The sequence below is a fragment of the Lacrimispora brassicae genome, from assembly GCF_054772055.1.
On sequence record NZ_BRYH01000057.1, the window covers coordinates 57672 to 149197 of the forward strand.

General features: G+C 43.3%; 92 protein-coding genes. 82 read left to right on the top strand and 10 right to left on the bottom strand.

Annotated elements, in window-relative coordinates; genetic code table 11:
- The first annotated feature begins 1 nt into the window (after position 1).
- Complete coding sequence (locus ACYVD3_RS25340; RefSeq protein ID WP_460645279.1) at positions 2-244, top strand: hypothetical protein; 243 nt, start codon at positions 2-4, stop codon at positions 242-244.
- Between the two features lie 684 nt (positions 245-928).
- Here the strand turns inward: ACYVD3_RS25340 and ACYVD3_RS25345 are convergent.
- Both ACYVD3_RS25345 and ACYVD3_RS25350 read right to left on the bottom strand, forming a co-directional pair.
- Complete coding sequence (locus ACYVD3_RS25345) at positions 929-1675, bottom strand: LytTR family transcriptional regulator DNA-binding domain-containing protein (protein WP_460645280.1); 747 nt, start codon at positions 1673-1675, stop codon at positions 929-931.
- Positions 1653-2999, bottom strand: a complete 1347-nt coding sequence (locus ACYVD3_RS25350; protein WP_460645281.1) for a sensor histidine kinase — start codon at positions 2997-2999, stop codon at positions 1653-1655. Before ACYVD3_RS25350 ends, ACYVD3_RS25345 begins: the two co-directional genes overlap by 23 nt.
- A gap of 176 nt (positions 3000-3175) precedes the next feature.
- Between ACYVD3_RS25350 and ACYVD3_RS25355 the strand changes: the two genes are divergently transcribed.
- Positions 3176-3799 (top strand): accessory gene regulator B family protein, encoded by a 624-nt coding sequence (locus tag ACYVD3_RS25355; RefSeq protein WP_460645282.1) that lies wholly within the window; start codon positions 3176-3178, stop codon positions 3797-3799.
- Positions 3800-4300: 501 nt separating this feature from the next.
- Complete coding sequence (locus ACYVD3_RS25360; RefSeq protein WP_460645283.1) at positions 4301-4492, top strand: hypothetical protein; 192 nt, start codon at positions 4301-4303, stop codon at positions 4490-4492.
- A gap of 1276 nt (positions 4493-5768) precedes the next feature.
- Here the strand turns inward: ACYVD3_RS25360 and ACYVD3_RS25365 are convergent.
- Positions 5769-7511, bottom strand: coding sequence for an Rqc2 family fibronectin-binding protein (locus tag ACYVD3_RS25365; protein WP_460645284.1), 1743 nt, complete (start codon positions 7509-7511; stop codon positions 5769-5771).
- A gap of 141 nt (positions 7512-7652) precedes the next feature.
- Between ACYVD3_RS25365 and ACYVD3_RS25370 the strand changes: the two genes are divergently transcribed.
- The 11 genes from ACYVD3_RS25370 to ACYVD3_RS25420 all read left to right on the top strand — a co-directional run bounded on the left by ACYVD3_RS25370 (position 7653) and on the right by ACYVD3_RS25420 (position 16142).
- A complete protein-coding gene (locus ACYVD3_RS25370; RefSeq protein WP_460645285.1) occupies positions 7653-8531 on the top strand; it encodes a YicC/YloC family endoribonuclease in 879 nt (292 codons plus the stop codon).
- A 16-nt stretch (positions 8532-8547) separates the two neighbouring features.
- Entirely contained in the window at positions 8548-9168 is a 621-nt protein-coding gene (gene gmk / locus ACYVD3_RS25375; RefSeq protein ID WP_460645286.1) for a guanylate kinase, read from the top strand.
- 26 nt (positions 9169-9194) lie between these two features.
- Positions 9195-9449, top strand: a complete 255-nt coding sequence (rpoZ, locus tag ACYVD3_RS25380) for a DNA-directed RNA polymerase subunit omega (protein ID WP_460645368.1) — start codon at positions 9195-9197, stop codon at positions 9447-9449.
- A gap of 126 nt (positions 9450-9575) precedes the next feature.
- Complete coding sequence (gene rimO, locus ACYVD3_RS25385; protein WP_460645287.1) at positions 9576-10916, top strand: 30S ribosomal protein S12 methylthiotransferase RimO; 1341 nt, start codon at positions 9576-9578, stop codon at positions 10914-10916.
- Positions 10900-11442 carry a CDP-diacylglycerol--glycerol-3-phosphate 3-phosphatidyltransferase gene (gene pgsA, locus ACYVD3_RS25390; protein ID WP_460645288.1) on the top strand — a complete coding sequence of 181 codons (543 nt, stop codon included), beginning with the start codon at positions 10900-10902 and terminating at the stop codon, positions 11440-11442. Before rimO ends, pgsA begins: the two co-directional genes overlap by 17 nt.
- A gap of 2 nt (positions 11443-11444) precedes the next feature.
- Positions 11445-12692 carry a competence/damage-inducible protein A gene (locus ACYVD3_RS25395; RefSeq protein WP_460645289.1) on the top strand — a complete coding sequence of 416 codons (1248 nt, stop codon included), beginning with the start codon at positions 11445-11447 and terminating at the stop codon, positions 12690-12692.
- A gap of 21 nt (positions 12693-12713) precedes the next feature.
- A complete protein-coding gene (locus ACYVD3_RS25400) occupies positions 12714-14036 on the top strand; it encodes a hypothetical protein (RefSeq protein ID WP_460645290.1) in 1323 nt (440 codons plus the stop codon).
- Complete coding sequence (locus ACYVD3_RS25405) at positions 14014-14391, top strand: hypothetical protein (protein ID WP_460645291.1); 378 nt, start codon at positions 14014-14016, stop codon at positions 14389-14391. Before ACYVD3_RS25400 ends, ACYVD3_RS25405 begins: the two co-directional genes overlap by 23 nt.
- A gap of 14 nt (positions 14392-14405) precedes the next feature.
- Positions 14406-15458 (top strand): DUF2953 domain-containing protein, encoded by a 1053-nt coding sequence (locus tag ACYVD3_RS25410; protein ID WP_460645292.1) that lies wholly within the window; start codon positions 14406-14408, stop codon positions 15456-15458.
- An 81-nt stretch (positions 15459-15539) separates the two neighbouring features.
- Entirely contained in the window at positions 15540-15944 is a 405-nt protein-coding gene (locus ACYVD3_RS25415) for a GerW family sporulation protein (RefSeq protein WP_460645293.1), read from the top strand.
- A 60-nt stretch (positions 15945-16004) separates the two neighbouring features.
- Positions 16005-16142 (top strand): hypothetical protein, encoded by a 138-nt coding sequence (locus ACYVD3_RS25420; protein WP_013272624.1) that lies wholly within the window; start codon positions 16005-16007, stop codon positions 16140-16142.
- A 178-nt stretch (positions 16143-16320) separates the two neighbouring features.
- Here the strand turns inward: ACYVD3_RS25420 and rpmB are convergent, their stop codons facing one another.
- Entirely contained in the window at positions 16321-16506 is a 186-nt protein-coding gene (gene rpmB, locus ACYVD3_RS25425; RefSeq protein ID WP_460645294.1) for a 50S ribosomal protein L28, read from the bottom strand.
- A 169-nt stretch (positions 16507-16675) separates the two neighbouring features.
- On the opposite strand from rpmB, the gene ACYVD3_RS25430 reads away from it, so the two are divergent.
- The 9 genes from ACYVD3_RS25430 to ACYVD3_RS25470 all read left to right on the top strand — a co-directional run bounded on the left by ACYVD3_RS25430 (position 16676) and on the right by ACYVD3_RS25470 (position 24949).
- Positions 16676-17032 (top strand): Asp23/Gls24 family envelope stress response protein, encoded by a 357-nt coding sequence (locus tag ACYVD3_RS25430; protein WP_158379236.1) that lies wholly within the window; start codon positions 16676-16678, stop codon positions 17030-17032.
- 14 nt (positions 17033-17046) lie between these two features.
- The gene (locus ACYVD3_RS25435; protein WP_460645295.1) at positions 17047-18720 is read left to right on the top strand and encodes a DAK2 domain-containing protein; all 1674 of its coding nucleotides are present in this window, start codon (positions 17047-17049) and stop codon (positions 18718-18720) included.
- A gap of 87 nt (positions 18721-18807) precedes the next feature.
- On the top strand, positions 18808-20859 hold the full coding sequence (recG, locus tag ACYVD3_RS25440; RefSeq protein ID WP_460645296.1) for an ATP-dependent DNA helicase RecG: 2052 nt from the start codon (positions 18808-18810) through the stop codon (positions 20857-20859).
- Positions 20860-20969: 110 nt separating this feature from the next.
- On the top strand, positions 20970-21662 hold the full coding sequence (locus ACYVD3_RS25445; RefSeq protein ID WP_460645297.1) for a DUF975 family protein: 693 nt from the start codon (positions 20970-20972) through the stop codon (positions 21660-21662).
- 100 nt (positions 21663-21762) lie between these two features.
- The gene (udk, locus tag ACYVD3_RS25450; protein ID WP_460645298.1) at positions 21763-22386 is read left to right on the top strand and encodes a uridine kinase; all 624 of its coding nucleotides are present in this window, start codon (positions 21763-21765) and stop codon (positions 22384-22386) included.
- A 180-nt stretch (positions 22387-22566) separates the two neighbouring features.
- Complete coding sequence (locus ACYVD3_RS25455) at positions 22567-22770, top strand: small, acid-soluble spore protein, alpha/beta type (protein ID WP_460645299.1); 204 nt, start codon at positions 22567-22569, stop codon at positions 22768-22770.
- Positions 22771-23176: 406 nt separating this feature from the next.
- A complete protein-coding gene (rsmD, locus tag ACYVD3_RS25460; protein ID WP_460645300.1) occupies positions 23177-23737 on the top strand; it encodes a 16S rRNA (guanine(966)-N(2))-methyltransferase RsmD in 561 nt (186 codons plus the stop codon).
- A 121-nt stretch (positions 23738-23858) separates the two neighbouring features.
- A complete protein-coding gene (gene coaD / locus ACYVD3_RS25465) occupies positions 23859-24347 on the top strand; it encodes a pantetheine-phosphate adenylyltransferase (protein ID WP_460645301.1) in 489 nt (162 codons plus the stop codon).
- Positions 24348-24367: 20 nt separating this feature from the next.
- Positions 24368-24949: a vacuolar family H+-ATPase subunit H gene (locus tag ACYVD3_RS25470; protein ID WP_460645302.1), complete on the top strand. Its 582-nt coding sequence runs from the start codon at positions 24368-24370 to the stop codon at positions 24947-24949.
- On the opposite strand, the gene ACYVD3_RS25475 is transcribed toward ACYVD3_RS25470, so the two are convergent.
- On the bottom strand, positions 24906-25832 hold the full coding sequence (locus ACYVD3_RS25475; RefSeq protein WP_460645303.1) for a nucleoside recognition protein: 927 nt from the start codon (positions 25830-25832) through the stop codon (positions 24906-24908). The genes ACYVD3_RS25470 and ACYVD3_RS25475 overlap by 44 nt on opposite strands.
- 51 nt (positions 25833-25883) lie before the next feature.
- Here ACYVD3_RS25475 and ACYVD3_RS25480 point away from each other — a divergent pair, with 51 nt between their 5' ends.
- The 33 genes from ACYVD3_RS25480 (at position 25884) to ACYVD3_RS25640 (ending at position 61924) form a co-directional block, all read left to right on the top strand.
- Positions 25884-26693 (top strand): M23 family metallopeptidase, encoded by an 810-nt coding sequence (locus ACYVD3_RS25480; RefSeq protein WP_460645369.1) that lies wholly within the window; start codon positions 25884-25886, stop codon positions 26691-26693.
- Between the two features lie 133 nt (positions 26694-26826).
- A complete protein-coding gene (locus tag ACYVD3_RS25485) occupies positions 26827-28191 on the top strand; it encodes an RsmB/NOP family class I SAM-dependent RNA methyltransferase (protein ID WP_460645304.1) in 1365 nt (454 codons plus the stop codon).
- On the top strand, positions 28191-28940 hold the full coding sequence (locus ACYVD3_RS25490) for a pseudouridine synthase (RefSeq protein WP_460645305.1): 750 nt from the start codon (positions 28191-28193) through the stop codon (positions 28938-28940). The genes ACYVD3_RS25485 and ACYVD3_RS25490 overlap by 1 nt, the downstream gene beginning before the upstream one ends.
- Positions 28934-29599 (top strand): HAD family hydrolase, encoded by a 666-nt coding sequence (locus tag ACYVD3_RS25495; RefSeq protein ID WP_460645306.1) that lies wholly within the window; start codon positions 28934-28936, stop codon positions 29597-29599. Before ACYVD3_RS25490 ends, ACYVD3_RS25495 begins: the two co-directional genes overlap by 7 nt.
- Positions 29596-31536 carry a YgiQ family radical SAM protein gene (locus ACYVD3_RS25500; RefSeq protein WP_460645307.1) on the top strand — a complete coding sequence of 647 codons (1941 nt, stop codon included), beginning with the start codon at positions 29596-29598 and terminating at the stop codon, positions 31534-31536. Before ACYVD3_RS25495 ends, ACYVD3_RS25500 begins: the two co-directional genes overlap by 4 nt.
- 33 nt (positions 31537-31569) lie before the next feature.
- On the top strand, positions 31570-32340 hold the full coding sequence (locus ACYVD3_RS25505; RefSeq protein ID WP_460645308.1) for an SDR family NAD(P)-dependent oxidoreductase: 771 nt from the start codon (positions 31570-31572) through the stop codon (positions 32338-32340).
- A 29-nt stretch (positions 32341-32369) separates the two neighbouring features.
- Positions 32370-32939 (top strand): O-linked GlcNAc transferase-like protein, encoded by a 570-nt coding sequence (locus tag ACYVD3_RS25510; RefSeq protein ID WP_460645309.1) that lies wholly within the window; start codon positions 32370-32372, stop codon positions 32937-32939.
- A gap of 111 nt (positions 32940-33050) precedes the next feature.
- On the top strand, positions 33051-34013 hold the full coding sequence (locus ACYVD3_RS25515) for an RluA family pseudouridine synthase (protein ID WP_460645310.1): 963 nt from the start codon (positions 33051-33053) through the stop codon (positions 34011-34013).
- Between the two features lie 9 nt (positions 34014-34022).
- On the top strand, positions 34023-34556 hold the full coding sequence (locus ACYVD3_RS25520; RefSeq protein ID WP_460645311.1) for a Holliday junction resolvase RecU: 534 nt from the start codon (positions 34023-34025) through the stop codon (positions 34554-34556).
- A 209-nt stretch (positions 34557-34765) separates the two neighbouring features.
- Positions 34766-36028: an ATP phosphoribosyltransferase regulatory subunit gene (hisZ, locus tag ACYVD3_RS25525; RefSeq protein ID WP_460645312.1), complete on the top strand. Its 1263-nt coding sequence runs from the start codon at positions 34766-34768 to the stop codon at positions 36026-36028.
- Positions 36029-36040: 12 nt separating this feature from the next.
- A complete protein-coding gene (hisG, locus tag ACYVD3_RS25530; protein WP_460645313.1) occupies positions 36041-36691 on the top strand; it encodes an ATP phosphoribosyltransferase in 651 nt (216 codons plus the stop codon).
- A complete protein-coding gene (hisD, locus tag ACYVD3_RS25535) occupies positions 36688-38001 on the top strand; it encodes a histidinol dehydrogenase (RefSeq protein ID WP_460645314.1) in 1314 nt (437 codons plus the stop codon). Before hisG ends, hisD begins: the two co-directional genes overlap by 4 nt.
- Positions 38002-38214: 213 nt before the next feature.
- The gene (hisB, locus tag ACYVD3_RS25540; protein WP_460645315.1) at positions 38215-38802 is read left to right on the top strand and encodes an imidazoleglycerol-phosphate dehydratase HisB; all 588 of its coding nucleotides are present in this window, start codon (positions 38215-38217) and stop codon (positions 38800-38802) included.
- A 12-nt stretch (positions 38803-38814) separates the two neighbouring features.
- A complete protein-coding gene (hisA, locus tag ACYVD3_RS25545; RefSeq protein ID WP_460645316.1) occupies positions 38815-39555 on the top strand; it encodes a 1-(5-phosphoribosyl)-5-[(5-phosphoribosylamino)methylideneamino]imidazole-4-carboxamide isomerase in 741 nt (246 codons plus the stop codon).
- Positions 39555-40844 (top strand): bifunctional phosphoribosyl-AMP cyclohydrolase/phosphoribosyl-ATP diphosphatase HisIE, encoded by a 1290-nt coding sequence (hisIE, locus tag ACYVD3_RS25550; RefSeq protein ID WP_460645370.1) that lies wholly within the window; start codon positions 39555-39557, stop codon positions 40842-40844. Before hisA ends, hisIE begins: the two co-directional genes overlap by 1 nt.
- Before the next feature lie 122 nt (positions 40845-40966).
- Positions 40967-42469, top strand: a complete 1503-nt coding sequence (locus tag ACYVD3_RS25555) for a hypothetical protein (protein ID WP_460645317.1) — start codon at positions 40967-40969, stop codon at positions 42467-42469.
- Between the two features lie 28 nt (positions 42470-42497).
- Positions 42498-43727, top strand: coding sequence for a peptidase T (pepT, locus tag ACYVD3_RS25560; protein WP_460645318.1), 1230 nt, complete (start codon positions 42498-42500; stop codon positions 43725-43727).
- A 251-nt stretch (positions 43728-43978) separates the two neighbouring features.
- Positions 43979-45433 (top strand): sulfatase-like hydrolase/transferase, encoded by a 1455-nt coding sequence (locus tag ACYVD3_RS25565; RefSeq protein WP_460645319.1) that lies wholly within the window; start codon positions 43979-43981, stop codon positions 45431-45433.
- A 1-nt stretch (position 45434) separates the two neighbouring features.
- Positions 45435-47231 carry a sensor histidine kinase gene (locus ACYVD3_RS25570; RefSeq protein WP_460645320.1) on the top strand — a complete coding sequence of 599 codons (1797 nt, stop codon included), beginning with the start codon at positions 45435-45437 and terminating at the stop codon, positions 47229-47231.
- Positions 47228-48742, top strand: coding sequence for a response regulator (locus tag ACYVD3_RS25575; RefSeq protein WP_460645321.1), 1515 nt, complete (start codon positions 47228-47230; stop codon positions 48740-48742). The genes ACYVD3_RS25570 and ACYVD3_RS25575 overlap by 4 nt, the downstream gene beginning before the upstream one ends.
- An 8-nt stretch (positions 48743-48750) precedes the next feature.
- Positions 48751-50244: a sulfatase gene (locus ACYVD3_RS25580; protein WP_460645322.1), complete on the top strand. Its 1494-nt coding sequence runs from the start codon at positions 48751-48753 to the stop codon at positions 50242-50244.
- Between the two features lie 353 nt (positions 50245-50597).
- The gene (locus ACYVD3_RS25585; RefSeq protein WP_460645323.1) at positions 50598-51680 is read left to right on the top strand and encodes an ABC transporter substrate-binding protein; all 1083 of its coding nucleotides are present in this window, start codon (positions 50598-50600) and stop codon (positions 51678-51680) included.
- 11 nt (positions 51681-51691) lie between these two features.
- Positions 51692-52477 carry an ABC transporter permease gene (locus ACYVD3_RS25590; RefSeq protein WP_460645324.1) on the top strand — a complete coding sequence of 262 codons (786 nt, stop codon included), beginning with the start codon at positions 51692-51694 and terminating at the stop codon, positions 52475-52477.
- A gap of 2 nt (positions 52478-52479) precedes the next feature.
- The gene (locus tag ACYVD3_RS25595) at positions 52480-53268 is read left to right on the top strand and encodes an ABC transporter permease (protein ID WP_460645325.1); all 789 of its coding nucleotides are present in this window, start codon (positions 52480-52482) and stop codon (positions 53266-53268) included.
- Positions 53244-54023, top strand: a complete 780-nt coding sequence (locus ACYVD3_RS25600) for an ABC transporter ATP-binding protein (RefSeq protein WP_460645326.1) — start codon at positions 53244-53246, stop codon at positions 54021-54023. Before ACYVD3_RS25595 ends, ACYVD3_RS25600 begins: the two co-directional genes overlap by 25 nt.
- Positions 54024-54034: 11 nt before the next feature.
- Positions 54035-54784 carry an ABC transporter ATP-binding protein gene (locus ACYVD3_RS25605; protein ID WP_460645327.1) on the top strand — a complete coding sequence of 250 codons (750 nt, stop codon included), beginning with the start codon at positions 54035-54037 and terminating at the stop codon, positions 54782-54784.
- A 394-nt stretch (positions 54785-55178) separates the two neighbouring features.
- The gene (locus tag ACYVD3_RS25610; protein WP_460645328.1) at positions 55179-55649 is read left to right on the top strand and encodes a PTS sugar transporter subunit IIA; all 471 of its coding nucleotides are present in this window, start codon (positions 55179-55181) and stop codon (positions 55647-55649) included.
- Between the two features lie 32 nt (positions 55650-55681).
- Positions 55682-55981, top strand: a complete 300-nt coding sequence (locus tag ACYVD3_RS25615; RefSeq protein WP_460645329.1) for a PTS sugar transporter subunit IIB — start codon at positions 55682-55684, stop codon at positions 55979-55981.
- Positions 55982-56016: 35 nt separating this feature from the next.
- Positions 56017-57378: a PTS galactitol transporter subunit IIC gene (locus ACYVD3_RS25620; protein ID WP_460645330.1), complete on the top strand. Its 1362-nt coding sequence runs from the start codon at positions 56017-56019 to the stop codon at positions 57376-57378.
- Positions 57379-57419: 41 nt separating this feature from the next.
- Entirely contained in the window at positions 57420-59462 is a 2043-nt protein-coding gene (locus ACYVD3_RS25625) for a BglG family transcription antiterminator (RefSeq protein ID WP_460645331.1), read from the top strand.
- A 39-nt stretch (positions 59463-59501) separates the two neighbouring features.
- A complete protein-coding gene (locus ACYVD3_RS25630) occupies positions 59502-60173 on the top strand; it encodes a class II aldolase/adducin family protein (RefSeq protein WP_460645332.1) in 672 nt (223 codons plus the stop codon).
- 99 nt (positions 60174-60272) lie between these two features.
- The gene (locus ACYVD3_RS25635; protein ID WP_460645333.1) at positions 60273-61280 is read left to right on the top strand and encodes a dihydroxyacetone kinase subunit DhaK; all 1008 of its coding nucleotides are present in this window, start codon (positions 60273-60275) and stop codon (positions 61278-61280) included.
- A 14-nt stretch (positions 61281-61294) separates the two neighbouring features.
- The gene (locus ACYVD3_RS25640) at positions 61295-61924 is read left to right on the top strand and encodes a dihydroxyacetone kinase subunit L (RefSeq protein ID WP_460645334.1); all 630 of its coding nucleotides are present in this window, start codon (positions 61295-61297) and stop codon (positions 61922-61924) included.
- Positions 61925-61970: 46 nt separating this feature from the next.
- Here ACYVD3_RS25640 and ACYVD3_RS25645 read toward each other — a convergent pair whose 3' ends face one another.
- A complete protein-coding gene (locus ACYVD3_RS25645; protein ID WP_460645335.1) occupies positions 61971-62348 on the bottom strand; it encodes a winged helix-turn-helix transcriptional regulator in 378 nt (125 codons plus the stop codon).
- Between the two features lie 322 nt (positions 62349-62670).
- On the opposite strand from ACYVD3_RS25645, the gene ACYVD3_RS25650 reads away from it, so the two are divergent.
- From ACYVD3_RS25650 to ACYVD3_RS25675, 6 genes are all read left to right on the top strand, one after another.
- Positions 62671-63240, top strand: a complete 570-nt coding sequence (locus tag ACYVD3_RS25650; RefSeq protein WP_460645336.1) for a GNAT family N-acetyltransferase — start codon at positions 62671-62673, stop codon at positions 63238-63240.
- Between the two features lie 127 nt (positions 63241-63367).
- Positions 63368-63865: a MarR family winged helix-turn-helix transcriptional regulator gene (locus ACYVD3_RS25655; RefSeq protein ID WP_460645337.1), complete on the top strand. Its 498-nt coding sequence runs from the start codon at positions 63368-63370 to the stop codon at positions 63863-63865.
- 734 nt (positions 63866-64599) lie between these two features.
- On the top strand, positions 64600-65763 hold the full coding sequence (locus tag ACYVD3_RS25660) for a M20 metallopeptidase family protein (protein WP_460645338.1): 1164 nt from the start codon (positions 64600-64602) through the stop codon (positions 65761-65763).
- Positions 65764-65775: 12 nt separating this feature from the next.
- Positions 65776-67197 (top strand): YfcC family protein, encoded by a 1422-nt coding sequence (locus tag ACYVD3_RS25665; protein WP_460645339.1) that lies wholly within the window; start codon positions 65776-65778, stop codon positions 67195-67197.
- A gap of 70 nt (positions 67198-67267) precedes the next feature.
- Positions 67268-68452 (top strand): MalY/PatB family protein, encoded by a 1185-nt coding sequence (locus ACYVD3_RS25670; protein WP_460645340.1) that lies wholly within the window; start codon positions 67268-67270, stop codon positions 68450-68452.
- Between the two features lie 256 nt (positions 68453-68708).
- The gene (locus tag ACYVD3_RS25675) at positions 68709-69410 is read left to right on the top strand and encodes a YoaK family protein (protein ID WP_460645341.1); all 702 of its coding nucleotides are present in this window, start codon (positions 68709-68711) and stop codon (positions 69408-69410) included.
- A gap of 119 nt (positions 69411-69529) precedes the next feature.
- Here the strand turns inward: ACYVD3_RS25675 and ACYVD3_RS25680 are convergent, their stop codons facing one another.
- Positions 69530-69655, bottom strand: coding sequence for a hypothetical protein (locus ACYVD3_RS25680; RefSeq protein WP_460645342.1), 126 nt, complete (start codon positions 69653-69655; stop codon positions 69530-69532).
- Positions 69656-70043: 388 nt separating this feature from the next.
- Here ACYVD3_RS25680 and ACYVD3_RS25685 point away from each other — a divergent pair, with 388 nt between their 5' ends.
- The 10 genes from ACYVD3_RS25685 to ACYVD3_RS25730 all read left to right on the top strand — a co-directional run bounded on the left by ACYVD3_RS25685 (position 70044) and on the right by ACYVD3_RS25730 (position 81193).
- Positions 70044-70385, top strand: a complete 342-nt coding sequence (locus tag ACYVD3_RS25685; RefSeq protein WP_460645343.1) for a PadR family transcriptional regulator — start codon at positions 70044-70046, stop codon at positions 70383-70385.
- On the top strand, positions 70372-71886 hold the full coding sequence (locus ACYVD3_RS25690; RefSeq protein ID WP_460645344.1) for a permease prefix domain 1-containing protein: 1515 nt from the start codon (positions 70372-70374) through the stop codon (positions 71884-71886). Before ACYVD3_RS25685 ends, ACYVD3_RS25690 begins: the two co-directional genes overlap by 14 nt.
- A gap of 381 nt (positions 71887-72267) precedes the next feature.
- Positions 72268-72477: a helix-turn-helix domain-containing protein gene (locus ACYVD3_RS25695; RefSeq protein ID WP_460645371.1), complete on the top strand. Its 210-nt coding sequence runs from the start codon at positions 72268-72270 to the stop codon at positions 72475-72477.
- 22 nt (positions 72478-72499) lie between these two features.
- Positions 72500-72922 (top strand): VOC family protein, encoded by a 423-nt coding sequence (locus ACYVD3_RS25700; RefSeq protein WP_460645345.1) that lies wholly within the window; start codon positions 72500-72502, stop codon positions 72920-72922.
- A 227-nt stretch (positions 72923-73149) separates the two neighbouring features.
- A complete protein-coding gene (locus ACYVD3_RS25705) occupies positions 73150-74193 on the top strand; it encodes a hypothetical protein (RefSeq protein ID WP_460645346.1) in 1044 nt (347 codons plus the stop codon).
- Positions 74194-74626: 433 nt separating this feature from the next.
- A complete protein-coding gene (locus ACYVD3_RS25710; protein ID WP_460645347.1) occupies positions 74627-76486 on the top strand; it encodes a TIGR03960 family B12-binding radical SAM protein in 1860 nt (619 codons plus the stop codon).
- Positions 76476-77186: a TIGR03936 family radical SAM-associated protein gene (locus ACYVD3_RS25715; protein ID WP_460645348.1), complete on the top strand. Its 711-nt coding sequence runs from the start codon at positions 76476-76478 to the stop codon at positions 77184-77186. The genes ACYVD3_RS25710 and ACYVD3_RS25715 overlap by 11 nt, the downstream gene beginning before the upstream one ends.
- Entirely contained in the window at positions 77179-78381 is a 1203-nt protein-coding gene (locus tag ACYVD3_RS25720) for a ribonuclease E/G (RefSeq protein ID WP_460645349.1), read from the top strand. Before ACYVD3_RS25715 ends, ACYVD3_RS25720 begins: the two co-directional genes overlap by 8 nt.
- Complete coding sequence (gene trkA, locus ACYVD3_RS25725) at positions 78378-79733, top strand: Trk system potassium transporter TrkA (RefSeq protein WP_460645350.1); 1356 nt, start codon at positions 78378-78380, stop codon at positions 79731-79733. The genes ACYVD3_RS25720 and trkA overlap by 4 nt, the downstream gene beginning before the upstream one ends.
- A gap of 17 nt (positions 79734-79750) precedes the next feature.
- Positions 79751-81193 carry a TrkH family potassium uptake protein gene (locus ACYVD3_RS25730; RefSeq protein ID WP_460645351.1) on the top strand — a complete coding sequence of 481 codons (1443 nt, stop codon included), beginning with the start codon at positions 79751-79753 and terminating at the stop codon, positions 81191-81193.
- Positions 81194-81256: 63 nt separating this feature from the next.
- Here ACYVD3_RS25730 and ACYVD3_RS25735 read toward each other — a convergent pair whose 3' ends face one another.
- Positions 81257-81436 carry a hypothetical protein gene (locus ACYVD3_RS25735; RefSeq protein ID WP_460645352.1) on the bottom strand — a complete coding sequence of 60 codons (180 nt, stop codon included), beginning with the start codon at positions 81434-81436 and terminating at the stop codon, positions 81257-81259.
- Between the two features lie 440 nt (positions 81437-81876).
- Between ACYVD3_RS25735 and rplU the strand changes: the two genes are divergently transcribed.
- The 8 genes from rplU to rsfS all read left to right on the top strand — a co-directional run bounded on the left by rplU (position 81877) and on the right by rsfS (position 86286).
- Positions 81877-82185, top strand: coding sequence for a 50S ribosomal protein L21 (rplU, locus tag ACYVD3_RS25740; protein WP_460645353.1), 309 nt, complete (start codon positions 81877-81879; stop codon positions 82183-82185).
- Positions 82186-82187: 2 nt separating this feature from the next.
- On the top strand, positions 82188-82526 hold the full coding sequence (locus ACYVD3_RS25745; protein WP_460645354.1) for a ribosomal-processing cysteine protease Prp: 339 nt from the start codon (positions 82188-82190) through the stop codon (positions 82524-82526).
- A 3-nt stretch (positions 82527-82529) separates the two neighbouring features.
- Positions 82530-82820 (top strand): 50S ribosomal protein L27, encoded by a 291-nt coding sequence (gene rpmA / locus ACYVD3_RS25750; RefSeq protein ID WP_460645355.1) that lies wholly within the window; start codon positions 82530-82532, stop codon positions 82818-82820.
- A 265-nt stretch (positions 82821-83085) separates the two neighbouring features.
- Positions 83086-84369 (top strand): GTPase ObgE, encoded by a 1284-nt coding sequence (obgE, locus tag ACYVD3_RS25755; RefSeq protein WP_460645356.1) that lies wholly within the window; start codon positions 83086-83088, stop codon positions 84367-84369.
- A 15-nt stretch (positions 84370-84384) separates the two neighbouring features.
- Positions 84385-84681: a ribosome assembly RNA-binding protein YhbY gene (yhbY, locus tag ACYVD3_RS25760; protein ID WP_460645357.1), complete on the top strand. Its 297-nt coding sequence runs from the start codon at positions 84385-84387 to the stop codon at positions 84679-84681.
- Positions 84682-84716: 35 nt separating this feature from the next.
- Complete coding sequence (gene nadD / locus ACYVD3_RS25765) at positions 84717-85334, top strand: nicotinate-nucleotide adenylyltransferase (RefSeq protein ID WP_460645358.1); 618 nt, start codon at positions 84717-84719, stop codon at positions 85332-85334.
- On the top strand, positions 85331-85927 hold the full coding sequence (gene yqeK, locus ACYVD3_RS25770; protein ID WP_460645359.1) for a bis(5'-nucleosyl)-tetraphosphatase (symmetrical) YqeK: 597 nt from the start codon (positions 85331-85333) through the stop codon (positions 85925-85927). The genes nadD and yqeK overlap by 4 nt, the downstream gene beginning before the upstream one ends.
- A complete protein-coding gene (gene rsfS / locus ACYVD3_RS25775) occupies positions 85924-86286 on the top strand; it encodes a ribosome silencing factor (protein ID WP_460645360.1) in 363 nt (120 codons plus the stop codon). Before yqeK ends, rsfS begins: the two co-directional genes overlap by 4 nt.
- 276 nt (positions 86287-86562) lie before the next feature.
- Here rsfS and lexA read toward each other — a convergent pair whose 3' ends face one another.
- Positions 86563-87183 carry a transcriptional repressor LexA gene (lexA, locus tag ACYVD3_RS25780; RefSeq protein WP_460645361.1) on the bottom strand — a complete coding sequence of 207 codons (621 nt, stop codon included), beginning with the start codon at positions 87181-87183 and terminating at the stop codon, positions 86563-86565.
- A gap of 178 nt (positions 87184-87361) precedes the next feature.
- Here lexA and ACYVD3_RS25785 point away from each other — a divergent pair, with 178 nt between their 5' ends.
- Both ACYVD3_RS25785 and ACYVD3_RS25790 read left to right on the top strand, forming a co-directional pair.
- On the top strand, positions 87362-87676 hold the full coding sequence (locus tag ACYVD3_RS25785; protein ID WP_460645362.1) for a LysM peptidoglycan-binding domain-containing protein: 315 nt from the start codon (positions 87362-87364) through the stop codon (positions 87674-87676).
- 139 nt (positions 87677-87815) lie between these two features.
- Entirely contained in the window at positions 87816-89765 is a 1950-nt protein-coding gene (locus ACYVD3_RS25790; protein ID WP_460645363.1) for a GTP-binding protein, read from the top strand.
- 411 nt (positions 89766-90176) lie between these two features.
- Here the strand turns inward: ACYVD3_RS25790 and ACYVD3_RS25795 are convergent, their stop codons facing one another.
- Complete coding sequence (locus ACYVD3_RS25795) at positions 90177-91232, bottom strand: tyrosine-type recombinase/integrase (RefSeq protein ID WP_460645364.1); 1056 nt, start codon at positions 91230-91232, stop codon at positions 90177-90179.
- Between the last annotated feature and the right edge of the window lie 294 nt (positions 91233-91526).

Sequence of the window (91526 nt, forward strand, 5' to 3'; positions counted from 1 at the left end):
ATTGGACAAAGAGATTAGGCGGATTCAAGTATTACTGGTTAAGATGGTCGATATTAATAAGCCTATTATACCTTGGGAAAGTATGGGAGGAATATATTTATATTCTGATATAAAAGAAACCAGAGAACTACTAGGAAATACACAATTGGTTTCAGGAACAGTATTGAATAATTTATGGGTAAGGTATGAGATTAAGGATACAATGTATCTGTTTTTTACACTTGGTCAATGGAAAGCTTTTTAAAATGACCACATTGGATAATTACAAAGGCAAATTATTTTGTAATATTGGAGTTGGAACATTAGAATCTGATTTATTAAAGTGCGAGCCTACGTTTATCTATGATGATTTTGAAGAGATTTATGAACCCCCCAAAGGCGCTTTTTTGAAGACGGATCCTATATCAAAAAAGTCACTCAAATATCTGTTTACATCAAGGAATTAGATAATGATGACTTTGAAAATGCCAATTGGTAGCAAACTTTCAATTAAGTTTTGACCTTGAAAATTTATGCTACACTTCAAATTTATGAGAAGCTATAACAGTGCTATAATTTAAGGACAACACGGTGTTTGGCTGCTGGTATCTCGCAGGCCTTTCGGCGAAGCCTTGTTATCTTTGTATAAAATGTGACTCTCCTGGTTGTCTTTATTATTTCATAACTGGAGGGATTTGGGGAACGGCAGGTTATTCATCGCTTACTATTTTTTGCTGTTACTTTTCTGGTTCATCATAAAAAAGATATTTTTAAAACTTCTCTCATATTTTAATTTATACACTTAGCAATAATAGGAGGCAGCCGTATATTTCGGCTGCTTTCTATTATGTATACGATCAACATAGTGGAGAATGGACAAGAGGTAGAATGATAATATTCAAAGAACAAAGAGAAACCCAATGCTCATTCGTAAAGCTTTTCCCGGTAATTATGGACGAATGCTGTTTAGGGCTTTCTGCACTTTTCCCATCATACGTATAGAGACGGAGTAGGTTTCCTTGTTATTCATGAAAAGCAAAGCGCTTTCCCTGGAATATTTTTCCACATGCTTCAGATTTATAAGGGTGGAACGGTTACATTGGCAGAAGTTAGAATTCAGGGAGGTGTGGTATGCTTTCAGTGAGCCTGAAATTTGCCGAACTCCATTTCTGGTATGAACAGTAAGCTTATGGGAATCATCACCGGTCGTAATCGCTACAATGTCATTTTGATCCAGAACCAGGGAATCTTTATCAACTTTAATGGATAAGAGCCGGTTGGAAGAGTCAAGCTGTGCTTTGTAATTTCTTTCTGCATTTTGTATGCAGGAGCAGATTTGTTCCGGCAAGGTCTCTGAATCATCTTTTATAATAAAATCCATTGCTTCCACCTTATAGCGGAAGGTTAGCACAGCCATTTCACTGTGTGTTGTTACAAAAACAACATAGCCACGTGGATCATATTTGCGTATTTCCTGGGCTAATTCAATTCCATTTTTATTTGACTGCAGATCAATATCCAAGAAGTAAAGTCCGATAGTATTGGAGCGCCTTCGCATGGAAAGCAGTGTCTCCGGTTTTGAAGTTACACAGTAAAGCATGGACTCGGTTGAGTTCATTAATAGATATTTCGCTATGATGTCTTCCCAGCGTGTTAATTGTCTTTTATCATCTTCACAAAGGTATATGTAGATCATTTTTGTGCTCCTTATTAATCTTATGTATGAGGATTAGTTCTTGTGTGAAATAAGGTTCTTCATAAGTAGTATTCCAGATTGTATTTTTATAATTATTTAAGATTGTATCTACATTAAATAGACCGACTCCTCTGTTTTCTCCTTTTGTTGATATTTCATGGCTTCGAAGATCTGATACGGCATAAATTGGAGGAACTGCAGTGTTTTGAATGATGAGATAAAGATCTTTCTCTTTATAAAACATACAGAAACGCACTTCTTTTTCTTCTGTTTCCATGGCAGCCTCTATAGAATTATCTAAAAATATGCCAATGATACGGGAAAGGTCCAGACAATCCATGTTTAAAGCATTTATTGGTTCAGTAAGCTCTATTTCCGCTTTGATCCCTATCTCCATCATGTAGACGAATTTGGAGGAAAGTAGACTTTTTAACGCGGTATTCTTTATATTGGAGAGATTTCCCAACTTGGTATCTGATTCTGTAAAAGCACGGCTGATGGGGAGGATTCTTTCGCAATAATACTCCTTTAAACTCTCAATATTATCTTCCTTAAGATATCCTGACAATGTGCTTAGAATATTCATGTAATCATGTTTAAACTTTCGCATAACTACATATGATTCTTCCAGCCTGTCTGTATAAATTCTCAAGTTTTCAAATTGAGCCATTCGATGCTTATAAGCTTGTTCTGCTAATGTTATCTTATAAATATAAGACATAAGAAAAGCTGTGATTGCAAATAATATTAGAAATATAATTCCGTTTAAGGCAATAACACCGTAATTGTAACCTAAATGTTCACCATAAGAGAAGTTAAAAATATAGAGAAAAACAAGGAATATCAAATCTATAAAAACGGCCGTCAGTAAATGTTTGTTAATAAAAAAATGGGAGATTTCTAACTTTTCATGAAAGTACCAACCTATTAGTTTAGTTGTTATTCCGCAATATATACAATAGATAACAGAAAAAATAACTGACAATTTTTCATGGGTCATTATTGTCTCCATCTCCATTTTTAATAAGGCCACCGCCATCCACATAAACAAGTAATTAAATGCTACAATATAGAGATAACCAAACAAGTAGCAGCATATATTGAAAATGTGATTTTTTGTAAATAAAAGAGTGAAAATGATTATTCCTATACTAGTCAAAAATGTACTAGTTTGTCCAAGTGATCCTTCAAAGCTAAAAAAGACGCTAAAAATATATAAAAAGATAATTGCTCTTTTTATATATGAATATTTATGTGGTAGCAAATTTATATAAGAAAAATAAACACATAAACTTCCAGCCATAGTACAAATCAAATTATTCATGATTCACCCCACTTTAACGAATATAAATATTTTACCTTGTTATGCAGGGAAAGTAAAGAATATTGTATTAAAAAAAGCAATAATTTACACTTGGGAAGGAATATACAACGAAAATAGCAAAAATTTTATTTTGTTCAAATTTATGATAGGATTAAAGTCGAATGGTGGTGAAAAATATGAGCATTTCAAAAATATCTACAGAAGTTTGTAAGTGGATGAATAAAATTAATAATAAGAATCCAGAAGAAAATGAGATAATACAGCATGGATTAGAATTGTTATTAGACAATGTCTTGAAATTCCTCCTCATTCAAATAATTGGAATTGTTATAGGAATGGGTAAAGAGACAGCTTTGATTTTGTTTTCCTTTTGCGGTTTAAGATTACATGCAGGGGGGATACATGCTAAAACAGGTATAGGTTGTACCTTGAGCATGATTGCTATTTGGGCCGCCTCCATTTTATTTAACATGTTTTTTGAAATTAAAATAGCAATATTGCCTTATGTTTATATATTTTGCGCTTTATTAATTGTGATATATGCTCCGAGAACTATTAATATACAATATTTTTCTTCAAAAGATATATGGAGAAAGAAAGTATTGTCCCTTGTTTTTTTAACATTGTTATTGGTAGTTGCGGCGTTAAATTCAGAATTACGTGGATTTATAGTATATCCGGTTTTTATTGAAGTATTAACATTACTTCTTAGAAATAAAACAAACGAAAAGGAGAAAGATGAAGATGAAAAAAGAAACCATTATGAAGCTTCAGAAAACATTAACAAAAATTTCGCTTAATTCAATAGGAAGGAGTTTTCCTATTGGTTGTTATGAAAGAAAAATTCCGGAAGCAGTATTAAAAATGCATAACGAAAATTCCAAATAGAAATATGAGGAAAAGAATGATAACTTATAGTTTATGTTCAAACAGTCCGGTATGAGTTATATAATGATCATATGGTCATTATAAATGGAAAAAGCGCTGATATGTTTAAGAAAAAAGTACATATAAGTTTATTGTATGATTTTCAAATCCAATAAGTTGGAATTTGTATTATGACTGTAGTAACTAGGGGGAAACTTTTGTATAGGAAGGTTAGATTTCTGTAATCTAGTTAAATAAGTATATGCAGAATCTGTCTTCAACCAGAAGTTTTATGATACTCAGTAGAATAAGGTGTAAATGATTACTGCCCTTTGAGCTAATTTCAAAGGGCAGTCAGTCAATATTGGAGCTATTTGCATGAAATATGTTTGGGTTTCCTGCGCAAGGGATGACAAAGATAGGAGAAAAGTCAGATGATAAAGAAACTATATCGAAGAATTTTAATACTGGATTATAATTTAGCAGATGCTTTTGTGCAAAAGAATATCATGTCAAAGCGCAGAAAAAGAAAGATTATTCCAGATGAATATTTTATTGATGTGACAACCACCATACCGGAAAGAAAAGTTGTAGTGGAAAATATTATATTTAACCAATGTGAGTAATTGATTAAATAAGTGAAAACAATGTCATATTAGGCTAAATATTATATTAAATATTAGAATCACTGTAACTGTTCAGCCCCCTAATTTAAAAATATGTTTCGGAGTATTTATAATTACGTACCGAAATGCGTTGTATGGAGGAGTGGAATCTAATTTGTGTTTTTGGAAAAAATGGCTTCTTTTTGGTAAGAATAAAGATATGAAAATTCTTATCGAAAAGGAGCCTGTTTATGGTTCCAAGGACATTCTTCGCTTGCTCAGGAGTTTGATTCAGCCGAAAATTTTTGAGTGCCAAAATGATGATTAATAGAAAGGTTAAACGGATAATTGCGAAAAAACCCACCCCACAAGAATATTCATCTTTCCAGACTTTGTTGAAATGACAACTATTGGAAAAAACCTATTTTGCGCTTGAGATTTTATAGATTGTATACATAAGAAACACTGTAATAACAAATAGCACCAGGAAAATAATCCCATTTAATGCAATGATATCATGAGTATAGCCAATGCGTTCTCCATATGAAAAGTTAAATATATAAAAAAGTACTAACAAAAGAAGATAAACAAAAATAGCTTTTAATAAATCGTGATTAGTTAAATACTTAGCAATAGTTAGCTTTTCATGTATGTAATAAGCAATTAATTTAATAGTGGTTCCGCAAAACATGCAATAAATACAAGAAAAAATTATAAGAAGCAAATTACGTGTAATTAGTACCTCTATATCTATTTTAAAGATGAAATCAACCATCAATAAAAACAGATAGTTAAATGTAATTGCATAAAGATAGCCAAATAAATAACAGGACAGACTTAAGTAACGATTATTTGTAAAAAAATATATCAAGAGTATGTTTCCCCCAAAGGTGATAAACGTACTGGCCTGTCCATAGATTCGGTTAAAAAGAAAAACAGTACTAAAAGTGTATAAAAATACAACAAGTCGTTTAATAAATGTCAACTTATCGGGAAGTAAATATATACAAAAAAAGTAATGACATAAGGCTCCTGTAAAAGTATAAATAAAATAAGTCATGATGTATCTCCTCGCCAGTATATATATGCATACATTTTACATTATTGTAAATGGAAAGTAAAGGAAATTGTATAAAAAGAACGTGCACTTTGCCCTTAGATATAAAAATATCACGAATATTGTATGAATATTTTGTTTTCGTTAATAGATGGTGATATGTGGTTAAATGGCGGTGATAAAATGAGAGAGACAGATTCCGAAAAACCTGCCTCTCATAAGATATTTCATATTTAAAATTTACTTACATTCTTCCAAAAGTATCCTTGGTTCGGCGACCATGGAATAATTGGTGTGGTAGATAACAAATCCAGGGGCTGCGCCTGTCACCTTTTTGATCTGCTTTTTCTGCACATAATCCACTTCCACCTTATCGTTTTCACGGCCTTTGGAGTAGTAGGCGGCCAGGGCTCCGGCCTCCTCAAACACCCGGTCGGGAAGCTCTTTTCCTTCGGACTTTACGATCACATGGGATCCGGGAATTCCTTTTGCATGGAACCACCAGTCGCTGTTTCCTGCCACTTTAAAGGTCAGCTCTTCATTCTGATAATTATTTTTCCCCACATAAATATGGAATCCGCCAGAAGAAAGGTAGTGGAAGGGCTTGCTTGTGATCTTTGGCTTCTTGTCGCCGGTACGGCGGTGCTTAATATAACCGTATTCCATCAGCTCTTCTTTGATCTGTACAAGATCCTCCTCCATTAAGGCAATGTCCAAAGCAGCGCTGACGGATTCCAAATGGTCGATTTCCCGTCTGGTTTCTGCGATTTGTTCTGTTACGGCTTCAAAGGTGCGCTTTAGTTTGTTGTATTTGTCAAAATATTTCTGCGCATTTTCCTTTGCAGATAACTGATCATCCAGAGGAATGGTAATGTCCTCATTGGTGTAATAATTAAGGCAGATAAGCTGTTTGTCTCCTCCTGCCAATTCATATCCATAGGTATTGATAAGTTCACCATAGACCTTATACTTGTCCTTTTTCTCCGTATCCTTTAGCTGTTTGGACTGCAGATCGTATTTCTTATAATTCCGCTCCAAAGCGGTCTGCACGATTTTCCGTAAGTCTACGGATTTCTGACGGATTCTGGTGATGGTATTTTTTGAAGCATAATAGGTTTCCAAAAGGGGACTGATGGAATCAAAGCATTTGGATACATAGCCTTCTCCCTGATAGCAGGTTAAGGGGAGGGCGGAGAATTCCACAGGTTCTTCCATTTTATATATAATATTTGGGGTGAAATGTCCATGCTTTACATCCTCCATAACAAAGGAAAACATGCGGTATAAATGAACCAGCTCCAGTTGTGACAGCCCATTGGCAGATAAGTCCCCGTCAATGGAAGCCAGGTGGCAGAGTTCATGGCCCATAATCGGGCTTAAACCGGTCAGCTTCAGGTACAGCGCTTTTTGTATGGGGGCAGCGGTATGACCGATCACATCTATGAATTCTTCCTGGGTGATGGTCAGGGGGTCTTTTTTCTCCATGGTCTGAGGAATGAAATAGGTTCTTCCCGGCAAAACCTCTCGTACAGAACTGACCTGGGCGGAAATGTGCTTGATGCTGTCTAAAATCAAGTCCTCTTCATTGCAAAAGATGATGTTGCTGTGTTTTCCCATGATTTCAATGATGAGTTTTTTGATCCTTTTGTCGCCTAATTCATCGAAATGCTCCACTTCCATGCACAGGATCCGTTCCAGTCCCGGCTGGCTTACCCGGATGATGCGCCCATTTCCAATGTGCTTTCTTAAAAGCATACAAAAATTGGGGGCGGTCATTGGGCTTTGTTTATTTGTCTCCGTAAAATAGATGAGAGGAAGACTGGCGCTTGCCGAGATCAGGAGCCTCCATGTATTCTTCTGGTTTTTAACAGTAAACAGCAGTTCATCCTTCTCTGGCTGGGCAATTTTTGCAATTTTCCCGCCCTCCAGCCGGTCTTTCATCTCTGCTGTGAGATTTGCCATAACAATTCCGTCTAATGCCATTGTTCGTTTCCTCCGGTTAATGGTCTATATAATAGGATAGTATAGCACAGAATTAGCCTTCTGTAAAATTAAAACCAATTGACTTGTTTTTTATTATGACTTATAATGGATTATATCTATGGCGAAAGAGAGGCATATAGAATGATTAAGAGCATGACAGGTTTCGGCAGATGCGAAACCGTCACGGATGAGTATAAGATTTCCGTCGAGATGAAGGCTGTAAATCACAGGTATTTGGATTTAAGCATAAAGATGCCGAAAAAGTTTAATTTTTTTGAAGCAGGGATCAGGAATCTGTTAAAGAATTATATCCAGCGCGGAAAGGTTGATGTATTTATCAGCTATGAGGATTTCACAGAGAATAAGCTGTGTTTAAAGTATAACAGTGCGCTGGCTGCCGAATATATGGAGTATTTCACAAAGATGGAGACACAGTTCGGGATTCAGAACGACATCAAGGTATCGGCCCTGGCCAAATGCCCGGAGGTCCTTACCATGGAAGAGGTGCCGGAGGATGAGAATCAGATGTGGAAGCTTCTTTCAGAAACCATTGAAGAAGCTACCAAACGTTTTGTGGAATCCAGAATGACAGAAGGGGAGAATCTAAAGAACGATCTCCTTGGAAAGCTTAAGTTTATGACTGAGCTTGTGGGATTTATAGAGGAACGGTCCCCCAGGATCCTTTTAGAATACAGGGCAAAGCTGGAGGATAAGGTAAAGGAACTGCTGGCGAGCGCTTCCATTGATGAGGCAAGGGTTGCCACAGAGGTTACGATTTTTGCTGATAAAATCTGTGTGGATGAAGAAACCGTACGGCTCAGAAACCACATTGAAAATACTGATGCAGAGCTTAACGCAGGCGGAAGTGTGGGAAGAAAACTGGATTTCATCGCTCAGGAAATGAACCGGGAGGCAAACACCATTCTTTCCAAAGCCAATGACCTGGAAATTTCCGATAAGGCCATCGCACTGAAGACCGAGATTGAAAAGGTAAGGGAACAGATCCAGAATATTGAGTAGGAGAGTAAGGAAAAACATGAATGAACATGGCATATTGGTAGTTGTATCCGGATTTTCAGGGGCCGGCAAGGGAACCTTAATGAAGGAGCTTCTGAAACGGTATGATAATTATGCGCTGTCCATTTCCGCCACCACCAGAAATCCCAGGGAGGGAGAAGAAGACGGCAGGGAATATTTCTTTGTGACAGAAGAACGCTTTAAGGATATGATGGAAAAGGACGAATTGATCGAATATGCCCAGTACGTCAACCATTATTATGGCACGCCCAAGGAATATGTTTTGAACCAGATGAGAATGGGGAAGGATGTTATTCTGGAAATTGAAATCCAGGGAGCACTTAAGGTAAAAGAATGTTTTCCTGCTGCGATTTTGGTTTTTGTCATGCCACCCAATGGGGGAGAATTAAAGCGCCGTCTCATCGGCCGGGGTACGGAAAACATGGATGTGATCAATGCCAGGCTTCGCCGGGCGGCAGAGGAAGCAGAAGGCATGGAGGCCTATGATTATATCCTTATTAATGATAAAATAGACACTTGTGTGGAAGAAATGCACCGCATGATACAGGTCCAGCATAACCGGGCTTCTAATAATATGGCATTTTTAGCCCATATTCGGGAAGAATTAAAGAACATATAGAGCCGATTGAGAAAGGGGAATAAATGATGTTACATCCATCTTATTCAGATTTGATTAATGTAGTAAACAGTGAGGTAGAACCAGGAGAAGCTCCTGTTGTGCAGAGCCGTTATTCCATCGTGATCGCCGCAGCCAAGAGAGCCAGGCAGATCATCGGCGGGGCAGAGCCGGAGGTTTCGGGAGCCGGCAAGAAACCGCTTTCTATTGCCGTAGAGGAACTGTATGAGGGCAAAGTGAAGATTTTAAGCGAAGCGGATGCAACGGAAGAAGACGATAATTAGGAAGAAGGCCGTCTCCTCTTTGGATGAGATGGCCTTTCCCTTTTGCGCGGGCCATGAGCCGAACAAATATGGTTGCATATTCATTTGGCAAATGACGCGTCAACTAAGAATGACAGGAGTTTTAACATGAATTTATTATGTGTTTCACTGGGCTGCGACAAGAATCTTGTGGATACGGAGATGATGCTGGGCCTTCTGAATAAAGACGGATATACCTTTACGGATGATGAGTATGAGGCTGATGTAATTGTGATCAATACCTGCTGCTTTATCGGTGATGCAAAAGAGGAAAGCGTAAATACCATACTGGAAATGGCTCAAAGGAAGATAGACGGCAAATGCAAGGCGTTGATTGTGACCGGATGTCTGGCCCAACGGTATAAACAGGAGATCATAGACGAAATTCCTGAAGTGGATGGGATCTTAGGGACCTCCACCTACGACGAGATTTCCCACGTCCTGGCGGAAGCCTTAGGCGGAAAAGAGCACGTTCAGCGCTTTCACGATCTGGACGGGCTTCCGGAACTGGAAACGGAGAGGATCCTTACAACCGGAGGCCATTATGCATTTTTAAAAATTGCGGAAGGGTGCGACAAGCGCTGTACTTACTGCATCATTCCTTCCTTACGGGGGAATTACCGCAGTGTTCCTATGGAACGCCTGGTAAAGGAAGCAGAAATGCTGGCGGATAAGGGGGTAAAGGAGCTTATTTTAGTGGCTCAGGAGACAACCCTTTACGGTGTGGACTTATATGGGGAGAAATCACTTCCAAAGCTTCTTAAAAAGTTATGCCGCATATCCGGTATCCAGTGGATCAGGATCCAGTACTGTTATCCGGAAGAGATCACAGATGAGCTGATCCAGACCATAAAGGAAGAAGAGAAAATCTGTAATTACCTGGATTTGCCCATTCAGCATGCCAGTGACCGGATTTTAAAACGCATGGGACGCAAGACTACAAAGGCCCAGCTTCAGGAAATCGTGGAAAAGCTTCGGAGTGAGATTCCGGATATGGCTCTAAGGACCACCTTGATTTCCGGATTCCCGGGGGAGACCCAGGAGGATCACGAAGAGCTGATGGAATTCGTGGATGAGATGGAATTCCAGCGCTTGGGAGTGTTTGTATATTCCGCAGAAGAGGATACGCCTGCAGCAGAATTCCCGGATCAGGTTTTGCAGGAGATAAAGGAAGAACGCCGTGATGCCATCATGGAGCTTCAGCAGGAGATCTCTTATGAGTTTTCCAGATCCATGGTCGGAAAGACCCTGGAGGTCATGATAGAGGGCAAGGTAGCGGATGAAAACGCTTATGTAGGCCGCACCTATATGGACGGGCCAGGTGTGGATGGAATGATTTTTGTTCAGACCGGTGAAGAACTGATGTCAGGTGATTTTGCCAGGGTCCGTGTTACAGGAGCCATGGAATATGATTTGATAGGAGAGTTGGAGGATGAATTTACCGAATAAGCTTACGATTTTAAGGGTTATTATGATTCCGTTTTTTGTTCTGTTTCTGCTGCTTGACGGAGGCACCAATGCAACATACCGTTACATCGCGGCCGTCATATTTATTGTGGCCAGCTTTACGGACTTACTGGATGGAAAGATCGCAAGAAAGTACGGCCTGGTGACAAACTTCGGCAAGTTTATGGACCCTCTTGCAGATAAGCTGCTGGTCTGCGCAGGACTGATCTGCTTTACGGCCCTGGGCCAGCTTTCTGCCTGGATCGTTATTGTGATCATAAGCCGGGAATTTATTATCAGCGGTTTCCGTCTGGTTGCTTCTGATAATGGCGTGGTGATCGCGGCAAGCTATTGGGGAAAATTTAAGACGGTATCCCAGATGATCATGTCGGTTCTCCTTATCCTGAACATTCCGGCACTGTCCGTTGTTACAACGGCATTTATCTGGATCGCAACCGTCCTTACTGTGGTATCACTGATTGATTATATAGCAAAAAATTATCGTGTTCTTTTGGAAGGGAGTATGTGATCATGGTTGTTGAACTGATTTCGGTTGGAACGGAGCTTCTTCTTGGAAATATTGTAAATACCAACACTCAGTACCTGGCGGAGAAATGCGCTCTTTTGGGACTTTCCATGTATCACCAGGTTACGGTAGGTGACAACAGGGAGCGTCTTTCTGAGGTATTTGAGACTGCATTAAAGCGTTCGGATGTTGTCATTTTGACCGGCGGCCTGGGGCCAACGGAGGATGATTTAACAAAAGAGGTCTGTGCACAGGTCCTGGGCTTTTCTCTGGTGGAGGATGCCCATACTAGGGACCGGATCAAGGCGTATTTTAAAAACAGCATTTATAAAGAGATCCCGGACAATAACTGGAAGCAGGCCCTTGTACCCCAGGGCGCTGCTGTGCTTGACAATGACAATGGCACTGCTCCCGGACTTATTATGGAAAAGGATGGAAAAGCGGCAATTTTACTGCCAGGACCTCCCAATGAGTTAAAGCCCCTGTTCCGTGACCAGGTATTCCCCTATCTTCAGAAGCGTCAGCCTGAAGTGATCCGTTCTCAGATGATCAAAATCTGCGGACATGGGGAGAGCCAGGTAGAGAATAAGCTTCTCGACCTTATTGACGGCCAGTCCAATCCGACCATTGCCACCTATGCAAAGACGGCTGAGGTACACTTAAGGGTCACTGCAAAGGCATCAAACGAAGAAGAGGCAAAAGGCCTTTTAAAGCCGGTGGTAAAGGAAATCAAAAGCCGTTTCGGGGATGACGTGTATACCACGAAAGAGGAAGAGACCATTGAAATGGCAGTTGTCCGCCTCCTTAAAAAATATGAGCTGACAGTGACTACGGCAGAATCCTGTACCGGAGGTTTGATCGCAGGCCGTCTGGTAAACGTGCCGGGAGCCTCTCAGGTGTTTCGGGAAGGCTTTATCACCTATTCCAACAAGGCGAAGAGAAAACTTCTTGATGTAAGCAAGAGCACCTTGAAAAAATACGGTGCGGTCAGCGAGCAGACTGCCAGGGAAATGGCTATCGGAGGTGTTTTTGCAGCCGATGCGGATGTCTGTATTGCAGTGACAGGGATCGCCGGACCGGATGCCGAAGGGGAAAAGCCGGTAGGACTTGTTTATATGGCCTGCTATACGAAGGATAAGGTTTCAGTGGAAGAATATCACTTTAAAGGGAACCGGGAAAAGATCAGGGAACAGTCTGTGGTAAAGGCTCTGGACCTGCTGCGCCGCTCCATTCTTAAGAATTACCATTCATAAACCTTCCGGGAGGAGAGAAAAGTGGAGACCCGTTTGCTGAAAAAACAGATGACTGCAGCCTGCCAATACTCTTATGTAAGGCTGGTGCTGAATTATTACACTTTATTTGAAACCATAGGGGAAGAGCCGGTGATCCCGGAGCGGATCATTTCCTGCTGCCGGCGGCTTAATGAACTGCTTGAAGAGCATTTTTCCGGAAATAATGCGGAAGAGGGACTGCTTAAGCTTCGGGAGGATATCACTCATGAAGTGGAAGTCCTGACTTCCTACACCGACTGCTTTCAGATTTATGAATATGTCCTTAACCGCATGGAACGGAAGTTTAAGACGCTGCCGGAAACCGGACTTGATGATGAAAGCTTTGCAAAGCGTCTCACAGAATTTGTAACGGATACCAAAGAAACGGCAGTTATGAACGGAAGGATCAGACAGATCATCGGACAGCTTCCGGTCCGCCTGACCAAACAGAAGTTTTTCAGCCTCGTCATGGAAGGGCTGTCTGTTTATATAGGTTCTCCCAGGGAAAATCTTCAGGATATGATGTATACCCTTTGCACGGAATCCATGGCAAAGCTTCCATTGGGAATGAAAGAAGGGCATAAGGACTTTTTTGAGCTCTTGGAACAATTCCGTCATGCAGATTATAAGACCATGACTGGGGAAGGCTATGAGGAAGCCACTGCAAAGCTTTCCCTTGCCTGTGAGGAGCTAATGGAAGAATCGGGACTTTATATCATGCTTCAGGACATCATCAATGATTTCTGCGTTCTGATATTTGCAAGGCCGGAAGCTGTCATTGATGTGAAGGAGGAGGAACTTTACTCCTCCATGGCAGAGGAGATTTTGGAAAAATTCAGCAAAGAAGATTACTCTCTGGTAAAAGAAGATTTTTTTGACAGGCTCACCCAGTTGGAGGGCAGACAGGAAGCCTGCTATGAGCGCTATTTAAGGGCAGAGCTGCCGGGAGAGAGCGACCAATGGAATCAGGACCCGGATTACATGAAGGCTGTGAATGTGGACAGGCTTTTGTCCGGAAGCAGCTTCGTGGAATTAAAAAAGGCGGGCAAGAGGGAAGAAACAGCCGTTGTTGACCGTTCCTATTTAGAGGAAAGGGCGGGAGAGTATTTTAAGGATCTTGAAGAGGTGTTCTCCGGTGCCTCCAGGCCAGTGGTAAGGGCTATTATGGCTAAGGTGCTATCAGACCTTCCTGTCTGTTTTAATTCGATTGATGAAATACAGGCATATGTTGAAGGAAGCCTTAAAAGCTGCCTGGATGAAGCGGAAAAGGAAACTTGCAAGGAATTATTGGAAGAGCTGATGAATGATGAAAATAATCTGGTATGACCGTTTATACGTAGGCGAAAAAGCGAAAAAGAAACGTTACCGGATCATTCAGGGGATCCGTAAGTCAAAGTCCGGCCCTGAGATTTATGTGATTACGCCTGCTGTAAATGGGAATAATATACTTGATATCTATCCGGCAATGACGCTTTTATGGCCCCTTTACCAGGATGAGGAGTTTCTCATTTTGGGCATTGCGTCCAGTTACTGGGAGGCGTTAGAGGTGGCCGGGAATATCGTCAATGATATGTACCGGAAAACAGGAGGCTTCGATCTGTCTGGTTTTATAGGGAAACCCATTCCAGGGAAACCTTTATGCCCAAAATACATGGGCGAAGATAATGAAAGAGGCCGGTAAGGTGTGAGGTGTTCATGCTTCATATAATATTGATAATACTTAAAATCTTAGGGCTGCTTCTGCTCATTGTTTTAGGAATTCTCCTTACTGTGGTTCTGCTGGTCCTCCTGGTGCCGGTCCGGTATCAGGCAGAGGGATCTTATAACGGGAAGGTGAAGGGAAAGGCCAGAATTACCTGGCTGCTACATATCCTTTCCGTTACGGTTCAATACGAGGAAGACGTATTGGCCACGGTCCGGGTTTTTGGCTTCCGTATTGGAAAGCCCAAAAAGATGGACTCGGAGCTTAAAGAAGCGGAAGAGATCATGGTTCAGGCCATGGAAGTAATGGAGCCGGAGCCCTTAAGAGAAATTCGGGAAATAAAAGATGAGATTCATGATAGGGGACAGGAGGAACCGCCCCCTTCAAGAGAAGAATCCAAGGAGACACCAAAGGAAGAACTCGGGGAAGAACCTAAGGATGCTCCGAAAGAAGCGTTGAGGGAAGAACCCGGGGAGGCACCAAAAGAAGCGTCGGGGAAAGAGTCCGGGGAAGCACCAAAAGAAGCGTCAAGGGAAGAACTCAGGAACGCACCAAAGGATGGACACAAGAAGAAAAAGAAATTCGGGGTGCCGGAGTTATTTGCAAGGCTTAAGAAGAGGGTTCTCACGGCTTTTACAAAACTTAAGTTTTTTTTCCGGCGGATCTGTGATACACTGAGGACAGTTAAAGATAAAAAAGATGAGATCCATGCCTGGATTTCCAATAAGGAAAACCAGAACACAGTAAAGCTGCTTTTTAGACAGGGGAAAAAGCTGCTCCGCCATATTCTTCCCCGCAAAGGAAAGGGAAACATCACCTTTGGCTTTGATGATCCATACCTGACCGGCCAGGTGCTCACCTATGCAAGCGTTGTTTATCCGCTTTGTTATAAGCATCTGAACCTGTATCCGGTATTTGACCGGACCGTTTTTACTGCGGAAGGAAGGTTTCGGGGCAGGATCCGCATGGGGACTGTTCTTCTCATTGGATCGCGGATGCTGCTGGATAGAAATTTCAGGCATTTATTAAAGAAATGGCTTCGATAAAGGTGGTCGCAGCTCTGACATTTTGTTGCGCGGATTGAAATTGTTGCGTGGATTGAAATGATAAAGGAGGAATTGCTTAACGTGGCAGAGAATAATTTTACATCTACGGTAGCGTCGCTGTTTAAGGGAATGGATTCTTTTGTGGCGACAAAGACTGTGGTAGGAGATGCGGTAAAGGTGGATGATACCATCATTCTGCCTTTGGTGGATGTGACCTGCGGCATGGCTGCCGGGTCCTTTTCAGGAGATACAAAGCAGAACGGGGCCGGGGGAATGCATGCAAAGATGAGTCCCAGTGCGGTTTTGATCATTCAGAACGGAGTAACAAAACTGATAAATATTAAACAGCAGGATGCGGTGACGAAAATTCTGGATATGGTTCCGGATTTTGTCAACAAATTTGCCGGCGGTACAAAAGAGGTTTCCCCGGAGGCCTTAAAGGTAGCGGAGGAGATGGCCGCTGCAGAAGAGAATAAAAAAGCGTAAGAATAAGAAGGGGATAAGCCGCATAGGATGTCATATAGCCTGAATGGATTGAGGGATGATATGAGAAGAGTATGCGGACTTATGCTGTTCTGCTTTGGAGCGGGCATGGCGATCCTGCTTTTTATCCCGGCGACTATCGTTACGATCCTGTTTATTATCGGATGTCTGGTACTGGGATATAACCTGTTCTGCTGCTGATCAAGCAATGCTGTTAAAAATAACTGGGGTCTTCTTAAATGAAGGCCCCATGAAACGCCCTTGGGGCATACCTTGACATCCGGTAAAGCGGGGTGGGCTCTGCCCGGAAAGCATGGGCAATAATAGGAAAAAGACAAAAAAATACTCCTGACTGATACCAGCCAGGAGTTTCCTTCAATTAAGCTCTTTCAACTAATCCGGATCTTAAGCAGGAAGTACATACGTACATCTTCTTAGCGCCGCCATTAACTTTTACTTTAACGGACTTGACATTTGCTTTCCACATCTTGTTAGATCTTCTATGGGAATGGCTCACTGCGTTACCAAAGTGAGCAGCTTTTTCACAAATTGAACATTTTGCCATGATTGCACCTCCTTAAAAGCTACTTGGATTTCTTTATGGTTGAAAAATCCACAACAAGTGTATGATAACAGAAAATCTATGGATTTGCAAGTGAAAAATAAAAATTTGTTTCTTTTTTTGGAAAAATCATGTATAATCAAATAAGACAGAAAGAACGGAGGTAGAGACTATGAAGGGTTATATCAATAATAAACTGGGCGAAATCCAGGTAAGCCCTGATGTTATCGCTATGTATGCCGGAACGACTGCAGTGGAATGCTTCGGTATCGTCGGTATGGCGGCTGTCAGTATGAAAGACGGACTTGTAAAGCTTTTAAAGCGGGAAGGCCTGACTCACGGAATTAATGTGAACATTCAGGACAACCATATTACCATTGATTTCCATGTGATTGTGGCTTATGGAATCAGCATTTCTGCGGTAGCGGATAACTTGATTGAAAATGTAAAATACAAAGTAGAAGAATTCACCGGTATGACGGTAGATAAGATTAACATCTTTGTCGAAGGCGTAAGAGTGATTGATTAAGGAGGAAACTACCTGTGGGTATGAAGTATATAGACGCCGAAATGCTGCAAAAGGCATTTCTGGCAGGAGCAAAAGGACTGGAAGCGAAGAAAGAATGGATTAATGAACTGAATGTGTTTCCAGTGCCGGATGGTGATACCGGAACAAACATGACCATGACCATCATGGCGGCGGCAAAGGAAGTGGCTGCCATTGAGAATCCTACCATGGAAGCCTTAGCTAAGGCAATTTCCTCAGGTTCTTTAAGAGGCGCAAGAGGAAACTCCGGTGTAATCCTGTCCCAGTTGTTCCGGGGCTTCACAAAAGAGATAGCCACTGTAGACCATGTGACTGCCACTGTTTTAGCCAATTCCTTTGTAAGGGCAACGGAAACTGCATATAAAGCGGTTATGAAGCCTAAAGAAGGAACTATTCTTACCGTAGCCAGGGGAATGGCTGAAAAGGCAGCGGAGCTGGTTACAGAGACAGAGGATATCCTTGAGTTCTGCCAGAGGGTGATTGATCACGGTGATTACGTATTGAGCCAGACTCCTGAAATGCTCCCTGTTTTAAAGCAGGCCGGAGTGGTGGATTCCGGCGGCCAGGGGCTTATGCAGGTCATGAAGGGAGCTCTTGACTGCCTTATGGGCAAAGAAGTGGACTTATCCGTAGAGGGCGTTAAGCGGCCGGATACCTCTGCCGCAGCTCATGGTGCAATATCCTATGACATTGATATTAAATTCGGTTACTGTACCGAATTTATCATCAATCTGGAAAACCACTATAATGATAAGGCAGAGCATGAATTCAAGGGATATTTGGAATCCATCGGAGATTCCATTGTGGTTGTTTCGGACGATGATATGGTAAAGGTCCACGTTCATACCAATGATCCGGGGCTTGCAATCCAGAAAGCCCTTACTTACGGCTCCTTATCCCGGATGAAGATTGATAATATGAGGGAAGAGCACCAGGAAAAGCTGATTAAGGAATCAGAAAAGCTGGCGGCACAGCAGAAGGCGGAAGAAGAAAAAAAGGTGGAGAAGAGAAAGTCCTACGGTTTTATTTCCGTATCTGCCGGGGAAGGCCTTGACGGGATTTTCCAGGGGATCGGAGCCGACTATCTGATCCAGGGGGGCCAGACCATGAACCCCAGCACAGAGGATATGTTAAATGCCATTGAGCGGGTGAATGCGGACACCATCTACATTCTTCCCAACAATAAAAATATCATCCTGGCAGCCCAGCAGGCAAAAAGCCTGGTGGAAGACAAGAAGGTCATTGTAATCCCTTCAAAAACCATACCCCAGGGTATTACTGCCATCATCAATTTTGCACCGGACTTATCTCCTGAGGACAATGAAAAGATCATGACAGAGGAGATGGCCCGGGTGAAAACCGGCCAGGTGACCTATGCGGTCCGCAATACTATGATCGATGACATTGAGATCCGGGAAGGGGACATTATGGCCCTGGGAGACAATGGAATCCTGGCAGTTGGAAAGGACATTGAGCCCACGGTGCTGGAGGCCCTGGAAGCCATGGTGGAAGAGGAATCTGAACTGGTGACCGTTTATTACGGCAAGGATGTTAAGGAAGAGGATGCAAACGCGCTTAAGGAAAAAGCGGAAGAACTGTTTTCCCACTGCGAGGTAGAGCTTCATGCAGGGGGCCAGCCGATTTATTATTATCTTATATCCGTAGAATAAAAAAAGAGCCTGAGGCGTTTTCATACCGGGCAGACAAAGTCCTGTCTGCCCGGTTTTTCTGTGCAGAAAGAAAGGAGGAGCCCGTCTTTGAACCATGAGTCAATTGATTCCTTAAAGGGAATCGGAGAAAAAACAGGAAAATTGTTTCAAAAAGTGGGAGTGATGACCGTTGGGGATCTTTTGGAATATTATCCGAGAGCCTATGACACCTATGAGGAGCCTTCTCCCATTGGGGAGCTTAAGCCGGACCAGGTAATGACCGTGGCCGGAATGCTTTATAAGACCCCTGATGTAAAACGGTACAGCCACATTCAGGTCATTACAACGAATTTAAAGGATATGACGGGTACTCTTTTGCTTACCTGGTACAATATGCCTTACCTTCATTCTACCTTAAAGGCAGGGATGCGGGCTGTTTTCCGCGGCCGGGTGGTAAAAAAAAGCGGCCGCCTTACCATGGAACAGCCTGAAGTATTTACGGCAGAAGCCTATGAGCAGGTGATTCATTCCATGCAGCCTGTTTACGGCCAGACCAAGGGGTTAAGCAATAAAACCATTGTCAAGGCCCAAAAGCAGGCCCTAAGCCTTCGGAGCATGATTCGGGATTATTTGCCTGGGGATTTGCGTAAAAAGCATGAACTGGCGGAATATAATTTTGCTATTGAACATATTCATTTTCCGACGGACCGGAACGAACTGCTATTTGCCAGAAAAAGGCTGGTGTTTGATGAGTTTTTTCTTTTTCTTATGGCGGTCCGGCGTTTAAAGGATGGTCGGGAAGATAAAAAAAGCGCCTATGCCCTGAGCCTGTCCCCGGAAGTGGAGGCCTTAAGGAAAAACCTCCCTTATTCCCTTACCAATGCCCAGCAAAATGTTTTAAATGAGATATACGGCGATCTGTCAGGAGGCGGGGTAATGAACCGCCTTATTCAGGGAGATGTAGGCTCCGGCAAGACGATCATTGCCATACTCTCTCTTTTGCAGGCAGCCTATAACGGATACCAGGGAGCTCTTATGGCGCCTACGGAAGTACTTGCAAAGCAGCATTTTGAATCCATGACGGAGCTGTTTGCTGCCCATCAGATTGATAAAAGGCTCATACTTGTTACAGGCTCCATGACGGCAAAGGAAAAAAGGATCGCTTATGAAAAGATCGTTTCCCATGAAGCGGATATTATTATCGGCACTCATGCCCTTATTCAGGAGAAGGTGGTATACGACAATCTGGCCCTGGTGATCACTGATGAGCAGCACCGGTTCGGAGTGGGCCAGCGGGAAATGTTAGGAAAAAAGGGAGAAGAGCCTCATGTTCTAGTGATGAGTGCCACGCCTATTCCCAGAACCCTGGCCATTATCATTTACGGAGATCTGGACATTTCTGTCATTGATGAACTGCCTGCAAACCGTCTGCCCATTAAAAACTGTGTTGTGGATACCGGCTACAGGAAAAAGGCATATGAGTTTATCCGGAAAGAGATAGCAGATGGCCGCCAGGCCTATGTGATCTGCCCTATGGTAGAAGCCAGCGAGATGATCGATGCGGAGAATGTATTGGATTATACAAAAACCTTAAGGGAAGCGCTTCCGGGAATTTCTGTGGAATATCTTCACGGGAAAATGAAGCCAAAGGAAAAAAACGGGATCATGGAGAGGTTTGCCTGCGGGGAAATCAAGATCCTGGTTTCCACCACTGTGATCGAGGTTGGGGTCAACGTTCCCAATGCAACGGTCATGATGATTGAAAATGCGGAACGCTTTGGCCTGGCCCAGCTTCACCAGCTAAGGGGGCGTGTGGGGCGGGGGAAATACCAGTCTTACTGCATTATGGTAGGAGCCTCGGACCAGGAGGGGACAAAAGAACGGCTGGATATCTTAAACCAGTCCAATGACGGTTTTTTTATCGCGTCGGAGGATTTAAAGCTTCGGGGACCGGGTGATATTTTCGGCATCAGGCAGAGCGGGGATCTGGAATTTAAACTGGGTGATATTTTTACAGATGCAAACCTGCTAAAGACCGTGTCAGAGGAAGTCAAGCGGCTTTTTTCGGAGGATCCGGAACTGGAAAAAGAGGAACACCGGGAGCTGAAAGAGAAGCTGGAAGAGTATCTTGAGAAAAGCTATGATAAGCTTAATTTGTAGCGAAAAATTTCTCATTTGACGATTTTTGCAGAAAATATTTGCAATTATCGACATGAAATGATAAACTTATGAACGTAAAATTATTATAGTAAGGAAACAGGAGGAATTATATGAGTAGAAAAGCTTTAAAAATGGATGCAAAAGATGCTATGAGGGAGGCTCTTGTGAGCCCTTATATGGTCACAATAATTTTGGGCGTCATTACTATTGTACTGTCTGCCGTACAGGGATTTCTGGATATATGGCAGGGAATGATAGAAAACGCCGGTACTTATGATCTGGGCCAGACCGGAGCGTTTGCTGCCAGCAGCATTATTTTTATGATCATTTCATTAATCCTCAGCACAATTATCCAGTTTGGGTATCAATCTTACTGTTTAAAGGTTGCAAACAGGGATCAGACTATGTCATATGGGGATCTGTTCAGTACTGCAAGATATTTGTTAAAAACCTTGGGACTGGTTTTAATGATGTCTCTGCTTACTTTATTGTGGACCTTACTTTTAATTATTCCGGGAATCATTGCTGCTTACCGCTATTCCCAGGCTATTTTTATTATGGTTGAGAATCCGGATAAGGGCGTGATACAGTGCATCCGGGAAAGCAAGGAAATGATGGCAGGCCATAAGTGGGAATACTTTGTTCTGGAACTGTCCTTTATTTTATGGCAGCTTCTGGGTCTTGTTACCTGCGGTCTGGCTTTCATTTATGTATATCCCTATACAAATGTTACTTTAGCTAATTATTATAATGAAATAAAGCCAAAAACGGTTGTATATGAGGAAGCAACTGTGTTTGAGTAAACGGGTCAAAGGGTTCAATTCTTTTTTAAGAGGTTGAGCCCTTGGATTATTTATGAAGATTTCCTGCATATACCGCAAATACAATGGAGGAACAGGTCAGATGAAGTGTGTGTTAATTGGAATCGCCGGAGGAACCGGCTCAGGGAAGTCGACCTTTACCAATCGGTTAAAGGCTGCGTTTGGCGACGATATTGCGGTTATTTATCATGACAATTATTATAAAAAGCAGGATGACCGTTCTTTTGAAGAGAGAAAGAAGATGAATTATGACCATCCGGAAGCTTTTGAAACAGAACTTTTGCTGAAGCAGCTTCAGATGCTGCGGGACGGAAAAGAGGTTGAATGTCCCGTATATGATTATTCCATGCACAACCGTTCTCAAAAAGTGGTGAAGGTGGAGCCTAAAAAGGTTATTTTGGTTGAGGGAATCCTGGTTTTTGCAGATGAACGTCTAAGGCGCATGTTTGATATAAAAATATTTGTGGAGGCTGATGCCGACGAGAGGATCCTGCGCCGTGTGATCCGTGACGTAAAGGAAAGAGGCCGGGATATTGAAGGTGTTGTGGAGCAGTATCTTACCACGGTTAAGCCCATGCACTATTTGTATGTAGAGCCTACAAAGCCCCTGGCTGATGTTATCATAAACAGCGGTATGAACGAGGTTGCGTTTCAGTTGGTGAAAACCAATATTGAAAAGATATTGGAGACCGGAAAAGAGGATTAAAATCCTTTTCCATGAGAATGTTTATGAAGCTTCAAATTTTTTTCCTAAAAATAACATTTTACGAAAAACCTTCTAGTGTATTTCATTCTATTCCTGCCATAATAGGAGTGTAGCACAAAACACACCATGAATTAAATAAAACAAACACATGGTGAATAGATGAAAAGGAGGCATATTATTATGTCAGGAAGATCTAATACTACAAATGTACCAGAAGCAAAAGAGGCAATGAGTCGTTTTAAAATGGAAGTAGCCAACGAGATTGGTGTTCCGTTAACTAATGGTTATAACGGTAACTTAACTTCCGCACAGAATGGTTCCGTAGGCGGTTATATGGTTAAGAAAATGATCGAAGCCCAGGAAAGACAGATGGCAGGGAAATAATCTGTAAAAAACAAAAAAACACCCTTCGGATATAGAGTAATGTTCAGATAGCATGGACAATAGAAGGGAAATGAGGAGCTGCAGTTTCGTAACTGATCATCAGTTATGGAGCTGCGGCTCCTATCTTTTTTGGGATTGGTAATGTGGCTTGAGATGCTGTGGGATATTGGCCGACGCAACTTTTAGTTGTATATCTTCCCGATTCATACTATAATATCCACAAAAGCAATGAGCAGTGCGAAACAGGATGTCTGAAAAAATTCGTCGTGCTAGCACGTAAGAATTTTTTCAGACATCCTGTTTCATAGGGCGAATGCCCGTGATGGGGTGAATCCCCAGGATTCACCCCCTGCACTGCGGACTAAACATCACAGCAACTGGTAAAAACAAAGTGAGGAATTCTATCATGAGAGTAATTGCAGGAAAAGCCAGAAGGCTTATATTAAAAACCATAGAGGGGCAGGATACGCGGCCAACTACAGACAGAATTAAGGAAACCCTTTTTAATATGATACAAGGGGACATGCCCGGATGCAGTTTTTTAGATCTGTTTTCCGGAAGCGGGGCAATTGGGATCGAGGCATTGAGCCGGGGCGCCGGGGTGGCGGTTATGGTGGAACAAAATCCCAAGGCTGCAGAATGCATCCGTGAAAATTTAAAAACCACAAAACTGGAAGATGATGCCATTGTAATAAACTGCGACGTTATGACAGGGCTTGGCAGGCTGGAAGGAAAGGGGCACATATTTGATTTTGTATTTATGGACCCGCCCTATGACGACGGCTGGGAAAAACGGGTTTTCCACCATCTGGCTGAATCTCCCCTGATCCATGAGGATACCACTATCATCGTGGAAGCCTCCCTGGAAACCTCCTTTGATTACCTGGAGGAAATGGGATACCGGATCATAAAGGTAAAGGATTATAAGACAAATAAACATGTATTTGCAGCAAGGAAAGAATTGTAGGAAATCCCCTTTTTGGCATACCCTGATGCCTGGAACGATGAACAATAATCAGGAAATACCCTTAAGGCATCCCTTAGTGCACAAAATACATGGGCAATAATATAAAAAAGGAAGAGACCGTATGAGAAAAGCAGTGTATCCGGGAAGTTTTGATCCGGTGACCTTTGGTCATCTGGATATTATTGAACGATCCGCCAGGATGTCGGATCATTTGATCATAGGAGTTTTAAATAATTATTCAAAAACTCCGTTGTTTTCTGCAGAAGAACGTGTTAATATGTTAATGAGCCTTACCAAAGACCTTCTCAACGTGGAGGTAAAAGCGTTTGGTGGGCTTTTGGTTGATTTTGTACGAGCCAATCAGGCGGATGCGGTCATTCGCGGGCTTCGGGCTGTAACGGATTTTGAATATGAATTGCAAATCGCACAGACAAACCGGGTTATGGCTCCGGAGATTGATACTGTGTTTTTGACGACGAATTTGAAATATTCTTACTTGAGTTCCAGCATTGTGAAGGAGATTGCCTCCTATGGCGGAGAGATAAACACGTTTGTGCCGGCATGTGTTGCTGAGCGTGTAATGAAGAAGATGGCAGATAGAATGAAATAAGAGTAAGGAGTGTTCTTATTATGATGAGCAGAATTGAACAGTTAATCGGTGAAATTGAAGAATATATTGACAGTTGTAAGTACCAGCCCCTTTCCAACAGTAAGATCGTGGTCAACAGGGATGAGCTGGAAGAGCTTCTGGTGGAACTCCGTCTGAGAATTCCTGATGAGATCAAGCAGTATCAGAAGATCATCAGCAACCGTGACGCCATTATGAATGAGGCCCGCCAGCAGGCGGATTCCATTCTGGCCCAGGCCAATGCTCAGACCAATGAGCTGGTCAATGAGCATGAGATCATGCAGAAAGCATATACCCAGGCCAATGATATCATTGAACAGGCCAACATCCAAGCCCAGCAGATTGTGGAACAGGCGGTATCCGATGCCAACGGCATCAGGCAGAGTTCTGTTCAGTATACGGATGACATGTTAAAGAGTCTGCAGACCATTATCAGCCATTCCATGGAAGGGGCACAGGGCCGTTTTGACGCTTTTATGTCCTCCATGCAGTCAAGCTATGACATCGTCTCCTCCAACCGCCAGGAGCTGACAGGAGCTGTCATGCCCATGGCAGGAACTGAGGAAAACGGGACAACAGAATAAAAAATATGATGGTAAGGACGCTGTGAAGCACTTTCCAGGTTACATAGTGCCGGATGGATAATCCGGCATTTTTTATAACACTCTTTGTCTGAAAGACACCGGACAATCCTCCGAATGCGGTCACTACTCCGATCCATAAACCCCCTGATATTCCTGAAAAGGCTTGGGAGACGGCTTTGATCCCGGTGGTGATCTCCACGAATCCCAGGATGATGGCTTTATATTGGGGAACATTTATGGGGATCGTAGTTATGTAAAGGGCCAGGATGGAAAAAAGCATGATATATCCCCCTATTTTTACCATGACTTCGCAGGAATCCATCAGGCTTTCGTCAAAGGATTTGCGGGACTCCCTGGCTACGGGCAGGGATCTGGCAGGCCCGCTGATGCCATAATACCTCCGTGCTCCAAAGGAAAGAGGAATGATGGGCAGGTACACACTGGCAAGGAGAAGCCAGACCGGCACCGACGGGGGAAGGTTTAAGGCGGCATAGCCTAACAGGAACATGGGGCTGGGATGATTGCAGATGGCTAAAAGGTATTTTCCCTCTTTTTCAGAAATACGGTTATTATCCATGAAATCACTGCAGGTCCTGGCTCCCATGGGATAGCCGCATAGAAGGCCGGAAACAAGGGTGTAGCTGCCCGCATCTGAGAGGCAAAAGAAACGGTGCAGAATTCCCCTGACAGGAAAAATAAGGATGTTGATTGCATTTAGGACTACAATGACATTGGAACAGATCATAAATGGCAGAAGGGTGGGCACCACCACAGAACCCCACAGAACCAGTCCGTTTTTTGCACCTTCAAAGGCTATGGAGGGAAAACGGAGCAGTAGAATCAAAGCTGCAACGGAAAGCAGACGGAAAAAGGATTTTTTCATGTGCACCTGAATAGATTGTTTTATATAATTATATGAAATGGCATGACTGATATGATGGTGATTCTTCTTTTCATCCTGATCCTTTCCGTTTTCCAGGTAACCATGATCGATTACCTGTACAATAATCCCACTTTCTACCAGCTTGATGCCTATACCTGGGAAAGTGATGATTTCAGAAGCTTGAAGCTTGGAAAAATGGTGGCGGAATGGGATTCTCTCGATTATGATACTTTGACCTCTTTAATGGTAGAGCACCAGTATGATCTGACTGGGGTCACAGACAAGGATACCCATACGGACAGACTTTTAAAGGTAAAGCCTGCGGAATACCGGAAGCTTCGCCAGGCATATGAAACCCTGTTAAATGATTTGAAGTTTTTTCCGGTTCCCTTAACCACTCTTACCGGTTCCCCGGATGTAAGCTACCAAAACGGCTGGATGGAAACCAGGACCTATGGAGGAGAACGGGGACATGAAGGCTGCGATATCATGGGAACAGAACGGCCCAGAGGATATTATCCGGTGGTCAGCATGAGCGACGGAGTCGTAGAGAAGGTGGGCTGGCTGGAAAAGGGCGGCTGGCGGATCGGTATACGGGCTCCTAAGGGGACGTATCTGTACTATGCCCATCTTTACGGCTACAGCAGGCAGTGGAAGGAAGGTGACAAGGTAAAGGCAGGGGAGCTTTTGGGGTTTATGGGGGACACAGGCTACAGCCAGGTAGAGGGGACTACGGGCAATTTCCCGGTCCATCTGCATGTGGGGATTTATTTACGGACCGACCATCATGAGGAGATGAGTGTCAATCCTTACTGGGTCTTAAAATATCTGGAGAAATACCGGTTGAAATATTCGTATTAGCTATATTACGGTGGATAAAGCCGGCCTTTTATGGAAACTTGCCTTGCAAATTTCCACAAGCTATATTAAGATTGCTTACATAGGCGAGCCAAAGGCCAATCCAACGGCCTTGATGTAAGATGGGAGCGACAACGTGAAAGAACAGAAGATTTCAGAAGAATTTTTAAACAGGATGAAAGATTTGTTGGGGGAAGAGGAGTTTGAGGCGTACCTAAAAACCTTTGAAGAGGAACGGCTTTATGGGCTGCGCGTCAATACTCTTAAAACAACCCCGGAAAAATTTGTAAAAATGACAACCCTTAAGCTGAAACCGGTTCCCTGGATCCATAACGGTTTTTACTATGAAGGAGAAGAACGTCCGGCCAAAGATCCTTATTATTATGCCGGGCTTTGCTATCTCCAGGAACCCAGCGCCATGACGCCGGCAAGCCTTCTGCCCGTAGTTCCGGGAGACAAGGTTCTTGACCTGTGCGCAGCGCCTGGAGGGAAAAGCACGGAGCTGGGGGCAAAGCTGGAAGGAAAAGGACTTTTAGTGTCTAATGACATCAGCAATTCCAGGGCAAAGGCTTTGCTTAAGAACCTGGAATTGTGGGGAATCGGGAATATTTGTGTCACCAGTGAGGAACCAAAGAAATTGAAGGAAGCCTTCGGTGAATTTTTTGATAAAATACTGGTTGACGCCCCATGCTCAGGAGAAGGGATGTTCCGCAAGGATGGGGATATGGTGAAGAGCTATGAAGAACACGGGCCGGAATACTATGCCGGGATCCAAAGGGAAATTATGGATCAGGCGGTAGACATGCTGACTCCCGGCGGACTTCTTTTATACTCCACCTGTACCTTTTCAGTCTGTGAAAATGAAGATATCATCAACAGGACTCTTAAACTCCATGAAGAAATGGAGCTGATCAGCCTTCCCCTTTTTGAAGGGGCCAGCGGCGGGATCGGCCTTTTGGGCTGCCTCCGCCTCTTTCCTCACAAGATCAGGGGAGAAGGCCATTTTATGGCTCTGCTGAAAAAGAAAGGATCCCAATCAGGCCATGAGGCCCGGGAATATGAGACAAGGAAACAGCCCCCTCTTCCTGAGGAACTTTCTGATTTCCTTTCCATGGTTTCAAAGCCTCTGGAGCGTTCCCGCATCTGGATAAAGAATGATATGGTTTACTACCTGCCGGAATACTTTCCCGAGATTGCAGGCGGCCTGCGTTACCTAAGGACCGGACTTTTGCTGGGAGAGATGAAGAAGGGACGCTTTGAACCGGGACAGGCCTTTGCCATGGTTTTAAAGCCGGAAGAGTTTAAACAGACTATTTCCTGGGAAAAGCAGGATGAAAGGGTGATCCGTTATCTAAAAGGGGAAACCATTTCTTTAAAGGAAGAGGAGGGCCCTTTCAAAGGCTGGTGCCTTGTGTGCGTGGAAGGCTTCCCTCTTGGCTTTGCCAAGGGAAACGGAGCTTCATTGAAGAACAAATACTATCCGGGATGGCGGTGGCAATAATGAAGGAACTAAGGCTTGATAAATATTTAGCAGAAATGGGAGAAGGTACCAGGAGCCAGATAAAGGAAATGGCCAGAAAAGGCCGGATTTTGGTAGACGGGATACCAGAGAAAAGGGCAGAGCGCAAGATCCAGCCGGAACAGAATCAGGTGTCGGTGGATGGACGTTTGGTGTCCTATGTCCGTTATGAATATTATATGCTGAACAAGCCTCAGGGCGTGGTATCCGCCACTGAGGATTCCCGTTATGAAACCGTGATCAGCCTTATTAAGTCACGGAAACGGGATGATTTGTTCCCTGTAGGACGGCTGGATATTGATACGGAAGGGCTTCTTCTCATCACCAATGACGGAGATCTGGCTCATCAGCTTCTGTCTCCGAAAAAGCATGTGGATAAGGTTTATTTCGCCCGGATCGAGGGAGAGCTTCCGTCTGACGCCAAGAAGCAGTTGGAGGAAGGGCTGGTGCTTTCTGATGGAACGCCAACCCAGCCAGCCCTTCTGGAAGTGCTGAAACCGGGAAGGGAAGAATCGCCTTCTGAAATTTGCCTGACCATACGGGAAGGAAAATTCCATCAGGTGAAACGGATGTTTGAAACGCTTGGGTGCTGTGTGATATACTTAAAACGGATGTCTATGGGAAGCCTTATCCTTGATGAGGCCTTAAAGCCGGGAGAATACCGCCCGCTTTCAGAAGAAGAGATCCGGAGTTTAAAAATTCGAAAGGAAGACAAAAGCAGAGGATGTTAGAGGAAAAGAAAGCAGTGATTTTTGATCTGGATGGGACACTGGTTGATTCCATGTGGATGTGGAAATCCATTGATATAGAATTTCTTGGCAGCAGAGGATTTGCATGCCCGGAGGACTTACAAAAGGAAATCGAAGGGATGAGCTTTTCGGAAACCGCTTTTTATTTTAAGGAGCGTTTCAGGCTGAAGGAATCCCTGGAGGAGATCAAGGCCGTGTGGACGGAAATGTCCATTGAAAAATACCGGAATGAGGTTTGGTTAAAGCCGGGAGCAGGTGAATTTCTCAAATATATTGCTGAAATGGGATTAAAAGCAGGAATTGCTACCAGTAACGGCAGGCAGATGGTGGATGCGGTGATTGATTCTTTAAATATCGGGCAATATTTTCAGGTAGTGGCTACTTCCTGTGAGGTAACCGCCGGGAAGCCTGCACCTGATATTTATTTAAAGGTAGCAGGGGAGCTTTCCGTATCTCCTGGTCATTGCCTGGTCTTTGAAGATGTCCCTGCCGGGATTATGGCCGGAAAGCGGGCAGGAATGACGGTCTGTGCCATTGATGATGAATTTTCCAGAGAGATGGAAGAGGAAAAACGGCAGTTGGCCGACTACTTTATATACGACTACCACCAGATCCTAAAAAGAAAGGTAGAAAAATCATGATGCACGATTATCTTCCCATGAGCCGGTCTGATATGAATATCAGGGGGTGGAGGCAATGTGACTTTATCTATGTCACCGGCGATGCCTATGTGGATCATCCATCCTTTGGTCATGCCATCATCAGCCGCCTTTTGGAGGCCCATGGATATAAGGTGGGCATCATATCCCAGCCGGACTGGAAGGACCGGGCCAGCATTCAGGTTTTAGGGGAACCCCGTCTTGGATTCCTGGTTTCCGGCGGCAACATGGATTCCATGGTGAATCATTATTCTGTTTCGAAAAAGCGCAGACAGCAGGATTCCTATACGCCGGGAGGAGTCATGGGAAAGCGCCCTGATTATGCGGTCACTGTTTACTGTAATCTGATCCGGTCCGCATACAAAAAGACGCCTGTTATCATCGGCGGCATTGAAGCCAGCCTAAGGCGTCTGGCCCATTATGATTACTGGTCGGACCGGTTAAAGCATTCCATTCTCATTGATTCCCAGGCGGATTTAATCTCTTATGGGATGGGGGAAAAGTCCATTGTGGAAATTGCGGATGCTTTAAACAGTGGGATTGACGTTAAGGACATTACTTTTATAGACGGTACGGTTTATAAGACAGACAGTCTGGAATCCGTATACGATGCCCTGATCCTTCCTTCCTTTGATAAGATGAAGGCTGATAAACTGGAATATGCAAAAAGCTATTATATTCAGTATAATAACACGGACCCATTTACAGGAAAGCGTCTGGCGGAGCCTTATAAAGACAATCTGTTTGTGGTCCAGAATCCGCCGGCCAAGCCCCTTTCCATGGAGGAGATGGATGAGGTATACGCCCTTCCCTATATGAGAAATTATCACCCTTTTTATGAGGATCTTGGGGGAGTTCCTGCCATCCGGGAGATTAAATTCAGCCTGATCAGCAACCGGGGCTGTTTTGGAGCCTGCAGTTTCTGCGCCCTTACTTTCCACCAGGGCAGGATCATACAGGCCAGAAGCCATAATTCCCTTTTGGAAGAGGCCAGGCTTTTGACAGAAGAGCCGGACTTTAAGGGGTACATCCATGACGTAGGAGGGCCGACTGCGGATTTTCGGTCTCCGGCCTGTGACAAACAGATGACGAAGGGCGCCTGTCCTAACCGGCAGTGTCTGTTCCCGGAGCCTTGCAGGAATTTAAAAGCGGACCATACGGATTATATTGAACTTCTGAGAAAACTGAGAAATCTGCCAAAGGTGAAAAAGGTATTCATCCGCTCCGGCATCCGGTTTGACTATGTGCTGGCAGAGTCTGGGAAAAAGTTCTTAAAGGAGCTTTGCCAGTACCATGTCAGCGGACAGCTTAAGGTTGCCCCAGAGCATGTGGCAGATAAGGTGCTGTCAAAAATGGGCAAGCCCCGGAATCAGGTATACCGGCAATTTGTAAAGGAATACAACGAAATGAACGGGCGCCTTGGTATGAAACAGTATCTGGTCCCCTATTTAATGTCCTCCCATCCAGGCTCCGGGCTTTTGGAAGCCGTTGAGCTTGCGGAATATTTACGGGATCTGGGATACATGCCGGAACAGGTCCAGGATTTTTACCCAACCCCTTCCACCATATCCACCTGCATGTATTATACCGGATATGATCCACGGACCATGGAAAAGGTGTACGTGCCGGTCAATCCCCATGAAAAGGCCATGCAAAGAGCCCTGATCCAGTATCGGAATCCGAAAAACTATGAGCTGGTTTCCGAGGCATTACGGTTGGCGGGCCGGGCCGATTTGATCGGGTATGATAAAAAGTGTCTGATCCGTCCAAGAACAGGGGCATCGGGAGGTTTTTCAGACAGTAAAACAGGGAAAACTTATGGCAGCGGAAAGAAAACAGGAGCCAAAGAAGCAGAAGGCCGCCGGGAACCAAAGAAAAAGACCATAAGAAACGTCCATAAAAAAGCAGGAAAAAAATAAAATCCAAAATTTAAAGAAAAGAAGGAATCAATTATGAAGATTGCCATTGTAACAGGCGCATCTTCCGGCATGGGAAGAGAATTTATCATGCAGATTGCTGACCGTTTTAATGGGATTGGAGAAATATGGGCCATTGCCAGGAGAAAGGAACGGCTGGAGGAATTATCCCCTCTTGTTCCGGTCAAGGTCCGGTCCTTTGCCATTGATCTGACGCATAAAGGCCGGTTAACGGATTTAGAAGATCTCCTGATGAAGGAAAAGCCGGAGGTAAAGTGGCTGATTAACTCGGCAGGCTATGGAAAGATCGGCCAGGTGGGAACCGTAAATTTAGAAGATGAGATGGGCATGGTGGATTTAAACTGCAGGGCCCTTTGTGCTGTGACCCATATGGTTCTTCCCTATATGTCTGAAAACAGCCGCATCATACAGTTTTCCTCTGCAGCTTCCTTTCTGCCCCAGCCTGGTTTTGCCATTTATGCGGCCACAAAATCCTTTGTGTTAAGCTACAGCAGGGCACTGAATGAAGAATTGAAAAAGCAGGGGATCTATGTGACAGCGGTCTGCCCGGGGCCTGTAAGGACCGAATTTTTCGATATTGCGGAGACAACGGGCCAGATCCCTCTTTATAAGCGGATGGTAATGGCTGATCCTAAAAAGGTGGTGCGCCTTGCTTTGCGGGACAGCATGATGGGCCGTCCGGTTTCCGTCTACGGAACCACCATGAAAGCCTTCCGGCTTTTATGCAAAACAGTGCCTCACACCGTGATTTTCCGCCTCATGAAGAGGCTTATGAAGGCTGTTTAAATAGCTGGAAAAGGAAGAGGGATACAAAAGTGAAACGATACAGGAAGGGACAGTACGGCTACCGTAATTATCATAGAAAGGCAGAACTTGGGAAGGTGTTAGCAGGGGCGGCCCTGATCCTGGTACAGCTTTTGCTGCGGGGGATGGGAGACAGCTCATCCTGGAAAAACCTTCTGACAGTCACTGCGATTCTTTCCGTGCTTCCGGTGGCCAATTGGGCTTCGCCCCTTTTGGCAGCCTGGAGGTATAAAACCATGACAGAGGAACTATATAGAAAAGCTTCTTCTTATGAAGGAAAATGCAGAATGCTTTATGATCTGATCATCACCTCCAGGGAGACCGTCATGCCGGTGGATGTGGCCGCGGTTCATCCCACCGGCATTTACGTTTGCTGCACCGCCAAAAAGGTGGATGCAGATAAAGCGGAATGTTTTTTAAAGGATATGTTCCTCAGCCATCAGTTTAAGCTGGAGGTAAGGTACTTTTTGGATGAAAAGGCGTTTTTCAACTGCCTTTCCGGCTTAAGACCGGAAACAGAGTATAAGGATGACGGCAGCTTGGAGCGTGCCTCCGGGCTGTTAAAAAGCCTGTCCATGTAAAGGGCAGGACAGAAATACCCTGCGGGTATCCCTTTACACCCGATAGAACGGGGTAGGTCCTGCCAAAGTTCATGGCAATAGTCATAGAAATAGTCATAGAAAGGACAGATCATGCAGTCTTTGATCGTATCGCAAAATGAAGCAGGACAGCGTTTGGATAAGCTGCTTTCTAAATATTTAAATCTTGCAGAAAAGAGTTTTCTCTACAAGATGATGAGAAAGAAAAATATCACTTTAAACGGAAAAAAGTGCGAGGGTTCGGAAAAGCTTGTACAGGGAGATGAGGTCAGGCTTTTTCTTTCCGATGAAACCATTGGAAAGTTTTCCCAGGTCAAGCTTCCTGAGGTCCGGAAAGTGTCTTTAAACATTATATATGAGGATGATCATATTCTTCTGGTAAATAAGCCGGTTGGCATGCTCTCCCAGAAAGCCAGGGAGTCCGATGAATCCCTGGTGGAATACATGATTGATTACCTGGTTTCAAGCGGCCAGTTATCCACAGAGCAGCTAAGGAGCTTCCGGCCTTCTGTGTGCAACCGTCTGGACCGGAATACCAGCGGCCTGGTGGTGGGAGGAAAGTCTTTGGCAGGCCTTCAGCTCATGTCTGCCTCCTTTAAGGAGCGGAGCATTCACAAGTATTACCAGTGTGTGGTAAAGGGGCATGTTTTAAACAGGCAGGTGATCACAGGCCATTTGACAAAATCAGAAGCTTCCAATCAGGTAACGGTCCATAAGCAGCCGGTTCCCGGGAGTGTTCCTATTGTGACAGAATATGAACCGGTTCAATACCAGGAAGGATATACCCTTTTAAGGATCACCCTGATCACTGGACGTACCCATCAGATCCGTGCCCATTTATCTTCCATTGGACACCCAATCGTAGGAGATTATAAGTATGGAGACGGCAGGGTCAATGAAGAAGCCAAGAGGCTTTACCATATCCATTCCCAGCTCCTTCACTCCTATCAGGTGATCTTCCCTGAGCTGCCGGAGCCTCTTGCTTATTTGTCGGGACGCAACTTTTTCGCGCCTCTGCCAAAAACCTTTTCAAAGATATGTAAGGATTGGAGGTAGGAGAGGACTATGGGAACCTGGAAGACAAGAGGGTTAAGAGGCTCCACCCTTGAGGATCTGATTAACCGCAGTAATGATAGCTACCGGGAAAAAGGGCTGGCTTTGATCCAGAAAATACCGACGCCGATCACGCCCATTTCCATTGACAAGGAAAGCCGCCATATCACCCTGGCTTATTTTGACCAGAAAAGTACGGTAGACTATATCGGGGCCGTACAGGGGATTCCGGTGTGCTTTGACGCAAAGGAATGCTCTGCATGCACCTTTCCCCTTCAGAACATTCATCCTCATCAGGTGGCCTTTATGGAAGAATTTGAAAGCCAGGGAGGCATTGCCTTTATCATTTTATCCTATACCCAGAAGGATGAGATGTATTATTTACCATTGGATCATCTGAAAGGGTTTTGGAACCGGATGGAAGAGGGAGGGCGAAAAAGCTTTACCTATGAGGAGGTGGATAAGGCCTGGCGGATCCGGCGCTTTCGGGATATTTTTGTACACTACCTGGAGCTGATCCAGAAAGATTTGGATAGAAGAGATTGACAAGAACCACTTTTTCCCCTATAATCGACTATACGTTATCGAATTATCACTTTACCACAAGAAAGTGATATAAAATGATGAGTTGTGAAAATATTTTTCTTCACTGGATTTTATAAAGCTTATGATGGAAATACCCTTCGGGTATACCTTTTTGCCCCAAATACATGGGCAATAACAGGGAAAAGCAAAGTAAAAAGACGGAGGTTGTTATGGCAAATAAACTGTTACATACGCCGGACGGAGTCCGGGATATCTATGGAGTGGAGTGTACGAGAAAGGCTGCCCTGCAGGAGAAGATGCTAAAGGTCTTCCATTTGTGCGGATATCAGGACATAGAAACCCCAACCTTTGAATTTTTTGATATTTTCAACGAGTCCCGGGGAAGTGTCAAGGCAAGGGAGATGTTTAAGTTTTTTGACAGAGATAACCACACTCTGGTGCTGCGTCCGGATGAGACGCCTGCCATAGCCAGATGCGCGGCCAAATATTTTCTGGACGAGGACATGCCCATCCGTCTTTGCTATATTGAGAGGACCTTTATCAATAACTCCAGCTATCAGGGCAGGCTTAAGGAATCCAGTCAGACCGGAGTGGAGTTTATCGGCGATGATTCCGCAGATGCAGATGCAGAGGTCCTGGCTATGGTAATCGGGGCTTTAAAGGCGGCAGGGCTGACGGAATTTCAGGTGGAATTAGGGGAAGTGGATTTTTTCAAAGGGCTTATGGAAGAGGCCGGTATGGATGAGGAAATGGAAGAAGCCTTAAGAGGGCTTATTGAAAATAAGAATTATTTCGGTGTAGAAGAGCTGCTCTTGGCCCAGCCCATTTCCAAGGAATTAAAACAGGTATTTTTAAGGCTTCCGGAGCTGTTCGGCTCTTTAGAGCAGGTTCAGGCGGCCAGGGAACTGACCTCCAATCCAAGAGCCTTAAGGGCCATTGAGCGTCTGGAGGAGGTAAACCGGATCCTTGAGCATTACGGGCTTTCTGATTACGTTTCCTATGATCTTGGCATGCTGAGCCAATATCAGTATTATACCGGAATTATATTTAAGGCCTACACCTATGGGACCGGGGACTATGTGGTCAACGGCGGCAGGTATGACAAGCTTCTGGAGCAGTTTGGAAAGGATTCTCCTGCCGTGGGTTTCGGAATATCGGTGGATGAGCTTTTGCTGGCCCTTTCCAGGCAGAAGATTGAGACAGAGGTTTCTGTGGTGAATACCGTGATCCTTTATGAGAAGGAGGCCAGGGAAAATGCAATCCGTCTTTCCGGCCATTTCCGGGATTCCGGTATGGCAGTCCAGCTTCAGCGAAAAGATCCGGCCCGTTCCCTTGAGGAGTATCAGGCCTACGCAAGGCGCAGGGATTTAAACAATCTGCTGTATTTAGACCACAGCGGCTTTTGTGTAAAGGTCATGAACCTAATTCTGGACCGTACAGATGAGATACCGCTGTCGGAATACTTAAAATAATCGGGGGAACGTATGAGATATCTGACTTTTGCCCTGTCAAAGGGGCGGCTGGCGAAACAGTCAATGGAAATGTTTGAAAAAATCGGGATCACCTGTGAAGAGATGAAGGACAAGGATTCCCGGAAGCTGATCTTCACCAACGAGGAGCTGGGCGTGCGGTTCTTCCTTGCAAAGGCCAGCGATGTGCCCACCTACGTGGAGTATGGGGCCGCTGATCTTGGAGTGGTTGGAAAGGATACCATTCTGGAGGAAGGAAGAAAGCTTTTTGAGGTCATGGACTTAGGGATCGGAAACTGCGCCATGTGCGTCTGCGGTCCTCCATCGGCAGGAGAACTTTTAAAACATCATGAAAGGATCCGCGTGGCCACCAAATATCCGGCCATTGCCAAGGATTATTTTTACAATAAAAAGCATCAGACGGTTGAGATCATAAAGCTGAACGGCTCCATTGAGCTGGCGCCCATTGTAGGGCTTTCTGAGGTCATTGTGGACATTGTGGAAACGGGAACCACCCTTAGGGAAAACGGGCTTACGGTATTAGAGGAGATCTGTCCTCTGTCCGCCCGCATGGTGGTGAACCAGGTAAGTATGAAACGGGAGAACGACAGAATCACAAAGCTGATCCATGATCTGCGTACCCTGCTGCAGGAGGAGAACCGATGAGAATTGTAAAACTGGACGAAGCTTCCAAACAGAATATTCTTGCTGATCTGTTAAAAAGAGATCCCAATAATTACGGCACTTACGCTGACACGGTGCAGGAAATCGTGAATTCGGTAAAACGGGATGGAGACAAGGCGGTATTTGCCTATACAAAGGAATTTGATAAGGCGGACATAAACCCCAAAAACCTTAGGGTGACCCAGGAGGAAATTGAGGAAGCCATGAAGGAAGTGGATCCCCAGCTCATGGAGATCCTTGGGAAATCCATGAAAAACATCCGGCAGTTCCATGAAAAGCAGAGGCAGTACAGTTGGTTTGACAGTAAGCCCGACGGCACCATCCTGGGCCAGAAGATCACGGCCTTAGAAAGCGTGGGCGTTTATGTTCCAGGAGGAAAGGCGGCTTATCCGTCATCGGTTCTTATGAATATCATTCCCGCAGAGGTGGCTGGAGTGGACCGAATCGCAATGGTAACTCCTCCGGGAAAGGATGGAAAGGTCAATCCGGTCACTTTAACGGCAGCCCATCTGGCAGGCGTTACGGAGGTCTATAAGGTGGGGGGAGCCCAGGCAGTGGCAGCCCTTGCCTTTGGAACGGAATCCATCCCAAAGGTCAATAAGATCGTAGGGCCTGGAAACATCTTTGTAGCTTTGGCGAAAAAGGCAGTTTACGGCCATGTGAGCATTGACAGCATTGCCGGACCAAGCGAGATTCTGGTGCTTGCAGATGAAAGCGCCAATCCCCGTTTTGTGGCGGCGGATCTTTTGTCCCAGGCAGAGCATGACGAGCTGGCTTCCGCCATTCTGGTGACCACCAGCATGGAACTGGCCGAACGGGTGTCAGAGGAAGTAGAAACGTTTACAAAAGAACTGTCACGGACCGAGATCATTAAAAAATCCCTGGATAATTATGGCTATATTCTGGTAGCGGACACCATGAAGGAAGCCATTGCAGCAGTCAATGAGATCGCTCCCGAGCATTTGGAGATCATCACCAAAAATCCTTTTGAGGATATGACCAGGATCCATAATGCAGGCGCCATATTTATTGGAGAATACAGCTCAGAGCCTTTGGGAGATTATTTTGCCGGACCAAACCACGTGCTTCCCACCAATGGTACGGCTAAATTTTTCTCAGCCCTCAGTACGGATGATTTTATAAAGAAATCCAGCATCATTTATTATTCCAAAGAAGCTTTGGAAGAGATTCACGAGGATATTGAAGCCTTTGCCGAGGCGGAGCATCTAACAGCCCACGCCAATTCCGTAAAGGTACGCTTTCCACGAAAGCAATGTCCACGTAAGCAATGAGCAGTGGGAAATGGGACAGGGGAAGATTTTCGTTGTGCTTGCACATAAGAAAATCTTGCCATGGCCCATTTCAGAGGGCGAATGCCCGTGAGCTCGCAAAACCGCAGGTTTTGCGAGCGCCACTGCGGACTTAACCAACAAGCCCCCCCAGGTTTTACAAGCCCCCCGCAAATCTTACAACTTATCAAATCAGCAACGAAAGAAGGACAAAAGATGGGACGAAGTGCAGACATTTCCCGAGTAACCCGTGAGACAGATATCCGTTTGAACCTTGACATAGACGGCAGCGGAAAGGCTGACATCCATACAGGCATTGGATTTTTTGATCATATGTTAAACAGCTTTGCCCATCATGGTTTTTTTGACTTAAACCTGACGGTAAAGGGGGATCTTCAGGTGGATACCCACCATACCGTTGAAGATACGGGCATTGTCCTGGGAACGGCTATCAAGCAGGCCCTTGGTGAAAAAACTTCCATCAGGCGCTACGGCAGCATACTCCTTCCCATGGATGAAGCATTGATCCTCTGCGCCATTGATTTATCCGGCAGGCCCTATCTAGGCTATGATGTCCTGCTTACCAGGGAACGGGTGGGGGATTTTGAAACAGAAATGATGAAGGAATTTTTCTATGCCGTATCCTATGCTTCTGAAATGAACCTGCATATCAGAAAACTGGCGGGAGAGAATAACCACCATGTGATGGAAGGAACTTTCAAGGCTTTTGCAAAGGCCCTGAATGAGGCTGTATCCCTTGATCCCAGGATCATAGGAGTGCTGTCCACAAAGGGAACATTATAAAGGAGAATCCATATGCAGCTTTATCCAGCAATTGACTTAAAAAACGGGCAGTGCGTCCGTTTGAAACAGGGAGAATTTAAGGAGATCACCGTTTATTCCAGCCGGCCGGAGGAAGTAGCAGCCCTCTGGCAGTCTCAGGGTGCCACATTTCTTCATCTGGTAGACTTAGACGGCGCTTTGGCCGGCCGCTCAGTGAATAATGAGGTGATCAAAAAAATAGTGAATACTGTATCCATACCCATTGAGATAGGCGGCGGCATCCGAAGCGAAGAGGCTGTTGAATCCATGCTTTCTCTGGGAGTGGCCAGAGTGATCATTGGAACAAAGGCAGTAGAGAATCCGAAGTTTATCCGGGATATGGTGAAAAGGTTCGGGCAGGACCGGATCGTGGCAGGGGTTGACGCAAAGGATGGAATGGTAGCTGTAGAAGGTTGGGAAAAGATCAGCGGAATTTCCGCATCAGAGCTTTGCGGCCGGATGAAGGAATACGGCGTCAGCCATGTGGTCTACACGGACATTTCCAGGGATGGGATGCTGACCGGACCCAATGTGGAATATACGAAAAAGCTAACGGAAGAAACAGGAATGGATATCATTGCCTCCGGAGGAATGTCTTCCATGGAAGATTTGAGACAGCTTTGCCAGGCAGGTGTCCGTGGCGCAATCATCGGGAAGGCGCTGTATGAAAAAAGGATTGATTTGAAGGAAGCCATTGAAGCCTTTGAAAAACAGGATCATCAGGGGAGGGTATGATGATGGAACATAAAAAACTAATTGCAGGTTTTGGAATCCGGGAAGGAAAAGCGGTCAGGCTTGATGACCGGATGACAAGTTATAAGGAAAATCTTTTGACCCTGGCCTGTTTTTACGGAGACAGCGGGGCTGATGAGCTTTTCCTGTATGATTTGTCAGAAACGGAAGACGACCATGAACGGACCATTGGCCTTATGAAGGAAATTGCAAGGCTGTCAGATATTCCTGTGGTTTTAGGGGGTAGAGTAAGGCGGCTGGAGGATGTGAAGAAATATCTTTACGCAGGGGCAAAAGCTTCGTTTCTCAATGTGAGCCTGGATGAAAATGTAGATTTGATGAAAGAGGCGGCTGACCGGTTCGGAGACGATAAGATTTACGCTTATCTTCCGGACTGTTCGTATTTGGAGCGGACCAAGGAATATGCCCAGCTTGGAGCCACCGTCATGATTCTGGGTGATGCTGAAATTTCGGAGGAAAAGCTTCAGGCCGTCTCAGACTGTGAGGAGACCTTTCTGCTTACTAGCTGTGGGGAGGATGCGGGGCTTTTTGCCTTTGCCCTTATAATGGAAAACGTGGAAGGCCTGGTGGGAAGCTTTGACGGAGAAGTGAACTGCATGGATTTAAAGCAGGATTTAAAAGCCCTGGGAATCGGAGTCGATACCTTTGAAAGCCCGGTGAGTTTTCAACAGTTTAAGCTCAATGAGGACGGGCTGATCCCGGTTATCACCCAGGATTACAGGACAGGGGAAGTGCTCATGCTGGCCTATATGAACGAAGAGGCATTTCAGGAGACTTTAAAGACCGGCTGTATGACCTATTACAGCAGAAGCCGTAAAAGCCTTTGGCGAAAAGGAGAAACCTCCGGCCATTACCAGTATGTGAAGTCATTGTCCTTAGACTGTGACAACGATACGCTGCTTGCCAAAGTAAACCAGATCGGGGCTGCCTGCCATACGGGGGCAAGAAGCTGCTTTTATCAGAATCTGGTTAAGAAGGAATACCAGGATAGCAATCCTTTAAAGGTGTTTGAAGAAGTATTTCAGGTGATTCTTGACAGAAAGACCAACCCAAAGGAAGGCTCCTATACCAATTATCTGTTTGACAAAGGCATTGACAAGATATTGAAAAAGCTGGGAGAAGAGTCTACGGAAATTGTTATCGCCGCCAAGAATCCAAATCCTGAAGAGGTGAAATACGAGATTTCAGATTTTCTTTATCATATGATGGTGCTGATGGCTTACAAAGGAGTGTCCTGGGAGGATATTACAAGGGAACTGTCCAACCGTTGACCATGATGTAAATGCTGGAAAGGCTGCCCGCTTTTCCAGCGTTTTTTGTATACATACAGCAATGGACAGCTTAACCCCTCTATGGTATAATTAGGAAATTGAGATAAAAGGAGACCATGAGTATGAAAAAACAAATGTCCCAGGGATTGAAACGGATGACAGGGCTTTACCGCTGGGTGATACCGGTAGTTTTCCTGTATATTATTGCCTTTTCTTTTTTTCTGGGTGGAATGGGTATGAAGTTTTTAGGAAGCACGAAACCTGATGTGGAACCGGTGGAATTTCATGTGTATGACGGAGAGGATATTTACAGCAGCTTAAAGGCTCAGATGATGACCCAGGAGTTTGCTTCGGATTTTAAGGAGACGAATCATTATTACTTTATTTATGACGAAAATCTTCTGCCCTTTATCGTACAGGTCCATGGAGTACTGCCGGAGGAATATTTAAAGATTCAGTCCTATTTGTACGATGAATCCGAGGAATCGCCGGAGCCGGCCACGTTTTACGGCATGTCGGCACCTATTGAGGAGGATATCCGGACCTATGCCATAGAAAGCTACAATGACATGTGGGGCGAAGAACTTGTGACAGAGGATAATTTTTCGGACTATTTTGGAGAATACTATCTGGATACCACAAAAAAACCGGCATCCAATGCCGGGAAAACGATTTCTCTCGTTTTTTTGTACGCATTCACGGCTGCGTTGGCAGGAACCTTGATTCTGGTATGGAACCTTAACAGCCGGAGCTTTAAGAAAAGCCGGGCTACATTAAAAGCATGGCCGGAAGAAAGGCTCCTTAAGCTGGACGGACAGCTTCAGGTGGCTCTTTCCCTTGCCTATGGGAAAAAACTCCTTTATTTGACAGAGGATTATATGGTTACTGATGCGGAAGGGTTTGACATCATCCCATACGAGGCCATTGACCGGATTTATGATACCTCCTCTGCAACAGAAAAGAGGCTTGGGTTGGAAACCACAGATGGGGAACACCATACCCTTGCTATTATAAAAAGAAGCGGCAGAGTAAAAGAAGAGGCGTTCCAGGAGCTGATCCTGCAGGTGAAAAAGAAGATTGCAGGTAAAAAAGAGGAATTGCCGGAGAGTCTTCTGACGGGAAGATTTTACATGGATCCAGGAAATGAGGATCCGGAAGCAGTCCTTCAGGTATCCGCAGCTCTTGAACTGAAGCCGTCTAATCCTTTTCTTGGAGTGATCGGTGCACTGTTTGCTTCTCTTTTGGGAGTAGGATTGTGGGTATTTATCGGCCAGGTAGGATTTATCGCCGGGATTGCCGGATTTGTGATGCTGAAGCTTGCTTTAAGCGGCTATGAGAAGCTTGGAGGCTCACTGGACAAAAAGGGAGCCGTTCTTTGCCTTATATTAACGGCAGGAATGATAGCAGGGGCCAATCTTCTGGATTATGCAGTATCCATGGTAAGAGCATACTTCCAGTATGAGGCCAGTTTTGAAACCCTGATCTATGTTTTCGCAAATTTTGGAAATCTTATGTCCGAAATGGATATGTGGGGAGAATTTTTCCTTGACCTTGCCATCGGTTACGGCCTGTCCATATGGTCCGGTGCAGGTGCTATAAAAGCCATTATGAATATGGAAAAATAAAATTTTCAGAAAAAGAGGCGGTATTATTATGTCAGCAGTATTGAACAATTTTTTAAAGTATATATCCTTTGACACACAGTCCAAGGAGGATATGGAAGCAGTACCCAGTACGGAAAAGCAAAGGGTATTAGCCAGGGAACTGGCAGCCCAGCTTCAGGCCATGAAGGCGGAACATGTAATGGTGGATGAGCACAGCTACGTTTATGCCACCATACCGGCCACCACCGAAAAGGCTGTTCCTGTTCTTGGTTTTATTGCTCATATGGACACAGCTCCTGCATATTCCGGGGAAGGAGTAAAGCCTCAGATTGTAAAAAATTATGACGGCGGTGATATTCTCATGAATAAAGAAACCGGCCTGGTCATGAAACCCTTGGATTTTCCGGATCTTTTAAAGTACAAGGGCCAGGATATTATTACAACAGACGGAACCACCCTGCTGGGCGCAGATGACAAGGCCGGAGTTGCCGAGATTATGGCCATGGCAGAACATCTTCTGACCCATCAGGAGATTCCCCATGGAATCATCCGCATTGGCTTTACACCCGATGAAGAGGTTGGAAGAGGTGCTGATTTCTTTGATGTAAAAGGCTTTGGTGCCGATGTGGCTTATACCGTAGACGGCGGCGGTTTAGGGGAACTGGAATATGAGAATTTCAACGCTGCTTCCGCAAAAGTCCTTGTGCACGGTTCCAGCATTCACCCAGGGTCTTCCAAAGGAAGAATGAGAAATGCCCTGCTGATTGCCATGGAGTTTCACAACATGCTTCCGGCTGCTGAAAATCCCATGTATACGGAAGGATATGAAGGGTTTTACCATTTGGATTCCATGAGAGGAACGGTGGAAGAAGCCCGCATGGATTATATTATAAGGGACCATAACAAAGAAAAATTTGAAGAGAAAAAGGTATTTATGGAGAGGGTGGCAGAATATATCAACAGCCGCTATCCTGCAGGGACCGTGGAGCTTATGTTAAAGGACAGTTACTATAACATGAAAGAAAAGATCCAGCCTCACATGTACCTGATCGATATAGCAAAGGCTTCCATGGAGGAAATCGGAATAGAGCCTCAGATAACCCCTATCAGGGGAGGCACGGATGGAGCCCGTTTGTCTTATGAGGGACTTCCCTGTCCCAATCTTTGCACAGGCGGCTATAATTACCATGGAAAGTTTGAGTTCATCCCTGTTCAGTCCATGGAAAAAGTAGTGGAGCTTCTTCTTAAAATCGTGGAGAAATTTACGGAAAGAGAATAAGGAATATAAAAGCAATGGTGGGAGTCCGGTTATTTCGGCTCCTGCCATTGCTTTTATAAATCCTCATCCTTTCATTATTCTGTTTGTTTCCCGTTGCCATCCTAAATTCTGTATTCCTTCACAAACCGGCGATTAATCAGGAAATGCTTTGACTTAAAATGTATCTTTACAATTGAATGCATATTCTATATACTTAAGATAAATGTTCGACTTGCCGCAGCTATTATAACCTAATAGTAAGGAGAACAAAAATGAGTAAAAAAAGACCTAATATTATTTTTATACTATCGGATGATCAGGGCGCCTGGGCTATGGGCTGTGCCGGGAATCAGGAGATTATTACGCCCAACCTGGACAGGCTGGCAGCAGAGGGAATTCGCTTTGACAACTTCTTCTGTGCTTCCCCTGTTTGTTCCCCGGCCAGAGCATCTCTTTTAACCGGACGAATTCCATCACAGCACGGGGTGCATGACTGGCTTCGGGATGATAATAAAGAACAGGAGGATATCGAATATCTGGCAGGTCAGACCGCTTATACGGATGTATTGGCACAGGAAGGCTATGTATGTGGTCTGTCCGGGAAGTGGCATGTTGGAAGAAGTTCTGTTCCCCAAAAGAGTTTTACACACTGGTTTGCGCACAAATCTGGCGGAGGCCCCTATTATAATGCTCCTTTTTATAAAGGAGGACAACTAATCTATGAATCCGGTTATGTCACTGATGTAATAACCGATGATGCCATATCTTTTATGAACGCCCATGCAGGCAAGCAGCCCTTTTATCTGCATGTCGGCTATACAGCACCTCATTCCCCCTGGATTAACAACCATCCAAAAGAATACACAGAAATTTACGAGGACTGTTCCTTTTTGTCATGCCCCATGGAAACAAAACACTCTGATAGCATTTACTTAACAGATGAGGTATTAAAGGATTTAAAAGCTAATCAGATAGGATATTATGGGGCAGTCACCGCAATGGATCAGAATATTGGCCGTATTCTTGACGAGCTTGATCGTTTGGGAATCAGGGAAGAGACTCTGGTACTGTTTTCCAGTGATAATGGATTTAGCTGCGGCCATCACGGTTTCTGGGGAAAAGGGAATGGTACCTTTCCTATTAACATGTATGAATCCTCAGTTAAAGTTCCTTTTATTGCCAGCCAGCCGGGCACCATTCCTCAGGGAAAAATAAATTCTTCCCTGGTTTCCGCGTATGACTTTATGCCTACATTACTGGAATATGTCAAAGCAGAGGACAGAATTACAGATCATCTTCCAGGCAGAAGCTTTCTTCCGGCAATAATGGGACAGCCGTTTATTCAGGCAGAATCCATTGTTGTATTGGATGAATATGGGCCGAACCGAATGATACGGGGAACCAGATATAAGTTTATTAAACGTTACCCTTACGGACCGAATGAACTCTATGATTTAGAGAAAGATCCGGGAGAGAGGCATAATCTTCTTTTATCTGAAGGCGGGGAAGCAATCGAAATAAGAAATAAACTGAATTATGAATTGGAGCAGTGGTTTTTAAAATATGTGAATCCGGAGATTGATGGTGCGAAAGAAGCGGTATATGGTTCCGGGCAGATCAATCTGGCAGGAGTCTGGAATAAGGGAAAAACGTCTCATAGCTGTGATGATTACATGAAAGAAAAAATGCAGAAAACCCATTTTAAAGATGAAAAAGGATTGGAATAAAATGAAAAAAGGATTTAGAACCCTTAAGGCGCAACTGCGCCTGGGATATGGGCTTACCTTTGCCCTGATTTCCCTTCTTTTTGTTGCATTTTTATTTTTAGGAATCAAAAGCCTTATGGTGGATCAGATCGGGCAGAGCAGACTTGATGTATTAAAACAAATCTCAGAACGATCCAATACCATAAAAAGTAATACAATTACCATATCTAATCTTTACCGTTATGATGAGCATATGAGAAGCTTCCTGTGGGAAGAAAAGAATCAGTCATTGGAAAAGAGACAGGAGACCATCAATTATCTCAATGAGCTAAAAAAGACCTATGACCAGGTTTTTCATGATATAGGTCTGAACTATGATGTGATCATTCTGGGCAATAATGGTTTTCAGTACTCTTCAAGAGGAAATGGTGATTATGACTTTCAGGGTTTAGAGAGCCAGCTATGGTACAGGCAAAGCTATGATTCTGAGGATGATATGGTGTTTATCAGCAGTTTTCAGGAAAAGTTTGATAACACAGGCAGAGAAAATCCTTATGTATTCGGTGCATTTCGTCAGGTTGTGGATCTGGAAGGCAATATACTTGGTACGATTCTGGTAAATATAGATGAAAAATATCTGGAGGGTTTATATAGTTCTGTAGAAGAAAACAGCAATTTTTATATTTTTGATAAAAAGGGAAATATTGTATCCAGCAGAGACAAGGCTTTGCTTGGCAAAAATTTTATTGGAGTTAAAAACTTCAGGCAGTTTTTTGGTGAAAATCAGTACAGTATGATCAGAAAGCTGGGACAGGATTATCTGCTGTCCAATTACTATGATCCTGAGACAGGCTGGACAATTGTAGAAGAGATGCCTTGTTCTGTGATTTTAAAGCCTCTTCATCAGGCTATCGCCATTCTGCTCCTGCTTTTAAGCTGCTGTATTTTTGCGGGAGCCGGGGCTGCTTATTACTTATCTGGCAGAATATCAAAGCCTATCCAGAAGCTGTGCCGTCTGATGGACCAGGTGCGGCAGGGTGATTTTGATGTGATCAGTGACATTAAAGGCTATGAAGAAGTCAATCAATTGAAAGACAGTTTTAATGAAATGGCAAGAGAGATTAAAAACCTGATGGAAAGTGTAAAGCAAAAAGAAATAAAAAAGCGGAAATCAGAGTTGGATTTTCTCAGAGCCCAGATCAATCCCCATTTTCTTTATAATACCCTGTTTTCCATTCAGTGCATGATTGAACTGGGGAATAACAAACAGGCGGTTTTAATGATGTCGGCTTTTATAGACCTGCTAAAGAGGACTTTGTCAGTAGATACGGATTTCATTTTATTGGAAGAAGAGTTTGAGAATACAGAAAAATATCTGGTTCTTCAGCAGATCCGCTATGGAGATAAAGTGCATTTTGAATGTGAAATAGAGGAAAAAACAAAGGGATGTCTTGTGCCTTCTCTTATTATTCAGCCAATTGTAGAAAATGCTATATTTCACGGACTTAATGCAAAGGAGGAGCCGGGGCTGATTGTAGTCGAGTCTGCAATATACAGTGACTGCCTTCTGATCACCATTTCCGACGATGGAGTTGGGCAGAGTGAAGAGGAACTTATGCAGTTGAGAGATCAGTTGGAGAACAGAGAGTACCAGACCGGGCGTTCCATTGGCATTTTAAATGTGTTAAATCGAATCAGAATCAATTTTGGAGATTCTTATGGGCTTCTTGTGGAAAGCGAAAGAGGAATCGGGACAACAGTTACTTTAAAGCTTCCTGTTATAAGGAGAGAGCATTTCAACGAAGAGGATTTCCCATGAAAATACTGATTGTAGATGATGAAAGAATGATTTGTGAATGGCTGCAGTTTTGTATTCAGAGCTATCCGGGCTGTGAACTGTCTGGCTGTGCCCATAACGGAGAGCAGGCTCTGTCTGTTTTTAAAGAAAAAGGGGCTGATATCGTATTTACAGATATAAAAATGCCTCTCATGGGAGGTTTAGAGCTTTTAAGGGAGATTAAAAAGCTGGATCCCAGAACGATTGTCATATTGCTGACTGCTTTTGCAGATTTTGATCTGGTGCGGGAAGCAATTCGCCAAGGTGGTGACGATTATTTGCTGAAAACAGAGATGAATCAACAGTCCTTTCAGGAAATGCTGTCCAGGCTGGAACTGCAGATAACAAGAAAGGGTTCAGAAGAAGTTCGCGGAGAAACGGAGAGTACAGGGCAGCAGCACTCCATAATCAGTGATATTTTAAGGAAAGACGGCCCATTAAAAGAGGAGGACATCAGACAACTGAGAGAGTGCAACATCAGATGGAGGGATGGAGGACTGTTTTCCATAGCGGTCTGGAAACAGGATTTAATGAAAGATTTTGTCCTGCCCCAGAACTCCTATGTCCGCCATGTGGCCAGCTTTGAGTATGACAGATACACCTATGTGATGATAGGTAATCTGGCCAGGGATTTAACAGAGCTTAAGAAGAATCAGATTTTGTATGAGTACGCTTCTGCAATTGTTTTAAATAACGGATGTATGGCAGGAGTCAGTGCCATAACAGAACATTTAAGCAGTGTATCCGATGCCATTGTTCAGGCAGTTTATGGTCTTGGGCAGGGATATTATGAAGGGAAAATAAAAGTTTGGCAGGCAGCGGTCAACGGAAGTGTATTTAGGGAAAAGGAATCAAAGTGGGAGTCTGTTTTTCGAAAGAAAAAGCGGGAATTGTATGATGTGCAAAGCAACGAATTTTATGGAAAAACGGAAGAAACCATGGAAGAAGCCAGGAAAGATACTGGGGTTCCTATCAGCGGATTTACTGCCTTCTGCTGCGATGCAATGGAATTGGCATATATGCGGTTTGCAGAAGAGGATGCACAGTTGATGCATCATATGCTTTTAGAAGAAAAATGCCGGGTCCATGAAACCACAGACTATGCACAAGCCAGGTACAGAGTTCTGGAGTTTATCAGAAATGTGCTGGCGTATCAGGATGTAGATGAAAGAAGATTGTCCAAAGGAGTGGCTGCAGCCGTTGATTATGTGAGAAAGCATTACAGCGAACCCATCAGCCTGGAAATGGTTTCCCAGAAAGTCCACTTAAATTCTGAATATTTATCCAGAATCTTTAAGGAAGAGGTGGGCTGTACTTATAGTGCCTTTATCTCTGAGATAAGGCTTAAGAAGGCCGCTTATCTGCTGTCCCATACAACAGAACGTGTTCAGAAAATCGGGGAATCAGTGGGATATCCTAATGTAAGTTATTTTTCTACAACCTTTAAAAAACGTTATGGGGTAAATCCCTATGAATACAGAAGAGGGGAGTAAAAAAAATCATGAGAGTATTGATGGTTATGTTTGACTCATTAAATAGAAATATGCTGGAACCCTATGGAGGAAGATTTGCAAAAACTCCTAATTTTAACAGGCTGGCAGAGCATTCGGCAACCTTTGAAAACTGTTACGCCGGCAGTCTTCCCTGTATGCCTGCGCGACGGGAACTGCACACTGGAAGATATAATTTTCTTCATCGGAGCTGGGGACCATTAGAGCCTTTTGATGATTCCATGCCTGAGCTGTTAAATCACAATGGCATTCATACCCATATTGCCACGGATCATTACCATTATTTTGAAGATGGCGGGGCAACCTATCATACCAGATACCGAACATGGGAAGGATTCCGGGGACAGGAGGGAGATGCATGGAAAGGCGTTGTGAGAGAGAGCAGATCTCCAAAGGAATATAAAAACCGGTGTGATGGCATTGCTGATAACTGGGAGCACAACTGGGTTCCCCAGGATTTTATCAACAGATCCTATTTGGATACAGAAGAAAAGCAGCCTCAGAGTAAAACGTTTGAAGCCGGAAAAGAATTTATCAGTACCAACCACAATTCAGACCAGTGGTTTTTGCAGATAGAAACCTTTGATCCCCATGAGCCGTTTTTTACTCAGGATAAGTTTAAAAAACTGTTTCCACACACTTATAACGGAGCTGTTTATGACTGGCCGGATTACAGAAAACTTAATGAACGTGATACACCGGAGGAGATTCTTCATTTAAGGTCAGAATATGGAGCTTTGCTGTCTATGTGTGATGAAAAGCTGGGTGAGATCCTGGATCTGATGGATGAGTACCATATGTGGAAGGATACAATGGTCATTGTTAATACAGATCATGGGTTCCTGTTGTCTGAACATGGACAATGGGCCAAATGCCACTGTCCGTTTTATAATGAAGTGGCCAGAATTCCTTTATTCATATGGGATCCAGTCACCGGAATAAAGGGGAAACGGGTAAAAAGTCTGGTACAAACCATTGATCTGCCTGCAACCATATTGAAACAGTTTGGGATGGAACGTCCAAAGGATATGGAGGGAATTCCCCTTCAGTCTGTACTTCAGGAAGATAAAGCCATACGGGAAGCTGCTCTTTTCGGAGTCTACGGAGGCCAGATAAACTGTACAGACGGACGCTATGTTTATATGAGAAGTCCTGTAAATTACGAGACGAGGATTTATCAGTATACCCTGATGCCTACACGCCATGGAGGACGCAGGGCTTTTATAAAAAATGAAGAGCTGAAGCAGATGACTTTGTCAAATGGGTTTTCGTTTACAAAGGAGCTTCCTCTTATGCAGATTCCCTGTGACAGAGAAACAGAGCAAAATACATACCCTGCTATGTTGTTTGATTTAGAGAATGATCCCAATCAGGAATCGCCCATTGAGGATGAAGCAGCAGAAAAAAGAATGATCCATTTAATGGAAAAACGCATGAAGGAAAACCAGTGTCCTTTGGAGATGCTGGAACGATACGGATTCTAGAAAGAGAGGAATGATGTTATATGACCGCCGGCAGTTGACTGAGCGGTCCTCTTTTTATGTAATAGGAAATTCCGCCAAAATCAATAAAAAGGCAGCCGCCGCAGGTGGAAGCCCTGCAACAGCAGGATTTTGTAATAATATAAAAACAAATGTCAAAAAAGCAAAAGACAATAATTTTATTTTAACCAGACCCATCAAAAAAGCAAAAGAAAAATAAAATAATGAAAAAACAGAAGGACTATGGCTGTTATATAATCATAATACAAGAGGGAAATGCGAAGGATGAAAGAATTGGTTGCGGCAAGTCGGATGAATTCGTATTTCCCTAACTTATTATATGAGGAGGATGCAATATGAGAAAAAGCAAAAAAGTAATGAAGATTGCAGCAGCAATTATGGCACTGACCATGGCACTGACAGCTTGTGGAAAGGGAAGTGGAAATGCTTCTGTTCAATCAGGGGGAAGCGGAGGGAAGTCAAGTACAGAGGCAGCAGCAGATTTGCCTGTGTTAAGAGTTGCCATGATGCCGTTTATCACCAGTCTGCCTACAGAGTATATTAAGAAGAACAAGCTGGATGAAAAAGCTGGTTTTAAAATGGAAACAGTTATGTTTGCAACAGGTGCACCTATGAATGAAGCATTGGCAGCAGATTTATGGGATGTAGGGGCAATGGGGGCTGCGGCAGTGACAGGTGTTGCCAATTATGACATGATGATTGTAGGAGAGGTTCTGGAGTCTACAGATGGTCTGGGAGTATTTGTAAAGCCTGATTCTGCTATTGCAGATGCGAAGGGCTACAATCCTTCTTATCCCAATGTACTTGGCAGTCCTGAGACTGTAAAGGGAGCCACAATTCTCCTGCCAATAGGAACGGCACAGCATTTCACCACATTAAAATGGCTGGAGAAGCTGGGGCTTGGAATTACAGATGTAAATATTGTAAATATGGATACAGCCCAGGCTTATCAGGCATTACAGGCAGATCAGTGTGATGCTGTGGCTCTTAATGTTCCTACATTTTTTGAAGCAGTGGATGATGGCATGGTACAGGTAGGCAATCTGGCTGATCTTGGAACCAGATATGTAGATATGGTGGTTGCTAACAGAAAAGCAGTAGAAGGAAAGCTGGAACTGGTTCAGAAATACTTGGACTGTATTATGGAAGCTTGTAAGGCACTGAATGAAGAACCTGATATGGCTGCAGATCTGATGGTGGAATTTTTAAAAGAAGCAGGTGCAGAGACCACAAGAGAGAGCTGTGTCAGTGATTTAGGCAGAGTTCAGTTTATTACAGCCGAAGACTGGAACAATCGTGAACTGGGCAACTTTGCCAGAGAGCTTGGAGAATTCTATATAAGCCTTGGTCAGTTGGAGCCTGAACTCATAGATAAGTTTGACAGTAACATTGATCCGGAATTTGTTAAAAACAATTAGGAGGAATGGAAATGAAGAAGGAGAAAGCAAAATATAAATACTGGCTGATGTCAGTATGCTCTGTTCTTACTGTGCTCTTTATCTGGGAGCTGGTAACCGATATTTTGCATCTGATCTCTCCCATGATGCTTCCCAGCCCGGCAAAGGTACTGGATACATTTCTATATAAACTGACAGGAGGGGTCAATCCGGATGGAGCGACCCTTCTCCAGCATATAGGGGCCAGCATGAAAATTGCTCTGGGAGGTTATACAGTTGGAGTAGTCATTGGTGTTCCTCTGGGGATTGCCATGGCATGGAGCAGGAAGTTTGAGCTGTTTGCCAAGCCATTGTTTGATGTAATACGTCCAATTCCCGCCCTTGCCTGGATTCCTTTGATGATTCTGTGGCTTGGAATTGGTTACTGGTCAAAAGTTGGAATTATATTTTTTGCAGCTTTTATCAGTGCTACCATTAACGCTTATGCAGGGATCAAAAGAACCAGCCAGGTTCACTTATGGGTCGCAAGTACTTTTGGCGCTTCCAATAGACAGATGTTATTTAAAGTGGCTATTCCTACTGCGCTTCCAATGATTTTTACAGGATTAAGACTTGCACTGGGATCTTCCTGGGTTGCTCTGGTAGCAGCGGAGCTTTTAGCAGCAACGAGAGGTCTGGGCTATATGATTCAGGTGGCACGAATGCTGGGACGGCCGGATGTAATTTTAGTAGGAATGATCACAATAGGAGTGATTGGTTTTTTATTATCCTATATACTGGAAAAATTCCAGAATAAGTTCGTAAAGGGAGGAAAATAGCCATGACAGCCAGATTATTCAGAAAAAACATTGCAGCTTTCATGACTGTGATTGCATTTGGATCCCTTCTGCTTTTGTGGGAACTGGTAGCCAGGTTTACAAATGCCAAAATGTTTCTCCCTCCTGCCTCAGAGATAATCTTTAAATTCTTTGAAAGCTTTACGGTTCCCATTGGCAGACACAGGATGATGGTACACATTGGTGTCAGTCTGTACCGAGTGGGTGTAGCTTTCTTTTTTGCAACTTTGACCGGAATTACTCTGGGAGTTTCTATGGGGTATTCTAAGACGGTAGAAGCAATTGTGAAACCCATATTTGAATTTATTCGCCCAATTCCCCCTCTGGCCTGGATTCCTATGTCGATTTTGTGGTTTGGACTTGGAGACAGGAGTAAGTTCTTTATTATTTTTCTGGGGTGCTTTTGTTTTATTACAGTGAATACATACGATGGCACGAAAAATGTAGATCCTGTTTTACTGGGGGCTGCCAGAATGTTAGGCGCATCAGAGCGTCAGGTATTCTTTCGTGTCGTTCTTCCTTCCTCAATTCCGTATATTTTCGCAGGTCTTCAGATTGCCATTACAGCAGGCTGGTCTGCTGTGGTAGGTGCAGAAATGGTACGGTCCGATGAAGGAGTCGGCTGGTTAATTGTTATGGGAATGAGCAATGGAAATACCGTTCAGATTATGGTTGGAATGCTGGCAATCGGTCTTGTTGGATATATCCTGGCTACAGCTATGGCAAAGCTGGAAGGGAGGTTATGCATATGGAATCAGCAGCAGGGACTTTAACAGGGGTACTTCAGTGCAGTCACGTATCCAAGGAGTTTGACAGCTTTGATGGCACAGGCAAGAATCTGGTATTAAAGGACATTGATTTTTCTGTTAAGGAAAATGAATTTTTGGTGTTGTTTGGACCAGGGCAGTGCGGAAAAACCACGTTGCTTAACATTTTGGCAGGTTTAGAACCGGCCACTTCCGGAGATGTGACGGATCATGGGAAAAAGGTGACTGCTCCTGCTCCAAAACGAGGAGTTGTGTATCAGAAAACAGCATTATTCCCATGGCTTACAGTCATGGGAAATGTGGAATTTGGACCGAAGGTACGTGGATTTAAGAAAGAAGAAACAAAAAGGATTGCAGATCATTATATTGAACTGGTAGGTTTAAAAGGGTTTGAAAAAAGTTATCCTTCCCAGTTATCAGGGGGAATGAGACAGAGAGTTGGAATTGCCAGAGCTTACAGCAATAATCCTGATATTATGCTGATGGATGAACCCTTTGGCCATCTGGATGCCCAGACCAGATATATGATGGAGGAAGAGCTTCAGAGAATCTGGCAGAAAGAAAAGAGAACGGTAGTCTTTGTTACCAATAACATTGAGGAAGCTTTATTTCTGGCAGACCGGATTATTCTGATGACCAACTGTCCTTCTGTCATTAAGAAGGAATATAAGATTGATCTGCCCCATCCAAGAAGCTATGTAGACTCTGAATTTCTACGTTTACGGCAGGAAATAACTGAAAATATGGACAAATCGCTGTAAAGGAGGAGTTTATGGAAGATAAAAGAGAAACAAAAGTAAAGGTAATGAATCTGACAAAACAGTTCGATCAGCTTCTTGTTCTGGATGACATATCCTTTGAAGTGAAAAAAGGAGAATTCCTTTGTATCGTAGGGCCTACAGGCTGTGGCAAGACTACATTTTTAAACAGCCTTACCAAGCTTTATCAGCCTACAAAAGGGGAGATATTAATTAACAATGAGGCTGTGGACTTAAAAAAACACAGCATTGCATATATTTTTCAGGAATATTCTACAATGCCATGGCTGACAGTAGAGGAAAATATCCGTTTTGGTCTGGATATTAAGCACACTTCCAAAGAACGGACGGATCAGAAGGTGGAGGAGTATTTAAATGTGGTAGGACTGACCAAATACCGTAAGTACTATCCGGATCAGCTTTCTGCAAGTATGCTCCAGAGGGTGGTAATTGCCAGAGCATTTGCTACAGAGCCAGAGCTGCTGTTAATGGACGAACCATATGGACAGTTGGATATTCAACTGCGGTTTAAGCTGGAGGATGAGCTGTTAAGTTTGTGGAAACGGAATGGAACAACTGTTATTTTCATTACCCACAATATAGAAGAGGCAGTTTATTTGGGGGAAAGGATTCTTGTACTTACAAATAAGCCTACCAGGATAAAAACAGAGATTAAAAATGATCTGCCAAGGCCAAGGGATATTGCTTCTAAGGACTTTGTAGAATTACGAAATAAAGTGACGGATTTAATTAAATGGTGGTAGGCTTTATTTAGCGGTCACAACAACAAAATGTTTATGGGCACTGCCAAGCAAGATGTCTAAGAAAGGGAGTGTCGCACAATGACATGAAGTCAAAATGATTTCATGTCATTGTGTGACACTCCCTTTTACATATTTATCCATTCCTTCCCAGAGAAAATTGTGATTATCAAGTAAAGCAATGGGTTGGTCTGTGATGTCAGCTTATAGGGTAAAGCCGTCCGGCCAAAATAGGTTCCCTTTATTCAGAATTACATGAGTCCAATTTTGCGCAATGGGGAAATTGATAATTGTACACAATGGTTGTGGATAAGGTAATGGTCCAATGGTATAATTTGCACATAACAAATTGCTTTGAAACTTACCGGTAAAAGATAAGCATAGAAGGAGGTTACATTTGAAAAAGGATATGTTATTTCGGGAACTGGTTCAGTTGGACTGGGAAGCGGCTGATCAGACCGAAGTCTTTGAACGAATGGCAGACATTCTGTTTAAAAAGGGATTTGTAAAAAATACTTATCTGGAGTCACTAAAGGCCAGGGAGGAAAGCTATCCCACAGCACTTCCCATTAAGCCTTATCCGGTGGCCATTCCCCATACGGATATCAGCCATATCCTCCGGCCCTTTATTGCCCCTATCCGGCTGAAGGAAGCTGTTGAATGGAGGGAGATGGCTAACAATGATGAAATCCATCCAGTCAGGTTTGTTTTTATGCTGGGGTTTTTAAAATCAGAGGAGCACATAGATCTGCTTCAGATTTTGGTTGAGAATTTTCAGGATGAGGAATTGATGGAGCGTCTGAACAATGCCGGAACAGCGGATGAATACTTTGAACTGGTCTGCGGCATCAAGGGAATGGAATCGTAAGGCTTTGTATAAAATCGGAGGAGGTTTTGACTATGGGAATCAGAGTTATTGTAGCTTGCGGAAGCGGTGTTGCTACTTCACAGACAGTGGCAAGCAAGGTAAACCGCATGTTAAAGGAAAAGAAGGTGGATGCTTTGGTGGAGGCAGTGGATCTAAAGTCCGTTGACCGTTATATGGCTGGCAGCGCTGCCTATATCACCATTGTAAAAAATGCCAAGGAATATCCGATCCCTGTGATCAATGGGATCGCATTTCTCACAGGCATGGGGAAAGACCAGGAATTTGATAAACTGCTGAAAGCAATTGAAGACTACAAAAAGAAGAATCTTTAAATTGAGAATCTGAAAAAATAAGGAGGTAAATGAGAATGCAGATGTTAGCGAATACTGTTAATTTCTTTCTGGGGCTTGGGGCGGCTGTATTTGTACCGGTTATCATTATCATCGCCGGATTAATTGTTAAGATGAAAGTAAAAGATGCTGTTTCATCAGGCATTACCCTTGGTGTGGCTTTCTCGGGAATGAGCATGCTGATCAACTATATGACCGGAGTGATCACGCCGGCGGCAACTGCCATGTTAGAATTTTCCGGCATTGATCTTCCCATTACTGATGGGGGCTGGACCACAATGTCCACGATTTCCTGGTCATGGCCCTATGCATTTTTGATGTTTCCCCTTGTAATCGTGATCAATATTATTATGCTGGCCATGAACAAGACAGACACCTTTAATGCGGATTTATGGAATGTATGGGGGAAGATCTTTACGGCAGTTGCAGTATACTACATAACCGGTAATGTGATCGCGGCATTTATCGTTGCGGCAGTCCAGGTGGTTTTTGAACTGAAATCCGCTGATTTCCACCAGCACCGCATCGGAAAGCTTTCCGGTATTCCGGGAGTTACCTGTACCCATAAGATGGTTTTTCTTGCAGCGCCTATGTATATTGTGGACTGTATCCTTCGGAAGGTACCTGTACTGAATAAATCATTCAATGCGGAGGATTTAAAAGATAAGCTTGGTATTTTCGCGGAAAACCACATTTTAGGATTTCTTTTAGGAATCATTTTCGGAGTTTTGGCAAGGTATAACCTGGCCGGGATATTGACCCTTGGAATACAATGCGCCACTGCCCTTACCTTGTTCCCGGTGATTTCCAAATATTTCATGCAGGCTTTGGAACCAATCTCCAACGCGGTCTCGGAATTTATGCAGAGCAAATTTGCAGACAGAGAGATGTTTGTAGGTTTAGACTGGCCGTTTCTGGGCGGAGCCAATGAAATATGGCTGGCTGTTATCTGGACGGTACCTGTGACCCTTATTATGTCCTTTGTGCTTCCAGGCAATAAGATACTGCCCTTTGCCGGCATCATTAATATTGCCATTGCAGTACCTGCGTACCTGGTGAGCAGGGGAAATATCCTGCGGATGCTGATTCAGTGCACCATTTTTACACCGGTATTTTTATGGGTGGGAACTGCCTTTGCTCCTTTTATGACAGAGCTGGCAAATACCACAAAGGCTGTGGAACTTGCACCTGGGCAGATGATTTCAAATTCAAGCATTGACGGTCCTATATTTACTTATGCATTTTCCCATGCAGTAAAGGTGCTGCAGGGAGATTTCCTTCCTTTGATTATTCTGATACTGTGGGTCGTGTGTTTTGTATTCTATTCAAGAAGTCTGATTCAGGAAAAGAAGGAAGATCTGGCAAAGAAAAGAGCGTAAGGCTGAAAGAGAAATCCGCTTGATTCATTAGGAGGCAAAACATGAAGATCGGCCAACGGAATTGCTTGATTTTGAAGGAAATTGTTAATCATAGTGCATCTGTTACGGGAAAGGCTCTGGAGGCAAAATTGCATTTATCCAGAAAACAACTGGAGTATGGGATTGCTAGAATTAATGAATATCTGGAGGAACAGGAGCTGCCGATTCTGGAACGGGTAAACAACGGAAGGATTCTTATACCAACTGAGGTTGTAGAGCAGTTGGATTTCACACGGCTGGAGCAGGAGAATCAGGACGTCTGGCTGTCTAAGGAAGAGCGGGGGAATATCATAGAGTTGATGCTGCTTACAAAGCGGCAGGAATTGTCTCTGCAGCATTTCATTGCTGAGTTAAAGGCCAGTAAAAATACGGTGCTCTCAGATTTAAAGCGTTTAAAGGAAGAAATGCCTGATTCCAACATTCGGTTGACTTACAGCAGGGAAAAGGGCTACCGGCTGGAAGGCCGGGAATACGATTTAAGGCAGCGGCTGTTCCTTGTTCTGCGTAATATTCTGTCAGGACAGGGGCAGCAGGCAATGGTTTTTCGAATTGGAAAGATCACCCAAAAGCAGATGGAACACATGGGGAATATGACGGAAACCATTGAGGAGGAATTGAAAACCCGTTTTACAGACGAAATGATTGAAGTGAACAGATGCTTTTTTACCCTGGTTTTAGGGCGGATCCGGGACAATCTGGTTTTGGACACGGTTCCGGAAACCTTCCGTCATGTGGCAGGAACAAAGGAATATATGGTGATAAAGTCCTGTCTGGCTGCCGAGGGCGTAGACAGGATTTATGAAACAATGTATTTTACTGCCCATATCCAGAGCATGAAGATTAACACCCATTTGGAGGCTGTTGCAGGGCAGGAAGAAGTATATCAGGCAGTGGAGGAAACTATCAGCAATTTTGAGCGGATCGCCTGTATTTGCTTTGAAAACAAAGAGAATACCTTTCATTTGCTCATGAACCACAGCCTGCCTGCCCTATACCGCATCAGATATAATTTTCATATAGGCCCAGATATTTCTGAATATGTACTTCCTGCTTACCAGGAAGTGCATGACATGGTAAAAAAATCTGTGGCACCTCTGGAAAAAATAATAGGAATGTCATTTCCGGAAAGTGAACTGGTTTATATCACCCTGATTTTTATTGCCCAGACCGGCAGGGAAGACGAGGAAGAAAAAACAGACAGACGCCCCAGGGCGGTGGTGGTATGCCAGAACGGCATTACCGTATCCCACTTTCTCCTGACCTCATTAAAGCATACCTTTCCGGAAATCGACTTTTTAAGCTATATGTCGGCCCGACAATTCTGTCAGTACGAGGAAGACTTTGACCTGGTATTTACGACGGTGCCCCTAAGGACACCAAAAAGACAGTTTGTGATCGAACCTTTGCTGGACAAGGAAAGAAGAAAAAAACTTCGAAAAAATGTGTACGATAGCCTGAAAAATTCAGGAGAGATTTTTCCCCAGGTGGAGACCATACTTCAAATCATTAAAAAGCATACAAATGAAAGCGTGTTTCAAAAGCTAAGAATGGAAATTGACTCGTACATGGTACAGTCTGACCGGAAAGCAGGAGGAAACATAGAGAAAAAGAAACCGGAACTAAAGGAATTGCTGATAAGATCCAATATCAGGATCATTAAGGAACGCATGGGCTGGAAGGAAGCAATAGAATTTGCGGCAGTGCCCTTGCTGTATAAAAACATTATTAAGTACCAATATGTTGAAACGATTATCTCTAATATTATCAAACACCGACAGATCATGCTGATTGCAGAGCATGTCATGATTGCCCATGCAGGAATTGATGCAGGGGTATATGATGTGGGATTTTCCATGCTTTTGCTTCCCCAGGCAATAATGGTAAATGATTATATGGAGGTAAAGGTGATTTTTGTGCTGGCAACCCTGGATTATGAGAGTCATTTGACAGCGTTAAACCAGTTGATCAATATTTTGGAGGATGAAAAGAAACTGGCGGCAATGAAAGAAGCCAAAACAGCAGATGACATTTTGGAATTGCTGTAGCAGGAGCGGCAAAAACGAAATAGAAAAGAGGAGAACAGAATGCTTGAAACATTAAAAAAAAATGTGTGTGAAATTGCAAAACGTGCCCAGAGAGATGGTTTATGCAAGCATAAATCCGGAAATTTCAGCGCACGGGATCCACAAACCGGTTATGTGGTCATTACTCCAACCAGCGTAGACAGGGAGTTGCTGACTCCAAGGGATATGGTGGTCATGGATTTAGATGCCAGGGTAATTGAAAATCTGTCCGGCCTAAGGCCGACCAGCGAATCCCTGATGCATCTGATGATTTACCGCCAGAGAAAAAAAGCAGCGGCAATCGCCCATACACACTCTGCCTATGCCACTGCATTTGCCTTATTAAATAAGCCTCTTCCGGCAGTTGTGTATGAGGTGGCTAATTTAGGCTTATCAAAAGCCCGTGTCCCTGTCGCCCCTTATGGACGTCCGGGAACCACCGGACTGGCAGACAGTGTCATTGAAAGCTGTCTGGAAGCAGACTGCTTTTTGCTGGAAAAACATGGAGCCGTTGCGGTGGATGAACGTGATATATATGAGGCATTTTTAAAGGCAGCTTATATTGAAGAACTGGCAGAATTATATTATCTTGCATTGACCGCTGCCGGGGGAAAAGAGCCGGACGGCTTTGCTCCGGAGGAACTGCAGAAGTGGGAATATCCAAAAGAGATTTTGTTTTCCAATGAAATATAAGGAGGGAATTCTCTGTCATATTCTTGGCATGGATATGGCAAAAGGAGTAAAGGAAAATCAGATAAATTTCTGTCTGAACCATAGAAAGAGAGGGATTGTATGAAAAAGATTATCAACAGTGCGGATACATTCGTCCAGGATACCATGGAAGGTATTATCTGTGCCTTCGGTGATAAGGTAAAGCTGTTACATAATGATTTTCAGGTTCTGGTATCCAATTACCCGGCTAAGGAAGGAAAGGTCGGCGTGGTAACGGCCGGGGGGAGCGGCCACCTTCCGGTATTTCTGGGATATGTGGGGAAAGGGCTGCTGGACGGGTGTGCGGTAGGGGAAGTCTTCGCCTCCCCGGCGGCAGCTAAGATGGCTGATATGATCCGTGCCTGTGACAGGGGAAGCGGAGTGCTGTGTTTATACGGAAACTATAACGGCGACCGCTTTAATTTCACCATGGCGTGCGAAGAATTGGAGTTTGACGATATCCGGACAAAAGCGGTGCTGGTAAAGGATGACGTTGCCAGCTCTCCCACAGAGAATGCCGAGAAGCGCCGTGGTGTTGCTGGCATGGTATATGCCTTTAAAATAGCGGGAGCGGCCGCTGATCAAATGATGAGCCTGGAAGAAGTGGAAGCTGTGACAACCAAAGCCCTGGGCAATATCCGTTCCATGGGCGTTGCCCTATCTCCCTGCATTGTTCCCAAGGCAGGAAAACCGACCTTTGTCATTGCAGAAGACGAGATTGAGATTGGAATGGGGATTCATGGAGAAGCAGGAATTGAGGTAAGGAAAATGATGACCGCTGACGAGATAGGGGAAACCCTGGTGAACACCATCCTTAAGGATATGCCTTTAAAAGGCGGAGATGAAGTATCCGTAATGGTCAATGGTCTTGGAGCAACTCCTTTGGAAGAACAGTTGATTGTATACAGAAAAGTGCATCAGATCCTATCCAATACAGGTGTCAGCATTGTAATGCCCCATATTGGGGAATATGCCACTTCCATGGAAATGGCGGGCCTTTCTGTAACGATTTTTAAGCTGGATCAGGAACTAAAGGAATTACTGCAGGCTCCGGCAGAATCTCCATTCTATACCAATTCAAATAAATAAGGGAGGAATTTGGCATGAACCGGGAATCAGTAAAGGGAATCATTGAAGCAATCAGCAAGGAAATGTCTGCAAACCGTGATTATCTGGTGGAGCTGGATCAGGTAAACGGGGATGGAGATTTAGGGATTTCCATGGATGACGGCTACCGGGCAGTGGTAGAGTTTTTAAAAACTGCGGAGGAAAAGGATCTTGGAAAGCTTTTCATGGCATGCGGCAAGGTGTTCAATGCCTCTGCCCCATCCTCCCTGGGAACGATCACTTCTTTTGGTTTTATGGGCATGGCAAAGGCGTTAAAAGGAAGAGAAGAAGTGAGCTTTGAAGATGCAGCAGGGGCGATGCTTGCGGCAGTGGAAAACATCATGGTAAAGGCGGAGTCAAAGATAGGGGAGAAAACCATTCTTGATTCTCTGTATCCTGGAGCCCGGGCTCTGGTAAAGTATGCCCCTGATCCGGAAACAGCAGTGATGGAAGCGGCAAAGGCGGCAGAAGAGGGGGCGGAGGCCACAAGGCAGATGCGGGCAGTTCATGGACGTGCCGCATATTCGGCAGAACGCAGCATTGGCATTTTAGACGGAGGTTCGGTTGTCGGGAAATTGATATTTAAAGGGATTGCCGTTTATTATGGGCAAAGAAATAAAATATAGCTGCCAGGGGAGCATAAATTACAATATTTCTGCCTTGAACTTTCCGTTATGACCGAGGGTTCAGGGCAGAAAATTCTATGTATGGAATACATTTTTTACACATGGAACACTTTATTCTTTCATCATCATTTTGTTCTAACCCCCACCTGCGCAATTCGATAAAAATTGAAAATATACTTTTGCCTTTCTCGCTTAAGGAATATTCAACCCGCGGAGGCACTTCCGGAAAAACTTCTCTGACAATAAGACCGTCATCTTCCATCTCCCTCAAATTCTGAATAAGAACCTTTGAGCTTACTTTAGGTAATCTATTTCCAATTACACCATAACGTAATGGCTCTTGTGATAATTCTTTTAAAATTAGAATTTTCCACTTTCCGTTTATCAGTGAAAGAGTAAATTCAATGGGACACTTTTTAGTCATGGAAATCCCCCCGATACCTAATACTTTCTTTTTGGTAAGTTATCTTACAATAAAGTGACTACTTGCACATTTTCTATGGATATTATAACATTAACATAAATAAGATACAACTGCTTGTCGGGGAGATAAAAAAATGAAAGGGGGCATTTTGGCCCGGCAAAAGAGCTTAGGGACAACTTTAAGTCAAAGAAAATATCAGCAATGGAGTTTGAAAAGTAGTGAGGATACACCGGAGTATTGTTACCGGCCCATACTAATGGAAATGATTTTATGTAAATATCCAGACACAATAATTAAGCATATTTAGGTTTAGGAGGATTCTATGCAAAACATCACATTTGAAGTCATTTGCAATGATGATATACAACAGTGTAGAGAGCTATGTAATGAATTAATGGCATTTCAAAAATCGAAAGCTGCTATTTGCCCTGAAAATTTTAATTCAATGAACTTTGATACGCGGATGAAAAAGAGTTATGAAAGTGCACATGATAGCAAGGTCATTGTTGTTAAAGACAACGGTGTCCCTGTGGGCTATGTTTTTTCAACAATAGATCTGGTTGATACAGATGCTAAGGATGCTTTTCCTGCGTGGGCTCCCGCTGACGAAAACATGATTGGATTCTATCCTGATTGGGTCAAGCTGCCGCAAAAGATAGGATGCTTGAGCAACTTGTACTTACGTGACCAATACAGGAGTATGGGGATTGGGTCAAAACTATTTGAAATGACAATGGAATGGTTAGAGAGTTTTACAGATGTAAATGTAATTTTTGTCTATATCTCAAATGGGAATGAGGATGCACTTGATTTTTATCTAAACCATGGTTTTACTTTTAGCCATGATGTATTTGGAGGTTTTATTAAGGCAGCCTACAAATACAAAAGTTAATATATCTCTGCGGCATATACAAAAGGAATTTGATTTGACAAAACATTCTGACTGGTATATCATGGAAACGCAAGCAGAAAGAGAAATGAATGATGAGAAAAATATATATGTGAGGATATTTTAGCCTATGCAGACTGATGACCGCTATGCTCTGTTCATTAAACTGATCGAAGTGTTTGATGTAGGGTGTAAATACGTAAACGATTATAATGCAATGTTACATGACTATAATGGTACAATACTCTATCAGGCCGAGTCCCAATTTATCAACATGATCGGAAGGAATCCCGGTATCACTATTACAGAGCTTTCCTTGATATATTATAAATCAGTAAGTGCCTGTTCGCAGCTAATGCGGCGGATGAAGAACAAGGGATGGATTTATCAGCAGAGAAATCAATCAAACAACAGGGAATATAAACTTTATCTGACAGAGGAAGGTAAAGTCATATATCATAATCATTTAAAATTCGAAGAAGCATGTTATCAGAGAGCATGCGGTATGCTGGATGAATTTTGCGAAGAACAATTGAAAAACTATATTGCAATCCAAGAACAGTTAAATTCTGCCTTTTTAATGGATGTGGAGGAAAGCCGGTCTATTTCAGGAAATTCCCTTGACTAATGTCCGGGTGTATAAGGAAGCAATTAACGAACACTAAAAATAACGAAAAAGACGGTCAACAGACGGTTTTGTATGGGAGTGACGCACAATGACATGAAATCATCATGATTCCATGTCAGAAGCGGTGCTCCTGTTCTTTTTTATTAAAAGTCCAGCTTGATTTTTGCTGGATTTTTGGCATTCTTTAACAGATCTTGTTTTATAATCCTCATAATCTTTCGTGGTATGTTTTATTATTTGCATAATTAATTATATCAAATGGCAGGTTCTTCGGAACCTGCATTTCTGTTTTCAGGAATAAAAAATGGAGCTGTTGCTTCTGTTTCGTTTTTCTCACTGTAAGTTAGACGTTCCCCACAAATAATGACATTAGAGTGCAGTACGGGATGTATCAACACCCTCCAATATACCTTTCCAACCATTTCTTTGCAGCATCAATCACCTGCATGTCGCTTTTTTCTGTCATATCTTCAAATATGGTATCGCTATGATATTTTTGCCCTTCAATCAAAGATAGTGTTTTAGAGTCTGTTAAAATAGTACAAAAAAAGTGTTTTATAGTCTGTCAAAATAGGAGCAAAAAAGTTTAAAATTGTTCATTTTGTATAAAATATTAGTATTTATAAGTGGAATGTTGACATTTTGGATGGCGTGGTGTATATTGATATCATAGTTAAGCACATTAACTATTTACATGATTCACAAAAGGCGCAGAAAAAGGAATGGAGGAATTTATGGATATCAAAAAATTATTTGATGCTCATGAAAATGAAATCATCGAAAATCGTCGTTGGTTTCACAGACATCCGGAGGTATCATTCGAAGAAAAAGAGACCTCTGAAAGAATATGTAAGAAGTTAGAAGAGATGGGGATCCCTTATGAGAAGTTGCTGCCTAATTACGGTATCGTGGCAACAATCAAGGGCGAAAAAAAAGGCAGAATACTTGCGCTTCGTGCGGACATTGATGCGTTGCCTGTCACTGAAGAAACAGGACTTTCTTTTGCATCTGAACATTCTGGCAGGATGCATGCTTGCGGGCACGACACTCATGCGGCTATGCTCCTTGGTGCTGCTTATGCACTCAATGAGGTGAAGGAAGAACTTTGCGGTACAGTTAAATGTGTTTTTCAGGTTGCAGAAGAAATTGGCGGTGGTTACCAGGAAGTATTAGATTATTTTAAAAAAATTGGGGGAGTGGATGGTATTATTGGTCTGCACATCTGGAGCGCGATTCCGGAAGGTCAAATTCTGCTTTATCCTGGTGCCGTATTTGCTGGTGCATTGGGTTACACAGCAAAAATTACTGGAAAAGGCGGACATGGTGCCCGTCCGGATTTAACCTGTGATCCGATTAAAGCGGTCTGTGAACTGGCACTTAAGTTTGCTTCGATACCTTCCAATTTCTATGATGTGCTGGATCACTCTGTGGTAAATGCTGGTATCATTCAGGCAGGGACACTAGGTAATATTATCCCTTCTGAGGCGATGCTAAGCGGTGGTATTCGCTGGTATAAAGACGGCGGAGGAGAAAAGATTCTGGAGCTTATGAAACGTATGGCAGAAGGAGTTGGCATCGCGCATAATGTGAAATGTGATCTCTCTGTTAATGGCGGCGTTCCACCGGTCATGAACAATGTACCAATGCTTGAAAAGGCGAAAATACTTTTGGAAGATATGGATGGTTTAAGAATGACAGATCAAACTGATCCTATTTGTGCCGGTGATAATTATGGTTATTTGTTACAGGCTTATCCTGGGATCTACGGTGTCTTAGGCGGCGGAAAGCATGATGAGGAAGTTTATCCTCAGCATCATCCCAAATTTGATTTGGATGAAAAGGCGTTCCGAAAAGGTGCCGAATTTATGACCAGATATGCAATCAACTTCTTAAGATAAGGGAGAACGTGTATGAGTATAAATACTGGTAAAGAAAAGAAGGAATTTCAGATGCCACACCTGTTTTGGATTATGATGGCTCTGCTTCTGTTTGCTTGCTTACTGACCTATATTGTACCAGCCGGTGAGTTTGCGGTGGATGGCAATGGAAAGATTATGGGAGAGCAATTTATTTACAAGGGCAGCCAGAGCCCGGTTTCACCCTGGCGTATGCTGCAACTGGTTCTGAATGGATTGAATGAATCCGGTATGGTTATCTGGACAGTATTGATATCCGGTGCAATGACAGCAGTTGTCATGGCAACTGGAGCAATCGATGAGCTCCTCAATTGGGCTATTTATAAGCTCAAAGATTCCAATGAAAACATCCTGATTTCCATTTTGTTTATCCTGATGGTTTATCTGGGGGCATTTGGCGGAACCGATGCATTGATTGCGGTAGTACCTATCGGTGTTATTTTCTGTAAAAAACTGAAACTTGACCCTATCTGTGCTATTGGTGTTACCAGCTATGCGACCTTGCTTGGTTTTGGTACTGGTCCTACAAAGCAGTTTGTAACGCAAATGATGATGGATGTACCTGTCTACGGAGCTTTTTTCACTATGTTTATCAGCATGAATGTTTTTATGGCTCTGGGACTGTTTTTCCTGCTTCATTATGTAAAACGTATTCGTAAGGATCCGACAAAATCTTTGATGTGGAGTGAAGGCTGGAACCCTGACAGTGTGGTGGTTACTGCGGAAGATGAGCAGAAGCTGGTGGCTGGAACAAATCTGTCCATGCGTTCCATATTGATTATGATTATATTCCTGGCTCAATATGGTGTTATTGTAGCATATCCTCTTATGGGCGGAAATACTGCATATCTGATGCACCTGATGACAGCATTAGCTTTATTGGTTGCTATGATCTGTGGTTTTGTAGGCAGATTTTCTTTTGACAAGGTTGGTGATGAGATTGTAAAAGGGCTGCAAGGTCTGGTATTTGTTGGTTTTGTCATTGGTCTGGCTCGTGTTATGTCCCTGGTATTGACCGAAGGGTATGTGATACATACACTCGTTTATGGGCTCACACGCCCACTGATGGGCTTAAGCCGCTCCATATCTTCTATTGCAATGACCGCAATTATCTCTGTAGTCAATTTGTTGATTCCTTCTGCAACATCAAAGGCAGCAATATTGGTTCCTATTTTAAAACCAATTGCAGAAACTTTGCGTATGGATCCCAATCTAGCGGTGCAGGCATTCCAGTACGGAGACGGCTTTACGAATATGATTTCGCCTTTCCTGGGCTGGACGGTTGGTTCCTGTGTTATGGCAGGTGTTCCCTTCCCTAAATGGTTTAAGTGGGTAATACCAAAAGTTATCGCTTTCATGTTACTTTCTTTTGTAATTATGTTTATTCTGACCGAATCTGCCTGGATTGCATTTTAATTATTAAGATAGAAAGCAGAATTTGACGAAAATAAATGACTTAATAAGTATAGTAAGGATGATGAAATTTATGAAATATAATTTTGATGAAATGATTGATCGCAGCGGCACCTTTGCAGCTAAACTGGACGCAATGCCGGAGGGCTCTGCGGAGGATTCTCTTTCGGTTTGGGTTGCCGATATGGACTTTGCCTGTGCCAAGCCTATTTTAGACGCATTGCATGCCCGGATTGACAAGAAGATTTTTGGTTACACCATGTACAGCAATGATGAGTTATCTGATGCTGTCACCGGTTGGTTTCGCCGCAATTATGACTGGGAGATCCCGCAAGAAGATATTTTCTTCAGCCCCGGTGTGGTACCTGCACTTGCCTTTCTTTTGCATATATTGACAGAAGAGGGAGACGGAGTGATTATTCAGCGCCCTGTTTACTACCCGTTTACCAATAAGATTACAGGCAGCAGGCGTCGGGTCTGCAACAGCTCACTTTTGTATGAGGCAAACGGCTACAAAATGGATTTTGTTGATCTTGAGGAGAAATTTTCTGATCCTGAAATAAAAGGCATGATTTTTTGCAGTCCACACAATCCGGTTGGACGGGTCTGGTCTGATGCCGAGTTGCGTCAACTGGTAGATATTGCAAAAAAATATAATAAGTGGATTATCTCCGATGAAATTCATATGGATCTAACACGAAAAGGAATCACTCATACGCCGCTTTTAAAAGTGGCTCCCGATTATGCGGATCAGATTGTGGTCTGTACGGCACCTTCCAAAACCTTTAATATGGCGGGGATGCAGATATCCAATATCATTATTTCCAATAAAGACTGGCAGCGGAAATGGACGGCTCTGGTTGAGGGGGAATATTCTTTGAATATGGCAAATCCTTTTGGAATAGCTGCAACCATTGCGGCATATAACGAAGGACAGGAATGGCTGGATCAGCTTCGGGACTATCTGGACGGTAATATTGAACTGACAAAGAACTATCTGGAAAAGCATTTGCCAAAGGCCAAAATGTTTGTACCGGAGGCAACCTACTTGATTTGGATTGACTTAAATGCTTATGAAAGCGATCCGAAAAAGCTTGAGTATAATATGCAAAAAAAAGCCAAAATTGCATTTGATGAAGGTTATATTTTTGGTGAAGAGGGCAATGGTTTTGAGCGTATCAATATTGCTATGCCAAGTAGCAGGGTATTGGAATGTCTTGACAGAATGACGGCGGCTTTAAATTCAACTGACTGCTAGTGAAATGTGATTTGCAAAATAACCGGAGGGGATTATTGTTTAGATTTTATTTCATTAAAGCAAGCAGATGTTCATACCGCTGATCCTAATACTCTTGTGGATTACCACTAAAGGGAACAGCGGCAGAACGTAATTCTTTTAGGTTTTCGGTAAATGGAATCTGTATTTACCAATCCCATTGGAGACTTGTACTTACTGCAGGATTATATTATAATGATAAAAGTCATGGCCTGAAACAGTAAGGAGATATTACTATATGGAAAACAGATCAAAAACAAAGCTAACTGACCACATCGGATTTCACATGCTTCTGGCGGCAACGGGCGGATTTATGGATGCCTATTCATACGTTGACAGAGGCAATGTATTTGCCACCGGCCAGACCGGAAATTTCGTTCTGGCCGCGATCCGGTTCCTTTCCAAGGATTACAGGGGCATGGGTCAGGCATGTGTGCCTATTGCAGCGTTCTTTGCCGGTATTTTCCTCGCAAGACATTTTTATTATGAAATTTATAAGGGGGAGCATACCAGTTGGATATCTGGTATTTTATTTGTGGAAATAGCCGTACTGTTTTTGGTCGGATTTATCCCTCACACGGTACCTCACCTGTTTGCCAATACGGCGGTATCATTTGCCGCAGCAGTACAATTTTGTACCTTCCGGAACTTCGGTGGGGATTCCGCCTATGCGCCGGTCTTTTGTACAGGGAATATGCGTTCCTGTGCGGAAATGTATTATGAAGGCTTTGTGAGAAAAGACGGGACGTGCCGGAAAAGAGCATACCATTACACCGGGATCCTGTCGGCCTTTTTCGCCGGAGCCCTTACGGGAGGCGGGATGTCCGTCTGGTTTGGAGAAAAGGCGATCTGGATGGTATGTGTGCTGCTTCTGGTATCCTGGAAAACAGTTGACATAGAAAAGAAAGGCCAAAAAGCGGAATTGCTTCTGCCTTTATAAACAGCGGATCCGGAATTCCTCTGACTTATTCCGGCCTTATAGAATGCCGGCTTCCTTTAAGGCTTAAGCCTCACTTTTGGCACTTTCTTTCACAAAAAATGTTTTGGCGTACAAGAAGATTAAGAATTCTTTTTAATGTATATCTTTAATGCTTTGATGACCAGATACAAAACGTATATACCTACTCCTGCGGCCAACAGATACAGAAGCAAAAGAATAAGATTAATAATACTTAAAACAGCCATTCCAACATCCCTCCTTACATAACGGTTACAAATCAGCCTACAAATATTATAATACCATAAGGAAATTGTTTTTACCATAAAATGCCCATGGATCACTGTTTTTTCCTGTGTTCCATGGGTTTTTCCATTCCCTGTTTCTGACGGTCAATTTTGGAGAACCATTTCCTGCGCAACTTAGACAACTGGTTGATCAAGGATAGCTACTGTGATAGCGGTTGCCTTGTCTTCCTCCATTTACGGAAATTGCAGTAAAGTCATGAAAAAGAATTCCTAAATAGACATAACGAAGTGCCAGGAAGGATAAACAGACATCTCTTGACATACCTAGATTTCCTATGTATAATATGCATAGAAAATCTAGGTATGTCAAGAGATAAGAGGTGAAACAATGGATAAGAAAATGATGGCATTTGGAACATCGCTACTGATCTTGAAGCTTTTGGAAGCAGGAGAGATGTATGGTTACCAGATAATAAAAGAATTAGAAAAGCAGAGCCAGGATATATTTGTACTGAAGGAAGGTACTCTGTATCCCATATTGCATAGTCTGGAACAGCAGGGGGCGATTATTAGCACTGAAAAAGAAGGTCCAAATGGTAGACTGAGAAAGTACTATATTTTGACAGACAATGGGCATCGGTTGTTAAAGAAAAAGGAACTTGAGTGGAAGAAGTATAGCAGCGTGGTGAGTCAAATACTTGGAGGTGAGATTCTTTATGCCGGATTATAAGAATGATGATGATGTAAGGCAGTTCATGCAGGATGTACAAGACCAGATTCAGTATAAACCAATCGTACCAGAACTTTGTAATGAATTGTATCAACATATGGAGGAACGGCAGGAAGAGTATATGGATCAGGGAATGGATCAGCAGAAAGCTGCCAGAGCAGCATTACAGGATTTGGGCGATCCATCTGAAATTGGGGTCCGACTAAATCAGATTCACCGGGTGGAGAATCCCAGGTTTTTACTTTTTGGAATTCTGGCACTGGTGGTGATGGGTGGCATTTACCAGATTACTTATCACATCCAATCTTATTGGTATGGGGAAGACTCTGCGGCTATCCAATTTTTATATCTGATTAAAGAAAATATACATATTATGATGGGGATCCCGCTGTTGTTTGCTGTCATTTATCTGGGATATCCATGGCTGATTAAACACAGCCGCGGTCTCCTGAAAGGTTTTGTGGTTTATAGTGTATTTGTATTTTTATTAAACTTGTCAAACATGGTTGGTTTTACTCCGGTCAGTTTGTGGCTGTTTTGGTGGAACGTGTATATGCTTGAACTGCCGATATTGATGCTTTCAGTGCCAATACTAATGATATTTTCATATAAAATCAGAAGTAAGTGGTGTCATTCTTTTCTAATTCCAATTGCCATATACGCGGTAATTGCTTTCTTTGGTGCCTATCGTTCCGGAGGGTTCGTAGGTTTCACTTATGAAGTGATATTTTTAATTGCTTCCTTTTTTATGTTTTTGTTTATGGCATATAAACGTTTTTTTTCAGAGAACAGGAAAGGGAACATGATTGCGGTAGCGTTGCTTTGTATAGCAGTCTTATCGGTCTGGGGGTATTATAAAAGGGGGTCTCTGGAGCATTATTTTAAACAGTGTTTTTATCCTGATACTGTAGCGAATGATCATCTTTCTGATGCATATAACAGCCTTTTGATAAAAGATTTACTGAGCAGAGCCAATCTAATCGGCGAAGTAGAGTTATCGGAGCACGAGATGATTTCTTACTTTGACTATAGCTGGTATTATGATGGAATCATAAAGGTTGATAATCGCGAATGGAGAAGGGATCCGACTGAGCTTTCCGGACTGAAAGACATTCTGCCCCAGCATTACCATAATAATTATATGATTACATATCTTATTTTATCGTATGGCTGGCTCCCAGGAATATTTTTAATTTTACTCCTGTCTGGAATTTGCCTTTGGCTTATTTCCATTGCATTAAAAATCCGTAATCCCATGGGGCAACTGACGGCTTTATCCGCAGCGTTATGTATTTCACTGCAGGTGGTTTTATATATAATGGGCAATTTTGGATACCAATTCGGCTACTTTTGCGTTTTGCCTTATTTATCCGAAGGCAAGGTAAATCACATTACTAACATACTCTTGACAGGTATACTTATCTCTGCATACCGCTATGATAAAGTGATAAAAGAAACTGGCGAAAATGATGCTGTGTTCTGGAAAACAGAAAGAGTATGAGTCATTATGATAATCAGTCTCCCAATGAATTTAAGAGGAGAATTATCAAAAACTTCCATTGAAAAACCTATATAAAGTCTTATTTGTTAACACTCTGAGGCAGCGGATTTTTCCGTTGCCTCTTTTGGTGTGCCCCATTAGGAATATTTCATAGCTGTGTTAGAAGAATAACTGCAAAATCACGGTAATTTAAGACAAGGAGGAATAGATACCGTGCTTTGGAAGGCGTAAGGTCCAATTTTGCGCCAATCCATACAATTGACCCCATAAAAAACGTCATTCAGTACAACAGCAACCGGAAATAGGTAAAATATGCTATTATAGGTAAATTATGAGGTTCAGCATTTTAGGCGCGGAGGATAAATAAAAACATTTTCCCGTATTGTGCGAATGAAATATGCCGTTGACTTGTTGAGCCGCCCCATAACCCTGTCACAGCTATCGGAAATAACAGGCCATTATGACCCATCACATTTTGTACACGACTTCAAGGATGTATATGGATTGACCCCAACAGAATACATCCGTAAGATGTCGCTTTTTTACAATGACCCCTTTAAACTGAAAAGTTATAATAAAAGCGATGAATAAGAAGTAAGAAAGGAATATTATTATGATAATGCCTTATTTAAGTTTTAGTGGAAATTGTGAAGAAGCTTTTTTATGGTACGCAGAGATTTTTGGAGGAAAAATTCAACATATGTCGAAATATGGTGATATACCCGAAAATCCCAATACGCCAATGAGCAGCCAACAGAAAAGAAAAGTAATGCACGCCCAGCTAATGTTGACTGAAAATGGCAGTATTAGCGGTGCAGATGCCTTATGGCCCATTGAAAGTGGTGGTACAGTTTCAATTCATGCACATTTACAGAATGAAACATTAGCACAAAAAGTTTTTTCTGCCTTATCGGCTGGCGGAGTTGTCTTAGGTGAATTGACAACAAATCCGCCGCCGGATGATAGTGGAATTAGTGGGAGCGTGAAAGATAGATATGGGTTTACTTGGATAATATCAGCGTTAAAGTCAATATAATATTCACCCGCCCAATGGCAGCCTATCCTATTGCTAAGGCATTCAGATAGTTGTGAATTGAATGCAGAAAGAGAACTACAGTGGTTTACAAGCTGCCGTTTTCTACCCGGAAAAAGCTATATGAAAAAAGAAGCCAGGATGCTGCAAAGAGGGTGTCACTTCTATTAAAAGTACAAATATAGCATCAATAAATATGTAAAATTAATTAAAAGGAGAGTATTGATCTAATGGGTAAAAAGAAAGGTTTTTTACTGACTCTATCCGCTGCATTAACGGCAATCAGCATTTGTTTAGGAACAATGCCATTCACGGCTGATGCATCAGAAATGAAGAGAGAATATGGAGTCACTGGTAAAATAATATCAAACGGTCCTATATTTAATGATGAAACTACAGTTGAGATAGCAAATGGCTACTATATTATTAACCCCCATTCAAGCTGGAGCTTTTTTTCTTGCGAATCCAAGGATGGGACACTTAAATTTCAATATTTTCTTGAGAGAGATAACGTTTATAGATTTATTGTAATGGATCAGGAAAAAACTACAGTATACAGTGCAAATGATGGGGGAATATTGGATAATAATGGAGATATTCTGGGAACAGCGTTTAAAGCAGAGGGATATCAGCTTGATTTTTCCAACCTGACATTTACGGAAGCAAAAGAACGTTTTCCCGCAGGTATTTACGAAGGTACAGGTACTAACTCTTTGGATGCAGATTATATACTGGTAAAAGCCTACAATGCTGTTATTGATATAGATTTTTATAAATCAGGTGAATTAATTGCAAATATTGGCGGTAACTATGCAGGAATTAACGCAGAAGGAACCATTACCTTTACCCATGATTATGAAGGGGTTTTTACAGGACGTCTTGCCAATGATGGGAAATTATGTGGCAGTTTCATTCCTGAGAGCAAAGAAAAACAAATTGAATTTGACCTGCAGCTAAAGGAAGCCAATACAATTAAAAGCGGCAGCTACGTATCTAAGGGGAATTATCCTAAAGATATTGACGAGATCAGAATACATTTTATTGATATGAATTTTACTTTGGAGCTGATGAAAGCAGGCAATGTGATTAAGTTATATGAAGTAGCCTTAAATGAGATTAAACAAGATGGTACCTTAGTACTGGAGTCATATTATGGAAATGATACAATATCTGATTTTGCCATATCTTCAGATGGAACAGTCACAGGAAAGCTTTACGATGATTACAACATAGATCTGAATATGTCCTTAACTAAAATAAATGAAACAAGCTGATTCCACTTTAATTGAATAATTATCAGAAGCGGAGCTATTGCCAAAGTAGAAAAAATCTCTACCGGAGCAGCAGCTCCGTTTTTTGAGCAAAATGGAAAAAACGGAGTCAAGGGACCTGAAAGGAAATCGAAGTCTATCAGAACATATCATTCATGTATTTCAAGGTCCCTTTTCCAGTTATTAAAACTGGTAGATTATATCGAATACATAAGTCCTCATTTGAGGAATGTATTAAGTGGCCATTGATTGTAAATTGGATGTGGAGTATCCACAAGAAGTATGCTATACTTACTTTGTTTATGTTTCGGATACTCCTTTATAAGGAAGAATTCAAATGAATAACAAAAGTGTTTTTATGAAAATGGAACTTGGCCGCATAATACTACAGCTCTTCATAGCGGCACAATTTTAAACTAATAAAAAGGAATTAAATATGAGAAAATTAGCATTAAGTGATGAAATATTGTTAAGTGTTGAGAAACCTGCCAGGTATATCGGCAACGAAGTAAATGCAGTGGTAAAAGCCCTCCAAAATGTGGATATACGTTTTGGGATGTGTTTCCCGGATGTCTATGAAATCGGAATGTCTCACCTGGGAATGCAGATTTTATACGATATGTTTAACCGAAGAGAAGATATATACTGTGAGCGCATTTTTTCTCCCTGGACGGACTTGGACCGGATCATGAGGGAGCAGCGCATTCCTCTTTTTGCTTTGGAGTCCCAGGACCCTATTAAGGAGTTTGATTTTATCGGAATCACCCTTCAATATGAAATGTGCTATACAAATATCCTCCAGATCCTTGATTTGGGCCAGATCCCCCTTCACTGGGCGGACCGGACCCAGGAAGATCCCATTATCATTGGCGGTGGGCCCTGTGCCTACAATCCTGAGCCTTTGGCGGAATTCTTTGACATGTTCTACATTGGAGAAGGGGAAACCGTTTATTTTGAACTTATGGACCGTTACAAGGAAAATAAGAAGAAGGGTGGAAGCCGCCGGGAATTTTTGGAGCAGGCGGCAGAGATCGACGGCATCTATGTGCCGGCTTTTTATGATGTGTCCTATAAGGAAGATGGCACCATTGAGAGCATGAAGCCCAACAATCCCCATGCCAAGGAAAAAGTGACAAAGCAGTTGGTAGTCACCATGGATGAGGCTTACTACATTGAAAATCCAGTGGTTCCTTTTATCAAAGTGACTCAGGACCGGGTGGTTCTGGAAGTCATGAGAGGCTGCATCAGGGGCTGCCGTTTCTGCCAGGCAGGAAATGTTTACCGCCCTTTACGGGAACACAGTCTGGAATATTTAAAGGATTACGCCTGTAAGCTGTTAAAGAGTACCGGCCATGAGGAAATTTCCCTAAGCTCCTTAAGCTCCAGTGATTACACTCATTTAGAGGGTCTCGTGAATTTCCTCATTGATGAATTTAAGGACAAGGGAGTCAATATTTCCCTGCCTTCCCTTCGTATTGACGCTTTTTCCCTTGATGTCATGAACAAGGTCCAGGATATCAGAAAAAGCAGCCTGACCTTTGCACCTGAGGCGGGGTCCCAAAGACTTCGTGATGTAATTAACAAAGGCCTGACAGAAGAGATCATCTTAAAAGGAGCGGGAGAAGCCTTCCAGGGCGGCTGGAACCGGGTAAAGCTTTACTTTATGCTGGGACTTCCCACGGAAACCGTAGAGGACATGGAAGGGATCGCAGAGCTGTCGGAAAAGGTGGCGGAAGTCTATTATGAGATTCCAAAGGACCAGAGAAACGGAAAGGTCCAGGTAGTAGCAAGCTCTTCCTTCTTTGTTCCAAAACCATTTACCCCGTTCCAGTGGGCGAGGATGTGTACAAAAGAGGAATTTTTGGAGAGAGCTTATATTGTTAAAGACAAATTTAGGGAGATGCTGAATCGGAAGAGCCTAAAATACAATTATCATGAAGCTGATTTGACGGTTCTGGAAGGCGTTTTGGCCCGTGGGGACAGAAAAATCTCCGCTCTGATTGAAGAAGTCTATAAAAACGGCGCCATTTATGATTCCTGGTCCGAACATTTTAAAAATGATATCTGGATGAAAGCGTTTGAGACCTGCGGCCTGGATGGGGATTTCTATACAATCAGGGAAAGGGACTTAGAGGAAGTGTTCCCCTGGGACTTTATCAATGCAGGCGTGTCAAAAGAATTTTTAAAGAGAGAATGGCAGAATGCCGTCAATGAGAAAATCACCCCCAACTGCAGGGAGAGATGTTCCGGGTGCGGGGCTATAGATTTCAAGGGAGGTGTCTGCTATGAAGCTTAGAATTAAATTTTCCAAGCAAGGCCCGGTTAAATTCGTAGGACATCTGGATGTAATGCGTTATTTCCAAAAGGCCATGAGAAGGGCTGACATTGATATCAAATACAGCGAAGGTTTCAGCCCCCATCAGATCATGTCATTTGCATCTCCCTTAGGAGTGGGGCTTACCAGCAACGGGGAATACATGGACATTGAAGTGAATTCCATGGTTGACTGCAAAACTATAATAAGCCGGTTAAATGAGGCGATGGCAGATGGAATCCAGATTACGGAATGCCATATCCTTGAGGAACGGGCGAAAAACGCCATGTCTCTGGTTGCTGCCGCAGACTATACCCTGACCTTCCGGGAAGGAAAGCAGCCAAAGAATCTGGAGTCATTTTTAAACGGCCTTTCGGAATTTGTGGCACAGGATCATATCCTCATCATGAAAAAGTCGAAAAAAAGCGAAAGAGAAGTGGACTTAAAGGCTTTTATCTATGAGCTTTCTGTTCATGGAGAGACGATTTTCATGAAGTTATCTGCAGGAAGCGCAGATAACTTAAAGCCTGAGCTGGTGATGGAGGCTTATTATCAGTGGCTGGGACAGATTTGTCCGGAATTTGCCTTCCATATTCAGAGGGAAGAGGTTTATGGAAATACAGGTGATGAGGAAAATAAAAGTTTTGTGCCTTTGGGCCTTATAGGTGAATCCCTTGAATAAGTTAATCATAACAAGATGGAACGGCTCGGTCATCACCCTTTTGCAGTCAGGAAGAGAGATGGTTCAGGTGGACATTGAGCCTGAGGAAACCCGGCCGGTTTTAGGCAATATTTATATTGGAAAAGTCAATCACATTGTTAAAAATATCAACGCTGCTTTTGTAGATATAGGGGAAGGGCAGATGGGATACTTAAGCCTGTCAGATGCCTGTATCCACTTTGCGGACCAGCGGCCCTATGAGGGAAAGCTGCGCCAGGGTGATGAAATCATCGTTCAGGTGGAGCGGGATGCGGTGAAGACAAAGGCTCCGGTTCTTACAGGAAACTTAAATTTTACAGGCCGCTATTTTGTGCTGACCTCCGGTAAGAAACAAATCGGCTTTTCCACCAAGATCACTGATCAGCCATGGAAGCAGGAGATGAAGCAGTATCTGGAATCAAGGAAGGAAGAATCCTTTGGAATTATCGTCCGTACCAATGCTTATAAGGTCTCAAACCAGGAGCTGGAATCGGAACTGGCCCAGTTAAAGGAGTCCTTTAAGAAAATGCTGGACAATGCAAAACACAGAACCTGTTACAGCCTTCTTTACAGCTCGGCACCTTCCTACCTGACCGGTTTAAGGGACAGCCTTAAGGCTTCCCTGGAGGCGGTGATCACCGATGAACCGGATATTTACGATGCCATAAGAGAATATCTGGCCCAATACCAGCCGGAAGACCTTGGGCTTCTTACACGGTATGAGGACAAACTTCTTCCCCTTGGAAAGCTTTACCGGATAGAAAAGACCATGGATGAGGCTTTGGGAAAAAGAGTCTGGCTGAAATCAGGAGGTTACCTGGTCATTGAACCTACGGAAGCCCTGGTGGTCATTGACGTAAATACAGGAAAATATTCCGGAAAAAAAGAACTCCGGGAAACCATTAAAAAGGTCAACTTAGAGGCTGCGGAGGAAATCGGGCACCAGCTTCGGCTGAGGAATTTATCCGGCATCATTATCATTGATTTTATTGATATGGAGGCGGAGGAGGACCGGTGCGTCCTTATGGAACGTATGGAAGAGATTGTGTCCAAGGATCCTGTCAAGACGACCGTTGTTGAAATGACAAAATTAAATCTGGTGGAAGTGACCAGAAAGAAAATACGAAAACCGCTTTATGAACAGGCATTGCAGATGAAGGAGAACGTTTCATTATGAAGATCATTATAGTGGGTTGTGGTAAGGTAGGAACAACCCTGGCGGAACAGTTGAACAATGAACACCATGACATCATGCTCATTGATAAAAACGCCAATGTTATTAATTCCATTACGGAGAGAATCGATGTCATGGGTGTGGTGGGCAACGGGGCAGTTTATAAGGTGCAGATGGAGGCAGGAATTCAGGAAACCGATCTTTTGATTGCCACAACCAATTCCGACGAGCTGAACATGCTTTGCTGTCTGATTGCAAAGAAAGCCGGAAACTGCCATACCATCGCCAGGATCCGCAACCCGGAATATGATTCGGAAATCAGATATATCAGGGAAGAGCTTGGCCTTTCCATGGCCATTAACCCGGAGATGGCTGCTGCCATGGAAATAGCCAGGTTGCTTCAGTTTCCGTCTGCAATCAAAATCGATACCTTTGCCAAGGGCAAGATCGAGATTTTAAAGTTCCTTGTGCCTGATCATTCCATTCTTCATAACATGAAGGTGCGGGAAGTGCTGACCAGGCTTCACTGCAACGTGCTGATCTGCGCCATTGAGCATGGCAGTGACGTTATCATTCCAAGCGGAGAATCCGCCATGATGGCAGGAGATAAGATCTCCTTTATTGCCTCCCCTTCAGAAGCCAACAAGTTCTTTAAGCAGGTAGGGATTGATAATAATACGGTTAAAACAGCCATGATGGTAGGCGGCGGAAAGATTACATACTACGTGGCAAAGTTACTGGAAAACTCAAAGATCACCGTAAAGATCCTGGAGCAGAACGTGGAACGGTGCAATGAGCTGAGCGAGCTGCTTCCCAGAGCTATGGTCATTCACGGAGATGCCTCCGATCAGGAACTGCTGCTTCAGGAGGGAATCGGGCAGATTGATGCCTTTGCTTCTCTTACCGGCTTTGATGAGGAGAACATCATGCTCTCTCTTTATGCGGCCAGCCAGTCAAAGGCAAAACTCATTACAAAGGTAAACCGGATCGCCTTTGAAAATGTCATTAATTCCATGAATTTAGGCAGTGTGATCTATCCCAAGCTCATTACGGCCGAAACCATTCTCCAATATGTCCGCGCCATGCAGAATTCCATGGGAAGCAATGTGGAAACGCTGTATAAAATCGTGGCGGACCGGGCGGAAGCCCTGGAATTCCGTGTGGCAAAAGAGCCCTCCATTATAGGGATTCCATTGGAAAAGCTTGAGTTTAAAAATAATCTGCTTGTGGCCTGTATCATCCGAAGGGGACGTTTTATCAGCCCCCGTGGAAAGGATACCATGGAGGAGGGAGACCGGGTGATCGTAGTCACCACGGTGACCGGACTCAATGACTTAAAGGACATACTAAGGTAGGAGAAGGCGCAAAGGCTATGAATAAAAAAGTTATCATCTATTTGATGGGCTGGATTTTAAATATTGAAGCAGTTTTTATGCTGCTGCCGTGTATTGCTGCATTGATTTACAGGGAGACAAGCGGTTTTTGGTTTCTGGTGGTCATGGCAGCTTGTGGAGGCACCGGGCTCATTTTTATCCGTAAAAAGCCGGAAAACATGGTTTTCTATGCAAAGGAAGGCTTTGTTTCTGTTGCGCTGAGTTGGATCGTCTTAAGCTTTTTTGGGGCATTGCCCTTTTATCTCAGCGGGGAGATTCCCAAATTTGAAGATGCCATGTTTGAGGTCATTTCCGGTTTTACTACGACAGGAGCAAGTATTTTGCCGGATGTGGAATCTCTTTCCAAATGTATGATCATGTGGCGGAGCTTTACCCACTGGATCGGCGGTATGGGAGTCCTGGTATTTATCTTATCCATCCTGCCTCTTGCCGGCGGTTATAATATGTACATTATGAAGGCGGAAAGCCCGGGTCCTTCCGTAGGAAAGCTGGTGCCAAAGGTGCGGACCACCGCCAAGATCCTTTATAAAATCTATTTGTTTATGACGGCACTGGAAATCATTCTCCTGGTAATTGGAGGGATGCCCCTTTTTGATTCCCTGGCAATCAGTTTTGGAACAGCCGGTACAGGCGGATTCGGGATCAAGAACAACAGCATGGCTTTTTATGAAAGCTATTATCTGCAGGGGGTTGTTACCGTATTCATGATTTTATTCGGCATAAACTTTAATGTGTATCACCTGTTTTTGACCCGTCACCCAAAGGAAGCACTGCGAAGTGAAGAAGCCAGGGCTTATCTTGGAATCATTGCAGCGTCTGTTTTACTTATTGCCATAAATATCCAGGGCGGCTTTGGAAGCCTGTTTTCTGCTTTTCACCATGCAGCATTCCAGGTGGCCTCTATCATCACTACAACAGGATATTCCACCGTGGATTTTGATTTGTGGCCGGAATTTTCAAAGGGGATTCTGGTTGCCCTCATGTTTATCGGTGCATGTGCAGGAAGTACCGGCGGAGGCTTTAAGGTATCAAGGGTGGTCATCCTGATTAAGGCTGTAAAAAAAGAGCTGGGATCTATGATTCATCCCAGAAGTGTAAAGGTTTTAAAGCTGGAGGGAAAGCCCATTGAGCATAATGTGCTCCGGTCCATCAATACGTTTTTAGGCGCTTATATTATAATTTTTACGGCTTCTGTTCTGATTGTCAGCCTGGACAATTTTGATTTTACCACGAATTTCACAGCCGTTGCAGCCACCTTTAACAACATTGGGCCAGGACTTGCAGGGGCCGGTCCAGCCCAGAACTTTTCCCACTTTTCTCCTTTATCCAAATATGTTATGATGTTTGACATGCTGGCGGGGCGTTTGGAAGTATTCCCGATGCTGCTGATCTTTGCACCTTCCACATGGAAAAACAGTTAATAAAACAAAAGGCCACGGAGTTATGAAGCTCCTGGCCTTTTGTGTCATGGGAGAATGGAAATGCTACGAAGCTTCCTCTGTGTTTCTTTCCGGAAGGCGGGTATTTCCGTTATGGTTGCCGCAGTAAATACCTTTCTTTATCGGTGCGAATAAAAAGCCAAGGACGCAGCCCAACAGAAATGACGACAGGATTAATAATCGTTTTTCGGCCATACTCCACTCTCTGTTAAAAAAGATTCTCATAGTCAGATCTCCTTTCACCTGTATATAAAAATTTCTAAGGTTCATAAGTGTTCGTATATTAATAATAATCATAATGACAGCTCGCAGAAACATCGGAGTCATGACACCGGCGGGACAGCAGCCCGGTCAGGAAAAACAGCCGTTTTACTGGTCCCATGTCAAGAACAGCAGCCGTTAAATATGTGATTATTTATGCCCAGCCGTATTCAATTGTATCCCCCTTGTTTTATCCTGCAATTTCTATTATACTAAGCATCAGAAAGAAATACAAGCAAAAGCCTGACTGCAGGCGGAAAAAAACGATTATTTTTAAATGAAAAATATTGACAGAATCTTCTATAGGTGATATATTAGTACAGTATGCCGCACAATGAGGTTTAAAAGTTTCCGTCTTTTTTGGAACACCACAGTTGGCGAGTAATGATAATAGGAGGTGCCATATGTACGCGATTATTGCAACAGGTGGTAAGCAGTACAAAGTAGCGGAAGGCGATATCATTAAAGTGGAAAAGCTTAGTGTTGACGCTGGCGAAGCTGTCACATTTGACCAGGTACTTGTTGTAAACAATGGTGAATTAGCCGTTGGCAGCCCGACCGTAGCAGGTGCTACCGTAACAGGTACAGTTGTGAAGGAAGGCAAAGCTAAAAAGGTTATTGTTTACAAGTATAAGAGAAAATCCGGATACCATAAGAAAAATGGACACAGACAGTCTTATACTCAGGTAAAGATCGAAAAGATCAATGCTTAATCATGATAAGAGTAACCGTATTGGTTGATTCAGAACACCATTATACAGGGATTCAGATGTTGGGACATGCCGGTTTGGCGGATGATCACCAGGAAGGACAAGAAATTGTCTGTGCTGCGGTATCGGCGCTTACATTTAACATGGCCAACAGTGTAGAACAGTTTACAGAAGATTCCTTTGAAGTTGATCAGGAGGAAAAGACAGGTGCTTTTTGCTTCCGTTTCACTTCAGATATAAGTTCAGGATCACAACTCCTAATGAATTCTTTGGTATTCGGATTACAGGATATTGAAGAGGAATATGGAGAACCATATATTAAAATCCGATTTAAGGAGGTGTAAGTAATGTTAAGAATGAACCTTCAATTTTTCGCTCATAAAAAGGGTGTTGGTTCTACCAAGAACGGCAGAGATTCCGAGTCTAAGAGATTAGGTGCTAAGAGAGCTGATGGACAGTTCGTATTAGCTGGCAATATTCTTTATAGACAGCGTGGAACTCACATTCACCCAGGCATCAACGTAGGCCGCGGCGGTGATGATACATTATTCGCTTTAGTGAATGGCGTTGTAAGATTCGAGAGAAAAGGCAGAGACAAAAAGCAGGTTTCTGTTTATCCAAAAGCAATTAACGAATAATGGGACCGGCTTCATACCTTAAACGTATGGAGCCGTTTTTTACGATACAGGAACTAGCCGGCTTCCTGTATTTAAAATTCGCTGCTCATGCTCAATTTAGGGTTGAACCCTTTAAGAAAGGGGCTTAACCCTTTAAAGAAAGGGGTTAAACCCTAATTTTAAACAAAAAGTAACTCCCTGAGGGTATACCTTTATATCTGATAAAGCAGGGAAGGTTCTGCCCAGAAAGCATGGGCAGGAAAAAAGAAAGGGAACAGGTGAATGAATGTTTGCCGATAGAGCAAAAATATTTATAAGATCCGGAAAAGGCGGCGATGGACATGTCAGCTTCCGGAGAGAACTTTATGTTCCGTGCGGCGGTCCTGACGGTGGTGACGGCGGCCGCGGCGGTGACATTATATTTGAAGTGGATGAAGGCCTTAACACATTAACGGATTTCCGGCATATCCACAAATATACCGCACAGGATGGAGAAGCGGGCAGTAAACGCCGCTGTCATGGAAAAGATGGCGGGAATCTGGTGATCAAGGTTCCGGAAGGCACAGTGATCAAGGATTTTGAATCAGGAAAAGTCATTGCTGATATGTCCGGTGAGAATCGCCGGGAGGTTATTTTAAAAGGCGGTAAGGGCGGCCAGGGAAATATGCATTATGCCACTCCTACCATGCAGGCCCCCAAATATGCCCAGCCTGGACAAACTTCCCAGGAACTTTGGGTACAGCTTGAATTAAAAGTCATTGCCGATGTAGGGCTGGTCGGTTTCCCCAACGTAGGGAAGTCCACGCTTCTTTCCAGGGTCAGCAATGCAAAGCCAAAGATAGCCAATTACCATTTTACCACCTTAAACCCTCATTTGGGTGTTGTGGATATGGATGGTGGAAAAGGCTTTGTTATGGCTGATATTCCAGGGCTTATTGAAGGCGCTTCCGAGGGTGTTGGATTGGGACATGATTTTCTCCGCCATATTGAACGGACAAGAGTTCTGGTTCACGTAGTAGATGCGGCATCTACGGAGGGAAGAGACCCAATTGCGGATATCCATGCAATCAATAAGGAGCTGGGAGCTTATAATCCGGAGCTGTTAAAACGTCCTCAGATCATAGCAGCCAATAAGACCGATGCGATTTATGATGATGGTACGGATCCGGTTGAAGGGCTTAAAGCGGAATTTGAACCTCAGGGTGTTAAGGTTTATCCAATATCTGCAGTAAGCGGTAAGGGCGTAAAGGAGTTGTTATATGCCATTTATGAGCTGCTTCAGACCGTAAATTTAAGTCCCATCACATTTGAAAAAGAATTTGATGTAAAGAGCCTGGCCAATGTACTGCTTCCATATTCTGTTGAAGTGACTGAGGATGGAGTTTATGTGGTAGAAGGCCCTCGCATTGAAAAAATGTTAGGCTATACGAATCTGGAATCGGAAAAAGGCTTCAGCTTTTTCCAGAAATTCTTAAAGGATAATGGTATTTTAGAAGAACTGGAACAGGCGGGAATTGAAGAAGGAAATACGGTCCGCATGTATGGTCTGGAATTTGACTATTACAAATAGTACGAGGAGAATAATATGACAAGTAAGCAGAGATCCTATTTAAAGGGATTGGCAATGAATATAGACCCTATCTTCCAGATTGGAAAATCCAGCCTGACACCGGAAATTACCAATGCGGTAGCAGAGGCGCTGGAAGCCAGAGAATTAGTAAAGATTACTGTGCTCAAGAATTGTCTGGAAGAGGTCAACGGCATTGCAGGAGTGTTATCTGAGAGGACCCGTTCTGAGATCGTTCAGGTGATCGGAAGAAAAATCGTCCTTTATAAGCAGGCAAAAGAGGAAAACAAGAGGAAGATCGTGCTTCCTAAATAATCCTGCTTCATTTTTGAGTCAGGGAGTGGTTGACTATGGGTAAAGTTGGCATTATGGGCGGTACGTTTGACCCGGTCCACAATGGACATTTGATGCTTGGTGAACAGGCATATAAGGAATACAGCTTAAAGGAAGTCTGGTATATGCCTTCCGGGCATCCGCCTCATAAAAAGAGCCGAAAGGTGACAGATCCGTCCATGCGTCTTGCCATGACAAAACTAGCCATGAAAGCTCATGAAGGTTTTGTCTGTTCGGATTTTGAGGTAAAACGGACCGGATATACGTATACGGCACAGACATTAAGATTATTACACGAAGCATATCCGGAGCATTCCTTTTATTTCATCATCGGAGCAGATTCTTTATATGAAATTGAGAGCTGGTATGAGCCGGACCAGGTTCTTGCCCAGGCAGTCATATTGACTGCCCAGCGGGAATATGAGGAGGCGGACCGTTCTATGGACCGGCAGATCGCTTATCTGGCCTCAAAATATGGAGCAGATATCCGTACGCTGCACTGCGGGGAAATGGATATCTCTTCTGCAGAGCTGCGCCGTATGGTTGCCATGGGCCAGTCCATAACAGACTATGTGCCGGAGGAGGTTGCAGCGTATATCAGCGCCCACGGTTTATATCAGGAGTTGGAACCATGAAAAATCTAATCTTAGAGTTAAGAAATAACTTAAAGGGGAGACTAACCCCCTCCAGATTTGAACATACGGTCAGCGTATCATTTATTTGCACCGCATTGGCGATGCGTTATGGCTGTGACTTAAATAAAGCGGAGCTGGCCGGCTTGCTTCATGACTGCGCCAAGCCTTATGGAGATGATGAGATCATCAGAAAATGCAGGAAACAGAACCTTCCCTTAACAGATGATGAACTTAAGGCTCCGGTGGTGCTTCATGCGAAATACGGGGCATGGCTGACAGAGCATAAATATGGTATAAATGACGGAGAAATCATCAATGCCATCCGCTGGCATACTACCGGAAGGCCGGAGATGTCAACACTGGAAAAAATCGTATTTACAGCGGATTATATTGAACCAAGGCGTGACAGGGCGGCAAATCTTGCGCTTGTGCGGTCGGTGGCATTTGTAGACTTAGATGAAAGTGTTTACCAGATACTTAAGGAAACCTTGGAATATCTGGAAGGAAAGGGCAATTTTGTGGACTCTATGTCAAAACAGGCATATGCTTATTATAAGCAGGTTCACAAAGATAAGAAGGGAGAACAAGGATGAATCAGTCAGTTGAGATGGTAAAAACCGCTTATGCGGCTTTATCGGATAAGAAAGGGGAAGATATCAGAATCATTGATATCAACAAAGTATCTGTAATGGCAGATTATTTTATTATTGCCAGCGGTACCAATACAAATCAGGTCCAGGCTATGGTTGATAATGTAGAGGGAGAACTTGGAAAAAAGGGATTTGTCTGCAAACAGGTAGAAGGCTATCAGTCAGCCAACTGGATCCTTATGGATTATGGCGATATCATTGTCCATGTATTTGACCGTGATAATCGTTTGTTCTATGATTTGGAAAGAATCTGGAGAGATGGAAAGACAATTAACGCTGAGGAATTAGAAGCTTTATCATAATTTATTATAAAAACTGAATTTAATAGGGTAAAACGGCTTAACAGAATCTGTGAGCCGTTTTTTTGTGGGAAATTACGCCTTATGAATCATAACGCGGCCTGTTATGGATAGGCTTACGCATAAATGCGGCAATGGATGCGGTATGGTGCTGAAGCAACCTGGCTTTTGTACGAAAATCCATTTTGCAGGCGCTTTACTCCATATTAACTCTCGCCAAGGTTTACATAATATATTTATGTAAATCTTGGCGAGAGTTATGGTTCATTTTTAAAATTCTCAACGGATTCCCAAGCGGAACAAACCGATTACCTTACCCAGGATTTCCACATTATCCACGATGATTGGGTCCATGGAATCATTTTCTGGCTGGAGACGGTAATGACCTTTTTCTTTAAAAAACCGTTTCACAGTTGCGGAATCTTCAACCAATGCCACGACAATTTCTCCATTATGGGCTGTTGGACAGTGTTCAACAATAATCTGATCTCCCTCGAGAATGCCTGCGTTGACCATGCTGTTTCCCTTAACTTTTAACATAAAGGTCTCAGTGTTTGGAAGAAGGTCGGCTGGTATGGGATAATAGTTCTCAATGTTTTCTTCTGCATACAGAGGCTGTCCGGCTGCTACGGTTCCCAGGAGCGGAACATTCACAACCTCCCGGCGTGTCAGTTGAAAGCAGTCATCTATGATCTCAATGGTCCTGGGCTTGGTAGGATCTCTTCTTATGTATCCCTTTTCCTCAAGAGTCTCCAGGTGGGAGTGGACGGATGATGTTGACTTTAAACAGACAGCTTCGCAGATTTCCCTGACTGCCGGCGGATAACCCTTCTTTAAAATCGTTTCCTTTATATATTGTAAAATTTCCTGTTGCTTTGGGGTAATTCTTTCTAGCGCCATGGTACGGCCTCCTCAATCCTTATTCATTAAGACTATAGTAACATATGTTCGATGAAAATGCAAACCTTTGTTCGAAAAAATCCAAAACCAATTGACAAACATACGTTCGCAATGATATGATAGGGACAGAGAAAAGAACAGACGTTCTGATGTGGATTGTTTTTAAGGAGGTATGCATATGATAAAGCAATTAATTGCACTGTCACTGGTTGTTTTGCTGGGATCCCACTTTTTCGGCCATTCCATAATGAATGCTCTTGCCGGAGAGACGGAAGCCCCGGCGATTGAAAAATATTATACCAGCATTGAGATACAAAAAGGAGACAGCTTATGGAGCATTGCCGGAATCTACTTAGAAAACAGCGGGATGACCACTGCCCAATATGTGAAGGAACTAAAGAATATGAACGGATTAAAGGAAGATACCATTCACAGCGGGCAGTATCTGACTGTCATGTACTTTGCATCTGATTCTGCAACGAGAGAAAGATAGACGGGATAACTGACCGCCCGTCATTTTAAAATTCATTGATTTTATTGGGAATATATCTTAGAATAATAGAAGCGCCGTCTATATAAGGAGCATTATTAATCTCTGAATTATTCTTACAGTCAAAGGATTCGATATAATTATGAAGATAACTTTTGGAATTATGGCCCATGTAGATGCTGGAAAAACCACTTTTTCGGAGCAGGTATTATATAAAGAAGGGGTAATCAGGACCCTGGGCCGTGTAGATGCAAAAAACGCATGTATGGATCATGAAAACATTGAAAGGGCAAGAGGAATCACCATATTTTCTGATATGGCTGGTTTTCCCCATGGCGATGATACGTATTATCTGATAGATACACCTGGTCACACAGATTTTTCGGCCGAGATGGAACGGGCTTTGGAGGTGATGGACTATGCAGTCCTGATCATTAATGGGAGTGACGGCATTCAGGGTCATACGGAGGCTATATGGAATCTTCTGGAACGTTATCATATCCCGGTCTTTCTATTTATCAATAAGCTTGATGTGGCTTCGGCATCTTATGAACGGGTCTTATGTGAGGTTCGCGGACGCTTTTCCGGTAATATCCTGGATTTTCAAGGTATCAGCCTTGAGAATGGGAAAGAAGGAATCCTTGCAGATGACTTCATTGAGAATGTATCTGAATGGGATGAGGGGTTACTGGATAAATGGTTAGATGGAACCATTACTTTTGAAGACTTAAGGCCTGCTGTGGTTTCTCAAATTAAGAACCGGAGCTTATTCCCATGCTTTGGAGGCTGTGCTTTAAGGGGAGAGGGGATTGAGCAGTTTCTCAATGCTTTTTACAGCTTAACAGAAGCTTCCTATCCGGTCTCAGCTCCTTTTAGCGGGAGGGTATTTAAGATCCGTTATGATGGGCATGGCGAACGGATGACGTATTTGAAGATATTAAGCGGATTTCTCCATGTCCGGGATTCCCTGTTAGCCGATGAGAAGATTCATCAGATAAGGCTTTTTCAAGGGGAACGTTTTACCTCCCTTCAGGAAGCTGCTGCAGGGGATGTGGTTGCCGTTACCGGACTGCGGACCACCAGAGCAGGCCAGGGACTTGGAGAATGTCATGATATGGTGGTTCCGGCTCTGCAACCTGCCCTTCAGGCAAGAGTCTTATACCCGTCGGAAATCCCTGACCGGACGATTTTACAGGTGTTTTACATTCTGGAAGAGGAAGAGCCTGTGTTAAGTGTGGTATGGGAAGAGTCTTTGCGGCAGTTAAAAGTGAATATTATGGGGAAAATTCAACTTGAGGTTTTAGAACAGGTTGTTTTAGAGAGATTTCAGATACGGGTAACCTTTGGACAGCCTGAGATCCTATATATGGAAACCGTGGCGGATCCGGTTACCGGATATGGGCATTTTGAGCCGCTCCGCCATTATGCGGAAGTTGCACTGAGGATTGAGCCTGGAGAGAGAGGGAAAGGGATTTCGTTTGAGAGTCAATGTCATGTGGACAGGCTTGGGATCAATTATCAAAACCTGATACGTACCCACGTTTTTGAGACCATTCATAAAGGAGTTTTAACCGGGTCTGAACTGACGGATGTTAAGATCGTCCTGGTTGATGGAATTTCTCATATTAAGCATACTCAGGGCGGTGATTTTCGGGAGGCAGTATACCGGGCAGTACGCCAGGGTCTAATGAAAGCCAGGAACCTTATTCTGGAGCCTTATTACCGTTTGACCATATCAGTTCCGGATTCCTTAACCGGAAGGGTATTAAATGACATCACAAAATATTACGGCAGGTTCGAAGCTCCGGTCACAGAGGGAAGTGGGAGAACGGTAATAAAGGGTCTTGGTCCCGTTGCTTCCTTCATGAACTATGGAGAAGAACTGATGATAATGACCGGAGGCAGGGGAAGTATTTCTATGGTATTTTCTCACTATGATACATGTCATAATGAAGATGAAGTTCTTAATCATTATCAATATAATCCCAATGAAGATACCAATAACCCTTCCTGTTCCGTATTCTGCCAAAAGGGGACCTCGTTTGTAGTTAATTGGGATCATGGGGAGGAGTACATGCATACTCTTTCATAATGGTTATTAACTGTTATATTTAACCTTAAATGATATTAAAAATATGCCAATAAGGCTCCTGAAGCCTGGAAAGTTTTATATCATGGGGATAAGATGACTTCGTCATCATTAAAAAGATAGTTAAAAAGAAAATCGGCAATTGAGATGGATGCTGAACTGACCTCCAATAAGTTAGACTGATATGATCCTCTTAAAGTAGACATGGTAAATAACCAAAATCTACTTTAATCCTTAGTGATGTAAAACAGATTGCAGAGGAGATTCAAAAGGGTGTTGAGCAGGGGTAAGATTTGGTTTTTGAACAAAACAACCATTTTTAGTTTTTTACTTATAACGGTTAAAAAACCATTTTTGAACAAAACCCCTTAAAAATTTTTTTTACTTATGATTATCATTAAATAGATATTTAGTTTAGCTTTCCCGCAATTTCACCTTATTTCTGGCGCTGCGGCGGCGCTCATCCTCCAAGGCTGCATAGTGTTTTTTCGTGGTGTTGACATCGGAGTGCCCTAAAACGTCTGCAACCAGATAGATGTCCCCGGTTTCTTTATACAGGTTTGTTCCATAAGTACTTCGCAGTTTATGAGGGGTAATTTTTTTTAATGGAGCCACCAGCTTAGAGTACTTCTTTACCAGATTTTCGACGCTGCGGACTGCAATTCGTTTCTTTTGAAGGGAAAGGAAGAGTGCTTTTTCGTGGCCGTCCTCAGGAATAACTAAGCTGCGTTCTTCCAGGTAATCAAGAAGAGCATCCTCCACTTCAGAACCAAAGTATACCGTAACTTCCTTTCCTCCCTTTCTGTGAATTCGGATTCCTCCGTTTTTTAAGTCAATATCATCTATATCCAGTCCAACACATTCTGATACACGGATTCCTGTTCCCAGCATGAGAGTCAGAAGGGCCAGATCACGGACCTTGGTTTTCGCATGATAGGCCTTTTGCTTCTCAGTTAAAGCTTCCCCGCTTTCTACTTCATCAAGCAGAAGAGCAACCTCATCAATATCCAGCCGGATAATATCCTTTTCATGAAGCTTAGGAAGCTGCACCAGAGAAGCGGGATTTGTTTGAAGCCGCTCATTTCGGTAATAATAATTATAGAAGCTTTTCAAAGAGGAGATTTTCCGCATGATGCCCCGCTCTTTGTTGGTTACTTCCTGATTTTTATCATTAAAACGGTATTTTAAATATTCCATATATTCTTCTATATCTACGACACGAAGGGCGTCCAGATGGTCCAGTGTGATATCCTGCATATGTAGTTTGCTGATAACAGGATTTTCCTTAGCCAGAAAGTCAAAAAACACCCTTAGATCGTAAGCGTAAGCGATTCTGGTCCGGGAAGAGGTACGGGGCTCAATCCCCCTGAAAAAGTCTCCGCAGAAGCGAGGAAGCTCTTTTACTAGCTGGCGCAGATGTTTTACGTTTTCAATGTCCTTTTGCTGATGATAGGAGAGAGGAGCACTCATAATTCGGCCTCATTTCTTTTTTATTTGACTGGGTAAATACTTTCTGAAAGATTTATATTTTCTTTTCCGGACTGAGTATTGTATGGGTTAGTTCTTTGACAAAGGTGTAAAAGAATCTTTGCTTAACTTAGTATGTAAGGAGCGGAGGTGTTGGTCATAGGTGGCAATTGCATGAGATTAGATTATAAAATACAAATCAAGATATAAGTAATAAATACGAAGTTCATTAAGTAATTATATTGAATTAATGAGAAAATAATGATTTCCGTACTTCCTGCATCAACTATTCGTTAA

Coding starts and splice junctions, on each gene's coding strand:
- ACYVD3_RS25345 (WP_460645280.1), bottom strand. CDS start 1,675: ATGATCTACATATACCTTTGTGAAGATGATAAAAGACAATTAACACGC.
- ACYVD3_RS25350 (WP_460645281.1), bottom strand. CDS start 2,999: ATGAATAATTTGATTTGTACTATGGCTGGAAGTTTATGTGTTTATTTT.
- ACYVD3_RS25355 (WP_460645282.1), top strand. CDS start 3,176: ATGAGCATTTCAAAAATATCTACAGAAGTTTGTAAGTGGATGAATAAA.
- ACYVD3_RS25360 (WP_460645283.1), top strand. CDS start 4,301: ATGATAAAGAAACTATATCGAAGAATTTTAATACTGGATTATAATTTA.
- ACYVD3_RS25365 (WP_460645284.1), bottom strand. CDS start 7,511: ATGGCATTAGACGGAATTGTTATGGCAAATCTCACAGCAGAGATGAAA.
- ACYVD3_RS25370 (WP_460645285.1), top strand. CDS start 7,653: ATGATTAAGAGCATGACAGGTTTCGGCAGATGCGAAACCGTCACGGAT.
- gmk (WP_460645286.1), top strand. CDS start 8,548: ATGAATGAACATGGCATATTGGTAGTTGTATCCGGATTTTCAGGGGCC.
- rpoZ (WP_460645368.1), top strand. CDS start 9,195: ATGTTACATCCATCTTATTCAGATTTGATTAATGTAGTAAACAGTGAG.
- rimO (WP_460645287.1), top strand. CDS start 9,576: ATGAATTTATTATGTGTTTCACTGGGCTGCGACAAGAATCTTGTGGAT.
- pgsA (WP_460645288.1), top strand. CDS start 10,900: ATGAATTTACCGAATAAGCTTACGATTTTAAGGGTTATTATGATTCCG.
- ACYVD3_RS25395 (WP_460645289.1), top strand. CDS start 11,445: ATGGTTGTTGAACTGATTTCGGTTGGAACGGAGCTTCTTCTTGGAAAT.
- ACYVD3_RS25405 (WP_460645291.1), top strand. CDS start 14,014: ATGATGAAAATAATCTGGTATGACCGTTTATACGTAGGCGAAAAAGCG.
- ACYVD3_RS25410 (WP_460645292.1), top strand. CDS start 14,406: ATGCTTCATATAATATTGATAATACTTAAAATCTTAGGGCTGCTTCTG.
- ACYVD3_RS25420 (WP_013272624.1), top strand. CDS start 16,005: ATGAGAAGAGTATGCGGACTTATGCTGTTCTGCTTTGGAGCGGGCATG.
- rpmB (WP_460645294.1), bottom strand. CDS start 16,506: ATGGCAAAATGTTCAATTTGTGAAAAAGCTGCTCACTTTGGTAACGCA.
- ACYVD3_RS25430 (WP_158379236.1), top strand. CDS start 16,676: ATGAAGGGTTATATCAATAATAAACTGGGCGAAATCCAGGTAAGCCCT.
- ACYVD3_RS25445 (WP_460645297.1), top strand. CDS start 20,970: ATGAGTAGAAAAGCTTTAAAAATGGATGCAAAAGATGCTATGAGGGAG.
- udk (WP_460645298.1), top strand. CDS start 21,763: ATGAAGTGTGTGTTAATTGGAATCGCCGGAGGAACCGGCTCAGGGAAG.
- ACYVD3_RS25455 (WP_460645299.1), top strand. CDS start 22,567: ATGTCAGGAAGATCTAATACTACAAATGTACCAGAAGCAAAAGAGGCA.
- rsmD (WP_460645300.1), top strand. CDS start 23,177: ATGAGAGTAATTGCAGGAAAAGCCAGAAGGCTTATATTAAAAACCATA.
- coaD (WP_460645301.1), top strand. CDS start 23,859: ATGAGAAAAGCAGTGTATCCGGGAAGTTTTGATCCGGTGACCTTTGGT.
- ACYVD3_RS25470 (WP_460645302.1), top strand. CDS start 24,368: ATGATGAGCAGAATTGAACAGTTAATCGGTGAAATTGAAGAATATATT.
- ACYVD3_RS25475 (WP_460645303.1), bottom strand. CDS start 25,832: ATGAAAAAATCCTTTTTCCGTCTGCTTTCCGTTGCAGCTTTGATTCTA.
- ACYVD3_RS25480 (WP_460645369.1), top strand. CDS start 25,884: ATGATGGTGATTCTTCTTTTCATCCTGATCCTTTCCGTTTTCCAGGTA.
- ACYVD3_RS25490 (WP_460645305.1), top strand. CDS start 28,191: ATGAAGGAACTAAGGCTTGATAAATATTTAGCAGAAATGGGAGAAGGT.
- ACYVD3_RS25495 (WP_460645306.1), top strand. CDS start 28,934: ATGTTAGAGGAAAAGAAAGCAGTGATTTTTGATCTGGATGGGACACTG.
- ACYVD3_RS25500 (WP_460645307.1), top strand. CDS start 29,596: ATGATGCACGATTATCTTCCCATGAGCCGGTCTGATATGAATATCAGG.
- ACYVD3_RS25505 (WP_460645308.1), top strand. CDS start 31,570: ATGAAGATTGCCATTGTAACAGGCGCATCTTCCGGCATGGGAAGAGAA.
- ACYVD3_RS25515 (WP_460645310.1), top strand. CDS start 33,051: ATGCAGTCTTTGATCGTATCGCAAAATGAAGCAGGACAGCGTTTGGAT.
- ACYVD3_RS25520 (WP_460645311.1), top strand. CDS start 34,023: ATGGGAACCTGGAAGACAAGAGGGTTAAGAGGCTCCACCCTTGAGGAT.
- hisZ (WP_460645312.1), top strand. CDS start 34,766: ATGGCAAATAAACTGTTACATACGCCGGACGGAGTCCGGGATATCTAT.
- hisG (WP_460645313.1), top strand. CDS start 36,041: ATGAGATATCTGACTTTTGCCCTGTCAAAGGGGCGGCTGGCGAAACAG.
- hisD (WP_460645314.1), top strand. CDS start 36,688: ATGAGAATTGTAAAACTGGACGAAGCTTCCAAACAGAATATTCTTGCT.
- hisB (WP_460645315.1), top strand. CDS start 38,215: ATGGGACGAAGTGCAGACATTTCCCGAGTAACCCGTGAGACAGATATC.
- hisA (WP_460645316.1), top strand. CDS start 38,815: ATGCAGCTTTATCCAGCAATTGACTTAAAAAACGGGCAGTGCGTCCGT.
- hisIE (WP_460645370.1), top strand. CDS start 39,555: ATGATGGAACATAAAAAACTAATTGCAGGTTTTGGAATCCGGGAAGGA.
- ACYVD3_RS25555 (WP_460645317.1), top strand. CDS start 40,967: ATGAAAAAACAAATGTCCCAGGGATTGAAACGGATGACAGGGCTTTAC.
- pepT (WP_460645318.1), top strand. CDS start 42,498: ATGTCAGCAGTATTGAACAATTTTTTAAAGTATATATCCTTTGACACA.
- ACYVD3_RS25565 (WP_460645319.1), top strand. CDS start 43,979: ATGAGTAAAAAAAGACCTAATATTATTTTTATACTATCGGATGATCAG.
- ACYVD3_RS25570 (WP_460645320.1), top strand. CDS start 45,435: ATGAAAAAAGGATTTAGAACCCTTAAGGCGCAACTGCGCCTGGGATAT.
- ACYVD3_RS25575 (WP_460645321.1), top strand. CDS start 47,228: ATGAAAATACTGATTGTAGATGATGAAAGAATGATTTGTGAATGGCTG.
- ACYVD3_RS25580 (WP_460645322.1), top strand. CDS start 48,751: ATGAGAGTATTGATGGTTATGTTTGACTCATTAAATAGAAATATGCTG.
- ACYVD3_RS25585 (WP_460645323.1), top strand. CDS start 50,598: ATGAGAAAAAGCAAAAAAGTAATGAAGATTGCAGCAGCAATTATGGCA.
- ACYVD3_RS25590 (WP_460645324.1), top strand. CDS start 51,692: ATGAAGAAGGAGAAAGCAAAATATAAATACTGGCTGATGTCAGTATGC.
- ACYVD3_RS25595 (WP_460645325.1), top strand. CDS start 52,480: ATGACAGCCAGATTATTCAGAAAAAACATTGCAGCTTTCATGACTGTG.
- ACYVD3_RS25600 (WP_460645326.1), top strand. CDS start 53,244: ATGGAATCAGCAGCAGGGACTTTAACAGGGGTACTTCAGTGCAGTCAC.
- ACYVD3_RS25605 (WP_460645327.1), top strand. CDS start 54,035: ATGGAAGATAAAAGAGAAACAAAAGTAAAGGTAATGAATCTGACAAAA.
- ACYVD3_RS25615 (WP_460645329.1), top strand. CDS start 55,682: ATGGGAATCAGAGTTATTGTAGCTTGCGGAAGCGGTGTTGCTACTTCA.
- ACYVD3_RS25620 (WP_460645330.1), top strand. CDS start 56,017: ATGCAGATGTTAGCGAATACTGTTAATTTCTTTCTGGGGCTTGGGGCG.
- ACYVD3_RS25625 (WP_460645331.1), top strand. CDS start 57,420: ATGAAGATCGGCCAACGGAATTGCTTGATTTTGAAGGAAATTGTTAAT.
- ACYVD3_RS25630 (WP_460645332.1), top strand. CDS start 59,502: ATGCTTGAAACATTAAAAAAAAATGTGTGTGAAATTGCAAAACGTGCC.
- ACYVD3_RS25635 (WP_460645333.1), top strand. CDS start 60,273: ATGAAAAAGATTATCAACAGTGCGGATACATTCGTCCAGGATACCATG.
- ACYVD3_RS25640 (WP_460645334.1), top strand. CDS start 61,295: ATGAACCGGGAATCAGTAAAGGGAATCATTGAAGCAATCAGCAAGGAA.
- ACYVD3_RS25645 (WP_460645335.1), bottom strand. CDS start 62,348: ATGACTAAAAAGTGTCCCATTGAATTTACTCTTTCACTGATAAACGGA.
- ACYVD3_RS25650 (WP_460645336.1), top strand. CDS start 62,671: ATGCAAAACATCACATTTGAAGTCATTTGCAATGATGATATACAACAG.
- ACYVD3_RS25655 (WP_460645337.1), top strand. CDS start 63,368: ATGCAGACTGATGACCGCTATGCTCTGTTCATTAAACTGATCGAAGTG.
- ACYVD3_RS25660 (WP_460645338.1), top strand. CDS start 64,600: ATGGATATCAAAAAATTATTTGATGCTCATGAAAATGAAATCATCGAA.
- ACYVD3_RS25665 (WP_460645339.1), top strand. CDS start 65,776: ATGAGTATAAATACTGGTAAAGAAAAGAAGGAATTTCAGATGCCACAC.
- ACYVD3_RS25670 (WP_460645340.1), top strand. CDS start 67,268: ATGAAATATAATTTTGATGAAATGATTGATCGCAGCGGCACCTTTGCA.
- ACYVD3_RS25675 (WP_460645341.1), top strand. CDS start 68,709: ATGGAAAACAGATCAAAAACAAAGCTAACTGACCACATCGGATTTCAC.
- ACYVD3_RS25680 (WP_460645342.1), bottom strand. CDS start 69,655: ATGGCTGTTTTAAGTATTATTAATCTTATTCTTTTGCTTCTGTATCTG.
- ACYVD3_RS25685 (WP_460645343.1), top strand. CDS start 70,044: ATGGATAAGAAAATGATGGCATTTGGAACATCGCTACTGATCTTGAAG.
- ACYVD3_RS25690 (WP_460645344.1), top strand. CDS start 70,372: ATGCCGGATTATAAGAATGATGATGATGTAAGGCAGTTCATGCAGGAT.
- ACYVD3_RS25700 (WP_460645345.1), top strand. CDS start 72,500: ATGATAATGCCTTATTTAAGTTTTAGTGGAAATTGTGAAGAAGCTTTT.
- ACYVD3_RS25705 (WP_460645346.1), top strand. CDS start 73,150: ATGGGTAAAAAGAAAGGTTTTTTACTGACTCTATCCGCTGCATTAACG.
- ACYVD3_RS25710 (WP_460645347.1), top strand. CDS start 74,627: ATGAGAAAATTAGCATTAAGTGATGAAATATTGTTAAGTGTTGAGAAA.
- ACYVD3_RS25715 (WP_460645348.1), top strand. CDS start 76,476: ATGAAGCTTAGAATTAAATTTTCCAAGCAAGGCCCGGTTAAATTCGTA.
- trkA (WP_460645350.1), top strand. CDS start 78,378: ATGAAGATCATTATAGTGGGTTGTGGTAAGGTAGGAACAACCCTGGCG.
- ACYVD3_RS25730 (WP_460645351.1), top strand. CDS start 79,751: ATGAATAAAAAAGTTATCATCTATTTGATGGGCTGGATTTTAAATATT.
- ACYVD3_RS25735 (WP_460645352.1), bottom strand. CDS start 81,436: ATGAGAATCTTTTTTAACAGAGAGTGGAGTATGGCCGAAAAACGATTA.
- rplU (WP_460645353.1), top strand. CDS start 81,877: ATGTACGCGATTATTGCAACAGGTGGTAAGCAGTACAAAGTAGCGGAA.
- ACYVD3_RS25745 (WP_460645354.1), top strand. CDS start 82,188: ATGATAAGAGTAACCGTATTGGTTGATTCAGAACACCATTATACAGGG.
- rpmA (WP_460645355.1), top strand. CDS start 82,530: ATGTTAAGAATGAACCTTCAATTTTTCGCTCATAAAAAGGGTGTTGGT.
- obgE (WP_460645356.1), top strand. CDS start 83,086: ATGTTTGCCGATAGAGCAAAAATATTTATAAGATCCGGAAAAGGCGGC.
- yhbY (WP_460645357.1), top strand. CDS start 84,385: ATGACAAGTAAGCAGAGATCCTATTTAAAGGGATTGGCAATGAATATA.
- nadD (WP_460645358.1), top strand. CDS start 84,717: ATGGGTAAAGTTGGCATTATGGGCGGTACGTTTGACCCGGTCCACAAT.
- yqeK (WP_460645359.1), top strand. CDS start 85,331: ATGAAAAATCTAATCTTAGAGTTAAGAAATAACTTAAAGGGGAGACTA.
- rsfS (WP_460645360.1), top strand. CDS start 85,924: ATGAATCAGTCAGTTGAGATGGTAAAAACCGCTTATGCGGCTTTATCG.
- lexA (WP_460645361.1), bottom strand. CDS start 87,183: ATGGCGCTAGAAAGAATTACCCCAAAGCAACAGGAAATTTTACAATAT.
- ACYVD3_RS25785 (WP_460645362.1), top strand. CDS start 87,362: ATGATAAAGCAATTAATTGCACTGTCACTGGTTGTTTTGCTGGGATCC.
- ACYVD3_RS25790 (WP_460645363.1), top strand. CDS start 87,816: ATGAAGATAACTTTTGGAATTATGGCCCATGTAGATGCTGGAAAAACC.
- ACYVD3_RS25795 (WP_460645364.1), bottom strand. CDS start 91,232: ATGAGTGCTCCTCTCTCCTATCATCAGCAAAAGGACATTGAAAACGTA.